At 35.6% G+C, this 115343-nt stretch carries 108 protein-coding genes and 2 pseudogenes (2 of these 110 cut by a window edge); 83 read left to right on the forward strand and 27 right to left on the reverse strand.

Annotation, left to right across the window (positions count from 1 at the left end):
• From JFU54_RS13965 to JFU54_RS13985, 5 genes are all read left to right on the forward strand, one after another.
• Window positions 1-957, forward strand: the 3' portion of a protein-coding gene (locus tag JFU54_RS13965; RefSeq protein ID WP_201064787.1) for an FMN-binding glutamate synthase family protein. 612 nt of this gene lie to the left of the window's left edge; only the last 957 of its 1569 coding nucleotides appear in the window; its start codon lies off the left edge, out of view; it ends in the stop codon at window positions 955-957.
• Window positions 958-1282: 325 nt separating this feature from the next.
• Window positions 1283-2761, forward strand: coding sequence for a sodium/proline symporter PutP (putP, locus tag JFU54_RS13970; RefSeq protein ID WP_002142737.1), 1479 nt, complete (start codon window positions 1283-1285; stop codon window positions 2759-2761).
• A 339-nt stretch (window positions 2762-3100) separates the two neighbouring features.
• Window positions 3101-4039, forward strand: a complete 939-nt coding sequence (locus JFU54_RS13975) for a ring-cleaving dioxygenase (protein ID WP_201064788.1) — start codon at window positions 3101-3103, stop codon at window positions 4037-4039.
• 24 nt (window positions 4040-4063) lie between these two features.
• The gene (locus tag JFU54_RS13980) at window positions 4064-4681 is read left to right on the forward strand and encodes an alpha/beta hydrolase (protein WP_201064790.1); all 618 of its coding nucleotides are present in this window, start codon (window positions 4064-4066) and stop codon (window positions 4679-4681) included.
• Window positions 4682-4818: 137 nt separating this feature from the next.
• Window positions 4819-5613 carry a phosphotransferase gene (locus JFU54_RS13985; protein WP_201064792.1) on the forward strand — a complete coding sequence of 265 codons (795 nt, stop codon included), beginning with the start codon at window positions 4819-4821 and terminating at the stop codon, window positions 5611-5613.
• 136 nt (window positions 5614-5749) lie between these two features.
• On the opposite strand, the gene JFU54_RS13990 is transcribed toward JFU54_RS13985, so the two are convergent.
• On the reverse strand, window positions 5750-7282 hold the full coding sequence (locus JFU54_RS13990; protein WP_016100832.1) for a BA3702 family sensor histidine kinase: 1533 nt from the start codon (window positions 7280-7282) through the stop codon (window positions 5750-5752).
• 236 nt (window positions 7283-7518) lie between these two features.
• Between JFU54_RS13990 and JFU54_RS13995 the strand changes: the two genes are divergently transcribed.
• Window positions 7519-7890 (forward strand): VOC family protein, encoded by a 372-nt coding sequence (locus JFU54_RS13995; protein ID WP_002033526.1) that lies wholly within the window; start codon window positions 7519-7521, stop codon window positions 7888-7890.
• 20 nt (window positions 7891-7910) lie between these two features.
• Here the strand turns inward: JFU54_RS13995 and JFU54_RS14000 are convergent, their stop codons facing one another.
• Window positions 7911-8720 carry a YitT family protein gene (locus JFU54_RS14000; protein ID WP_000251329.1) on the reverse strand — a complete coding sequence of 270 codons (810 nt, stop codon included), beginning with the start codon at window positions 8718-8720 and terminating at the stop codon, window positions 7911-7913.
• Between the two features lie 143 nt (window positions 8721-8863).
• Here JFU54_RS14000 and JFU54_RS14005 point away from each other — a divergent pair, with 143 nt between their 5' ends.
• The 4 genes from JFU54_RS14005 to JFU54_RS14020 all read left to right on the forward strand — a co-directional run bounded on the left by JFU54_RS14005 (window position 8864) and on the right by JFU54_RS14020 (window position 12315).
• Window positions 8864-9667: a protein phosphatase 2C domain-containing protein gene (locus JFU54_RS14005; protein ID WP_201064794.1), complete on the forward strand. Its 804-nt coding sequence runs from the start codon at window positions 8864-8866 to the stop codon at window positions 9665-9667.
• 15 nt (window positions 9668-9682) lie between these two features.
• Window positions 9683-10135: a peptidoglycan recognition protein family protein gene (locus JFU54_RS14010; RefSeq protein WP_002033528.1), complete on the forward strand. Its 453-nt coding sequence runs from the start codon at window positions 9683-9685 to the stop codon at window positions 10133-10135.
• Between the two features lie 17 nt (window positions 10136-10152).
• Complete coding sequence (locus JFU54_RS14015; protein WP_002087817.1) at window positions 10153-10404, forward strand: DUF2164 domain-containing protein; 252 nt, start codon at window positions 10153-10155, stop codon at window positions 10402-10404.
• 441 nt (window positions 10405-10845) lie between these two features.
• Window positions 10846-12315 (forward strand): DUF4822 domain-containing protein, encoded by a 1470-nt coding sequence (locus JFU54_RS14020; RefSeq protein WP_201064797.1) that lies wholly within the window; start codon window positions 10846-10848, stop codon window positions 12313-12315.
• A 287-nt stretch (window positions 12316-12602) separates the two neighbouring features.
• On the opposite strand, the gene JFU54_RS14025 is transcribed toward JFU54_RS14020, so the two are convergent.
• Window positions 12603-12806 carry a CsbD family protein gene (locus JFU54_RS14025; protein WP_201064800.1) on the reverse strand — a complete coding sequence of 68 codons (204 nt, stop codon included), beginning with the start codon at window positions 12804-12806 and terminating at the stop codon, window positions 12603-12605.
• A gap of 171 nt (window positions 12807-12977) precedes the next feature.
• The gene (locus tag JFU54_RS14030; RefSeq protein ID WP_201064803.1) at window positions 12978-13790 is read right to left on the reverse strand and encodes a GNAT family N-acetyltransferase; all 813 of its coding nucleotides are present in this window, start codon (window positions 13788-13790) and stop codon (window positions 12978-12980) included.
• A 152-nt stretch (window positions 13791-13942) separates the two neighbouring features.
• Between JFU54_RS14030 and JFU54_RS14035 the strand changes: the two genes are divergently transcribed.
• The 9 genes from JFU54_RS14035 to JFU54_RS14075 all read left to right on the forward strand — a co-directional run bounded on the left by JFU54_RS14035 (window position 13943) and on the right by JFU54_RS14075 (window position 22376).
• The gene (locus tag JFU54_RS14035; RefSeq protein WP_033708017.1) at window positions 13943-14146 is read left to right on the forward strand and encodes a hypothetical protein; all 204 of its coding nucleotides are present in this window, start codon (window positions 13943-13945) and stop codon (window positions 14144-14146) included.
• Window positions 14143-14703 (forward strand): GNAT family N-acetyltransferase, encoded by a 561-nt coding sequence (locus tag JFU54_RS14040; protein ID WP_201064805.1) that lies wholly within the window; start codon window positions 14143-14145, stop codon window positions 14701-14703. The genes JFU54_RS14035 and JFU54_RS14040 overlap by 4 nt, the downstream gene beginning before the upstream one ends.
• 268 nt (window positions 14704-14971) lie before the next feature.
• Window positions 14972-15760 (forward strand): helix-turn-helix domain-containing protein, encoded by a 789-nt coding sequence (locus JFU54_RS14045; RefSeq protein WP_201064808.1) that lies wholly within the window; start codon window positions 14972-14974, stop codon window positions 15758-15760.
• A 45-nt stretch (window positions 15761-15805) separates the two neighbouring features.
• Entirely contained in the window at window positions 15806-16657 is an 852-nt protein-coding gene (locus tag JFU54_RS14050) for an ABC transporter ATP-binding protein (protein WP_098636308.1), read from the forward strand.
• Window positions 16658-17308 (forward strand): ABC-2 transporter permease, encoded by a 651-nt coding sequence (locus JFU54_RS14055; protein WP_061676008.1) that lies wholly within the window; start codon window positions 16658-16660, stop codon window positions 17306-17308.
• 136 nt (window positions 17309-17444) lie between these two features.
• Window positions 17445-19058 carry a long-chain fatty acid--CoA ligase gene (locus JFU54_RS14060; protein ID WP_201064810.1) on the forward strand — a complete coding sequence of 538 codons (1614 nt, stop codon included), beginning with the start codon at window positions 17445-17447 and terminating at the stop codon, window positions 19056-19058.
• A gap of 123 nt (window positions 19059-19181) precedes the next feature.
• On the forward strand, window positions 19182-19757 hold the full coding sequence (locus JFU54_RS14065; protein WP_061676010.1) for a biotin transporter BioY: 576 nt from the start codon (window positions 19182-19184) through the stop codon (window positions 19755-19757).
• Between the two features lie 65 nt (window positions 19758-19822).
• The gene (locus JFU54_RS14070) at window positions 19823-21286 is read left to right on the forward strand and encodes an acyl-CoA synthetase (RefSeq protein WP_201064812.1); all 1464 of its coding nucleotides are present in this window, start codon (window positions 19823-19825) and stop codon (window positions 21284-21286) included.
• The gene (locus JFU54_RS14075) at window positions 21279-22376 is read left to right on the forward strand and encodes an acetyl-CoA C-acyltransferase (RefSeq protein WP_201064814.1); all 1098 of its coding nucleotides are present in this window, start codon (window positions 21279-21281) and stop codon (window positions 22374-22376) included. The genes JFU54_RS14070 and JFU54_RS14075 overlap by 8 nt, the downstream gene beginning before the upstream one ends.
• A gap of 7 nt (window positions 22377-22383) precedes the next feature.
• Here JFU54_RS14075 and JFU54_RS14080 read toward each other — a convergent pair whose 3' ends face one another.
• Window positions 22384-22965 (reverse strand): DUF6434 domain-containing protein, encoded by a 582-nt coding sequence (locus JFU54_RS14080; protein ID WP_002033539.1) that lies wholly within the window; start codon window positions 22963-22965, stop codon window positions 22384-22386.
• Window positions 22966-23069: 104 nt separating this feature from the next.
• Between JFU54_RS14080 and JFU54_RS14085 the strand changes: the two genes are divergently transcribed.
• Complete coding sequence (locus tag JFU54_RS14085; RefSeq protein ID WP_201064816.1) at window positions 23070-23513, forward strand: NUDIX hydrolase; 444 nt, start codon at window positions 23070-23072, stop codon at window positions 23511-23513.
• A gap of 193 nt (window positions 23514-23706) precedes the next feature.
• On the opposite strand, the gene JFU54_RS14090 is transcribed toward JFU54_RS14085, so the two are convergent.
• Window positions 23707-24909, reverse strand: a complete 1203-nt coding sequence (locus JFU54_RS14090; protein ID WP_201064818.1) for an alanyl-tRNA editing protein — start codon at window positions 24907-24909, stop codon at window positions 23707-23709.
• Between the two features lie 133 nt (window positions 24910-25042).
• Between JFU54_RS14090 and JFU54_RS14095 the strand changes: the two genes are divergently transcribed.
• The gene (locus tag JFU54_RS14095; protein WP_002087793.1) at window positions 25043-25435 is read left to right on the forward strand and encodes a hypothetical protein; all 393 of its coding nucleotides are present in this window, start codon (window positions 25043-25045) and stop codon (window positions 25433-25435) included.
• 84 nt (window positions 25436-25519) lie between these two features.
• Complete coding sequence (locus JFU54_RS14100) at window positions 25520-26758, forward strand: MDR family MFS transporter (RefSeq protein ID WP_201064821.1); 1239 nt, start codon at window positions 25520-25522, stop codon at window positions 26756-26758.
• A gap of 45 nt (window positions 26759-26803) precedes the next feature.
• Here JFU54_RS14100 and JFU54_RS14105 read toward each other — a convergent pair whose 3' ends face one another.
• The gene (locus JFU54_RS14105) at window positions 26804-27190 is read right to left on the reverse strand and encodes an Hsp20/alpha crystallin family protein (protein WP_201064824.1); all 387 of its coding nucleotides are present in this window, start codon (window positions 27188-27190) and stop codon (window positions 26804-26806) included.
• Window positions 27191-27315: 125 nt separating this feature from the next.
• Window positions 27316-27459, reverse strand: coding sequence for a small acid-soluble spore protein P (locus JFU54_RS14110; RefSeq protein WP_002014281.1), 144 nt, complete (start codon window positions 27457-27459; stop codon window positions 27316-27318).
• A 121-nt stretch (window positions 27460-27580) separates the two neighbouring features.
• On the opposite strand from JFU54_RS14110, the gene JFU54_RS14115 reads away from it, so the two are divergent.
• Together JFU54_RS14115 and pdaB are read left to right on the forward strand one after the other, a co-directional pair.
• Window positions 27581-27844 carry a hypothetical protein gene (locus JFU54_RS14115; RefSeq protein ID WP_002014282.1) on the forward strand — a complete coding sequence of 88 codons (264 nt, stop codon included), beginning with the start codon at window positions 27581-27583 and terminating at the stop codon, window positions 27842-27844.
• A 46-nt stretch (window positions 27845-27890) separates the two neighbouring features.
• Window positions 27891-28616: a polysaccharide deacetylase family sporulation protein PdaB gene (pdaB, locus tag JFU54_RS14120; RefSeq protein WP_002066634.1), complete on the forward strand. Its 726-nt coding sequence runs from the start codon at window positions 27891-27893 to the stop codon at window positions 28614-28616.
• Between the two features lie 37 nt (window positions 28617-28653).
• Here pdaB and sspO read toward each other — a convergent pair whose 3' ends face one another.
• A complete protein-coding gene (gene sspO / locus JFU54_RS14125) occupies window positions 28654-28803 on the reverse strand; it encodes a small acid-soluble spore protein O (protein WP_002033549.1) in 150 nt (49 codons plus the stop codon).
• A 288-nt stretch (window positions 28804-29091) separates the two neighbouring features.
• Here sspO and acnA point away from each other — a divergent pair, with 288 nt between their 5' ends.
• Window positions 29092-31815, forward strand: coding sequence for an aconitate hydratase AcnA (acnA, locus tag JFU54_RS14130; RefSeq protein WP_201064827.1), 2724 nt, complete (start codon window positions 29092-29094; stop codon window positions 31813-31815).
• 69 nt (window positions 31816-31884) lie between these two features.
• On the forward strand, window positions 31885-33600 hold the full coding sequence (locus JFU54_RS14135) for an ABC transporter ATP-binding protein (protein ID WP_201064830.1): 1716 nt from the start codon (window positions 31885-31887) through the stop codon (window positions 33598-33600).
• 22 nt (window positions 33601-33622) lie between these two features.
• Here JFU54_RS14135 and JFU54_RS14140 read toward each other — a convergent pair whose 3' ends face one another.
• On the reverse strand, window positions 33623-33952 hold the full coding sequence (locus tag JFU54_RS14140; RefSeq protein ID WP_078204935.1) for a YmzC family protein: 330 nt from the start codon (window positions 33950-33952) through the stop codon (window positions 33623-33625).
• Window positions 33953-34144: 192 nt separating this feature from the next.
• Here JFU54_RS14140 and JFU54_RS14145 point away from each other — a divergent pair, with 192 nt between their 5' ends.
• The 7 genes from JFU54_RS14145 (at window position 34145) to sspN (ending at window position 38881) form a co-directional block, all read left to right on the forward strand.
• Window positions 34145-35275: an RNA-guided endonuclease InsQ/TnpB family protein gene (locus tag JFU54_RS14145; RefSeq protein WP_201064831.1), complete on the forward strand. Its 1131-nt coding sequence runs from the start codon at window positions 34145-34147 to the stop codon at window positions 35273-35275.
• 329 nt (window positions 35276-35604) lie between these two features.
• Window positions 35605-35817: a hypothetical protein gene (locus JFU54_RS14150; RefSeq protein ID WP_078205708.1), complete on the forward strand. Its 213-nt coding sequence runs from the start codon at window positions 35605-35607 to the stop codon at window positions 35815-35817.
• A 139-nt stretch (window positions 35818-35956) separates the two neighbouring features.
• Window positions 35957-36625, forward strand: a complete 669-nt coding sequence (locus JFU54_RS14155; protein WP_201064838.1) for a transposase — start codon at window positions 35957-35959, stop codon at window positions 36623-36625.
• A gap of 164 nt (window positions 36626-36789) precedes the next feature.
• On the forward strand, window positions 36790-37365 hold the full coding sequence (locus JFU54_RS14160; protein WP_002128499.1) for a TlpA family protein disulfide reductase: 576 nt from the start codon (window positions 36790-36792) through the stop codon (window positions 37363-37365).
• A 115-nt stretch (window positions 37366-37480) separates the two neighbouring features.
• Window positions 37481-38428: a 3'-5' exonuclease gene (locus tag JFU54_RS14165; protein ID WP_016100849.1), complete on the forward strand. Its 948-nt coding sequence runs from the start codon at window positions 37481-37483 to the stop codon at window positions 38426-38428.
• A gap of 131 nt (window positions 38429-38559) precedes the next feature.
• Entirely contained in the window at window positions 38560-38703 is a 144-nt protein-coding gene (locus JFU54_RS14170; protein ID WP_002014298.1) for an FbpB family small basic protein, read from the forward strand.
• A gap of 43 nt (window positions 38704-38746) precedes the next feature.
• Complete coding sequence (gene sspN / locus JFU54_RS14175; RefSeq protein ID WP_000527988.1) at window positions 38747-38881, forward strand: acid-soluble spore protein SspN; 135 nt, start codon at window positions 38747-38749, stop codon at window positions 38879-38881.
• A 78-nt stretch (window positions 38882-38959) separates the two neighbouring features.
• On the opposite strand, the gene JFU54_RS14180 is transcribed toward sspN, so the two are convergent.
• On the reverse strand, window positions 38960-40252 hold the full coding sequence (locus JFU54_RS14180) for a glycoside hydrolase family 18 protein (RefSeq protein ID WP_002066644.1): 1293 nt from the start codon (window positions 40250-40252) through the stop codon (window positions 38960-38962).
• Between the two features lie 109 nt (window positions 40253-40361).
• Here JFU54_RS14180 and JFU54_RS14185 point away from each other — a divergent pair, with 109 nt between their 5' ends.
• Window positions 40362-40781, forward strand: coding sequence for an acyl-CoA thioesterase (locus tag JFU54_RS14185; protein WP_002142699.1), 420 nt, complete (start codon window positions 40362-40364; stop codon window positions 40779-40781).
• Between the two features lie 77 nt (window positions 40782-40858).
• Here the strand turns inward: JFU54_RS14185 and JFU54_RS14190 are convergent, their stop codons facing one another.
• Both JFU54_RS14190 and plsY read right to left on the reverse strand, forming a co-directional pair.
• The gene (locus JFU54_RS14190) at window positions 40859-41149 is read right to left on the reverse strand and encodes a HesB/YadR/YfhF family protein (protein ID WP_002033558.1); all 291 of its coding nucleotides are present in this window, start codon (window positions 41147-41149) and stop codon (window positions 40859-40861) included.
• A gap of 109 nt (window positions 41150-41258) precedes the next feature.
• Window positions 41259-41855 (reverse strand): glycerol-3-phosphate 1-O-acyltransferase PlsY, encoded by a 597-nt coding sequence (gene plsY, locus JFU54_RS14195; protein ID WP_002014306.1) that lies wholly within the window; start codon window positions 41853-41855, stop codon window positions 41259-41261.
• Between the two features lie 225 nt (window positions 41856-42080).
• Between plsY and JFU54_RS14200 the strand changes: the two genes are divergently transcribed.
• The 8 genes and pseudogenes from JFU54_RS14200 (at window position 42081) to JFU54_RS14235 (ending at window position 53242) form a co-directional block, all read left to right on the forward strand.
• Window positions 42081-43937, forward strand: coding sequence for an anaerobic ribonucleoside triphosphate reductase (locus JFU54_RS14200; protein ID WP_201064841.1), 1857 nt, complete (start codon window positions 42081-42083; stop codon window positions 43935-43937).
• Entirely contained in the window at window positions 43934-44386 is a 453-nt protein-coding gene (gene nrdG, locus JFU54_RS14205) for an anaerobic ribonucleoside-triphosphate reductase activating protein (protein WP_002137702.1), read from the forward strand. The genes JFU54_RS14200 and nrdG overlap by 4 nt, the downstream gene beginning before the upstream one ends.
• Before the next feature lie 18 nt (window positions 44387-44404).
• Window positions 44405-45082: a response regulator transcription factor gene (locus JFU54_RS14210; RefSeq protein WP_201064844.1), complete on the forward strand. Its 678-nt coding sequence runs from the start codon at window positions 44405-44407 to the stop codon at window positions 45080-45082.
• Between the two features lie 203 nt (window positions 45083-45285).
• Window positions 45286-46527, forward strand: a complete 1242-nt coding sequence (locus JFU54_RS14215; RefSeq protein ID WP_002014311.1) for a S1C family serine protease — start codon at window positions 45286-45288, stop codon at window positions 46525-46527.
• A gap of 79 nt (window positions 46528-46606) precedes the next feature.
• A complete protein-coding gene (locus tag JFU54_RS14220) occupies window positions 46607-47020 on the forward strand; it encodes a CoA-binding protein (RefSeq protein ID WP_002014313.1) in 414 nt (137 codons plus the stop codon).
• A gap of 378 nt (window positions 47021-47398) precedes the next feature.
• Window positions 47399-49363: a DNA topoisomerase IV subunit B gene (gene parE / locus JFU54_RS14225; RefSeq protein WP_002014314.1), complete on the forward strand. Its 1965-nt coding sequence runs from the start codon at window positions 47399-47401 to the stop codon at window positions 49361-49363.
• A gap of 1 nt (window position 49364) precedes the next feature.
• Window positions 49365-51787, forward strand: a pseudogene (parC, locus tag JFU54_RS14230) (DNA topoisomerase IV subunit A).
• A gap of 423 nt (window positions 51788-52210) precedes the next feature.
• Window positions 52211-53242, forward strand: coding sequence for an oxidoreductase (locus JFU54_RS14235; protein ID WP_201064847.1), 1032 nt, complete (start codon window positions 52211-52213; stop codon window positions 53240-53242).
• Between the two features lie 57 nt (window positions 53243-53299).
• On the opposite strand, the gene JFU54_RS14240 is transcribed toward JFU54_RS14235, so the two are convergent.
• Window positions 53300-53743 carry a VOC family protein gene (locus JFU54_RS14240; RefSeq protein WP_201064850.1) on the reverse strand — a complete coding sequence of 148 codons (444 nt, stop codon included), beginning with the start codon at window positions 53741-53743 and terminating at the stop codon, window positions 53300-53302.
• Between the two features lie 59 nt (window positions 53744-53802).
• Between JFU54_RS14240 and JFU54_RS14245 the strand changes: the two genes are divergently transcribed.
• A complete protein-coding gene (locus JFU54_RS14245) occupies window positions 53803-54777 on the forward strand; it encodes a helix-turn-helix transcriptional regulator (RefSeq protein WP_002190369.1) in 975 nt (324 codons plus the stop codon).
• Window positions 54778-54864: 87 nt separating this feature from the next.
• On the opposite strand, the pseudogene JFU54_RS14250 reads toward JFU54_RS14245, so the two are convergent.
• Window positions 54865-55456: pseudogene (locus tag JFU54_RS14250) on the reverse strand (TetR/AcrR family transcriptional regulator).
• 164 nt (window positions 55457-55620) lie between these two features.
• Between JFU54_RS14250 and JFU54_RS14255 the strand changes: the two are divergent.
• The 6 genes from JFU54_RS14255 to JFU54_RS14280 all read left to right on the forward strand — a co-directional run bounded on the left by JFU54_RS14255 (window position 55621) and on the right by JFU54_RS14280 (window position 64306).
• The gene (locus JFU54_RS14255; protein WP_201064853.1) at window positions 55621-56514 is read left to right on the forward strand and encodes an ABC transporter ATP-binding protein; all 894 of its coding nucleotides are present in this window, start codon (window positions 55621-55623) and stop codon (window positions 56512-56514) included.
• Entirely contained in the window at window positions 56507-57313 is an 807-nt protein-coding gene (locus JFU54_RS14260; RefSeq protein WP_201064856.1) for an ABC transporter permease subunit, read from the forward strand. The genes JFU54_RS14255 and JFU54_RS14260 overlap by 8 nt, the downstream gene beginning before the upstream one ends.
• A gap of 356 nt (window positions 57314-57669) precedes the next feature.
• Window positions 57670-59367 (forward strand): peptide ABC transporter substrate-binding protein, encoded by a 1698-nt coding sequence (locus JFU54_RS14265; protein WP_063219666.1) that lies wholly within the window; start codon window positions 57670-57672, stop codon window positions 59365-59367.
• A gap of 281 nt (window positions 59368-59648) precedes the next feature.
• Window positions 59649-61364, forward strand: a complete 1716-nt coding sequence (locus JFU54_RS14270) for a peptide ABC transporter substrate-binding protein (protein ID WP_201064859.1) — start codon at window positions 59649-59651, stop codon at window positions 61362-61364.
• Window positions 61365-61761: 397 nt separating this feature from the next.
• Window positions 61762-63468 carry a peptide ABC transporter substrate-binding protein gene (locus tag JFU54_RS14275; protein ID WP_201064862.1) on the forward strand — a complete coding sequence of 569 codons (1707 nt, stop codon included), beginning with the start codon at window positions 61762-61764 and terminating at the stop codon, window positions 63466-63468.
• Between the two features lie 118 nt (window positions 63469-63586).
• Window positions 63587-64306 (forward strand): class I SAM-dependent methyltransferase, encoded by a 720-nt coding sequence (locus JFU54_RS14280; RefSeq protein ID WP_016092062.1) that lies wholly within the window; start codon window positions 63587-63589, stop codon window positions 64304-64306.
• Between the two features lie 38 nt (window positions 64307-64344).
• Here JFU54_RS14280 and JFU54_RS14285 read toward each other — a convergent pair whose 3' ends face one another.
• The gene (locus JFU54_RS14285; protein ID WP_201064867.1) at window positions 64345-64746 is read right to left on the reverse strand and encodes a hypothetical protein; all 402 of its coding nucleotides are present in this window, start codon (window positions 64744-64746) and stop codon (window positions 64345-64347) included.
• A gap of 137 nt (window positions 64747-64883) precedes the next feature.
• Here JFU54_RS14285 and JFU54_RS14290 point away from each other — a divergent pair, with 137 nt between their 5' ends.
• The 8 genes from JFU54_RS14290 to JFU54_RS14325 all read left to right on the forward strand — a co-directional run bounded on the left by JFU54_RS14290 (window position 64884) and on the right by JFU54_RS14325 (window position 75059).
• Window positions 64884-65219, forward strand: coding sequence for a hypothetical protein (locus JFU54_RS14290; RefSeq protein WP_201064870.1), 336 nt, complete (start codon window positions 64884-64886; stop codon window positions 65217-65219).
• A gap of 274 nt (window positions 65220-65493) precedes the next feature.
• A complete protein-coding gene (locus JFU54_RS14295; RefSeq protein ID WP_201064872.1) occupies window positions 65494-67590 on the forward strand; it encodes a vWA domain-containing protein in 2097 nt (698 codons plus the stop codon).
• Between the two features lie 83 nt (window positions 67591-67673).
• Window positions 67674-71036, forward strand: coding sequence for a tubulin-like doman-containing protein (locus JFU54_RS14300; protein ID WP_002087746.1), 3363 nt, complete (start codon window positions 67674-67676; stop codon window positions 71034-71036).
• Between the two features lie 57 nt (window positions 71037-71093).
• Window positions 71094-71228 (forward strand): hypothetical protein, encoded by a 135-nt coding sequence (locus JFU54_RS14305; RefSeq protein WP_002014348.1) that lies wholly within the window; start codon window positions 71094-71096, stop codon window positions 71226-71228.
• A gap of 73 nt (window positions 71229-71301) precedes the next feature.
• Window positions 71302-71550, forward strand: coding sequence for a DUF1294 domain-containing protein (locus JFU54_RS14310; protein ID WP_201064874.1), 249 nt, complete (start codon window positions 71302-71304; stop codon window positions 71548-71550).
• A 105-nt stretch (window positions 71551-71655) separates the two neighbouring features.
• Window positions 71656-72597, forward strand: coding sequence for an EamA family transporter RarD (rarD, locus tag JFU54_RS14315; protein WP_002014350.1), 942 nt, complete (start codon window positions 71656-71658; stop codon window positions 72595-72597).
• An 80-nt stretch (window positions 72598-72677) separates the two neighbouring features.
• On the forward strand, window positions 72678-73103 hold the full coding sequence (locus JFU54_RS14320) for a divergent PAP2 family protein (protein WP_000447809.1): 426 nt from the start codon (window positions 72678-72680) through the stop codon (window positions 73101-73103).
• Window positions 73104-73205: 102 nt separating this feature from the next.
• Window positions 73206-75059 (forward strand): terpene cyclase/mutase family protein, encoded by a 1854-nt coding sequence (locus tag JFU54_RS14325; RefSeq protein WP_201064876.1) that lies wholly within the window; start codon window positions 73206-73208, stop codon window positions 75057-75059.
• 74 nt (window positions 75060-75133) lie between these two features.
• Here the strand turns inward: JFU54_RS14325 and JFU54_RS14330 are convergent, their stop codons facing one another.
• Entirely contained in the window at window positions 75134-75283 is a 150-nt protein-coding gene (locus JFU54_RS14330) for a YfhD family protein (protein WP_002066466.1), read from the reverse strand.
• Window positions 75284-75416: 133 nt separating this feature from the next.
• Here JFU54_RS14330 and fabG point away from each other — a divergent pair, with 133 nt between their 5' ends.
• Window positions 75417-76157, forward strand: coding sequence for a 3-oxoacyl-ACP reductase FabG (gene fabG / locus JFU54_RS14335; RefSeq protein ID WP_002014354.1), 741 nt, complete (start codon window positions 75417-75419; stop codon window positions 76155-76157).
• A gap of 50 nt (window positions 76158-76207) precedes the next feature.
• Here the strand turns inward: fabG and dhaS are convergent, their stop codons facing one another.
• Complete coding sequence (dhaS, locus tag JFU54_RS14340) at window positions 76208-77692, reverse strand: aldehyde dehydrogenase DhaS (protein ID WP_002087742.1); 1485 nt, start codon at window positions 77690-77692, stop codon at window positions 76208-76210.
• A gap of 272 nt (window positions 77693-77964) precedes the next feature.
• Here dhaS and JFU54_RS14345 point away from each other — a divergent pair, with 272 nt between their 5' ends.
• The 6 genes from JFU54_RS14345 (at window position 77965) to JFU54_RS14370 (ending at window position 84484) form a co-directional block, all read left to right on the forward strand.
• The gene (locus JFU54_RS14345; RefSeq protein WP_002014357.1) at window positions 77965-78243 is read left to right on the forward strand and encodes a YhdT family protein; all 279 of its coding nucleotides are present in this window, start codon (window positions 77965-77967) and stop codon (window positions 78241-78243) included.
• A 3-nt stretch (window positions 78244-78246) separates the two neighbouring features.
• Window positions 78247-79680 carry a sodium/pantothenate symporter gene (panF, locus tag JFU54_RS14350; protein ID WP_002087740.1) on the forward strand — a complete coding sequence of 478 codons (1434 nt, stop codon included), beginning with the start codon at window positions 78247-78249 and terminating at the stop codon, window positions 79678-79680.
• Window positions 79681-79814: 134 nt separating this feature from the next.
• Complete coding sequence (locus JFU54_RS14355; protein ID WP_002033591.1) at window positions 79815-80747, forward strand: nucleoside hydrolase; 933 nt, start codon at window positions 79815-79817, stop codon at window positions 80745-80747.
• Between the two features lie 117 nt (window positions 80748-80864).
• The gene (locus JFU54_RS14360; RefSeq protein ID WP_201064878.1) at window positions 80865-81974 is read left to right on the forward strand and encodes a serine hydrolase; all 1110 of its coding nucleotides are present in this window, start codon (window positions 80865-80867) and stop codon (window positions 81972-81974) included.
• A gap of 101 nt (window positions 81975-82075) precedes the next feature.
• Window positions 82076-83584, forward strand: a complete 1509-nt coding sequence (gene argH / locus JFU54_RS14365; RefSeq protein ID WP_201064880.1) for an argininosuccinate lyase — start codon at window positions 82076-82078, stop codon at window positions 83582-83584.
• Between the two features lie 66 nt (window positions 83585-83650).
• Entirely contained in the window at window positions 83651-84484 is an 834-nt protein-coding gene (locus tag JFU54_RS14370; RefSeq protein ID WP_201064882.1) for a GNAT family N-acetyltransferase, read from the forward strand.
• 35 nt (window positions 84485-84519) lie between these two features.
• Here the strand turns inward: JFU54_RS14370 and JFU54_RS14375 are convergent, their stop codons facing one another.
• Complete coding sequence (locus JFU54_RS14375) at window positions 84520-85269, reverse strand: (S)-benzoin forming benzil reductase (protein WP_201064884.1); 750 nt, start codon at window positions 85267-85269, stop codon at window positions 84520-84522.
• Window positions 85270-85385: 116 nt separating this feature from the next.
• Here JFU54_RS14375 and JFU54_RS14380 point away from each other — a divergent pair, with 116 nt between their 5' ends.
• Window positions 85386-92858: a DUF7507 domain-containing protein gene (locus tag JFU54_RS14380; protein WP_201064887.1), complete on the forward strand. Its 7473-nt coding sequence runs from the start codon at window positions 85386-85388 to the stop codon at window positions 92856-92858.
• Window positions 92859-92905: 47 nt separating this feature from the next.
• On the opposite strand, the gene JFU54_RS14385 is transcribed toward JFU54_RS14380, so the two are convergent.
• Window positions 92906-93463, reverse strand: coding sequence for a CatB-related O-acetyltransferase (locus JFU54_RS14385; RefSeq protein WP_002128459.1), 558 nt, complete (start codon window positions 93461-93463; stop codon window positions 92906-92908).
• Window positions 93464-93602: 139 nt separating this feature from the next.
• Here JFU54_RS14385 and JFU54_RS14390 point away from each other — a divergent pair, with 139 nt between their 5' ends.
• The 8 genes from JFU54_RS14390 (at window position 93603) to JFU54_RS14425 (ending at window position 98688) form a co-directional block, all read left to right on the forward strand.
• Window positions 93603-93944, forward strand: a complete 342-nt coding sequence (locus JFU54_RS14390; RefSeq protein WP_012261378.1) for an ASCH domain-containing protein — start codon at window positions 93603-93605, stop codon at window positions 93942-93944.
• Window positions 93941-94336, forward strand: a complete 396-nt coding sequence (locus JFU54_RS14395) for an NUDIX hydrolase (protein ID WP_060749166.1) — start codon at window positions 93941-93943, stop codon at window positions 94334-94336. The genes JFU54_RS14390 and JFU54_RS14395 overlap by 4 nt, the downstream gene beginning before the upstream one ends.
• 86 nt (window positions 94337-94422) lie before the next feature.
• Window positions 94423-95043 (forward strand): acetate uptake transporter, encoded by a 621-nt coding sequence (locus tag JFU54_RS14400; protein WP_000070943.1) that lies wholly within the window; start codon window positions 94423-94425, stop codon window positions 95041-95043.
• A gap of 142 nt (window positions 95044-95185) precedes the next feature.
• Window positions 95186-95629: a flavodoxin gene (locus JFU54_RS14405; protein WP_001062757.1), complete on the forward strand. Its 444-nt coding sequence runs from the start codon at window positions 95186-95188 to the stop codon at window positions 95627-95629.
• Window positions 95630-95645: 16 nt separating this feature from the next.
• On the forward strand, window positions 95646-96545 hold the full coding sequence (locus JFU54_RS14410; protein WP_201064889.1) for a WD40/YVTN/BNR-like repeat-containing protein: 900 nt from the start codon (window positions 95646-95648) through the stop codon (window positions 96543-96545).
• A gap of 218 nt (window positions 96546-96763) precedes the next feature.
• On the forward strand, window positions 96764-96964 hold the full coding sequence (cspB, locus tag JFU54_RS14415; RefSeq protein ID WP_001179147.1) for a cold shock-like protein CspB: 201 nt from the start codon (window positions 96764-96766) through the stop codon (window positions 96962-96964).
• A 189-nt stretch (window positions 96965-97153) separates the two neighbouring features.
• Window positions 97154-97999: an exonuclease gene (locus JFU54_RS14420; RefSeq protein WP_201064891.1), complete on the forward strand. Its 846-nt coding sequence runs from the start codon at window positions 97154-97156 to the stop codon at window positions 97997-97999.
• 341 nt (window positions 98000-98340) lie between these two features.
• Complete coding sequence (locus JFU54_RS14425; protein WP_002087722.1) at window positions 98341-98688, forward strand: hypothetical protein; 348 nt, start codon at window positions 98341-98343, stop codon at window positions 98686-98688.
• Between the two features lie 313 nt (window positions 98689-99001).
• On the opposite strand, the gene JFU54_RS14430 is transcribed toward JFU54_RS14425, so the two are convergent.
• Window positions 99002-100093: a DUF3900 domain-containing protein gene (locus JFU54_RS14430; protein WP_002014380.1), complete on the reverse strand. Its 1092-nt coding sequence runs from the start codon at window positions 100091-100093 to the stop codon at window positions 99002-99004.
• A 115-nt stretch (window positions 100094-100208) separates the two neighbouring features.
• On the reverse strand, window positions 100209-100535 hold the full coding sequence (locus JFU54_RS14435) for a hypothetical protein (protein ID WP_002087720.1): 327 nt from the start codon (window positions 100533-100535) through the stop codon (window positions 100209-100211).
• A gap of 464 nt (window positions 100536-100999) precedes the next feature.
• On the opposite strand from JFU54_RS14435, the gene JFU54_RS14440 reads away from it, so the two are divergent.
• Both JFU54_RS14440 and JFU54_RS14445 read left to right on the forward strand, forming a co-directional pair.
• Window positions 101000-101911: a VanW family protein gene (locus JFU54_RS14440; RefSeq protein WP_002128453.1), complete on the forward strand. Its 912-nt coding sequence runs from the start codon at window positions 101000-101002 to the stop codon at window positions 101909-101911.
• A gap of 223 nt (window positions 101912-102134) precedes the next feature.
• On the forward strand, window positions 102135-103043 hold the full coding sequence (locus tag JFU54_RS14445; RefSeq protein WP_002033610.1) for a VOC family protein: 909 nt from the start codon (window positions 102135-102137) through the stop codon (window positions 103041-103043).
• 54 nt (window positions 103044-103097) lie between these two features.
• Here the strand turns inward: JFU54_RS14445 and JFU54_RS14450 are convergent, their stop codons facing one another.
• A complete protein-coding gene (locus JFU54_RS14450; protein ID WP_201064893.1) occupies window positions 103098-103616 on the reverse strand; it encodes a GNAT family N-acetyltransferase in 519 nt (172 codons plus the stop codon).
• 312 nt (window positions 103617-103928) lie between these two features.
• On the opposite strand from JFU54_RS14450, the gene JFU54_RS14455 reads away from it, so the two are divergent.
• Together JFU54_RS14455 and colA are read left to right on the forward strand one after the other, a co-directional pair.
• On the forward strand, window positions 103929-104606 hold the full coding sequence (locus JFU54_RS14455) for an MgtC/SapB family protein (RefSeq protein WP_201064895.1): 678 nt from the start codon (window positions 103929-103931) through the stop codon (window positions 104604-104606).
• A gap of 203 nt (window positions 104607-104809) precedes the next feature.
• On the forward strand, window positions 104810-107725 hold the full coding sequence (colA, locus tag JFU54_RS14460; RefSeq protein ID WP_201064906.1) for a collagenase ColA: 2916 nt from the start codon (window positions 104810-104812) through the stop codon (window positions 107723-107725).
• Between the two features lie 35 nt (window positions 107726-107760).
• On the opposite strand, the gene JFU54_RS14465 is transcribed toward colA, so the two are convergent.
• Window positions 107761-108264, reverse strand: coding sequence for a GNAT family N-acetyltransferase (locus JFU54_RS14465; protein ID WP_201064909.1), 504 nt, complete (start codon window positions 108262-108264; stop codon window positions 107761-107763).
• A 254-nt stretch (window positions 108265-108518) separates the two neighbouring features.
• On the opposite strand from JFU54_RS14465, the gene JFU54_RS14470 reads away from it, so the two are divergent.
• The 6 genes from JFU54_RS14470 (at window position 108519) to JFU54_RS30210 (ending at window position 112709) form a co-directional block, all read left to right on the forward strand.
• Window positions 108519-108917: a DUF2871 family protein gene (locus JFU54_RS14470; protein WP_002033617.1), complete on the forward strand. Its 399-nt coding sequence runs from the start codon at window positions 108519-108521 to the stop codon at window positions 108915-108917.
• A gap of 135 nt (window positions 108918-109052) precedes the next feature.
• Window positions 109053-110444 carry an FAD-binding oxidoreductase gene (locus JFU54_RS14475; protein WP_044439985.1) on the forward strand — a complete coding sequence of 464 codons (1392 nt, stop codon included), beginning with the start codon at window positions 109053-109055 and terminating at the stop codon, window positions 110442-110444.
• A 3-nt stretch (window positions 110445-110447) separates the two neighbouring features.
• Window positions 110448-110798: a DUF4260 domain-containing protein gene (locus JFU54_RS14480; RefSeq protein WP_201065600.1), complete on the forward strand. Its 351-nt coding sequence runs from the start codon at window positions 110448-110450 to the stop codon at window positions 110796-110798.
• A 24-nt stretch (window positions 110799-110822) separates the two neighbouring features.
• Complete coding sequence (locus tag JFU54_RS14485; protein WP_201064911.1) at window positions 110823-111359, forward strand: GrpB family protein; 537 nt, start codon at window positions 110823-110825, stop codon at window positions 111357-111359.
• A 187-nt stretch (window positions 111360-111546) separates the two neighbouring features.
• On the forward strand, window positions 111547-112152 hold the full coding sequence (locus JFU54_RS14490) for an FMN-binding negative transcriptional regulator (RefSeq protein WP_201064913.1): 606 nt from the start codon (window positions 111547-111549) through the stop codon (window positions 112150-112152).
• Window positions 112153-112502: 350 nt separating this feature from the next.
• Window positions 112503-112709: a hypothetical protein gene (locus JFU54_RS30210; protein ID WP_307838308.1), complete on the forward strand. Its 207-nt coding sequence runs from the start codon at window positions 112503-112505 to the stop codon at window positions 112707-112709.
• A gap of 46 nt (window positions 112710-112755) precedes the next feature.
• Here JFU54_RS30210 and JFU54_RS14495 read toward each other — a convergent pair whose 3' ends face one another.
• The 3 genes from JFU54_RS14495 to JFU54_RS14505 all read right to left on the reverse strand — a co-directional run.
• On the reverse strand, window positions 112756-112932 hold the full coding sequence (locus JFU54_RS14495) for a Phr family secreted Rap phosphatase inhibitor (RefSeq protein WP_201065603.1): 177 nt from the start codon (window positions 112930-112932) through the stop codon (window positions 112756-112758).
• A gap of 7 nt (window positions 112933-112939) precedes the next feature.
• The gene (locus JFU54_RS14500; RefSeq protein ID WP_002142644.1) at window positions 112940-114034 is read right to left on the reverse strand and encodes a response regulator aspartate phosphatase; all 1095 of its coding nucleotides are present in this window, start codon (window positions 114032-114034) and stop codon (window positions 112940-112942) included.
• 276 nt (window positions 114035-114310) lie between these two features.
• Window positions 114311-115343, reverse strand: partial view of a protein adenylyltransferase SelO gene (locus JFU54_RS14505; RefSeq protein ID WP_201064916.1) — the 3' portion only. The gene runs 434 nt beyond the window's last position; the window shows 1033 of its 1467 coding nt (coding positions 435-1467); its start codon lies off the right edge, out of view; its stop codon occupies window positions 114311-114313.

Raw genomic sequence — 115343 nt, forward strand, 5'->3', positions numbered from 1 at the left:
TCATGGATTAATACGGGGGAAGGTGGTGTAATACCGGAACATTTACATACGGGTGCAAATATCATTGCCCAAATTGGTCCGGGATTATTTGGATACCGTGACGAGGACGGGAATTTTTCGATGAAGGAATTTATGGAGAAGGCGAAAGAAAGTAATATTAAAGCGTTTGAATTGAAATTTGGGCAAGGAGCAAAAATACGTGGTGGTCATTTAGAAGGACAGAAGGTAAATGAGAAAATCGCTTCCGTTCGGAAAGTACGAGAAGGAGAAACGATTAATTCACCGAATCGATTTCCATTTTTAAAGAATGCAGTAGATACACTTTATTTTATTCAACGTTTGCAAGAAAACGGTGGTAAACCAGTTGGGATGAAGATTGTAATTGGACAGCAGGAACCGTTGGAAGATTTATTCAAAACGATGAAAGAGTTAAACATTTATCCAGATTTCATTACAATTGATGGTTCAGAAGGTGGATCAGGTGCTACGTATAAATCAATGGCAGATAGTATGGGAATACCGCTTATTCCAGCATTACTGACATGTATTGATACAGCGAATCATTACGGTGTTCGGGAAAAATTCAAAGTGTTTGCCTCAGGGAAATTAATTACACCAGATAAAGTGGCAATTGCTTTAGCCATTGGTGCAGATGCCGTAAATTCAGCACGCGGATTTATGATGGCAAGCGGTTGTATTATGGCACTTCAATGTAATTCAGGGCAATGCCCATCGGGGGTTGCAACTACGAATCCACACTACCAAAAAGCATTAGATCCGTATGAGAAAAAATGGCGAGTAATGAACTATGTTATTAGTATGAGATATAGTTTGTTCTCACTTGCGGCAGCAGCGGGAGTAAAGAGCCCGCGCCATTTAACGAGAGAGCATATTGTGTTTAAAGATGAGGTGGGGCGGGTAGTTCCTCTTTCAGAATTGTTTCCTACTAGTAAATAGAAGATAAGCTATGTTTAATAAATTAAAAGTCATACATTCGTATGGCTTTTTTCTTTTAAAATTCAACTAATAAACGAATGAAAATAAGGTGTGAAAAAACGCTATTTTATTTTCTGAATATTTTTACTTTAATTTCTTTTAAAAACCGGGTAATCCACTGGGATAAAGGCGTTTATAAAGGTTTTCACATGTAGTGAAAAGGGCTTGTTCACTTGAAAGAACAAAAAATGTTTGTTAAGGTAGGGAACCATAAGCGAAAACAAGAAAATAGAAAAAGTCATTTTTCGAAATTTTGAATGGCTTATATAACTAAGGGAGAGATTTGGTGAAGATTGAGATTATGGTTTCGCTTGCTATTTATATGGCAGGTATGTTGTATATCGGTTATTGGTCTTATAAGAAGACATCCGATTTATCAGATTATATGTTAGGCGGAAGGGGACTCGGTCCAGCAGTTACAGCTTTATCAGCTGGTGCTTCTGACATGAGTGGTTGGATGCTAATGGGATTACCTGGTGCGATGTATGCAACAGGATTATCAAGTGTATGGATTGCGATAGGTTTATTAATAGGTGCTTATGCAAACTATTTAATTCTTGCCCCGCGTTTGCGAACGTATACAGAAATGGCAAATGATTCAATTACGATTCCAGATTTTTTAGAAAATCGGTTTAAAGATCGTACGAAAATACTTCGTTTTGTCTCCGCTATCGTCATTTTAGTGTTTTTCACATTTTATGCGTCAGCTGGTTTAGTTTCAGGTGGACGTTTGTTTGAGAATTCTTTCAATCTTGATTATAAAATTGGTTTATTTGTAACTGTCGGTGTCGTTGTTGCTTATACATTATTCGGTGGCTTTTTAGCAGTAAGTTGGACCGACTTTGTGCAAGGTTGTATTATGTTTATTGCTCTTGTGTTAGTGCCAATTGTAGCTTTTACAGATGTCGGTGGTGTAACAGAAACATTCAATACGATTAAGCAAGTTGATGCATCGCATTTAGATATGTTTAAAGGTACTACAATTCTTGGTATTATTTCATTTTTAGCATGGGGTCTTGGGTATTTTGGTCAACCGCATATTATTGTTCGCTTTATGGCAATTACCTCTGTTAAAGATTTAAAAACTTCTCGTAGAATCGGTATCGGTTGGATGACGATTTCAATTATAGGTGCAATGCTTACTGGTCTAATTGGTATTGCTTATTACGCTAAAAATAATGAGAAATTACAAGACCCAGAAATGGTCTTTGTAACATTCTCAAACATTTTATTCCATCCGTATATTACTGGATTTTTATTGTCAGCTATTTTGGCTTCGATTATGAGTAGTATTTCCTCGCAATTACTCGTTATTTCAAGTGCTGTAACGGAAGATTTCTATAAAACATTTTTCCGTCGTAACGCAAGTGATAAAGAACTTGTATTTATCGGTAGACTGTCAGTATTAGTAGTAGCTATGATCGCAGTTGTTTTAGCGTATCATCCAAGTGATACAATTTTAACACTTGTTGGTTATGCTTGGGCAGGATTTGGTTCAGCATTCGGACCCGCCATTTTATTAAGTTTATATTGGAAGAGAACGAACAAATGGGGCGTTCTTGCTGGTATGATTGTAGGTGCAGTAGTTGTTATTACTTGGGTACAAATTCCAAGTTTAAAAGCGACTATGTATGAAATGGTACCTGGATTCTTCTGTAGTTTATTAGCTGTTATAGTTGTAAGTTTATTAACGAAAGAACCAGTGAAAGCAATTCATCGTGAATTTAACGAGATGGAAGCGGTGTTGGAAGAGGAAACGAAATAATTAGCGAAGAGAGTAAATGCTAACTAGCATTTACTCTCTTTTGATTTAAAATGAAAATAAGTGCTTGTTGACAACTAAAAGTAAGTAACTTATAATAAATATTGAGTTCGAGATAATTTATTTCCGAATAAAGATTTTAGATGGAGTAAATATTTTTATGGGATTATCTCGAATTCGAGATGAATTCAGTGATATAGAAGATAATGCGTAACTTCACAGTTTATATCTCGAATTAAAGATAAAATCATAACGATGGATTTTACTTTGCAGTATGGACAAAATGAATAATGAATTTTAATGTATAAAAGTTTTTAAAATGAAATAAAAGGGGTGGAGAAAGTGGAAAAGAAAACGATGGGAATTCATCACATTACAGCAATCGTGGGTCACCCACAAGAAAATGTAGATTTTTATGCAGGTGTATTAGGATTGCGTTTAGTAAAACAAACAGTTAATTTTGATGATCCAGGTACGTATCATCTTTATTTTGGTAATGCAGGAGGAAAGCCTGGAACAATTATTACGTTTTTCCCATGGGCAGGTGCCCGTCAAGGTATTATTGGGGACGGTCAAGTAGGCATTACGTCTTATGTCGTACCAAAAGGTGCAATGGAGTTTTGGGAAAATAGATTAGAAAAATTCGGTGTGCTGTATACAAAGATGACTCGATTTGGCGAACAGTATTTAGAGTTTGATGATCCACATGGTTTGCATATAGAATTAGTTGAAAGAGAAGAGGGCGAATTAAATAATTGGACTTTTGGAGAAGTTACGCCAGAAGTAGCAATTAAAGGATTTGGCGGTGCTGTTCTTTTATCTGCACAACCTCAAAAAACTGCTGAATTGTTAGAGCATGTTATGGGTCTTGAGAAAGTAGGAGAAGAGGGAGAGTTTATGCGGTTCCGTTCTTCTGCTGATATTGGAAATATTATCGATTTGAGATTATCAACAATTGGACGTGGGCAAATGGGTGTTGGTACAGTTCATCATATTGCTTGGAGAGCGAGTGATGATACTGATCAATTAGACTGGAAAGAGCATGTGTCTCGCTTTGGATATGGTGTAACCCCTGTACAAGACCGAAACTATTTTAACGCAATTTATTTTAGAGAACACGGCGAAATCTTATTTGAAATTGCAACAGACCCTCCTGGTTTTGCCCATGACGAATCTTTAGAGACGATGGGTGAGGAGTTAAAATTACCGAATCGATATGAACAACATAGAAAACAAATTGAACAGACACTCTTACCATTTGAAGTGAGAAATCTAGATTAAAGTGATTGAAAGGGGAAAAGGAATATGATGAAACATGTTTTTCAAAAAGGAAAAGATACGTCAAAACCAGTGTTGTTATTGCTTCATGGTACAGGAGGAAATGAATTAGATTTATTACCGCTTGCAGAAAGAATTGATCGGGAAGCTTCTGTATTAAGTGTTCGTGGAAATGTATTAGAAAATGGGATGCCTCGTTTCTTCCGCCGATTAGCAGAAGGTATTTTTGATGAAGAGGATCTTGTTTTCCGTACGAAGGAATTAAATGAATTTTTAAATGAAGCAGCAAAAATATATGAATTTGATAGAGATAATATCGTAGCTGTTGGGTATTCAAATGGAGCAAATATTGCGGCGAGCTTATTATTCCATTACGAAAATGCATTAAAAGGTGCAGTCCTTCATCACCCAATGGTGCCTAGAAGAGGAATAGAATTACCTAATTTAGCAGAGAAATTCGTATTTATCGCTGCTGGAACAAATGATCCAATTTGTTCACCTTCTGAGTCAGAGGAATTGAAGATGCTATTAGAAAATGTAGATGCTAATGTAACAATGCATTGGGAGAATAGAGGACATCAATTAACGATGAATGAAGTAGAGAAGGCAACAGAATGGTATGAAAAAATATTTTCACATGCATAAATAGTAGACTAAATCGAGTGTAAAATCATAAAGATTTTATACTCGATTTTTTTGTTGCAATTTAAGGGGTTAAAAGGGAATAGGAAAGTTATGTTAAAATATAAAGAAAATGTAGAATAATGGAGGGGAACTATTAGATGTCAAACTACGAAAATGAAGAAATGCTAACGGGAGGGAATGTCTCAAACGTATATCGTTCGGAAGATACTGTTCGACGAGAATTAAAGCAAGGCAGTACCAAAATTCATAAGCTATTAAATCATTTGGAAAACAAAGGTTTTAGTTATGCACCAAAGTTTTTAGGTATTGATGATAAAGATAGAGAGATATTATCATTTATTGAAGGAGAAGCTGGTAATTACCCTTTAAAAGAGTACATGTGGTCTAATGAGGTTTTAAAAGAAATAGCGAAGATGCTCCGTCTTTATCATGATGCTGTGAGTGATTTCCCGTTATCAGATGATTGGAAACCGATGGATAGTACTCCAAATACAATAGAGGTTGTATGCCACAATGATTTTGCAATATACAACATTATTTTTAATAACGAAAAACCAGTAGGTATTATTGATTTTGATGTTGCTGGTCCTGGACCCAGACTTTGGGACATAGCCTATACTCTTTACACTTGTGTCCCATTAAGTAGAGTTTATTATAAGGAAACAGGTGCGGCGGTTTATTATAATTCATTACAGCATGCAGACCGCATAAAGCAAAGAGTTAAATTGTTTTTTGAGTCCTATAAAAGTGATGGCATCGCCGAGGATTATTTGGAGATGGTACTTCTACGATTAGAAGGATTATGTAAATACATGAAAAGAAAAGCACTAGAAGGCGATATGAACTTCCAAAAGATGATAGATGAAGGGCATCTTGAACATTATGAAAATGATATTCAGTTTATTCGTAAACATGGAAAAGAGTGGATTTAATAAAATAAATCGTATACAAAAATAAAGCTCAGAGTCATATAGGGACTTTGAGCTTTTTAACGTATTAGTGTAGATGTTTTCCACAATAACTCGACTACTTATAACAGATGTCTTTTACTATATTAATGTAGCATAGTTAAGAGTTTGTTACAGGCTGAGCTGTAGCAATCGGTAATTGGATATCGACAGTTGTTCCTATGTTTAATTCACTGGAAATGAATAATTTTCCGTGATGCTCTTGAATGATTTTATAGCACATCATTAAGCCGAGGCCAGTTCCTTTTTCTTTCAAGCTATAAAAAGGTTCGCCAAGACGAGCCATGCGCTCTTCAGGAATCCCACAACCTTCATCCATAATGCGTATTGAAACAAAATCATTTTCTAACGAAGTTGTTTGAATGAATATGTTACCACCATCAGGCATCGCCTCGATTGCATTTTTTAATATGTTAATCAAAACTTGTTTTAATTGATTACTATCACATTGAATGTCAGAAATATAATCGAAATGATCCATGATGATATGAACGCTATGCATAATTGCTGTTGGTAAAATAAAAGTTACAACTTCTTCAATTAATGTTTGTACGTTGCATGTATGAATAGATAACACTTGTGGTTTAGACATCGCCATAAATTGGCTTGTTATAGATTCCATTTGTGAAATTTCACTCAACATAACGTCCACATACCATTTATTTTCCTCATTTATTTCTGGATGTAATAACGTTAAAAATCCTTTTAATGAAGTGAGCGGGTTTCTAATTTCATGGGCAATTCCAGCTGTCAGTTGTCCTACTACTGCAAGTTTTTCGGATTTCCGTAATAACTTTTCAGTTTCTTTTAGTTCGGTAACGTCTCTTCCCATCACTATAAGACCTTTGCGTGAGCCATCAGGATGGAAGAGTGGGACTTTTGAAATGCTTAAAACTAGGTCGAAATCATTTCTATGTATAATAAATTCCTCTCCGTGAAGAATTTGTCCTTTTTGCCATGTTAGTTCATCGACTTCTTCACAATGCAAAAAAGATTCGCGGTATGCTTCGTTATATTGAATGAGTTCATTATCTCTTTTTCCATGATAAGGAACGTTATGGAAATTGAAACAAGAAAGCGCATAGTCATTCGCTTCAAGCCAGCGTCCTTCATGATCCTTAAAAATAACAAATGCAGGCATTGAATTCATTAATGTGCGTAATCGTTTCTCACTCTCTTGTAATACTTTCTCAATTCTTTCTGATTTTTCAAGGGGTTTCATAATGGCGTATACACCTGTTAAACGGTTTTTAACAAAAATAGGAACTAATTTTGTTACGGCATCTAGTAAATATCCGTCTTTATGATAAATAGAGACGATATACTCTTTTTGATTGTCAGCTGCAGCATTTTTTATGTATTGTAGCACTTGATCAGAAATATGTGCTTCTAAAATAGAAGTGATTGTTTTTCGCTCTAATTCGTTAGAAGTATAACCTAATATTCTTTCCGCAGAGGGGTTAATATGTAAAATAACTCCTTCTAAATTCAATGAAATAATACTATCAGGGTTATGTTCAAAAAGAGATGCATACATTTCTGCTAAAGAACGATTTTGTATATGGTTTCGCAAGCGCTCCGATACGTTTGGGTGACGCTTTTTTTGAGTAGATGAATGTTTTTTACGACTCATAATATTTCCTCCGTACAACTAGCATCTAAAAAAGATGAATCTAGTACTAACTATAATATAGGTGCAATGTGTATTTCTGTAAAAAATGGAAATTATATAATAAATTTTCTTTTTTATTTTTAGTGGAAGGTAAAAAAGGGTAGTAATAAGAGAATCTTATATTGCTTTATTAATATTTTCTAAGTTACATGAATGTATTTTCGTTATAACATTAGAATAGAAGAGGGGGAAGGAATATGAAAAATTATATTCAAGGAATTGATCATGTACAAGTAGCGGCGCCAGTAGGATGTGAAGAAGAAGCACGAGAATTTTATGGTAATAAAATTGGTATGGAGGAAATCCCAAAGCCAGAGGAATTAAAGAAGCGTGGTGGGTGTTGGTTTAAGTGTGGAAATCAAGAGATTCATATCGGAGTTGAGCAAAATTTTAATCCAGCTAAAAAAGCGCATCCAGCTTTTTATGTTTTGAAAATTAATGAATTTAAACAAAGGTTAATAAAGCAAGGTATTGAAGTAATAGATGATCATGCGCGACCAGATGTAATCAGATTTTACGTGTCAGATCCGTTTGGAAATCGAATTGAATTTATGGAAAATAAAAACTAGGTGAAGGTCCACCTAGTTTTTTACACTTTTCTAAACAATCCTAATACTTCAACAGTCTCCGTAATATTAACGAATGCATGAGGATCAATTTCCGAAATCGTTAGTTTCATACTTGCTAATTCTTCACGTGAAACGACTGTCATAAGTACACGTTTTTTCTCGTTTGAATAAGCACCTTCACCATCAAGTAACGTAATGCCACGTACTACAGTTGAAAGAAGCTTTTTTTTCATTTCTTCTGCTTGATTTGTTACAATCATAAGTGTAACTTTACGATGTTTCGTATGAACGGCATCAATTACTTTACCAGTTACATAAATTGAAAGTAAGCTTGTAAGGGCAACATCCCAAGTGAAGAAAAATCCTGCAATGACAACAACAACAGTATTTAATGCAATAAGGAATCCACCAAGTTTAATATCTCGCTTACGAGATAACAACATACCGATAATATCAAATCCACCAGTTGAACCATGGCAGTTAAAGACAAGACCAATACCAGCTCCGGCGATGACACCGCCAAATACAGATGATAAAAGTGGATCTGTTGCTACGACTTTTACTGGAACATAGTATAATGCAACAGATAATACAATTACAGAAACAACCGTGTTAAAAATTACTTTTTTTCCAAGACCTATGTATCCTAAAATAAGGATAGGTAAGTTCAATACAAAGTTAATAATACCTGTGTTTACAGGGGTTACAATCCCTAAAATAATAGCAATTCCGCCAATTCCACTACTTAAAATTTTATGGGGGATAAGGAAAAGATTAAAGGCAATTGCGATAATAATAGAACCAAAAATAACACCAAGAAATCTGACCATCTCTTTCCCGTCCTTCACTAAATAATCATATTATTTCAAGATTATATATGAAATTGAAAGTTTTTTGGGAAAACAGTTTATTTTGGAAAATTAGATTAATCTAAATAGTTCGAGTGTTTGATAAATTGGGAGGGGATACAGATATGAAGATAACAACATATCAACAGAAAAGTCCTTTAAAACAAGAGTGTGAGGATTCATTTTTTTGTAATGAAGATAAAATGATTTACGGTGTATGTGATGGAGCAACTCCGCTCGTCCCGTTTTGTGATGAAGAAGGACATAATGGAGCATACATCGCTTCGCATTTATTTGCAAGTCATTTTACTTCGTTACGGGAGATTAATAGTTTACAAGGTGAAGTTGCAAAGGCGAATGAATTATTGCAAAACAAGATGCTAGAGTACAAGGTTGATACGAGAAAAAAAGACCATCTTTGGTGTACATGTATTGCAGCAGTTCAAATAGAAGGCGAAAAACTTGAATATGCACAGTTAGGTGATTGTATGATCGTTGCAATACTTCAAAATGGAGCGATGAGAGTATTAACGAAAGATACGGTTCAAGGAATTAGTAAACGTGCAAAAAAGAAGAGAGAGGAAGATAGAGAAAAGGGATTACCTATACCTGAGGAACACGTTTTTCAAGATGTTCGGGAGCAGTTAAAATACAATCGCTATCTTGCAAATATGTCAAACGGCTACTCAGTTGCAAATGGGATGAAAGAAGCTATGGATTATTTACAATATGGTGAATTACAGGTAGCTGAAGTAAGTGGGGTTTTTATTTGTTCAGACGGATTGTTTCACCCCGAGTGGTCGTTAGAACAAACTGTAGCATATATAAGAAAAAATAGTATAAAAGAATATGTAGCAATCATTGAAAGGTTAGAAGGAGAAAATAGAATAAGACCAGATGATAAAACAGTTATTATGATCGATTTGTAAGAGGAGGATGTTTATATGGAAATTAAATGTGCAAATTTAACATTTCAAAATGAGTTAGTTCCTTTAGAAAAAGTAAATAAACTGATCATCCACCATACGTCAGAAGATGGCTGGGATGTGTATAAAACTCACGAATTTCATCAAAAGGTAAGAGGATGGAGCGGGATTGGTTACAATTATTTTATTGAAGAAGATGGAACTGTAGTCGAAGGGCGAGGTTTACATATTGGAGCACATGCGAAAGATAATAATAGTGACACAATTGGAATATGTATGACGGGAAATTTTGATAAATATGATCCAAATACTGCACAAATGAATTCATTATATTCTTTATGTAAAATGTTTATGAAGCAGTTTGCCATAGAGAAAGGAAATATACTCGGCCATAGGGAGTTAGAAGGGGTTACAAAAACTTGTCCAGGAAATCGCTTTTCTATGGTAGAGTTAAGAAAAGTATTATCTTAAATATAGAGGAGTAACGAATGATGATGAACATAAAAATACCGACTGATAAAAAAGAAGAGCTTGTAGCACAAATTCAGCAATTTTTCGTTGAAGAAGATTTAGATGAAATTGGACGTTTCCAAGCAGAACGTTTAATAGAGGAAATGATTAAATTAGTTGGACCATTTGCATACAATCAAGCAATTGGAGATGCAAGAAAGCTTGTAAGTGAGAAATTAACGAATATTGAAGAAGACTTGTATGTGTTAGAGAAGAATGAAGGGAAGTAAAAAGAGCTATTCTGGTCGTCTTCCGTCAATTATAAAATAAGTATATGCCACGGCTTTTTTTCGATGTTTTGTTTGGAAAAGACCGTGAAATTGTTTTTGGACATATAAAATAAACCTCTTTTTTTCCAAAAGGGACCCTAGAATTAAAAAACGTTATTCTTTCTTAACAAGCTAGATGAGAAAGAATAACGTTTTTTTTGATTGAGATTAAAAATATATTATCTTAATTTTATCTTTTTTTAATAATTTATTTATGGGCAATTTATAGTTGCTATTTATAATTCCTATATATAACAGCTATGGATACTACGAAAAAGAACTTTGGAGGTGTAACCAATTAGCTGTAATCAAAATTTAAAACATGAATTGCTCACATAGAATCTTCTTTTGGAAGATAAGTGGTGTAATTCTTTGTTAAATGAAGGAAGGGATTGGGAAGCTATGAATAAAACAATTTTAAAAACATGTATCATATCAGCAGTTTTAGGTGGAAGCCTATTAAGTGAAAAAAATGGAGAGGTGAAAGCAGAGGAGGTTACACCACAAACGAATCATACTGGTGTATTCAAAGATGTTCCAAAGGGGCACTGGTCATATGAGGCGATTCATCAATTAACAGGTGAGAAAATTATTTTCGGCTATGATGATGGAAGATTTGGTTTTGGAGATAACGTAACACGCGAACAAGTTGCAGCTTTAATGTATCGTTATTTTAATATGGCAGAAAACAAAAATTATCAGAACCCATATGGGGACGTAAGCGAAGATTCGACAAGCTATATAAAGGAAATCTTGTCTTTAACAGAAATGGGTGTTTTTAAGGGTGATGAGTATGGGAACTTTAGACCGAAGGCATCCTTAACACGTGCAGAAATGGCACAGGTTCTTACAAATGCTTTTCATTTAAAGGCAAAGAGTGATCATACTTTTAATGACGTTTCAACGAACTCATGGGCAAGAAATGCAATTAGTGCTGTTCAAACAAATAATATTGCAAAAGGAGTAGGAGGAGGGGAATTCGCTCCAAGTATGGATGTGACGCGTGAACAGTATGCACAATTTTTATACAATGCAATACAAGAAACTCAACAAACGAAAGGGCAGCTACTAGCTAGTATACTTGGTGAAACAAACTGGAAAGGGACAAAAGTCTATGACAAAGATCATAATGATTTAACGAAAGAAAATCAAAATTTCATCGGGCTTGCAAAATATGATGCTAAAACTGCAAGGTATGAATTTTTTAATGCAAATACAGGAGAGAGTCGTAATGATAGCGGTACCTTTTTTATAACCAACGATGGAAAGAAAAGAGTGTTAATTTCTGAAACGCAAAATTATCAAGCAGTTGTTGAATTAACGCAATTAGACAAGGAGAAATTTACATATAAAAGAATGGGGAAAGATGCAAAAGGGAACGATGTAGAAGTATTTGTTGAGCATGTTCCTTATCAAGAAAAAGAGCTTTCTTTTACCCGACTTGATAAAAATTTAGAAAGCTCGACGGGGAAAATAGTTACAGACGTTGATGGAGATGAAATCTTATCTAGTACTCTATGGAACGGAACAGTGGTATTAGATGAACAGGGTAATAATGTAACAAACTACAACTCTAACTTAATCAGTCTAGCAAAATATGATAAAAATACAAATAAATATGAGTTTTTCAATATGAATACAGGGATAAGTCGTGGGGATTATGGTTTCTTCGATGTTGTACATGACAATAAAATAAGAGCTCACGTTTCGTTAGGAAATAATAAATATGGTGCGGTCCTTGAACTTACAGAGTTAAATAAAGATAAATTTACGTATACAAGAATAGGGAAAGATGCGAATGGAAAAGATATAAAAATCTTTGTTGAGCATGAACCGTATACAGGTGACCTAAAACCAAATTTCACAAAGTAAGATGTAAAAGTAATCTTATACTCTAGCAAAGGCATTATGTTAGAAAATGTTAGCAAGGAAAAACCTGAGTGATTAGGATTAGGTAATTATACAATAGAAGTAAAATAGTTCTTTATAGACAAATAGATGCCTTGAGGCATCTATTTGTCATTTTAAAATGATCTTATTGGTAAATGTAAAATACAAACTCTCTTACTTTCTCGGTTGTATTTTCATTTTTGAGTAGCTGACAATCTTTTCAGATCTAGTAACTTACTACTTGCACGACCATACATCGTGGCTCTTTTTTATTTCTTCTCTTTATATTCATGTATTTTCTCTTTTACATTACCGACAGTATCTTTAGCAGTGCCTTTCACCTTATCCCATTTTCCCTCGGCTTGTAATTTTTTATTGTCAGTTACTTTCCCGACAACTTCCTTTACTTCACCCTTTACCTTATCAATGGCACCTTCTACTTTTTCTTTTAAACCATGATCATGTTTAGTCATACATTTCTCCTCCTTGTAGTTTGAGTAGAATTCTCTTTTCATATTGCAAGTTGAATGATGTATCTAGTAATAGCGTAACAAATTTAGTTTGAATATTCAAATGAATAACAGGATAGAAAGGTAATTGTCATAAAATGTATATATTCGTAATGGAAAGAAAAAGAAAGTTAATTATATGTCTTTCGCAGTCCATATTGATTTTGTATAAGCAATTTTCATATGGGCACGTTCCATATTATTTTGACTGCCGCTACCAAATCGAGCTTGTCCAACTATTAAATTGCAATTGGATGCAACAGCGGTCTCGATTCGTTTTTGAATTAATGCGGTATGACAACCTTTACGTTGAAATTCTGGCAAAGTAGCAGAAGCAGCTAATGAAGCAACACCTTTATTTATATAAAGTACCCCTATACTAGCAGGAGTGTTTTGAACTTCGGCTATGAAAAAATGCCAGCCGGATTTATTGTAGAGAATTTCGTTATTTTGGTGCACACCATATTTTGTAAAGGATGGCATGTTAAATCCACGTACATATATGTCTGCAAAAATATCAAATTCATTTTCTTTTAGTTGGCGTACTGAAATGTTAGAAGGCAGCAGCGATGAGTCTTCTCTTGGTAAACTATATAAAGCGGTATGGAAGTTAGATTGATAAAAATCTTTTTGAGATAAGTATTGAAATAATTCAGTTGCACCTTGCGCTGGTGTAATTTCAAAACGGCAAGGGATTTGTAGTGATTGATAATAAGCGATGATTTCATCTATCTCATCTGTATTTGTAAATGTAATGCCTTTTACCGTATTAAAAGCAGGACCAGCAATTATTTTTGATGAAAAGGCAGTGGCACTCCCGAACTTTTTCATTTGTACTTGCATTGGATTTCCGCTTATTTCTTGTAGTGCCTCTAATCTAGAAGAAAGCATATGTATTTCTGCGTTCTCGATTTCTTGTGCTGTATTGACTGTCATAATTGTACTCATACGATTCCTCCGTCAATAAATATATTTCATAGTACATATACGATGTTTGTTCTGAGATTCCTGTTGAAATGTAAGAGACTAAGAAGATTTTTGGAAGGGAAATGGAAGCGAACTGTCGAAGGGAGTGGAAACAGATTAAAGGTGGTGCTCTCATGAAACAGAAAGACGTGCAGACATGCTCTCATTGCGGTTCTCAAAACATAGGAGAAGGTGAGTTTATCGGTTATGCACAAATACGGAAAAAGGAAACGATGTTCACATCTTCACCAGTGGATGCTTATATTTGTACAGATTGCGGGAATATCCTTTCATTAAAGGTACGGAATTATGAAAGGTTTAAGCAGAAGCCGCTATGATTGTTGAGAAGTGGTCATATCCAGCGTTGTATACGAAACGTCTTATATTAAGGGGAATTAATATGAGTGATATTTTACATATATATGAGTATGCCTCAGATAAAGAAATGTCAACGTATACAGTATGGGATGCTCATCAATCGTTACATGACACACAAAAATATATAGAAGAAATTGTGAGTCAATATGAGAAAGAAAAAGTAGCTCCCCTTGGAATTGTATTAAGAGAGGAACAAAAACTCATAGGGACTTGTGGATTTATAAAATATGATGTAACTGAACATAAAGCGGAAATTGCATACGCCTTATCACGAAAATATTGGGGTAGAGGATTAGCTACCGAGGCGGCTTCAGCTTTTTCTAGCTATGGTTTTAATGAGTTACGTCTTAATAGTATTGAAGCAGGATGTAATTCAGAAAATGAAGCATCTGAAAAATTAATGAAACGTTTGAATATGGAATACGATTGTACAATTCAAAAGGATCTGTTCATTAAAGGTAAGTATCGTGATACGAAGAGGTATTGTATATCTAGGAAAAGATATATGAATCAATGAAATATTTTATATTGAAAACTCCTTTAATTGAATAAGGGGGTTTTTGTTTTACATATAACAATAATTACCTTTAATTGTTATAATTGGTTATTGAGGAATATTGTTTTTCTTAATACCACAATCATAGAAGAAAACTAGCTAAATCGTATAGAAAACCGCTATATAACACAATCGCAACCGTAAGTTGACAAAGTGCAACCGCAGGAAGATAGAGATAGGGGCAATGTTTGCATACAATTTAGTTAAGAAAACAAAGGGGGACACACATATGGGATTTGGTGAAAAGCTTTTTAAATTAAGAAAGGAAAAGGGCCTTTCTCAAGAAGCATTAGCTGAGAAATTAAACACAACAAGGCAAGCAGTTAGTAAATGGGAAAACGGTCAAGGATTTCCTGAAACTGAAAAGTTAATAATGATTGGAAATGTATTTGAAGTATCTCTTGATTACTTATTAAAAGAAACTGCTGAACAAATTAATGAAACTGAACATGGTTATTATGTAAGTACGGAAATGGCAGAAGGGTATATAGTGTACGGACAAAAGATTTCAAAATATATCGCGTTAGGGTTTAGTTTGCTTATTTTATCTACAATACCGTATTTATTATTCAAAGAAGATGTAACAATGTCGACATTTCTTGTCATTATTATTGCTGTCCTTGGAATTGGAGCAATGATGGTACCTGCAACGATAGAAGAGAGTCGATACAATGTATTAAAAAAAGAAGAATTACTATTTGATCAAAACTTTTTAAAAGAATTGACAAAAAGATATGAAGTAATTAAGAAGAGGTATGCTGCAGTGATGATTGTTGGATTTTGTTTTATTGCAGCAGGAGCGATACCATTTTTATTTGAGAAAAAGCATATCACTTCAGGCGAATTAGTGCAGTATTATCCGTACTGTGTTGTACTTATTGCTATTGGAGTCTATCTTTTTGTTCGTGTTGTAGGAGTGTGGGAGATGTATCGGATTTTAGTAGAGAATAAAGAATATAGCAATCGTATTATTTTTAAACTAAAAAAGAAAGTGAGAGATAAAGTGGATAATTTTTAATAGGAGAAAATCTATTTTATTAAAAGTTAAGATGGGAGTGAAATGATGTCAAACATTCTAGAAATTAAAAATTTAAGTAAATCATTTGGAAGCAAAGTTGTTTTAAAAGATGTTACATTCAATGTGCCATCAGGGTCAATAGTGGGATTCATTGGTGACAATGGGGCAGGTAAATCAACAACATTTAAAACAGTATTAGAATTAATTTCTAAAGATAGCGGTACAGTAAAAATATTAGGTGAAGAAAATATAAATAAAGATGCCAAGATTAAGGGAAAGATTGGAGTCGTATTTGATGCTATGAATCTACCGGCTCATCTTACAATAAAACAACTAAATAAGGTTTTTGAAAAGATGTTTGAATCTTGGGATAGAGAAAATTTTTACCGATTAGTTCATTCTTTCTCTTTACCTACTAATGAAAAAGTAGGTAGATTTTCCCGTGGAATGTCGATGAAACTATCTATAGCTGTTGCATTATCGCATAATGCAAAATTATTAATCCTAGATGAAGCGACGGGAGGTCTTGATCCTTCATCTAGGGAGGAGGTATTAGAGGAATTAAAAAGTTTTGTGAATAAAAGTAATGGTGGTATATTACTTTCTTCACATATTATGAGTGATGTAGAAAAAATAGCTAGTCACCTTATTGTGATAAAAGATGGAGAAATTTTATTGAATGAAGAAAAGGATAAGGTTTTGGACAATTATGCCATTGTAGATGTTGATGAGGAACAACTAACTTTAATCAACAAAGATATAGTTGTGGTGAAAAGGAATAATGGTTCTTATTTCAATGTACTTGTATCAGATGTGCATAAATTACCAAGTGGGATTGCTCATAGAACCATTTCGATAGAAGAAATAAGTGTTTTATTAACGAGGAGTGAAAAATAAATGAAAGGTTTATTATTGACAAACTATTATCTAGTGTATCGAACTTTCTTTATGTTCATGGGAATAGCGATATTAGGAGCGGGATTTGTTTTTTATTTTGGTAATGCTTCAATGTACCGTTTAATTGCTACGTTCATTATCTTATTTGCTGCGATTCCTGCACTTGAAGTTATTAAATATGAGAGTAAGTCGGGGTATGAAAAATATGTACTTACTTTACCGGTTACTAGAAATAATATTGTACAAAGTCACTATCTTTTCTATTTTTTAGTTGTAATTATTGGTACTTTATTATCGTATGGCATATTTTATGTACATGGTTTAGTTTCAGATACACCAATTGATGATGGTATATTTAAGAGTGTTTCTTTAGGGACGTTCATCATTCTTAATGCCGGAGCAATAGCTTATCCGCTTCTCTATGTTTTTGGAGCAGAAAAATCTGATGCTATTACAATTGGAGGCGCATGTGGGGGACTTGCTACTTATTTTGGATTACAAAGTGTAATTGGATATCTAATAGAACAATTTCCAATATCAAATTTAAATTCATCTGTATACGTTTCAATTCTATATACAATATTTGGCGTTATCATATATATCTTTTCTTATTTCATTTCGGTATTTATATATCGTAAGAAGGAATTTTAATATATTTTCTCTTAGTATTTTCTGAATTATTTCCAAAGAAATAATTCAGAAAATACAGAAAAATGTCGTAATTATTTGTGGAAGTCTGTTATAATAAACAAAAAATGAAAACGCTTTAAAGGGGGATATAACCAATATGATGATGAATGTACCGCTAACAATTAGTTCTATGATGGAAAGAGCAGAAAAACTGTTTTCAAAGAAAGAAATTGTTTCACGGACACAAGATACAGTTACGACGTTAACGTATAAGCAGTTAGGTGAAAGGACGAGAAGGCTTTCTAGTGCGTTAAAAAAATTAGGAATTAAAGAAGGCGAGCGTATAGGAACGTTAGCGTGGAATCATCATCGGCATGTGGAAGCATATTTTGCTATTCCTGGTATTGCTTCCGTTTTACACACAATTAATATTCGTTTATCTCCTCAACATATTTCATACATTATTCAGCACGCAGAAGATCGCATTTTACTCATTGATGAAGATCTCGTACCACTTGTTGAAAATATTCAATCACAATTATCAACTGTACAAGCCTACATTATTATGACTGATAAAGACGAACTTCCAAAAACTACACTGGAGCCTGTATATCATTATGAAAAGCTATTAGAAGAAGGCGATCCCAATTTCCAATTTGTAAAAGATATTGATGAAAATACACCTGCTGGTATGTGTTATACGTCAGCGACTACAGGGAATCCAAAAGGTGTTGTTTATACGCATCGTAGTACGGTTTTGCATTGTATGGCACTCGGTTTAGCGGATACAGCTGCTTTATCGGAAAGTGATGCGGCGATGGCAATTGTACCGATGTTCCATGTGAACGCTTGGGGGCTTCCTTTTGCAGCTACTTGGTTTGGAACTAAACAAGTTCTGCCAGGACCAATGTTTACTCCAAAAATTTTATTAGAGATGATTCAAGCTGAAAAAGTAACGATAGCAGCAGGTGTGCCGACAATTTGGCTCGGTGTATTACAAGAGTTAGAAAATAATAGTTACGATTTATCTAGTATAACGAGAATATTATGCGGTGGTGCTGCTGCACCGAAAAGCGTTATTAAAGCATTTGAGCAAAAATATAATGTTCCTTTCGTACATGCATATGGTATGACTGAAACAAGCCCGCTCGTAACACTTGCACGTTTAAAAAGTTATGAAACAGAATTATCATATGAAGAGCAATTAGAAATCCGCTCAAAACAAGGATATCTTGTCCCTGGTGTAGAGATGAAAGTAGTCGGTACAAACGGTGAAGTGAAGTGGGATGGTACTGAGATGGGAGAGTTATGTTTACGAGCACCTTGGATCGCTGAAAGCTATTATAACGATGATCGTACTGTCGAAGGATTCCGAGACGGTTGGTTATATACTGGTGATGTTGTTACAGTTGATGAGGAAGGCTGCGTGAAAATTGTTGATCGTACGAAAGATGTTATTAAAAGCGGAGGAGAATGGATTTCTTCAGTGGATCTTGAAAATGCTTTAATGGCACATGATGCTATATTTGAAGCGGCTGTCGTTGCAATTCCTCATCCGCAGTGGCAAGAACGCCCAGTTGCCTGCGTTGTTCAAAAGAAAAATAGTACGGTTACAAAAGAAGAAATATATGAGTTTTTAAAACCGCAGTTTGCGAAGTGGTGGTTACCAGATGATATTGTATTTATGGAAGAAATACCGAAAACATCTGTTGGGAAGTTTTTAAAACAGGCGCTTCGGAAAGAACTTGAGCATTTGCATAAAGAGAAATAATTGAATTTACATTTGTAAACTTATGTGTGAATAAGGTTGACAAAGAGTGGATAGAAAGATAATATAACTCCTATAATATGTTATCTAAAATCTAATTTAAGTTTACAAATAGGAGAAGCAAACATGAATACAAAAAACTTAGTTTTCGTCGCTTTATTTAGTTCTATTATGGGAGTGTTAGGGTTAATACCTCCAATTGCTCTTGCTATTACACCAGTTCCAATTACATTACAATCACTCGGTGTTATGCTTGCTGGTGGGTTGTTAGGCTCACGTCTTGGTGCGTTAAGTCAGCTTATTTTCTTACTTATAGTTGGAGTTGGAGCACCATTACTTGCTGGTGGGCGCGGGGGACCAGGTGTATTTGTTGGGCCAAGTGCAGGATATTTACTTGGTTATATCGTTGGAGCGTTTGTCATTGGTTATTTAATTGAGCGTTTACGTGAAGTTTCTATAATAAAGGTATTATGTATTAATATAATTGGTGGTATTTTCGTAGTTTATGTATTTGGTATTATTGTACAAGCTTTCTTTATGGATGTTTCTATATGGCAGACGATGAAAGTAAGTGCCGTATTTTTACCAGGTGATTGCATAAAGGCGACTATAGCAGCGATTCTTGTGACAAGATTACATCGCTCATTGAAACATATTATTACGCCTGCTTTGAAGAATAAAAAAATTACAAATGCAGGGTAAGAAAAAGGAGAAACACGTTACTTGCGTGTTTCTTTTTATTATTTTGTAAAGAAAGGAAGTCTCATATGGGGATTACAAAAGAATATAAAAAGTATGCATCTTTACAACCAAATAAAATAGCGATTAAAGAAAATGATAGAGTATTAACATATAAAGAATGGTTTGAGTCAGTGTGTAAAGTAGCAAACTGGTTGAATGAAAAAGAATCGCAGAATAAAACGATAGCAATTTTATTAGAGAATAGTATGGAATTTTTACAAATATTTGCGGGTTCCGCTATGGCTGGATGGATTTGTGTGCCGCTAGATATAAAATGGAAACGAGATGAGCTTAAAGACAGACTAGTGATTAGTAAACCAGATGTTATTGTGGCGGAGCAGTATAGGCTTAGTGATATATCGTGCGAAGAAGGAAGGATTATTGAGATTGAAGAATGGAAAGAACTGATTGAGAACTATCTTCCTACATACTATTCTGTAGAAAATGTACAAAACGCTCCTTTTTATATGGGATTTACATCGGGATCAACAGGAAAGGCAAAAGCATTTTTACGTGCACAACAGTCGTGGGTTCATAGTTTTGATTGTAATGTACATGACTTTCATATGAAAAAGAAAGATTCTATTTTAATAGCTGGGACGCTTGTTCATTCTCTTTTCTTATACGGGGCAATAAGTGCATTGTTTTTAGGGCAAACGGTACACATAATGAGAAAGTTTGTACCAGTTCAAGTGCTATCTAGTATAAGGATAGAGAATATTTCTGTAATGTATACAGTTCCTACAATGCTTGAGTCTTTGTATAAAGAAAATAAAGTAATTGAAAGTGAAATGAAAATTATTTCGTCAGGAGCGAAATGGGAAGCTGAAGCAAAAGAGAAGATGAAGAATGTGTTTCCTTATGCAAAAAGATATGAGTTTTATGGTGCGTCTGAGCTAAGCTTTGTAACGGCATTTGTTGATGAAGAGAGTGAAAGAAAACCGAATTCAGTAGGGAAACCTTGTCATAATGTACAAGTTCGAATATGTAATGAAGCAGGAGAAGAAGTACAAACAGGTGAGATAGGAACTGTGTATGTGAAAAGTGATCAATTTTTTATGGGCTATGTATCGGATGGAGCTATAATCCCGCAATTGTCCGAAGGTGGCTGGATGACAGTGCAGGATGTGGGCTACCAAGATGAAGAAGGCTTTATATATATTGTTGGTAGAGAGAAGAATATGATTTTATTTGGAGGAATCAATATTTTCCCAGAAGAAATAGAAAGGGTATTACAGACACATCCAGCTGTTGAAGAAATAGTTGTGGTTGGTGTAGAAGATAGTTACTGGGGTGAAAAGCCTGTCGCTATCGTAAAAGGAAGTGCTACAAAGCAACAATTAAAGAGTTTTTGCTTACAACGATTATCATCTTTTAAAATACCGAAAGAATGGTACTTTGTTGATGAAATACCTTATACAAATAGTGGGAAAATAGCTCGCAATGCAGCAAAAAATATGATTGAAAACCGGGAGAAGATATATGAATAGAGCGGTTATTGTAGAAGCGAAAAGAACACCTATTGGTAAGAAAAATGGGATGTTGAAAGATTATGAAGTTCAGCAATTAGTAACGCCGCTTCTTACGTTTTTAAGTAAAGGAATTGAGAGAGAAATAGATGATGTCATATTAGGGAATGTTGTTGGACCGGGAGGTAATGTTGCAAGATTATCTGCTTTAGCGGCAGGACTTGGTTATCATATTCCTGGTGTAACGATTGATAGGCAATGCGGCGCTGGATTGGAAGCGATTCGCACCGCATGTCATTTCATTCAAGGCGGCGCAGGTAATTATTATATTGCAGGAGGAGTAGAGAGTACAAGTACATCACCTTTTCAAAATAGAGCGCGATTTTCACCAGAAACAATTGGTGATCCTAATATGGGAGTGGCGGCTGAATATGTTGCAGAGCGCTATAATATAACACGAGAAATGCAAGACGAATACGCTTGTCTTAGTTATAAAAGGACACTGCAAGCATTAGAAAAAGGATATATAGAAGAAGAGATATTACCTCATTATTTTAATGGATTATTAGATGAATCTATAAAGCGAGAAATGAATTATGAAAGAATGATTAAGAGAACGAAACCTGTATTTTTACAAAATGGAACGGTAACGGCAGGTAATTCGTGCGGTGTAAATGATGGAGCATGTGCTGTTCTTGTAATGGAAGAGGGGCAAGCCCGAAAATTAGGATACAAGCCTGTACTTCGTTTCGTTCGTAGTGCTGTAGTTGGCGTGGATCCCAATCTTCCAGGGACTGGTCCGATATTTGCGGTGAACAAATTATTAAACGAAATGAATATGAAAGTAGAGGACATCGATTATTTTGAAATAAATGAAGCATTTGCTTCAAAAATTGTTGCTTGTGCAAAGGAGTTACAAATTCCTTTTGAAAAATTAAATGTAAATGGTGGAGCAATTGCGCTCGGTCATCCGTACGGTGCATCTGGAGCTATGCTTGTGACACGTTTGTTTTATCAAGCACAAAGAGAGCATATGAAATATGGAATTACGACGTTAGGAATTGGTGGTGGAATAGGGCTTGCGCTATTATTTGAGAAAGTAGAAAACTAGAAAGGGACTAGTTTTCTACTTTTTGAGGAATATAAGCATTACTACCAGGTTTTGCTTTTATTTCATTCCAAGCAGCGATAGCATCAGCTTTTGATTTCCCTTTGTTATTTGGATCTTCGAAAAAGTCGCGAGTGAAACGATTGTATTCAAACTGCGCGCTGATAGTTGTTTTGTATGTAGGATCTTTTTTTCGTTCGTTTTCTTCATACCAAAACGTTATCGCGTCTTCATATGTTTTTCCAACATTCTCTTTAAAAAATTTTTGAAGAGCTACTGTAAAGCGGAAGTTTGCTCCGATTTTTTCTTTGAAAAAAGAACGAACATCTTCGCTACAGCGGTGATTGTTAGTAATAATCGTTTGAAGAGAAAGTTCTTTATAAGAGAGGGAAGCTTTACTCACCTTTTGACTAGAGCTGTTTTTTAATATTTTACCAGTATGTAAATAATGTGAGATACGCTCGGTTATTTCAATCTTAGAGCCACTAGCTGACAAACCATGCTCACGACAAAATGTTTGGAGTTCTGCTTTTAACCAATAAAAGTTTTGGAAATCTTCAAGTGATATAGACTTTGTTAAAGGTGGACGCATAGATGTAACAACTTCTTTCTTCCATAATTTTCTTTAATTATAAAACATATGTTCTTTTTGTGGAAGGATTAATTTGTAAATATAACGGGAAGAGGAGATTACATATGGAAAGTGTAATGCAAGTTCGTGTTACGGGAATTTTAATTGAAGATGAAAAAGTATTGCTAGTAAAGCAAAAAGTTGCTAATCGCAATTGGTCTTTACCTGGGGGAAGGGTAGAGAATGGTGAAACGTTAGAAGCAGCGATGATTCGAGAAATGAGAGAAGAAACAGGATTAGAAGTTAAAATTAAGAAGCTACTCTATGTTTGTGATAAACCAGATGCTAGTCCATCTTTATTACATATTACGTTTCTGCTTGAAAGGATTGAAGGTGAAATTACGCTACCTTCTAATGAATTTGATCTTAATCCAATTCATGATGTACAAATGGTAGCGATAGAAGAATTGAGTAGATATGGTTTTTCTGAGAAGTTCATTAAACTTGCATCTGAAAAGTTCTTGAACGCAGGAAGTTATCAAGGGTTAAAACAAAATATTGGTTTGTAAACATAAGAGGAGGCTGTTCTAAAATAACAGCCTCCTCTTACTCTATAAGTTGTGTTTATTGTCGTATTTTGTTGGGAAATCGATATTTCTTATAGAATCGTTCATATAATTTCATTTACTGTACTACTGTGCACGAAGCAGAAAAGAGAAGTGGATGTCACACAGTTCAATGACATCCACTTTATAAAATAATCTACACTGCTGACTGTAAAGAAGAAACAAGTTGATTTAAAAACCCATCCCCACTCATAATCGCTTTTCCACCACCACGAGCACTCTTTTTATTGCCTCCGCCTTTGCCTTCAATTGTAGGAAGGGAATCTTTTAAAAGAGCATTCATATCGAGTGTCACTGCTTTACCACAAGCGAGAATACATTGTAATTTCTCCTCATTTTCAATAACGAAATATGTAATTGCGTGTTCTTGTTGTTCTGTAATAATAGCAGACAGTTTTACGATTTCTTGCATGGAACGATTTGTAAATACTTTAGAAATAAGTATTCCAGCGTATATTTCTGCAGGTTGTTGCAATAGTTCATTTGCTTCTACAAATAATAGTTTTTCATTCATTGCTTGTACTGCCTTTTCGTTTTCTTTTTGAGAGGTAAGAAGTTGTGCTACTTTTACTGGAATATCAGTTTCGCTACTGTTCAATTGCTTAGAAACATCTGTTAATATTTGTTGATGTTGTCCCATTAATTTAAGAGAACGCCAACCAGCAATAAATGTTAAGCGTATACCACCTTTATTGCGCTCCCATCCTAGTACTTGAATAGGGCCTACTTCACCAGTGTGTTTCGGATGCGTTCCGCCACAGCCGTTGTAATCATAATTTGCGATAATAACAACGCGTATATTTTCTGTCATAGTTGGTTCTTTGCGAAGGGGTAATGCTTTGGCCTCTTCTAAGTTCATCCATTTAATACGAATAGGGTGGTTTTCAAAAACAATTTGATTAGCAATTTGTGCGGCCTTCTCAACAGTTTCTGTAGAAAGATTGGCAGTTTCTAAATCAATGGTTATAGTTTCTTTTCCAAGATGGAACCCGATTGTCGGTATGTTAAAGTGATCCCAAAAAGCAGCGGATAAAATGTGCTGAGCCGTATGTTGTTGCATATGGTCAAAACGACGTTGCCAATCTATTTTACCCTCTACTTCTTCCGTATGTAATTGTTCTATTATGAAATGACGAATTTCTCCATTTACTTCTTCAACGTTACTTACCGGAATACCATTTAAAGTTCCAGTGTCATGTGGTTGTCCGCCGCCTGTTGGATAAAATGCAGTTTCATTTAAGACAACATATAAGTTTCCTTCTGTATCATGCTCTTGTTTTATAACTTTAGTAGTAAAGTCTTTCTTATAAGCGTCGATGTAATATAATTTTTTCTCCAATTTTCTTTCCCCTTTCGTGTTAGCTAGTTTCATTGTAAAGCAATTGAAATTAGTTTCCTAATATTTCAGAATAAAGAAACTTTTTTTAGAATTTTCTTGCTATAATAAGAAGAAAATGCGGGGGGGAATGAAAATGCCATATGAAAACGGCGTAGATAAGTTGCTTAGTTTAAGCAGAAATATTTCCGAATTATATCGAGAATTAAATGAGATGACCCGGATTTTAACGGAATGTAATCGAGAAAGTGTGAAATTTGATCGGTTATATGTAAAGGAGTTACTTTGGAAAAAAGAAGATGTCATAGAGAAGTATGAACAATTACTCGTCCAGCTTTGTATTAATGAATGCTTTGATTTAAAAAGTGTAATTACTGGCGAATATAAGTATACATATGAAGAAGTAGAAAGCATTGTTTTAGAATTTAATGAAAAGTATAATGTAGCTATTTTAATTAAAGATGTTTGTAAAGAACTACAGTTTACATACGGAATTGATATGGAAATAACGAGAACAGCTCGGGTATAAACATCTCAAGTGTAGAAAAAGGAAAAAGAAAGCAGATCCTTTGCTTTCTTTTTTTATGTAAGAAAAGGGAGAGTAGGTTTAAAGATGAAGGGGAAGTTACAGCATATTCATCCACTTGGAATGAGTATCATTATAGGGACATTATTTGCTAGGTTTGCAACTTCAATGAGCATTCCTTTTTTAGCGATTTATTTAACGACTGTTAAAGACGTATCGGCTGGAATGACCGGTGCTATCATTGGAACGAGTGCGCTTATCGGAGTGTTTGCTAGTTTTATTGGAGGCAATTTATCGGATCGATTTGGTCGAAAGATGATTATAATATGGTCCATGATCGTTTGGGTGTTTGTATTTATAGGATTTTCAGTTGTAGATCATGTTTTGAGTTTCTTTCTATTAAACGCTTTGAATGGATTATGTCGTTCTTTTTTTGAACCGACATCAAGAGCTTTATTATCAGATTTAACGAAACCAGAGTATCGTTTACTCGTATATAATTTGCGTTACGGTGCAATAAATGTTGGAGTAGCGATGGGTCCACTTGTTGGATTACAGATTGGAAGTGCAAAATCAACGATTCCTTTTTTAGTAGCCGCTGGAGTGTACATTTTATATACAGTTATATTAGCGTTTCAATTTAAGAAATATCCACTTGATAAAAAGAAAGTAACTACAGAAAATCCGGTCACAATGTTAAGTGCGGTTCGGATTTTGCGAAAAGACATAGTATTTTTAGTTGCTTTAGTCGGGATTATTTTGAGTAATAGTGGTTTTTCACATTTAACGACGACACTATCTCAATATTTTGCAAACGCACATATATTTCAAGATGGAGTAAAGTTGTTCTCATATATGCTAACTTTAAATGCGATTACAGTAGTAGTTATTCAATACCCTGTTATTCAAATGTGTAAAAAATATACGCCGTTAGCATCTATTATGGTTGGAACGTTATTTGTGAGCGGGGGATTGTTTGGATTTGGACTAGTAGAATCTATGTTAGGGGCTGCTATATGTACAATTATTTTTACATTCGGAGAAGTATTAATGTTTTCAATGACAGATGTATTTATTGATGAGATAGCTGTTTCACATTTGAAAGGGACATATTTTGGAGCTATGGGCTTTTCAGGAATTGGAGTAGTAATTGGTCCTTGGTTTGGCGGGATACTTCTCGATCATTATGGATATCAAAATGGCTTTATAGTATTTTTAACATTAGCTATATTTTCAAGCATAGCGTTCCCAGTTCTTTTAGTGACAAAAGGTTTAATGAAAAAAAGATATATTAGAAATTCTAAAATAGAAATACATGCGAAATAACATGAGCCCGAGCAAACTAAAATGTTGCTCGGGCTTATATTTATATCAATCGTTAATTCGAAAAAAGACTTTCTCTTCATGCTTATTGGCAACTTCGTTTTTGGAAATATGAATGGCTAAATATCCATTCTCTAAACAGGCTAGCATCTTGTTATAAATGATATTAGTAGGTAAAGGGACAATCCGCTGTAAAGAAGTGTTTTTATAAAGTATACAAATGTTTAGGCCTGTCTCCATCTTTTTAATGAGTACATTTTGTGCAGTTGCATTTGGTACATCTGTTTCCAAAATGTATTCTTGCCCTGTTTCACAAAGGTCAATATGAATTTGATTTGGAAAACTAAAGTTACTACAAGAATCAGAACAAAATTGATCCATCCATTCTTCGAAACCATCAACATGAAAAAGACAATCCTTCTTTTTCTTGCCCATGAAAGACACCCTCCGTAAAATCTCAATTCATACTATGTTATGCATGAATGAAATAGAGGTGAAGAACAAATAGAAAAATATAAACATTTTATGTGAAAGATACAGTGTGTGTGAATACTTTTGCTTTACATATCATGATGTGCATGATTTTTTTGACGTGAATGATTACGATTTTTAACTTTGTGAGATCCACTTAAAGGTTCGGGCTGTCCAGAAGATTGCCCTTTTTTCTCATTTTGACGATTAGATTGATTATTGTTTTTACCCATTGTATTTTACACCTCCTCTCCCTATTTAGAATGAGAGAAGTTTGCGAATTTATACGAGAATGTTTTTTGAGAAACGGGTAAAGATAAGTAGGACTAACTCATATAGGAAGGGGAAAGTGTTATGCCATATCATAAAGATAAGCAACAGGCTTTTCAGGCTGCGCAGCAAGGGGTTGTTCAAGCGGAAAATATATTCAATAATATTGTGAAAAATGACCCGAATTACGGCCATGATTTAAAAGAGTTACGCCAAGAAGTGCAAGAGGCGTACGAACAGATTCAAAATGCACTTGAAGTAGCATCAGAAACGCAGCGTCCACAACTTGAGCAATATGAAAGTAATCTCCAAAATATTATGCGAAATGTAGATCAAATAGAAAAGTGAAAAAGGTTGTTGTGAATTCAACAACCTCATTACTTTTAGTGCTACTATGCTGAAACGAAAAATTATTCTATCAATTTTTTCTTTAATTTGTGCAGTACATATATTTCAAGTGGACAAAGTGGAAGCTAAAATGTTGTTAAGAAAAGAGCTAGAGCCAACTGGCTATGTAACATGGGAAGTGCCAAATAATGAAAAAATTATTGCAATTACATTTGATGATGGACCGGACCCAACTTATACACCGCAAGTATTAGAGTTATTACGTCAATATAAAGCGGAAGCGACTTTTTTTATGATTGGCTTTCGAGTTCAGCGTAATCCGTACTTAGTAAAGCAAGTGTTGAAAGAAGGGCATGAAATCGGAAATCATACGATGAATCATTTGTATGCTAGTAATTCATCAGATGAAAAATTAGAACATGATATTTTAAATGGAAAGAAATATTTTGAAAAATGGGTGAAAGAACCTTTATTGTTCCGTCCACCAGGTGGATATATTAATGATGCTGTATTTACTACGGCAAAAAAAGCTGGGTATCAAATTGTTCTATGGTCATGGCATCAAGACCCTCGTGATTGGGCGAATCCAGGTACAGAATCCATAGTAAATCATGTTGTGAAAAATGCTAAAAGTGGAGATATTGTACTGTTGCACGATGGAGGAAGTGATCGTAGTCAAACAGTGGCGGCATTAGCAAAAATTTTACCTGAACTGAAAAAGCAGGGTTATCGATTTGTAACAGTTTCGGAGTTGTTACGTTATAAACATTAGAGAAAATCCCAAAAGGTATACCTTTTGGGATTTTTCGTTACTGATTCTTTTTTCGTTTCTTATTATTTTGTCGCTCTGCCGGAGTTAAAGGTTCATTTGCGAACTCTTCATTATAGCCAGTTCCTTGCCCTTGGGCGGATGCAGCATTCATTCCTGAAATAATATGATTGGCTTTTCTTTTACCCATTTTTCTCACCTCTATAATGTTTTTTATAGACGAACCATGAGTCGTTCATAGCATATATGAACGTAAAGTAAAACGCTGAAAGAGTGCTTTACTTTATAGTAATAGTATTAATAAAGAGCATGGACACTATTCAAATTTAGAAAGATAAAGAAAACTTATGATAATCCATAAGTTTCTTATTATTTACTTATTTAGAAAGTTGTAATAAGATATTATCGTAAGGTATTGAAAAGTTTGTCTACATTTTATATTCAGACAAATTAGTCACGTTTAACAGGGGGAAACATAATGGTCAAACATAATCCATTTCAATCACGTGCAACTTTTGAACTAGATGGAAAGACGTATCATTATTATCAATTGAAAGCGCTTGAAAACGCAGGGGTTGGCAACGTATCTCAATTACCATATTCCGTGAAAGTTTTACTTGAATCTGTACTTCGTCAAGTAGACGGACGCGTAATTACAGAAGAACATGTTACAAATTTAGCGAAATGGGGAACGAAAGATGTTCAAGATATCGATGTTCCGTTTAAACCATCTCGCGTAATCTTACAAGACTTCACAGGTGTTCCAGCTGTTGTAGATTTGGCTTCGCTTCGTAAAGCAATGGCAGATATGGGCGGAGATCCTGATAAAATTAATCCAGAAATTACTGTAGACCTTGTAATTGACCACTCTGTACAGGTTGATAGAGCGGGTACAGCGGACTCGCTTGCATTCAACATGGACTTAGAGTTTAAACGTAATGAAGAACGTTATAAATTTTTAAGCTGGGCACAGAAATCATTTGATAACTACCGTGCAGTTCCACCAGCAACAGGTATTGTACACCAAGTAAATCTTGAATATTTAGCACCGGTTGTTCATGCGGTGAAAAATGCTGAAGGTGACTTAGTTGCATACCCAGATTCATTAGTTGGAACTGACTCACATACAACAATGATTAATGGTATTGGTGTTCTTGGATGGGGCGTTGGTGGTATTGAAGCAGAGGCAGGAATGCTTGGACAGCCTTCATATTTCCCAGTACCTGAAGTAATCGGTGTGAAATTAACTGGTACACTTCCAAGTGGTACAACAGCAACTGATGTTGCATTAAAAGTAACACAAGTGTTACGTCAAAAAGGTGTAGTTGGTAAATTTGTTGAGTTCTTCGGTAGTGGACTAAAGAGTATGCCTTTAGCTGACCGTGCAACAATTTCAAATATGGCACCAGAATACGGTGCAACTTGTGGATTCTTCCCAATCGACGATATTTCATTAGAATACTTACGTTTAACAGGTAGAGATGAAGAGCAAATTCGCATTGTTGAAGAATATTGTAAAGCAAACGGTTTATTCTATACAGCAGATAGTAAAGATCCAATCTATACTGATCTTGTTGAAATTGATTTAAATACAATCGAATCTAACCTTTCTGGACCGAAACGTCCGCAAGATTTAATCCCGCTTTCAAATATGAAAGAGGAGTTCCATAAAGCTGTTGTAGCACCAGTTGGAACACAAGGACTTGGATTCAATGAGCAAGAGTTTGATAAAGAAGTGAAAGTTACATTGAAAGATCAAGAAATAACGATGAAAACAGGTGGAATTGCAATCGCTGCAATTACAAGCTGTACAAATACGTCAAATCCGTACGTGTTAATTGGAGCAGGGTTAGTTGCGAAGAAAGCAATTGAAAAAGGACTTAAAGTACCTGGTTACGTAAAAACATCGTTAGCACCAGGATCTAAAGTTGTTACAGAGTACTTAGATAAGTCTGGTTTAACAACGTATTTAGATCAATTAGGTTTCCAAACAGTTGGTTACGGCTGTACGACTTGTATCGGTAACTCTGGTCCATTAGCAGAGGAATTAGAAGAAGCAATCGCAGCAAATGATTTATTAGTAACATCTGTTTTATCTGGTAACCGTAACTTTGAAGGTCGTATTCATCCACTTGTAAAAGCAAACTACTTAGCATCACCACCACTTGTTGTGGCATATGCACTTGCAGGTACTGTTGATATTGACCTAAAAAATGATGAAATCGGTAAAGATGTAAATGGTAATGCTGTTTACTTTAATGATATTTGGCCAGCAGCTAAAGAAATTGAAGATGTAGTTCAAAGTGTTGTTACATCTGAATTGTTCAAAAAAGAATATGCGCAAGTATTTAACAGCAATGAGCGCTGGAATGAAATCCAAACTTCAAATGAAGCTTTATATACTTGGGATAATGATTCAACATACATTCAAAACCCACCGTTCTTCGAAGGATTATCTAAAGAGCCGGGTGAAGTTGAAACGTTATCAGGTTTACGCATAGTTGGTAAATTTGGTGATTCTGTAACAACAGACCACATTTCACCAGCAGGTTCAATTGGTAAGCACACGCCAGCTGGACGTTATTTACTAGAAAACGGCGTACAACCAGTCGACTTTAACTCTTACGGTTCTCGTCGTGGTAACCATGAAGTTATGATGCGTGGTACATTTGCAAACATCCGTATTAAAAACCAAATCGCACCAGGAACAGAAGGCGGATATACAACATATTGGCCAACTGGTGAAGTAACATCTATCTATGATGCTGCTATGAAGTATAAAGAAGATGGCACAGGCCTTCTAGTTGTTGCTGGTAAAGACTACGGTATGGGAAGTTCTCGTGACTGGGCTGCGAAAGGTACAAACTTATTAGGTATTAAAGCAGTAATCGCAGAAAGCTTCGAGCGTATTCACCGCAGTAACTTAGTGTTAATGGGCGTATTACCATTACAATTTAAAGATGGCGACAGTGCTGAAACATTAGGTCTTGTTGGTGACGAGTCATTTGAAATTCAAATTGACAAAACGGTTAGACCACGCGATCTTGTAAAAGTAGTTGCAATCGATGCAGAAGGAAAAGAGAAGCAATTTGAAGTAGTAGCTCGTTTCGATAGTGAAGTTGAAATTGACTACTACCGTCACGGTGGTATCTTGCAAATGGTTCTTCGTTCGAAAATCGAAGAGTCTAAAGTATCAAACTAAATAATTGAAATGAATGATAAGGAAGCTAACATTTGTTAGCTTCCTTGCTTTATGTACAGAGGGAAAGGGATGAAACCATTTGGTTTCATCCCTTTCCTTTTATTATGCAAAATTGGGAGAATGACAATGAATGAGTATAGAAGAATAATGTTGCCGCTGTTGCAAGAAAAGCTATTGCTAATTAGTGCGATTTGTAGCGGAATAGTAGCTGCCATTTTAAATTTATCCCGTCCGCTATTTATGGGGATAATTGTAGATAACATTATTCAGCGGGAGTTAAAAGGTACGTATGTATATATTGCTTTGTTTGCGGGGAGTCGCTTTTTGATGTGGGTGAACAATCTGTTCTTTGATTATGTAAGCTCAAAAGTAAGTCAGCGAATATTACGAGAGAAGCGTATAGATGTATTACGTCATTTTTTCTTATTACCGTTTGAAGAAAGTGAGAAGGTAAAACAAGGGGAGTTAGAAACATTAGTCGTTTCTGATATTCCGAATTGGGTAAGGTTATATGGATCTATATTAATAGAATACATCCACGCCATTGCACAATTTATTGGTGCGTTCATAGCTCTACAACATATCGATGTACAGTTCATATGGTGGATAACCCCGTTTTTATTTTTAAGTGCAATTGTTCCAATGCTTATGGGGGGAAAAGTAAGAAATATTGCAAGTATTGCTCAAAAAAATCAATCAAGTGTTGTAGAGATGATGTCACAGTTTGTAAAAGGTATACAAGATTTACGTAGTTTACAAAAAGAAAAATGGGCAATTCATTTGTTTAAAGGAGTGACGGCACAATCTTATAAAACAGAAGTAAGGAAGACGATGATACAACATTGTATTGGGATAGTTGGAACAGTAATAGAAACAGGAGCATATATAGTTGTTCTTATTATAGGAGCAAAAAAAATAATAAAAGGGGATATGGAAGTCGGTTCGCTTGTGGCGGTATTAGCTACAATTGAGATGTTATTTTTCCCAGTTCGTTATGCGAGTGATTTATTGATGATGACACAAGTTGCTATTGCTTCAACAAATCGAGTTTTTGGCTTTTTAGATATACCGGCTGAATACAGAAATGTAGAGAGAGCGATGGGAATGAGATTAACAAATGTTTCATTTCAAGAGAACGGTGAAGAGAGATGTAGAATTAAAAATATACATTTGCAAATTAATCCTGGCGAACTCGTTATTATTGTGGGGGAAAGTGGTGCAGGAAAAACGACGCTTTTAAAATTAATCATGGGTTTATATAAACCATCTAATGGTAGTATTGCTTATTACGGTAATAAAGCTCGTATGACTACTATATGGCAGGAACCTCGTTTTTTTCGAACGACAGTAAAAGAGAATATGTATTTTGGGGAAGGTGTCTTAGAAAAACAGTTAGAAAAAAATATTGAACTTGTAAATGCGAAGTCAATTATTAGGAGTTTATCTAAAGGGATTCAGACTGTACTACATAAAAGCGGTGAAGAGTTTTCGGGAGGAGCGAGAAAGCGTCTTGCGTTATTGCGAGCGATTGTATCAAATCCGAACCTCATTATTCTAGATGAACCGACTGCGGGATTAGATCTGAGCAATCAAGAAGTGGTTTGGAATATGCTTAAAGGGCTAGGGGGGAATGTAACGAGAATTGTGACGACACATGATGTCGAGAGGGCGATGATAGCAGATCGGGTTGTTGTCATGAAGAATGGAATTATGGTGGAATGCGGGGATCCTAGAGAATTATTAACGTGTAAGTCATTGTTTAAAGAGATACTAATAAAAAGATAAGAGCTACATAGCGCTCTTATCTTTATTCACTCTTATTAAGTTGATACGTATAAGACTCAGTATCGTTAGTGCTAAACTCTTTGACTAGAGTAAGGTGATTTGTATCCGGATTATATTTGAAAATTTTGACCGTACGTTCGCTACTTAGTGATGGATTATATTCTTGAATAGCAAATGTATTTTCAGCAATCTGTGTCATATTACTGGTTGAAACGTTTTCTACGGCATCATGATTTGTAGAAATTTCAACAACTCTTTCACCGTTGAAAAATAAAAGAACGATTACTAAAACAACTAAACATATTCGTATATAGCGAAGTTCTTTACTAATAGGGTAACTAACTGTTACGATTTATTTAACCAATTATAACCAAAGCTAATTAAATATATCAGTAAGCCCTGCTAGTCAAGTGATTGGCTAGTAGTGAGGGTTAACTGCGGGCAATCCCTAAAGCTGATTGAACTACAACGTGGCTAGAAATGGTGAGCGTGAATGTTGCGAAAGCAGAAAAAATTAATCAGATGATTAAGGAGTTGACTTCTGATGATATTGGCGAAGAAAGTCAGACTGATTCCAACGCCTGAACAAGAAAAAGTGCTTAGAAATCATGCTGGGGCTTCAAGATTTGCTTATAACTATTGTAAAAGAATCAGTGATAGATACTATAAGCTATTCGGAAAATCTGTTTCACAGTTAGCTTTACAGAAACGATTTACAAAGATCAAGAAGCGAAAGAGATATGAGTGGTTAAATGACATCAACGCACAAGTTCCAAAACAGGCTTCAAAAGATTTTGATAAGGCGAGAAGAAATTCGTTCAAAAAGTACAAAAATGGTTATCACACTTCTTATAAATCCAAAAAAGATTTAATTCAAGGATTTTATGCCAATTATGAAAGACTGATTATAGGAAAGAAAGTAGTTGATATTCAGTCTATTGGAGAAGTGAAAACAAGCCAACAACTACCAAGAAATAAAAAACCATCAAATCCAAGAGTTACATTTGATGGTCGTCACTGGTGGATTAGTGTAGGGTTCAAAGAAGAATTCGAACCACAAGAACTAACCAATGAGTCGATTGGTGTGGACGTTGGTTTAAAAGAGTTGTTTGTAGCTTCTAATGGTACGAAAGAACGAAATATAAACAAAGATGCTAAGGTTAAAAAACTTTTGAAAAGGAAAAAGTCAGCGCAAAGAGATATGTCTAGGAGATTTAAAAAAGGTGTGAAATTTCAATCTGCCGGATATGAAAAAGCTAAAACTGAGCACCTGCGGTTATCTAGGAAAATTATGAATATCCGAAATAACCATATCCATCAAGCAACAGCTAAATTGGTGAAAACCAAACCAATGAGGATTGTTGTGGAAGACTTATCTATCTCAAACCTGTTAAAAAACAAAAAACTATCGAAAGCATTTTCATTTCAAAAATTAAACTTCTTCTTTCAATGTTTATCATACAAGTGCGAGAAGTATGGCATTGAGTATGTAAAAGCTGATAAATGGTTCGCCTCAAGCAAGATTTGCTCATGTTGTAGCGTTAAATACGACCATTCAGTTCAACCAGAAGGACAGTGGAGTTTAAAGATTCGTGAATGGGACTGTGTTGGGTGCAATAGCCATCACGATAGGGATTTAAATGCTTCGATAAATCTATCAAGATGGGTAAAATAAATGCTTGGTAATATGAGGTAACGATACTGCCTCGTGTGGAGTGTTATACCCCTCGTCCCTTCGGGGTTGCGAGAACACTTTGAAGCACTAACTTGTGTGAATTTGATTGAATTGTATAGATTTAGTTAAGTTTATCGTATCGGTTGATAAGTAATTGTAAAATATATATCCTCGCAAGTTTTGTATTTATTTCTAATTATATGGTTCATCACCATAACTTGGGGTTGAATTAAGGGAAGTTGAATTTTTTTCCATAAAAGACTGTAAACAAAGTGAAAACTCCCGTATCGTAATTGTTGTCGAGACAAACCACGAGAGGAGTTTTCACTTTGTACTCTAAGTTTATCAAAATGATTTTGCCATTACCATGTTTTTTTACAATTGCTTTGCCTTCCGAGAAAGAACCAGCTGTTTTTCCCGTTCAAGCCCCACCACAATCTGTTCTTTGTCCGATTTGTTTTGGAAAAACACATCGTCATGAATCCGCGATTCGTCGTTTGCGCCATGGCTTTGCTTGGCATATTGGTACAACTCTGAATTGAACTTGCCGTTCCTCGCCACCGTTGTACGTGCTGCGGCTTTACATTTACATATGATTATGGACTTGGGTTAATTCGTTCTTCCACGGCTTCATTTCGCCGTAAAATTGTGTGTCGTTGTCATTGGCGCACCTTGTCAGATGTGGCACGAGAATATGGTGTTCCTTATACGACATTAGAACGCTGGTTTTATTTCTATGCGCCCGAACAACTTGTTGAAGAAGAGGCGCAACACATTTGTGTAGATGAGTTTGCGATACGTAAAGGGCATTCTTATGCGACAAGCGTGTTAAATGCAGAAACTGGACGTATTTTGGCGATTGCCTCGGTCTTATCGAAGGTAACAGGAAACATCAAAGCGGTGGTTAGTGATTTTGCACCAGCCGTGGCGAATGCAATTCAATCCGTTTTTCAAGAAGCGGTTCACGTACTGGATCGCTTTCATTTAATCCAGTTTTTCACTGAAGCATTACGTAGACGCAGACGTTATTTAAATGAAGCGAAAAAGCATCACAAAGTACGTTTTATCGATCGTTGCCTTGCACGTCGTCCGCGTAATTTAACCGAGGAAGAAAGAGGATTTATCGTGCAATGTGGTGTTGTTTCAAAAATCGTTAAAACCTTGATTGCACGTGAAAAAGCATTACTTGATACGATTCTTTCACCACTTTCAAATGGCATTATGGAAGGCACAAATAATGAAATTAAACTAATCAAAAGACGTGGTTTTGGTTATAGAAATGATAGTCATTTCTTCCTACGTCTTCGCTTGGAAACGGGCGTTGATTTTGTCACCCCCAACTTTCGGTGATGAACTAATTATGTGATAAAAAGGGAAATATTTCATCTAGACTATAAATATTCTAACTATTTCGAATGTGAATATTTCCAAGCTTGTCCGTATAAGCTAAAATAAGGTATATAGTATTTTGGTGATTATGTAATAAGAAGATAAACACGTAAGGGTGATATAATATGTGGCGGAAGCTTACCATTATTGTAGTGTTACTTTGTTTAGCGGGATATGCAGCTTATGAACAGTTTGGTAAAGAGGATCAAGTAATGCAAGAAAAGCCTGCCAAAAGTGAAGCTGCTATGAAAGAGATTTTCGCAAGGAACGGTATTGAAATTGGAAAGAGCGCACCAGATTTTGAATTAGCAAAGATAGATGGAACGAATGTAAAGTTATCCAATTTAAAAGGAAAGAAAGTTATTTTAAACTTTTGGGCAACGTGGTGTGGGCCTTGTCAGCAAGAAATGCCTGATATGGAGGCCTTTTATAAAGAACATAAAGAAAACGTAGAAATTTTAGCTATAAACTATACTCCTTCAGAAAAAGGAGGGGGAGAAGAAAAGGTAAGGAACTTCGCTAAAGAAAAAGGAATTACTTTTCCTATTTTATTGGACAAGAACATTGATGTGACAACAGCGTATAAAGTAATTACCATTCCAACTTCTTATTTTATTGATACAGAAGGTGTCATTCAAGATAAGTTCATTGGACCGATGACGCAAAAAGAGATGGAGAAACGGATTGCTAAATTAAAATAACGGTGAAAAGGTAGAGGTGGAAAGTTACCATTTCTGCCTTTTCTTTTTCACGTAGTGATAGCAGCATGTTATGATAAAAGAAATATAAACGTTTAGAGGTAAAGGAGTGTTTGGAGTGGGGAATATATCCTTACCGTTAGATTATGTTGTAATTGATTTTGAAACAACAGGATTTAACCCTTATAATGATAAAATTATTCAAGTCGCAGCAGTGAAATATCATAATCATGAACTAGTAGATCAATTTGTTTCTTATGTGAATCCAGAGCGTTCAATTCCGGACCGAATAACAAGTTTAACAGGTATTACAAATTATCGTGTTTCAGATGCACCGACGATTGAAGAAGTATTACCTTTATTTTTAGCATTTTTACATACAAATGTTATTGTCGCTCATAATGCATCTTTTGATATGCGTTTTTTAAAAAGTAATGTAAATATGCTTGGACTACCTGAGCCTAAAAATAACGTTATTGATACTGTATTTTTAGCGAAAAAATATATGAAGCATGCGCCTAATCATAAACTTGAAACGTTAAAACGAATGCTTGGAATTCGGTTAAGTTCTCATAATGCATTTGACGACTGTATTACGTGTGCGGCTGTTTATCAAAAATGTGCAGCGGTTGAAGAAGAAGGAAAAAGAAAAGCGAATAAGGAAGTACTTGATGAAACAGCGGTATTTGAAGCAGTAAAAGAAATGCTTGTACGAAATAAACGTGATATTGAGTGGATTCGTTGTATGAATGTTGGGAGTTATTTAGATATAAAAGCCTTTTACCCAATTATAAGGTTAAAGGTCAAAGGGCGAAAGAAATATGTGTTAACAGAAAAAATGGAAGACGATGTAAGAGAAATTTGTACGAGCTTAACATACGAGGCAGCATTGAAAAGTGAGATTGGCAACACGAGAATTATGATTGACAGTGTAGAGGACATTTTGAAGCTAGAGAGCTACATTGTAGCAGAATACGATTCTGTATTACGAGCGCTGGATGAATATAGAGCAAATAAAGTAAATGCGGATGAAGAAATTAAAAAATATTTAAATACGATGGTGTAAAAAATCCCATGTGCAATATATGCGCATGGGATTTTTTATCAAAACATAAAATTTTCTTGCAAATCTGATTAAAGAGTTTTTCATTTGCTCATACTATGTAATAAGAAAGCGTAGAAGAAAGGGTGAGCAACATGAGAAGAAGTCGCCGTAGATCGTTTGAAGAACTTGTAAATGAAAATAAACAACAATTATTAAGCGATCGTGATGCAATGGATCGAATTGAAAAACGAATTGAAAAACGTTATGAAATGAAACTTTTTAAGCAGGCTGAATAATTCTTAACACTAGTACGATACTAGTGTTAAGGAGGCGATAGTAATGGGTAATCCGAAAAAGAATTCAAAAGACTTTGCACCAAATCAAATTGGAACACAATCGAAAAAAGCTGGTGGCAATAAAGGGAAGCAAATGCAAGACCAAACTGGCAAACAACCAATTGTTGATAACGGTTAAAAAAAGGAGAATGTCATCATTCTCCTTTTTGTGTGTTTGGATAATATTGTAAAAAAATATTTAAAAAGCTGACTTTCGTCAGCCTTTTTTCGTAATTGTAAAGTTTTCAACGAGTAAACGCCAATTTTGTGGGAATGGTAGACCAATCTTCCAGTAACTAATACCGCCAATGCCTTGTTCTTTCATTAAATTGAATTTACTTTGAATAGACCTCGAATCTTCAAACCAAACCTCGTGTTGTACGCCGTTTTCATCAAAGTAATTAAAATGTGGAGCTTGGGCTGTGAAATCATAGCGGATTGGAACATTGTATTTACGAGCAAGTGCAACAGCTGCGACAGAGCTAACTGCTTTTGCGGGTGGATTCCCTTGTTTGAAAGGAAGTTTCCAATCAAATCCATATAAATTTTGCCCCATCATAATTTTTTGTGGAGGCATTTGAGATTTTGCATATTGAAGTACTTCTTTTACAGGACCAATTGGGGAAATCGCCATCGGTGGTCCACCTTGCCAACCCCAGTCGTATGTCATAATGACGACGAAATCTACAATTTGTCCTTGTGCTTTATAATCGTGAGCCTCAAAAAATTTCCCTTTTTGATTTGAGCTCGTTTTCGGTACAAGTGTTGTACTTAATGTGTACCCGCTAGGTAAGCGTGTTTTCACATTTCGTAAAAAACGATTATACGCTTCGCGATCTTCAGGTGCCACACTCTCGAAATCGAAATGAATGTCTCGCATGCCATATTTTTCAGCTGTTTGCAAAATGTTAGTAATAAACTTGTTTTGAATTGTTGCATCGCGTAAAATAACCGAGGTCAGATCGGCACTGAAATTTCCATTTTCAATATTTGTAATAACGAGCATAGGGATGGTGTTACCTTGCGTTGCAATATTAGCGATTTTCGCTGTTTCCGTCGGTTCTTTTAAAGTGCCGTCTCTTTTTGCTTCAAAGCTGAAGTAGGCTAAATATGTTAAAAATGGATTAATAGCACGTGTAGCATTTACTAAACTTTCTTTTATCGGTATTGTTGAAGGCTGTAAATAAGCAATGGATTCTACTGCTCGTTTTGTTCCTTTCGGTATATATAATTGCTGTCCGACATGGAGAATAGATTTTAATGAAAGGTTATTAACTTTAGCTAAACTGGCGAGAGGGACGTTATACGTTTGAGAAATTCGATAAAGGCTGTCACCTGGCTGTACATAATAATTATTGCCTTTTGTATTAACGATAAGTGCCTGACCAACAACGAGTGTTTCAGCTGGATTTAGTCCATTGTCTTTTACAATTTCTTCAGGTGTAGATCCGTACTTTGATGCTAAACCATAAACACTATCACCGCTACGAACAGTTACAATTTGGATCATGTGCTTGCCCCTTTCGGTAAAAGATTCACTGTTTTTATTTTATTTTTGATTCCACTGTATTATGATTAAATGTATGCAAGGTAGCAGAAGTGAAAGAAGGCGAATAGAAATGTTTGTAGCAGAACATGAAGTTGAAATCCGCTATGCGGAAACAGACCAGATGGGTGTTGTTTACCATTCAAACTATTTAGTGTGGCTGGAACTTGGGCGCACTAAACTTATACAAGAATTAGGATTTTCATATGTTGAAATGGAGAAAGAGGGAATTATTTCTCCTGTATTAGACTTGCAAATTTCATATCGTAAAGCGATGCGTTACGGCGAAAAAGCTATTGTGAAAACGTGGGTTGATACTGTGAGCCCGCTCCGCGTTGTATATGGATATGAAATTTATAATAGTGATGGCGAACTTTGTATTACTGCAAGCACGACGAATATTTGTGCGAAAAAAGAAGGTTTCCGCCCTGTATCATTTAAAAAATTATATCCTGAGTGGTATGCGAAATATGAGGAAATTAAAAAGAAATAAAGTGAAACTTTAATCAGTGGGGGTCTTACTACCCGCAAATAGTGGGATAAAAAAAGCGTGGCAGAAGCCACGCTTTTTTATTTTTCATAATTAAATTGAGGGAAATCATCACCGTCGTTAAGTGTAACTAATAAATTATGTCCATCGAAGAACCACTCATCATCGCCTTCAATAAAGAAGTTAATACCTTCTTCTTGAGTTTGAACAGCAGGGTGCGCAGGGTCATCTTTACGAATACCTAAAGAAAGTCCTTTTTGCACAGTACTGCAACCGCCGTATTGTACGAAAAGGCGTATTGTTTCACCCGATTGTAAGTTTAATTCGTTTTTATACCATTGTGCTGCTTCTTTTGTTACGGAAAGATTCATGTATAGTTCCTCCAAATTATGTTGCTTTTTCTTTTAGTATAAAAAATAACGCAAAAAGACGCTATTAATATGCTTCACGTTTTCTTTTTGCGTTATGTGGGTTACGATCTTATTTTTGCTTTTTTGAAAAGTTTGCTTTTGGTTCAGTTTTATTTATAATTCGTCCGATATTTGCACGGTGTTTATAAATAACCATACCTGCTAATAAACACATCGCAATAATGAAGATTTTATCCCCGCTAACAATGGATGCAATAACAGCAACGACAGCTGTTATCATAGAAGAAAGTGATACGTATCTTGTTGTAAATAAAAGGCTGAAAAAGACAACAGCTAATATTGCAAAAACAACTGGTGAATAGCATAATAGCACCCCAGCAGAAGTTGCAACTGCTTTCCCCCCGCGGAATTTTGCGAAGATCGGATAGACATGTCCAAGAACAGCGGCTAATCCAAACCATAGTGGGTGAATATCTGACCCGAAAATAATCGGTAGACCTGTTGCTAATGTACCTTTTAAAATGTCAGCAATTGTTACGATAAAACCTGCTTTTTTCCCTAATGTACGGAATGTATTTGTTCCGCCTAGATTACCGCTTCCATGCTCACGAATGTCGATTCCATAACCAATTTTTCCAACGACTAATGCAAATGGAATCGAACCGAGTAGATAGGCAACGATAAATAAAAGATATGTAATAACCATGAGTTCAGTCTCCTTTATACAAATGTGTTGATAAAGGGTAAAAAGAGTTTTTCCCATTTATTGTACCATACATTTGTAAAGAGCACATTTCTTTTTTATAAATGAAAAAGTCATTAATTTTTAAAAAAACTTTCACAGGAATGTTACATTTTTCACAGGAACAGAAGAACTATATGTTGTATGATTTTAATCAAAAGAAAACAACATGTTGGTGGAGGGTTATGAATGTTGAAACAAAATGTACGTGGAGAAGAATTAATGAAAGTATTTGAGACAATTATCCACGGTAATGAACAAGATTTAATGCAGGAAAATGCAAATGTAGATGGTCGATCTCCAATGGGAGTAATGGGAACGTTCGCATCTGAGAGCGCAAAGTATTATGCAGTAGAAAAATTATTATCAGATCAAGTGAAAAAAGCGATAAATCAAAATATATTATATCCACATGATTTAGATTTTTATGCAACAGGAACGACGACTTGTTCGCAAATTCCGTTAGCGCAAATGCTAGCTAACGGTTTTCATACTGGACATGGACATATGAGACAACCGCAAGACATTAAAAGTGCGTTGGCGCTTTCTTCAATTATTTTTCAGGCGAATCAAAATATGCAACACGGTGGTCAATCGTTTGCACTCTTTGATATTGATTTAGCTCCATATGTGAGAAAAACAGTAAAGAGACATAAAAAACGACTACAGTCATATCCGCTTACGAAAGAACAAATAGAGGAATTTGCATGGAAAGAGACAGAAAATGATACGTATCAGGCGTGTGAGGCTTTCGTTCATAATTCAAATAGTATGCATAGTAGGGGCGGGGGACAAGTACCATTTATTTCTATTAACTACGGAACAGACACATCGAAAGAGGGAAGACTTTTAATTAAGCAACTTTTAAAAGCGACGCAAGCTGGACTTGGTAAAGGGGAAACACCGATTTTTCCTATTCAAATTTTCAAAATGAAAAAAGGCGTGAACTTTGAAGAGTGTGATCCGAACTATGATTTATTTGAATTAGCGTTAGAAACGACCGCTGAGCGATTATTCCCTAACTTTTCGTTTTTAGATGCTCCGTTTAATGCTGTGCATTATGATGGTCGACCTGAAAGTGAAGTATGTTATATGGGGTGCCGTACTCGTGTTATGTCTAATATACATGGGGAAGAAACAGCAATTGGAAGAGGGAATTTATCGTTTACTTCTATTAATTTAGTGAAATTAGCGCTAATTAGTGGTTCAAAAGAAGCGTTTTTTGAAGCGCTAAGTTATTATTTAGATTTAGGCGTTAAGCAATTATTAGAGAGATTTGCTTATCAATGTACAAAGAGAGCAAGAGATTTTCAGTTCTTATATTCACAAGGTGTATGGCGTGGTGGAGAGACGTTACAACCTGAAGATGCTGTGGCACCGATTTTAAAACAAGGGACGTTAAGTCTTGGTTTTATCGGTCTTGCAGAATGTTTAGTAGCGTTAACTGGAAAGCATCATGGAGAAAATGAAGAATCGTGGAAGCTTGGATATGAAATTATTTCCTTTATGAGAGAGAGAATGGATAAGGCGATGGAAGAACATCAACTCAATTTCTCTGTAATTGCAACGCCTGCAGAAGGTTTATCAGGTAAGTTTGTGAAAAAAGATAGAGAAGAATTTGGTGAGATTAGCGGTATAACGAACCATAATTACTATACGAATTCATTCCATATTCCAGTTTATTATAACATTCAAGCGATAAATAAAATTCGTTTAGAAGGACCTTTCCATGCCCTATGTAACGGGGGACATATTACGTATATTGAACTAGACGGAGCAGCTATGCATAACAAAAAGGCATTAAAGCAAATTGTGCAAGCGATGGCAGAGAATGGCGTTGGGTACGGTTCAATAAATCATCCTGTTGATCGTTGTAAGTGCTGTAGTTATCACGGAGTTATTGGGAATGAATGTCCAAGCTGTGGAAATGAAGATGAGGCTAATATAGAAAGAATTCGCCGTATAACGGGCTATCTTGTAGGAGATATGTCGAAGTGGAATAGTGCGAAACGTAGTGAAGAGATGGATCGGGTGAAGCATAAATGAAAGTTATGAATATCATTCATGATAGTGTAGTAGATGGAGAAGGGTTGCGGACAGTCGTGTTTTTTGCGGGCTGTCCGCATCGTTGTTTCGGGTGCCATAACCCGAAATCTTGGAATGTTTGCAATGGAACTGAAATGACGGTAGAAGAAATTGTGAAAGAGATTGAAAGTAATTCATTAACAGATGTAACATTTTCAGGTGGAGATCCATTCTTCCAAGCTGCCGAAGTGAAAAAAGTAGCAAAAGCTGTGAAAGATTTGAAAAAAAATCTATGGATGTATACAGGTTATACGTTAGAAGAGATACAGAGTTCTCGAAATAATGATATGATAGAGTTGTTACAGTATGGGGATGTTTTAGTCGATGGAAGATTTGAAATCGAGAAAAAAGATTTAACACTTCCATTTCGCGGAAGCTCCAATCAACGTATTATTCGATTGAAAGAGTAAAAAGGCGGGATAGATTATATGAATAAAACAGTATTACTTGTTGAAGATGAAAGAAGATTACGTGAAATTGTTAGTGATTATTTTCGTAATGAAGGCTTTGAAGTAATCGAAGCAGAAGACGGGAAAAAAGCGTTAGAATTATTTGCAGAGCATGAAATTGATTTAATTATGTTAGATATTATGTTACCAGAAATAGATGGATGGTCTGTTTGTAGACGAATTAGAAAAGAATCAGCAGTACCAATTATTATGCTAACAGCACGTTCGGATGAGGATGATACATTACTAGGTTTTGAATTAGGTGCAGATGAGTATGTAACGAAACCATTTAGCCCGAAAGTGTTAGTAGCTCGCGCGAAGACGTTATTGAAACGTGCGGATGGAGCGGTAGGAGTATCAGAAGAAAATAATATGTCTTTAGCTGGAATAGAAGTGAATCGACTATCTAGAACAGTTTTAGTAGATGGTGAAGAAATTATATTGACACATAAGGAGTTTGAACTTCTTGTTTATTTAATGGAGAACAAAGGAATTGTGTTGTCACGTCAACATTTATTAGATCAGTTATGGGGATATGATTACTACGGTGATGACCGAACGGTTGATACACATATTAAAAAACTGCGAAATAAGCTAGGAGATAAGGCGAAGCATATCGGCACTGTTATTCGAGTAGGTTACAAATTCGAAGAATAACCTTTAAGTTACTATGCATCTCGGCTTTGGGATATAGCAAATTTACACTCTCCTTTGTAGGTGGAATGTACAAAAAATACTTTTTTTGTCTACAATGGTAGATAGGAGTATTTTTTTAATTGGATTTCACGATGAGTTCACAAGAAGGACACAAAATGTGACTATACTGAAAGTACGAATTCACCAGGGAGGGGAAATAAAACATGGGATATTACGACGGACCGAATTTGAATGAAGAGCATAGTGAAACGAGAGAAGTGAAAAAATCAGGTAGTAAAAAAGGATATTTTTTCACAGGTTTAGTTGGAGCTGTAGTCGGGGCGGTTTCGATTAGTTTTGCAGCACCGTACATGCCATGGGTGCAAAATAATAATGCAGCTGTTTCGTCATTCAATTCTAATAAACAAGTAGAAGGAACTGTAGTTCCAGTTGTAAATAAAGCGAAAAATGAAACTGATTTACCGGGAATGATCGAAGGCGCGAAGGATGTTGTTGTAGGTGTTATTAATATGCAACAAAGTGTTGATCCATTTGCAATGCAACCGACAGGCCAAGAGCAACAAGCTGGCTCAGGATCAGGTGTTATTTATAAAAAAGCAGGAAATAAAGCGTATATTGTAACGAACAACCATGTAGTAGATGGAGCAAATAAACTTGCTGTAAAACTAAGTGATGGTAAAAAGGTAGATGCAAAGCTTGTAGGGAAAGACCCTTGGTTAGATTTAGCGGTTGTAGAAATTGATGGATCTAATGTAAATAAAGTTGCCACTTTAGGTGATTCAAGTAAACTTCGTGCGGGTGAAAAAGCGATTGCAATCGGTAACCCACTTGGGTTTGATGGAAGTGTAACAGAAGGTATTATTAGTAGCAAAGAACGTGAAATTCCAGTAGATATTGATGGCGATAAGCGTGCAGATTGGAATGCTCAAGTTATTCAAACAGATGCAGCGATTAACCCAGGTAATAGTGGTGGTGCGTTATTTAACCAAAACGGTGAAATAATTGGGATTAATTCAAGTAAAATTGCACAACAAGAAGTTGAAGGAATTGGATTTGCTATTCCAATTAATATTGCAAAGCCAGTTATTGAATCCCTTGAAAAAGAAGGAGTGGTGAAACGTCCAGCACTAGGAGTCGGTGTCGTTTCATTAGAAGATGTGCAAGCTTATGCAGTAAATCAATTAAAAGTGCCAAAAGAAGTAACAAACGGCGTTGTATTAGGTAAAATCTATCCAATATCACCAGCGGAAAAAGCTGGTTTAGAGCAATATGATATAGTAGTAGCGTTAGATGATCAAAAAGTAGAGAATTCACTTCAATTCCGTAAATATTTATATGAAAAGAAAAAAGTAGGCGAGAAAGTAGAAGTTACATTCTATCGCAATGGCCAAAAAATGACGAAAACAGCTACATTAGCAGATAATTCAGCTACAAAGAATCAATAATCGGAATAAAAGAAAGTCTCTTTCATGTTGAAAGAGACTTTCTTTATCGGATATACTAAAGAAATAGGAGGGATAAATTATGATAATTGAAAACCCAACTCGTACGGAAATTGGTGAAGTATTAAAGAAAAGTAAAACGATTGCAGTTGTTGGATTATCAGATAAGCCAGAACGCACATCGTATATGGTTTCAAAAGCAATGCAAGATGCTGGGTACCGCATTATTCCAGTAAATCCAACAGTAGATGAAGTACTCGGAGAAAAGGCGGTTTCTTCACTGACGGATATTAAAGAACATGTTGATATTGTAAATGTGTTTCGTCGCTCAGAATTTTTAAAGGATGTTGCGAAAGAGTTTGTAGAGATTGATGCAGATGTTTTCTGGGCACAATTAGGAGTACAAGATGAAGATACATATAAACTTTTACAAGAAAAAGGCTACACAGTAATAATGGATCGTTGCATTAAAGTAGAGCATGTAATGACAAAATAGTATAGATTTTAAAGATAGAAAGATTGATTCAGCCCTCGCTTTTTACATAAGTAGGGCGGATGAACGAGGTGTTCATCATGAGATTTTTTAAAGGCTGTTTTTGGGGATTGTTACTTGTTATCCCATTTTGGATATTGATCATTTGGATCATGATAAAGGTTTGGAATGTATAATGTTGGAATACATATCCATTTCTCGTTGACAAACGATTATTTTTCTGAAATAGTAGCCTAGAGGAATCCTTGTGAAAAAAAACAAGGATTTTTCTATTGAAAATAGTATATAAAAGAGATAAGATAACTTGCCAAAACTATAGTCGAGGCGTTATTCTATAATAGAAACATATGTTCTGATTTGATTAGGAAAGGGGCAAGGAGTTTGGCGAAGCATCAGTTCCAATATAATGAAGATGCAATTCAAGTGTTAGAAGGACTTGAAGCCGTTCGAAAACGCCCGGGTATGTATATCGGGAGTACGGATAGCCGTGGATTGCATCATTTAGTATATGAAATAGTAGATAACTCCGTTGATGAAGCATTAGCGGGATTTGGCGACGAAATTTCTGTCGTAATACATAAAGATAATAGTATTAGCGTAATTGATAAAGGGCGAGGAATGCCTACGGGAATGCATAAGCTTGGAAAGCCGACACCTGAAGTTATTTTAACAGTACTTCATGCTGGTGGTAAGTTTGGCCAAGGAGGCTATAAAACGAGTGGTGGTTTACACGGTGTTGGGGCATCAGTTGTAAACGCCTTATCAGAATGGCTAGTAGTAACGATTAAGCGAGATGGTAGCATTTATGAACAACGCTTTGAAAATGGTGGTACTCCTGCAACGACGTTAGAGAAAATCGGGAAAACGAAAGAGTCTGGTACAACGATGCACTTCAAACCAGATACAACTATTTTCAGCACAACAAATTATAATTATGAAACATTATGTGAGAGATTACGTGAATCTGCATTCTTATTAAAAGGAATGAAAATCTCGATAAAAGATGAGCGTAATGATTTAGAAGATGTGTTTCATTATGAAACAGGAATTGAGGCTTTCGTTTCATACTTAAACGAAGAGAAAGATTCGATTCATCCAGTTGTATATTTCTCGGGTGAGCAAAATGGAATTGAAGCAGAGTTAGCCTTTCAGTTTAATGATGGTTACTCAGAAAACATTCTTTCGTTTGTAAATAATGTACGTACAAAAGACGGTGGTACACACGAAGCTGGATTTAAAACAGCAATGACACGTGTGTTCAATGAGTATGCTCGTAAAGTTTCTTTATTAAAAGAAAAAGACAAAAATTTAGAGGGTACAGATATTCGAGAAGGATTAGCTTCGATTGTTTCTGTACGTGTACCAGAAGACGTACTCCAGTTTGAAGGGCAAACGAAAGGGAAACTAGGTACAAGTGAAGCTCGTTCTTCAATTGATGCAATTGTATCTGAGCATTTAGCTTACTTTTTAGAAGAAAACCCGGATGTAGCTACACTTCTTGTGAGAAAGGCAATTAAAGCAGCACAAGCACGTGAGGCTGCTCGTAAAGCGAGAGAAGAAGCGCGTACTGGTAAGAAGAAGAAAAAATCAGAAGGTACTTTAAGCGGGAAGTTAACACCTGCACAATCACGTAATCCTCAAAAAAACGAATTGTATTTAGTAGAGGGTGACTCGGCTGGTGGTTCAGCAAAGCAAGGGCGAGATCGTCGTTTCCAAGCGGTACTACCATTACGTGGTAAAGTAATTAACACGGAAAAAGCAAAGCTTGCTGATATTTTTAAGAACGAAGAGATCAATACGATTATTTACGCAATTGGCGGAGGCGTAGGGAATGAGTTCGCTGTTGAAGATATTAACTACGATAAAGTTGTTATTATGACCGATGCAGATACGGATGGAGCACATATTCAAGTGTTACTACTGACGTTCTTCTACCGTTATATGAAACCACTTATTGAAGCTGGTAAAGTATTTATCGCACTTCCACCTTTATATAAAGTAAGTAAAGGAAAAGGGAAAAGTGAAGTAATTGAATATGCATGGTCTGATGAAGAATTAGGTGATGTAACGAAAAAGGTCGGTAAAGGCTACATGTTGCAGCGCTATAAAGGACTTGGCGAAATGAATGCCGATCAATTATGGGAAACAACGATGAACCCTGAAACACGTACGTTAATCCGTGTGAAAATTGACGATGCATCAAGAGCCGAGCGCCGAGTTACGACATTGATGGGGGATAAAGTAGAACCTCGCCGTAAATGGATTGAGCGTAATGTACAATTTGGTATGCAAGAAGAAGGAAATATTTTAGAAAATGAAATGATTATGGAGACGGAGGTGGAATAACATGCAGGCAGAGAAGTTTCATGACCTCCCGCTTGAAGACGTGTTAGGTGACCGCTTTGCACGTTATAGTAAATATATTATTCAAGACCGCGCGCTTCCAGATGCGCGTGACGGTTTAAAACCGGTACAAAGACGTATTTTATATTCTATGTATGTAGAAGGAAACGTACATGATAAAGCGTTTCGTAAATCAGCTAAAACAGTAGGTAATGTTATCGGTAATTATCATCCACATGGTGATTCCTCTGTATATGAGGCGATGGTCCGTTTAAGTCAAACTTGGAAAGTACGTAATGTTTTAGTTGAAATGCACGGAAATAACGGTAGTGTTGATGGGGATCCAGCAGCGGCAATGCGTTATACGGAAGCACGTTTATCACCAATCGCATCTGAGTTATTACGTGATCTTGATAAAGAAACAGTAGAATTCGTGTCAAACTTTGATGATACGAGTGAAGAACCTATTGTATTACCGGCAATGTTCCCGAACTTATTAGTGAACGGATCTACAGGGATTTCCGCTGGTTATGCAACAGAAATTCCACCGCATCATCTTGGAGAAGTAATTGATGCTACAATTATGCGTATCGATCAACCGAATAGTTCTGTGGAGGACTTGTTAACAGTTATTAAAGGACCAGATTTCCCTACAGGTGGTATTATACAAGGGATAGATGGCATTAAAAAAGCGTATGAAACAGGTAAAGGTAAAATTATTATTCGCGGAAAAGCAGAGGTTGAAACGATTCGTGGCGGGAAGCAACAAATCGTTATTACAGAAATTCCGTACGAAGTAAATAAAGCGAATCTTGTTAAGAAAATGGATGAATTACGTATAGATAAAAAGCTAGATGGAATTGCTGAAGTACGTGATGAGACAGATCGTACAGGTCTTCGTATCGTTGTAGAATTAAAAAAGAAGCGAATGCTGAAGGTATTTTAAATTATTTATATAAAAATACAGATTTACAAATTCCATACAACTTTAATATGGTAGCGATAAATAATCGTCGTCCGACACTTATGACATTACCTAAGATTTTGGATGCATATATTGGACATCAGAAAGAAGTTGTTACAAGACGCTCACAATATGAATTAAGAAAAGCAGAAAATCGTCAGCATATTGTAGAAGGTTTAAAGAAAGCATTATCAATTTTAGATGAAGTGATTGAAACAATCCGTGGGTCTAAAGATAAGCGTAATGCGAAAGATAATTTAAGTGCGAAATTTGGATTTACAGAGGCGCAGTCAGAAGCAATTGTTTCACTGCAATTATATCGTTTAACAAATACAGATATTACAGCGCTAGAGCAAGAAGCAGCGGAACTTAGTAAGAAAATTATAGAGTTACAGTCAATTTTACAAAGTGAAAAAAGACTTTTTCAAGTTATTAAAACAGATTTGAAGAGAGTAAAGAAAACATATAGTGATAATCGCCGTGCGATAATTGAAGAGGAAATTGAAGAAATTAAAATCGATGTGGAAGTTATGATTCCGCAAGAAGATGTCATCGTTACTGTAACGAAAGAAGGCTATGTGAAACGAACAGGTTGGCGTTCGCATAATGCATCGAACGGGAAATACTTCGGTATGAAAGAGGGTGACATCTTACTTGAGCGTTTCGATACAAACACGACAGAAACCGTTCTTTTATTTACGAACAAAGGAAATTATATTTATCTTCCTGTGTATGAAATGCCAGAAATTCGTTGGAAAGATTTAGGTCAACACGTTGCGAATCTTGTTTCACTCGAGCGAGATGAATCGTTAATTTGGGCAACAGTCGTACCGAATTTTGAAGAAGAAAAACGATTTATCGTATTTGTTACACGAAACGGTATGATTAAGAAAACAGAATTAAACCAATATAAAGTGCAGCGTTATTCACGGGCATTCGTTGCTGTAAACTTGAAAAAAGATGATGAAGTTGTTGATATATTTGCGACAGATGGGACAAGTGATATTGTTCTTGCAACACATGGTGCATATGCACTTGTATTCAATGAAGAAGAAGTAAGTCCAGTTGGTGTCAGAGCAGCTGGTGTGAAAGCAATTAATTTAAAAGAAGATGACTATGTTGCTTCTGGTAAACCGTTAAATGGTGAAAAAGATCAACTTATTCTCGTTACGCAGCGAGGTGCTGTGAAACGTATAAAGGCATCGGAAATTGAGAAATCAACGAGGGCGAAGCGAGGCCTTGTAATTTTTAAAGAGTTAAAACGTAATCCGTACCGCATTGTCGGTATTGAAATTGTTCGAGATGATGAATTAGTTTACATGAAGACAGAGAAACACATTGTAGAAGAAATTGATCCGAAAGCGTTTCGCAATAAAGACCGGTATAGTAATGGTAGTTTAGTACTAGATGTTAATGATACTGGTGAAGTAATTGAAACGTGGACAAAGAAAAGAACGGAATAAAGTGAAACTTTAATTAGTGGGGTTTTTTCCATCCCCCACTGATTATTAGCCTTCACCAATCGGGCTTTTACGGGCAGTTGGTCTCCCGCCTAACCTCCCTCGCATTCGCCTTATTTTGAGGTGGGAGTCTTCCTGCGCGTTAATGCGGGATAAAGGGAGCATCTTGCTATGAATGATAGTAAGATGCTTTTTTCTAAGCAAATCATTATGTATATAAAAATAATCTTGTTATAATGATGAAATGAAATCGTTCTCATAAAGTGAAACTTTAATCAGTGGGGATTTTCTTTATCCCCACTGATTATTAGTTGAACCAATCGGGCTTTTACGAGCAGTTGATTCCTCACCTAATTTCTTTGCTTTCGCTGAATTTTGAGTTAGGAATCTTACTGCTCGTTAAAGCGGGACAAATGGAGGGGCAACATGAAAAAAATAGGTGTAGGGATTGTAGGATTTGGATTTTCTAGTACAACATTTCACATCCCGTTATTACAAACGATAGAAGAATACGATATTCGTGCTATTTTATCATCAAAAGAAGAAGTAGTGAAACAAGCATTACCAAATGCTGAAGTTGTTGGTACAATTGATGAATTAGTAAATCGAGCTGATATTGACTTAGTGGTCATTACTTCGCCGAATACAACCCATTTTCCATATGTAAAAGAAGCAATTGTACACGGTAAGCATGTTGTTGTGGAAAAACCATTCGTTGTTTCAATTGAAGAAGGAGAAGAACTTATTTCATTAGCGAACCGACATAATGTCGTTTTAAGTGTGTATCATAATCGCCGTTTGGATAATGATTTCTTAACGATAAAGAAATTATTACAAGAAAAAAGAATAGGGAATGTATACGCATATGAAGCGCATTTCGATCGTTTCCGCCCACATGTACGCGATCGCTGGAGAGAAAAGAACTTACCAGGATCAGGTATATTATATGATTTAGGATCGCATTTAATTGACCAAGCATTATCATTATTTGGGAAACCAGATGCGATAAGCGCAGATGTAATAAAACAACGACCAGGTGCAGAAGTGGATGATTACTTCCATGTTGTACTTCACTATGGAGTGAAGCGCGTTATTTTACATAGTAGCAGTTACGTAAAGCAAGCTGGACCACATTTTACACTGCATGGAGATAAAGGTTCTATCGTGAAGTATGGTATGGATTCACAGGAAGAACAATTAAAGACTGGAATGAAGCCAGGGGATAATGGTTATGGAGCAGACTCTGAAGAGAATTTTGCTACTTTAGAAACAGAAGAAAGCTTAGAGCGTATTCCAACGGAAGTCGGCTGCTATGACATGTATTATAAAGGCGTGCGAGATAGCATATTAAATGGTGAAAAACTACCTGTAACTGCTCAAGAAGGTTTAGACGTTATTAAATTGATTAAATTGGCGACTGAAAGTAGTGAAACGGGTAGAGTCATTGCGGTAAAATAAAAAAGACACGAATTTCGTGTCTTTTTTTATTAGGAATATGCGAATATGACTCATTATTTAGTTTAGTCGTTTGTCATACATTAATTGGATTTGTATGCCGTAAGGATCTTCAATAATACCATATGCTTCACTAAATATATTTTTTTCTAGTGGAGAGATTATTTTCACATGCTTATCGGAAATTAAATTATTATAAAATCTTTGTATTTCTTCTAAATCAGCACTTTGAATGCAAAGTGACATGTTATTTCCAACGCTATAACGTTCAGTAGGGTTCATTGTATCTTCGGCTATCATTAGCTTTGTATTCCCAATTTGTAAAACAGAGTGGGCAATATGATCTTTATTTTCACTTGTAATTTCAAAAGAACTATCTCTTTTGGCCAGTTCTTCATACGTAACAATCATTAACTTCTTGGCCTCTAAATTACGTGTATAAAAATTAATTGCCTCCTTTGCTTGCCCATTCATTGAAAGAAAAATAGCTATTTCTAATGTCATAAATATATAACTCCTTTATTAGTTAATAATTATAATATAGACTAAAAAGGTTTCAATACATGACACCTTTTATGGAGGGAAATATGAAAAAAACTGAACGAATAAATGATATGCTTATTTTCTTAAATAATAAAAGATATTTTAATTTAAAAGATTTAATGGTTAGATATGATATTTCTAAAAGTACCGCGTTGCGAGATATTCAATCATTAGAAGAAATAGGTGTACCAATATATTCTGAACTAGGTAGAAATGGGAGTTATAAAATTATAGAAAATAGTGTGTTATCACCAATATATTTTAGTGTGGATGAAATGTATGCGTTATACTTTTCGATGCTTACATTAAATGGATACAAAACAAAGCCATTTAATATAGAAAGTATTGCGCTTGAAAATAAATTTAAACATGTATTACCTGATAATGTGAGTAAAAATATTTCAATCATGGAACGAACGCTTTCCTTTGAAGTAACAAATCATAGTAACTTTAGTCCGTTCTTAAAAGAACTTTTACAGGGGATTTTTGCTGAGCGAGTTTATCATTTAACATATTTAAAAAAAGATGAGGAGAAAGTATTGGTCGCCCAATTTATTCGAATAGAATCTAAATTTGGCCAGTGGTATGCTAAAATCTTTAATTTTGAGACAAATCATGTTCAAATAATTAGATGTGATAAAATTCTTTCTATTGTGGAAACAAGCAATACGAATTCAAAAAATCTTGAAGAATTGTTAAGTTATCTTACTAATTTTCATAGAAGGCCTGATGCAACTGATTTTATTGTCGTTGTTAATCAAAAAGGAAAAGACATTTTTGATAAAGAGAATTATCCTTCCATGAAGATACAAAAAGAAAACGAAAATTACATTATAACAGGCTATTTTAATAAACAAGAAGTTGATTTTATCTCGAACTATTTTCTGAATTTCGGAGAAACGATTATCTCAATTCAGCCTGTTATGCTAAAAGAGTTAATCTATAATAAGGTATTATCTATAAAGCAGCATTTAACTTCGTTAAGAGAAAATTAGTATTAATAATTTTTTTAACACCAAAAAGCCCTTGAGATTTAAATATCCAAAGGGCTTTTTTGTGATGGTATTTGTTCTTTAGAAACATTATTTTTCTGGGACGGACAGTCCATAAAAGAACATCGTAACGATATCTTCTATATGTTTTTCGCGATCTCCTTCAAGAAGCTGAGCCCCGAAATCATCACCTAGTTTAGTGAACATTTGAATGTATAGTAACATCATTTCTTTAGTAAGGTGAGGGTTAATTTCATTTTTTTGCTGTGCTTGTTCTAGTATTTCTAAATACCAAGGCAAGATTTTTTCGTTTTGATAACTATAAATAAACTTTCGGAGCTCATCATCTCTTTGCATCATTTGTAGTAACATATCCGGCTGAAATAACCCCCAGTATTCATTTTTCTTACAATCATTTTTTGCATCATCTCATGAAAAGGTAATTTTTCTTCTGCAAGTTTTTTATAATATTGAAATTCAGATATTATAAATTCTTGTATAAGCTCCCTAAATAACGCATCTTTACTTCCGAAATGATTATAAATTGTCACTTGAGAAACGTTTGCTTTTTTTGCAATATGTTCTATTTTCACTTCATTAAAGCCACGTTCTGAAAATAATGTAAAGGCCGCATCTTTAATGGCACTTTTTTCTTTTCTTTCACTTTTTCAAAGCCGTTCAATACAATCACCTCATTTAAAATATACAAGAAAAAATAATTGAAAACAATATTTTTGAAATATGGACATATAAATATTTCAAAAAGTTGTTGCGAATATGAAAGATGAGGAGTACAATAATTTTGAAATATCACATGTTAAATATTTCAAAAAATGAGGTGGGTTTATGATTTCAGTTCAAAATGTTACAAAACAGTTTTCAAATGGAAAAGGCTTGTTTGATATTACATTTGAAGTGAAAGAAGGAGAAGTTTTTGGCTACTTAGGACCAAATGGTGCTGGGAAATCAACAACGATTCGTAATTTAATGGGATTTATAAAACCGACGGCTGGTAAAGCGACAATTTTCGGATTAGATTGTTGGGAAGATGCTGCGAAAATTCAAAGAGAAGTTGGCTATTTACCAGGAGAAATTTCTTTTATTGAAGGAATGAATGGATTAGAATTTTTAAATTTGATGCAAGGAATGCGTGGGTTAAAAAATATAAAAAGACGAGATAAATTGATAGAACGTTTGCAGTTCGATGTGAAAACACCAATTCGAAAAATGTCTAAAGGAATGAAACAAAAAGTAGGTATAGTTGCGGCATTTATGCATGATCCAGAAGTGTTAATTTTAGATGAACCGACATCAGGACTCGATCCACTTATGCAACAAGTATTTATAGATTTAATATTAGAGGAAAAGCAAAGAGGAAAAACAATCCTTATGTCATCACATATTTTCACTGAAATTGAGAGAACTTGTGACAGAGTAGCTATTATTAAAGATGGTTGTCTTGTAACCGTTGAAAACATTCATAATTTACAAGGCATGAGAAGACAGGTGATAGATGTAACAGTATCATCTCAAGAAGAAATCGAATCTCTTAAACAATGTGATTTGCAATTTGAAGGAATGAAAGGTAGAGAGGCGTCAATTATTGTGCAAGGAAACTATCAAACTGTTTTACAAATACTTTCAAACTATAATGTAACTGCACTTCAAACGAGAGCGACGGATTTAGAACATTTATTTATGCATTATTACGAGAAGAAAGAAGGGGTAAAGCATGAATAAACAACTATTTTTAGCTAGTTTGAAAGAAACGAAAAAAAGTATATTCAGCTATGCTACTGGTGCAGCTCTTTATTTATGGTTATTAATTTGGATATTCCCATCGATGGTTTCAGCCAAAGGTTTAAATGAATTAATAAGTGCCATGCCTGATAGTGTGAAAAAAATTGTTGGAATGGAAAGTCCGATTCAAAATGTAATGGATTTTTTAGCTGGTGAATATTATAGTCTATTGTTTATTATCATTTTAACAATTTTTTGTGTCACGGTTGCAACGCATCTAATTGCTCGTCATGTAGATAAAGGGGCGATGGCATATTTATTAGCAACACCTGTATCCAGGGTGCAAATTGCAATTACACAAGCTACTGTTCTCATATTGGGGCTACTAATAATTGTAATTGTCACTTATGTAGCTGGTATATTAGGTGCAGATTGGTTTTTAAAAGATAATAACTTAAATAAAGAATTATTTTTGAAAATAAATTTAGTTGGAGGGCTTATATTTTTAGTAGTTAGTGCCTATTCATTTTTCTTTTCTTGTATATGTAATGATGAAAGAAAGGCACTTAGCTACTCAGCCAGTTTAACAATCTTATTTTTCGTATTAGATATGGTAGGGAAATTAAGTGATAAGTTAGAGTGGATGAGAAATATATCTTTATTTACATTGTTTCGTCCGAAAGAAATTGCTGAAGGAACATATAATATATGGCCAGTAAGTATAGGCTTAACTGCTGGAGCACTTTGTATCTTCATAGTAGCAATTGTAGTGTTTAGGAAGAGGGATTTACCGTTGTAAATTAGAAAGTCCACTGAGAAAGTGGGCTTTTTTTGTTTTTGTAGGAAAGAGATCTCTAGAATATACATTATTTATTAACGACAATTTACAGTCTATTTATTGGAAAGTATCATTAACACTATTAAATTAGTGTATATGTAACGATAATAAATGATGTTAAAAAACTATATGGAATTTTTATGAATATTACTGTAAGAAAATAATTTTTTAATAATTTTCAATAATAACACTTTACAAATTTTAAAAAATTAGTAGAATAAGAAGTAGTAAGAATCGTCTGATAAATATATAAAGAAAAACAGAATTATCAGAAAATTCTTAAATAGCTATCGTTTAGAATTAGGGAGGGTACAAAAATGAAAAAGAAAAAAATGAAAAAACTAACAGCAGTTGTAGTACCGGTTTTAGCAATGAGCATGGCATTAACAGCGTGTTCTACATCAGGCGGAGATAAAAAGACAAGCACAAACTCAAGTGGAGATAGCAAGTCAGAGGGAAAATTAGCGGCAAAACAAGTGTTGAATCGAACAGTAAACCAAGAGATTCCAACGATGGATTCTTCTAAATCAACAGATACAGTATCTTCACAAATGCTAGGGAATACGATGGAAGGATTATATCGTCTGGATAAAGATAATAAGCCTATTCCAGCTGCAGCAGAATCTAGCACGAAAAGTGAAGATGGTAAAAAATATACATTTAAACTGCGTAAAGATGCAAAATGGTCAAATGGAGATCCAGTAACGGCGAAAGATTTCGTATATGCTTGGCAACGTCTATTAGATCCAAAAACAGCTGCTGAGTATGCATTTATCGCATTCCCAATTAAAAATGCAGAAGTGGTTAATAAAGGTGAAAAACCTGTAGCTGAATTAGGAGTGAAAGCGGTAGATGATCTTACGCTTGAAGTTGAATTAGAGCAAGCGGTACCGTACTTCTTAAACTTAGTAGCATTCCCATCGTACTACCCATTAAATGAAAAATTCGTAAAAGAAAAAGGGGAGAAGTTCGGTATAGAGTCTGATACAACAGTTTATAATGGACCGTTCGTTCTTAAAGATTGGAAGCATGAACAAGGATGGCAATTAAAGAAAAATGATCAATATTGGGATAAAAAGACTGTAAAACTTGAAGAAGTTAACTTCAGTGTTGTTAAAGAACCAGCAACTCTTATCAATTTATATGATAGCGGTCAAGTTGACTTTGCTTTATTAACTGGAGAGTTCGTAGATAAATACAGAAATAAGAAAGATGAATTCGGAACATATTCACAAGTGAGTACGTATTTCATTCGTATGAACCAAAAACGTGATGGACAAGATACACCATTAAAGAGTAAAAAGTTACGTGAAGCAATTGCACTATCAGTTGATAAAAAGAATTTAGCAAACGTAATTTTAAATGATGGATCAAAAGAAGCTGACTTCTTAGTACCAAAAGGTTTAGCAACTGGACCAGACGGTAAAGACTTCCAAGAAACGTTTAAAAATGGTTTGAAACCAGATGCTAAAAAAGCTGCTGCAGCTTGGGAAGAAGCGAAAAAAGAGCTAGGTAAAGACCAAGTTACAATTGAATTCTTAAACTATGATACTGGTAATGCGAAAAAAGTTGGAGAATATATTAAGGACCAAATTGAGAAGAACTTAAAAGGTGTAACAGTTAACATTAAACTTCAACCATTTAAGCAAAAACTAAAATTAGAATCTGAGCAACAATATGATATTTCATACGGTGGTTGGAATCCAGATTATGCAGATCCAATGACGTTCTTAGATATGTTTGAGACTGGACATTCTCATAACCAAATGAGCTTCTCTGACCCTAAATATGACGGCATGGTGAAAAAAGCTGGAACGGAATTAATGAGCGATGCGAAGAAACGTTGGGAAGAGTTAGGAAAAGCTGAAAAAACATTACTTGAAGAAGATGTAGCGATTGTACCTTTATATCAACGTGGAGATTCTTATGTTTTACAACCAAATGTAAAAGGTGTAGTAAAACATAATATCAGTCCAGAATTTAGCTTTAAGTGGGCATACGTGACTGAAAAATAATAGAGTTAAAAAGGCATTCCAAAGTAGCTTAGCTACTTTGGAATGCTTTTTTTTAGCTCAGTTAAATAGAGAAGAATAAGGGGTATAGTATGTAAATACAGTAGATGAGGGATAAATCATACTAAATTACGAGGGAAAAATCTGAATATTTAAAATAAAACTATTTACAAACACGGAAAATAGAGTAGAATAATATTAGTTATAATTTTCTGAAAAGCAAATCCTTAGCAAGGGGTTTCTCAAGGGTTGGTATTGTACATATAATTGGGGAGGGTATAAAAATGAAGAGAAAAAAGATGAAAAAGTTAACAGCGGTTGTAGTACCAGTTTTAGCAATGAGTGTTGCATTGACAGCGTGCTCTGGATCAGGTGGGGAGAAGAAAACGACTACTACATCTAATAGTGGGGAAGAAAAAAAAGCTGATATTAAATATGCAGCGAAGCAAGTATTAAATCGTACGGAAAATCAAGAAATTCCGACGATGGACACTTCTAAATCTACTGATACGTTAGGGGCACAAATTTTAGGAAACACAATGGAAGGATTATATCGTCTTGATAAAGATAATAAGCCTATTCCGGCTGCTGCAGAATCAAGTACGAAAAGCGAAGATGGTAAAAAATATACGTTTAAACTGCGTAAAGATGCAAAATGGTCAAATGGAGAGCCTGTAACAGCGAAAGATTTCGTATATGGATGGCAGCGCTTACTTGATAAAAACACAGCGGCAGAATATGCGTTTATTGCCTACTATATTAAAAATGCAGAGGCAATTAATAAAGGTGAAAAACCTGCAACGGAATTAGGTGCAAAAGCGGTAGATGATTATACACTTGAAGTAGAATTAGAAAAACCAGTACCATATTTCTTAAACTTATTAGCATTCCCGTCATACTATCCATTAAATGAAAAGTTTGTAAAAGAAAAAGGAGATAAGTTTGGTTTAGAAGCAGATACAACGGTGTATAACGGACCATTCGTTATGTCTTCATGGAAACATGAACAAGGATGGCAGCTGAAGAAAAATGATAAATATTGGGATAATAAGACTGTGAAATTAGAAGAAATTAATTACAGCGTTGTAAAAGAAGTGGCTACAAAAGTAAATTTATATGATACAGGATCAATTGATTTCACACTACTATCAGGAGAGTTTGTAGATAAATATAAATCGAATAAAGATGAGTACGGTGAGTATGCAGAATCAAGTACATTCTTCTTACGTTTAAATCAAAAGCGTAACGGACAGGATACACCGTTAAAGAGCAAAAAACTGCGTGAAGCAATTGCGTTATCAGTTGATAAAAAGGGCTTAGCAAACGTTATTTTAAATAATGGATCAAAAGCAACAGATCAATTGGTTCCAAAAGGGCTTGCGACAGGACCTGACGGTAAAGATTACCAAGATACGTTTAAAAATGGTCTGAAACAAGATACGAAAAAAGCAGCAGCTGCATGGGAAGAAGCGAAAAAGGAACTTGGAAAAGATCAAGTTACAATTGAATTACTAAGCTATGATGATGGAACTGCGAAAAAGATTGCTGATTATGTTAAAGATCAAATTGAGAAAAATTTAAAAGGTGTAACGATTAATACGAAAATTCAGCCGTTCAAACAAAAATTAAAATTAGAGTCAGCGCAAGATTATGAAATCTCTTATGCAGGCTGGAGCCCAGATTATGCGGATCCAATGACATTTATTGATATGTTTGAATCGAAGAGCCCATATAACCAAATGAGTTATTCGAATCCGAAATACGATGAAATGGTGCAAAAAGCAGGTAATGAATTATTATCTGATCCGAAGAAGCGTTGGGAAGCGTTAGGAAAAGCAGAAAAATTATTCCTTGAAGAAGATGCAGGATTAGTTCCTTTATATCAAACAGGAAGATCATATGTAATGAAACCGAATGTAAAAGGCGTCGTTAAACATAACATCAGTCCAGAATATAGCTTTAAGTGGGCGTATGTAACTGAGGATGGCGGGAAAAAATAATATAGAGGCATTTTAAAAGTGGCTAAGCTGCTTTTGAAATGCTTTTTTTGTATGAATAGGAGAATAAGGCACATGGAAATTAGAAAGGAGTTCAACAATTGGATAGATAAATGATAGCAGAGAGTTCATATTGATGAGAAAAATATAGAACTTAGTAATAGAGAAGAATAAGAGGAGGTATGTTTACATATAGTAGATGGGGGATAATTCATATAGTAGTAATAGTAAAATAACAAGTTACTATCATAAAAAAATAAACTTTTAGAATATTCTTAAAAATACTTTACAAAACTGAAAAAAATAGTAGAATATTAATTAATAAGAATTTTCTGATAAATAAAGTTGGTAGAAATCTCTAAAAGTTAGTAGCGTACATATAATTGGGGAGGGTACAAGAATGAAGAAAAAGATGAAAAAGTTCACGGCGGTTGTAGCGCCAGTATTAGCGATGAGTATGGCGTTAACAGCATGTTCTGGGTCTTCCGGTGGGGAAAAGAAAACGACTACGACGTCTAATAATGGTGGGGAAGAGAAGAAATCCGATATTAAATATGCGGCAAAGCAAGTGTTAAATCGTACAGAAACGAATGAAATTCCGACGATGGATACTTCAAAAAATACAGATACACTTGGCTCGCAAATTTTGGGGAATACAATGGAAGGTTTATATCGCCTTGATAAAGATAATAAGCCAATCCCAGCTGTAGCAGAATCTAGTACAAAAAGCGAGGATGGTAAAAAATATACATTCAAATTACGTAAAGATGCAAAATGGTCAAACGGTGATCCTGTAACTGCGAAAGATTTCGTATTTGCATGGCAACGTCTAGTAGATCCACAAACAGCTGCTGAGTATGCATTTATTGCTTACTATCTTAAAAATGCAGAAGCAATTAATCAAGGGAAAGCAGAAGTTTCTACGTTAGGTGTAAAAGCAGTTGATGATTATACGCTTGAAGTTGAATTAGACAGACCGGTACCATATTTCTTGAACTTAATGGCATTTGCATCATACTATCCGTTAAATGAAAAGTTTGTAAAAGAAAAAGGGAAGAAATACGGTTTAGAGTCCGATACAACAGTTTATAACGGTCCATTTGTGCTTACTGATTGGAAGCATGAGCAAGGTTGGAAGTTGAAGAAAAATGATCAGTATTGGGATAAAAAGACAGTGAAATTAGATGAAATTAATTATAGTGTAGTAAAAGAAGCAGCTACTAGGGTGAATTTATATGATACAGGTGCAATTGATTTTGCACTTTTATCTGGAGAATTCGTTGATAAGTATAGAAATAAAAAAGATGAGTTTGGAGCATATTCGGAAACAAGTACGTTTTACTTACGTCTAAATCAAAAACGTGGTGGGCAAGATACACCGTTAAAGAGCAAAAAATTACGTGAAGCAATTGCATTATCGGTTGATAAGAAGGGTTTAACTAATGTAATTTTAAATGATGGTTCAAAACCAGTTGATTACTTAGTAGCAAAAGGTTTAGCAAGTGGACCAGACGGTAAAGATTTCGCAGAAACATTCAAGAATGGTTTAAAACAAGATTCCAAAAAGGCAGCAGCAGCTTGGGAAGAAGCGAAAAAAGAACTTGGAAAAGATCAAGTGACAATTGAATTATTAAATTATGATACTGGTAATGCGAAAAAAGTTGGGGAGTACGTGAAAGATCAAATTGAAAAGAATCTAAAAGGTGTAACAGTAAATATTAAACTTCAACCATTTAAGCAAAAACTAAAATTAGAATCAGATCAAGATTATGATTTCTCATATGGCGGCTGGAATCCAGATTATGCGGATCCGATGACGTACCTTGATATGTTTGAAACAAAGAATTCTCAGAACCAAATGAGCTACTCAAATTCAAAATATGATGACATTATTGATAAAAGTAAGACAGAATGGATGGCTGATGCAAAAAAACGTTGGGCAGAGTTAGGGAAGGCAGAGAAATTGTTACTTGAAGAAGATGTAGCGCTTGTACCTTTATATCAAAGTGCTAAAGCATATGTTATGCAACCAAATGTAAAGGGAATTGTGAAACATAATATTAGTCCGGAATATAGTTTCAAATGGGCGTATGTAGAAGAGAAATAATAAAAGAAACAAGCATTTTCAAGTTGCGGTATTATAGCACTTGAAAATGCTTGTTTTTCTGTGCACTATTTTTTTATGGATGAATATATGTATTATAGAAAACTCAAAGGAGAATCTCATGAAACGAAACACATACATTGATTTTCTAGCTTATTACGGAATAGGGAGTGCTCATCCTGGTGGTTTTACGTTAACGAAGCAATTGCTATCTCAATTGCCACTTAGACACGGAGCAAATGTTCTTGAGATAGGTTGCGGTACTGGGAAAACAGCGGCGTATATGACAAAAGAATTGGGTTATAAAGTGACAGCGGTTGAAAAGAATGAAATTATGATTCAAAAAGCGAAAGATAGATGGTTGTTTGATGGTTTAAATATACAATTGATTCAAGGCGATGTAGAAGGGTTACCGTGTTTAAATGATTCTTTTGAGCTTGTACTTGGAGAATCTATACTCGCTTTTACAAATAAAGAAAAGGTTATTTCGGAATGTTATCGTGTATTACAAAAGGATGGAAAGCTTGTTGTCATTGAAATGATTACCGAAAAACATATTGAGAAGAAAGAGGAGGAAAAGATTGGACAGTTATACGGTATGAAAGAATTATTAACTGAGAATGAGTGGATTCATTTATTTAAAGCAGCAAATTTTAAAAGAATTACAATTGCCGGTGGCGGAACTATTGCAGAAACAGTTGCAGGACATGTGGAAGAGCCAGAGTGGAATGTATCACCGTTTATTCCGGAAGAATTGTATGAGGCGTGGGTGCAACACGAACAAGTACTGCTTATGTATCAACATATTTTAGGGCATCGGATTTTTATATGTGAAAAATAGAAAAAGAGTTGGCTAAAGATAGTCAACTCTTTACTATGTTAGATGAAAAATAATGCAGCCAAAGTAATTCCAAAAATAAAGCCAAATCCGAGTTCAAGGCCCCAGCCACCGCCAAAGCCACAACCGCCGCAACCACGACGACCACATCCGCAGCCACCGAATCCACTACCGAATCCACCATCGAATCCACCACCACATCCAAATCCACAGTTATCACATCTGCTAAGACCGCCGCAAATATCACATCCGCCATTTAAATATGCGCCATGGTATCCAAATCCTGTATCAAAAGATGAACGCTGCTGTACTGGCTCAATCCAAACAGAATCATTTGTCACGTCTATTATTTTTCCTAAATGGATATGACCATCACGATCTTCAATTCGAACAACTTTTCCGAAATAACGTTGGCATGTATTATAACATTTTTGTCTATGCATGTTCTTTCCTCCTTCCGTATTACCGTAATACGATATGTAAGCAGGACAAGTGCGGCTTGTACGAATGACCTATCTATCATAATTGTTATACGAAAGGGGAAATATACGAACAGGATACATAACGAGGAGGAAGAGAAATGAAATCTACAGACCAATTTCAGACGTACGAAGTTCCTTGGGAGGAATTAATAGAAGCACTGCGAGGTGAAATGAAGAAACAAGTAGGAGCGGATATTATTGATACGGTCGTATGTAATTTGGAAGATGGTTTTGAAGTGTATACATATGTGCAGGGGGATTTGGATTTCGAGTATACAGAAGCTCTTGAACGAAAATATGGGAGTGACGGGAAAATCCCTAATTTGTTAACAGTTATGCTGGTAGCTAGCATTTATAATACGGGTGAAGAGAATATACGTTTACATGCAGATCAAAAGGAAAATCCGATTGTTGAAGTATATGTGAAGAAGTAAAGAGTGCGCTAATTATAGCGTGCTCTTTATTTCTTGTATTGAAAAGAAAATCAAACTTTAATGGTGGAATTTATAGCGGGAAAAGTATGAAATCTATGTATTATTTCAGATATATAATAAGGAAAAAATTCGAAATAAAATATGGGAGTAGTTCATTTTTGTTTACATAATGTAATTGCTTTGAACTGTTGTCCTAAAATACAAGTCATATATCTTGTTTCCTCTCATAAATTTAAACATAGGAATTTGTCTACAAAGGTGGCGAAGCCTCATCATGAAAATTCGAATTTGTGCCACGTTCATGCTGTTTCTATTTATATGTTTACCTTTTTCAGTTTTTGCAAAAGGAGAGGAGGCAAAGGAAAGGGTCGTTTCACTTGTATATGATGATTCGGGCAGCATGAGAAATAACGATCGCTGGAAGTATGCCAATTACGCCTTGCAAAGTTTAGTTGCGCTATTAGATGAGAAAGATAAATTTTCTTACGTTCCAATGAGTAAGCCGGATGCTCCATTAAACATTTCATTAACAAAGGATCAAAGGCAAACAGAAATTGAGGGGATTGGGGCGTGGAAAACATATTTAAATACTCCATTTAGCGCAGTAGAAACGGCGATGCAATCTATAAAAAAGGAAGCAGATATAGATGGGAAACGTGAATTTTGGCTTATTGTATTAACTGACGGGGCATTTAATGATTTGGAGAAAGATAAGATTGGCGGAAAAGAACAAATTACACAGAAGTTAGCACAGTTTAAGAAAGAGATGGATTCTAAAAAGATCTCTTTACACCCAGTCTTAATCACGATGGAAGAGGATTTAGGGCAGCAAGAGAAGCTGCAGTTAAATACGTTTAAAGAGATTTGGAAAAAAGAAATGAATGGAGTTGTCATGCCGTCTAGCGGTGAGGATGGTATTGTACAAAGTGTGAATCAAGTGGCAGCATTAGTTGCAAATCGTGATCCATTTTCTTCTGTTGAGTCGATTGTCAAAACGAAAATAGTAGGGAAAAAAGTAGAGATTACAACACCGTTTCCATTAAAGCGTATGACGCTTGTACGACAATCACCTTCTTTGTCTAATTATAAAGTTATGCAACTTTCCAAACCGTTACAATTGCAGTCTTCTTTTTCTATACATGCACCAGGAGAAGCTAAATTATTCGGAAATATAGTGCATGTAAGTACAGCGAATCAGGAAGTGATTAAGCCAGGGACATATACGATAGAAGTGGATCAGGACATTGAAAAAGAGGGATTACAAGTACTTGTTGAACCAGCGCTTAATTATACTGTTTCTACGTACGACAAAGATGATAAAGATAGACAAAATGTTGAGAAAATGTATGAAGGTGTGACAGCTGTTATTGAAGCGAAACCTACTGAATTACCAATTCAAACTTCTTATTTCGAAGCAGAAGTAGAAATAGACGGAAAGCAGTATCCGATGAAGTGGGATGATAAAAGACATGTGTTTTATTACGAGACAAAGGTTGGTAAAGAGTTAGTACGCGGGAAAGTCCATATGAATATAAAGGGATTTTATAGACAGACGAAAGAATTCAAGATTGAACCAGCTGAAAAACCAAAATTAACACTTCAAGCTGTTACGAAAGATTATGAAGAAAAGGTAACAAATTTAGAAAATAGTAAACCATTTATTTTACAGCCCCAGTTAAATGGTAAACCGATGACAGAAGAGGCTGTAAAGAAACTATTAAAATCTACTGGTGTCACATCGAATCAATCGATCAACTATGAATTAAAACAGCATGGTAGTCAAGTTTATGTTTATCCTCGACCTTATTACTCCGACACATTCAATTTTACAGATACCGGCACCGTAGAGGCTACCATCACGATCAATGATTCAAAATTACAAGAAGTAAAGGAAAAGATTGTACTGCACATTGAAAATGCGCCGTTTTTTGAGAAGTATGCGCTCGTTTTTAAATTTGTAATTCCTATTACTTTATTACTTTTAATAGTAGGGATTATTATTTTAGGATGGATTGTTCGTCCGAGATTTCATAGGAAAGCATTACTGTATTACGAATGGGATCAAGAAGTAGCGAAAGATTGGCTTTATCAATCTGAACCAGAGTTACTTAAAAATAAATGGTGGAAGCACTATTTTGGCATTCCATTCCGAGCAGAAAGAAAGACGGTGCAATCTGTAACATTAATAGCGAAAAAAGGATCGAAATCTATATTTGTAGCAAAAGAATCGCAAGTGGTTGGGATGATTATTGATGGGATGTTTATAACAGAGGAAGAGGTAGGAATGGTGCATAAGACGTTGTATCCAAATGAACTTTTAGTAATTGATAGAGGATATGGTAAGGAGATTTACCGGTACGAATGTGAATAGTAGATAGGGTGTAAGAGGGGCGGAGGAGGCCCGGCTCTCTTTATTCTTCTTTTCAAACAAGCAAGAATAGGAAGGTGGTTCACATGACATTACAAGTTCCAACAATTTTAATTGGTTTAGGTGGAATCGGTAGTACTGTCACACATCAAATATATGAAAGATTACCTGAGGAGCGTCGTAAAAAGGTAGCGATGCATGTATTTGATACAGATGTGAATACATTGAGTAAATTTGATCATATTCGGAAGTTTAAGACGCAAACGAGCTCGAGTAAAACACCGAGAGAGTATATTGCGGGAGATCCAACGATTCCAGAGTGGTTTCCGATGGACCCGACTATACTTGATAAACCGTTAACAGAAGGGGCTGGACAGTTACGCGTCATTTCACGGTTAGCGTTACGTGCTGCGATGAAAGAAGATAAACTCACATCGTTTTGGCAAGAAATCGAGAAGATTTTTCCAGTTACAAGTGATCAAACCGAATATGGTGTACGTGTCATTATTGTAACATCACTAGCCGGCGGAACAGGTTCAGGGATGTTTTTACAAATCGCATTATATTTGCGTGAGATGCTCCGGAAGAAATTGCAGCATCATAACATTTTAATTCGCGGTGCGTTTTTAATGCCAGATGTTTTAGTTAAGACGAGAACGGTTAGTGCGAAAGAGTTTGAAACTGTGCAAGCGAATGGTTATGCATCGTTAAAAGAGTTGCACGCTATTACGCTTGGATCGACTGGTGAATTATCAAAACGAGGCGGCGTAACGATTGAATTAGAATATCGTCCTGATCAAGTGGATGAAGATGGAAGAACAAACCATACGATAAAGCAGCATCATTTACCATACAATTATTGTTTCTTATATGATTATGAAAATTTACATGGGCACCATTTGCACAATTTATCGGATTATATGGAGCAAATGGCAAATACGATTTATTTACAGTTATTTAGTCCAATGTCTGCAAATCATTTTGCTCAAGAAGATAATCAAATTCAGCAATTGGCAGAATCGAGTGGGAAAGGGAGATATTGCGGAGCAGGAACGGCAAAACTTATTTATCCGTATGAGCACGTTTTGAAATACTGTGCTTTAAAATGGGCGGTGCAAGGTTTAGATGAATCTTGGCTTCATTTAGATCAACTGTTTCAAGAAAAAAAGCAAAGATACGATCAAGATGTAAAACGCGGTATGCAGCGTGAAAAGCCAGAGCGCGGGAAAAGTTATTTAGAAGACTTAGAGCATCTTGCTACTCGGCCAGAACAAGCTCATATTTTTTATAGACAAATGTACCATGAAACACGTGAAGGGGCAGAGGGTGGTAAGCTCGGTGTTGCAAAATCAAAATTGTTTTTAGATGCTGTAGAGAGTTACGTACACCGTACAGTGCAAAAAGATGAGGAATTAAACCGCCTGCAGCATGAGTGCAAAATATCGGCTGCGAAGCTTAAAATGATGGAACAAATGAAGGGGGAAGTAGCGAGAGTTGATCATGCGGTTCGTTTATATGCTTATGCCATTCCGAGTCGTGTACATGAGCATGTTACTACCCTTTTATATGACATGATCGAATCAGACCGCTTTACACCGAGTGGCTCAGAAGGACAGTCTTATCAATTAAATACATGGTTTTTAAAGAAAACGGATCCAGTTCATCCAGTTGCAGCACGTTTTATGCTGTATGAAATTCGTAAGCAGTTAGTAGAGAAGATGAATCGACTACATGAAAATAATGAACAAAAGCGTAATTTAATTCAAAACTACGATAAGAAATTTAATGTGAGTAATATTGATGGAACTGTAACGGCTGTTCGCCGCGTTGAAATTGCGCAGCAACAAGGCTGGTTTGGAAAAATGATTAATAATCAGCAGCGTTTGTTTAAAAAAGAATTTGAAGATATTGTAACGCAGTACGTACACAAATTAAGTGAGTATCGTAAAGAAATGTTGTTAGAACTCGTGTATCAATCGCTATACCAAGCAGTTGATAAAATGATTCAATATTGGGAAAGATTCTTTGATAATTTATACGAAACACGTGAAAATTTATTGTTTGAAATCCAAAAGCGAAGCAAGGAATTTGAGGGGAAAACGAACCCGACGAATGTGTACGTATTAGCTGAAGAGAAATTGCAAGAAAAGATTTGGCAAGATATGCAGCAACATTTAAATTTAGGTGTATTACCGAAAGATATATCGTCCGAAATTTATATGAGCTTGTACGGGGAATATTGTCGTGATGCGAAAGCCGAAGAAATTCAGTCGAAAAAGGTGGAAGACTTCTATCGTGAACATATATTGAGTTATTGTTATGACGAACTTCAAGTGCGCTATCGTGACAAATTAGAGCTTAATATCGTTGAAGCATTGCGAAAAGAAGCAGATTTCAAGAAGCGTGATCGTGATGAATACGTTCGTGAAAAAATTGAAGATCTTTTCCATTTAGCAAGTCCGTTCGTTCCGAAAGTTTCTCATCATAGAGAATTACAATATTGGGGCGTACATCCATCTTTAAAACAAGAATTGCAAGAAGAGTTATTGCAAGAAATGTTTAAAGAAAAAGATACGGTAAACGAGGCGTTTTCACCATTTGAAGTGATTTGTTATCGTGCTCATTACGGATTATCGCTACAAGATTTTCCTAAGCTTTCATCTGGACATATTGCGAATGGTTTTATGAACGATAAAGGTGATTATTTTCAATCGTATTATCGCCGCGTGAACAAATTAAATAGTAAAAAATCTAGTTTGACGCCGCATTTAGATAAATATTGGCACTTACCAGCCTTTATGCCAGACTTGAATGCAACGCAAACGAAGTTAGATTACGACAAATGTAATCGTGCTCTTCTATACGCGTATATGTATCGCTGGATTAGCTTAGTTGCTGTTGATGGACAATTCGTGTATCAATATAATGGTGTCGGCCGTAGCTTTTTAATCCAGTCGATGGGGAAAAATATTTCAAGTGAAAGTTATAAGTTGCACAGAGCATTGCTTCATAATCCGTTTATTTATGAAAACATCTTGTCACGATTTGAAGAAGAACAAGAAAAGGCAATGATACAAGGTGGACATTTATATACACATGCATTTGTATTAGGCGCTCAAGATATAAGATGGCTCCGTAAAGAGCATGTTCATAATATTTTAGATATGATTTTAATGTATGACCGTGAGGCAAAATATGACCCGACGTTAGAAGAAACATCTGACGATTTGTTAAGGTTATTCCTTGATGAAATTGAGCTGTATTTCCAAAACTATTACGGAACAGGTGCAGATATGGTTGCAAAGAAAGAGAAAGAGATGTTTATGAAACAATTGTGGGATCGTTCGTATGCGAAAGGGTATGTGGATCCAAATAGTGCGCCTTATAAAAAATGGCAAAATATATTACATGTTCCCGATGAAGAAGAAGTGCCAAAAACGAATGTATAATGAGTGAAAAGGGAATCCTTAAGAATGACAATACAACTTTAGAAATGAGGGATTCCGATGCCGTTTTTAGGTAGTGTATATCAAATATTTGGATTATATCCAGAAATTTATTATGGAATGATTTCAGCGGAAATCGCTGAACAACAAATGGAAGAACAGAAAGAACAAGAAAATCAAGAGACTGAATTATAAAACCATGCAGGCTACTCGCCTGCGTGGTTTTTTCGTGTTACAATAAAGCGAATTTTTTAAGGGAGAGAATAAGATGAAATGGATATACTTTATTATTATTAACGTTATAGCATTTAGTATGATGGGGATTGATAAGCGAAAAGCAAAGAAAAAACAGTGGAGAACGCCAGAAAGTACGTTGTTTTTATCAGCTGTAGCTGGAGGAGCGGTTGGAGCTTGGATTGGTATGTATATGTTTCATCATAAGACACATAAAGGTAAATTTGTCTTCGGTATTCCAGTGCTCGTTATTATAACAGTAGGAGTGTTTTTATACATATAAAGGATTTGCAAGAGGAATGTCGAAAGAAATGCAGATTGAATATTGGTAAAGTAAGTATGTGAGACTTTATAATGAAGAAAAAAAGAGAAGAGGAGAAAAAGGAAGATGGGGAGTCAAACAGCAGAGCAAAAGCAGGGGATTATATATGCAGCAGGTGCGTATACGATGTGGGGAGTCCTTCCGATTTATTGGAAATGGGTGGAGGAAGTACCGGCAGATGAAATATTAGCGCATCGCATCGTTTGGGCATTTGTTTTTATGTTGTTAGTTTTAGGAGTAACGAAGAGGTTTCGTCAGTTTGGTGGGGAGTTAGTGGCCCTTTTTAAACGACCTAAATTATTAATGTCATTAACAATTGCTTCGGTACTTATTAGTGGAAACTGGTTTGTATACATATGGGCCGTAAATCATAACCATGTAATCGAAGCAAGTCTTGGGTATTATATTAATCCACTTATAAGTATTTTACTTGGTACAGTTGTTTTAAAAGAGAAGCTTAATTTTTGGCAATATGTTGCGGTTGGTTTAGCTGGATTGGGCGTTGTTATTTTAACGATACGTTTCGGATCAATTCCATGGGTTTCTCTTTCACTTGCTTTTTCATTTGGATTATATGGATTAACGAAAAAATTATTAAATTATGATGCAACAATTGGGCTTACGATGGAAACGATGTTAGTGACGCCATTTGCACTTATATATTTGTTTATGACAGGAGTTCATGGCTTTGGTTCGTTCGGTTCTATTTCGGCAATATCAACGTTTCTTTTAATAGGGGCAGGTATTGTTACAGCGTTACCACTCTTTTATTTTGCTAAAGGAGCACAACTTATTCCGCTCTATATGATAGGATTTTTACAATACATCGCGCCGACTATTAGTTTAATTTTAGGTGTGTTCGTTTTTGGTGAACATTTCACATCTACTCATATGATTGCGTTTTTCTGTATATGGATTGCTTTATTTGTCTTTTCAATGGCGAAAACAAAGTTTCTACTACAGAAGCAACCAAAATTTATTAAAAATAAATCAGCAAAAGTATCATAATGCGTAGTATTTTCTACGCATTTTTCTTTATACTTATATTATATAGAAATTCCATTATAGTCAGTGAGGAGCTGAAAAACATGGAAACAATTTTACATAATGATCCACTTATAGCAGCTATAATTTCTTGGTTTTTAGCACAGTTAACGAAAGTCGTTTTTAAATTAATAAAAACAGGCGAGTTTGATTTTGCTAAGTTCTTTGCTTCAGGTGGAATGCCAAGTTCGCATGCTTCGACTGTTACTGCACTTGCTACAGGTGTCGGAGTGGTGGAAGGTGTGGAGAGTCCAATATTTGCGGTTGCCGCTATTTTTGCCATTATTGTTATGTACGATGCTTCAGGAGTAAGGCTTGCGGTAAGTAAGCAAGCGAAAATATTGAATGATTTTTTTCATGGTAGACAAACAGAATATAAAAAGTTAAATGAGCTCGTTGGACATACACCGTATCAAGTTGTTGTTGGTGCACTATTAGGAATTGTTGTCGGGGTTGGGTATTGTTTGTAAGCAGAATGTGTGTAATGCACGTTCTGCTTTTCTTTGTTTTCATACATATTTAGATGAGTTTTCGAATATCGTATACGGACTTAGAAAGGGTGGGTGAGCGGTGTGCTACTATATGACAAAGTGTATGAGGAGATAGAGCGGAGAACGACTGCACTTCAAACGATGCAAAGGCAAGACGGAACGTGGCAATTTTGTTTTGAAGGAGCTTTGCTAACGGATTGTCACATGATTTTTTTACTCAAATTATTAGGGCGAAATGACGAAATAGAACCGTTTGTGAAAAGGTTAGTATCTCTTCAAACAAATGAAGGGACTTGGAAATTATACGAAGATGAAAAGGGAGGGAATTTATCCGCGACGATTCAAGCATATGCTGCTTTACTTGCTTCGGAAAGATATTCGAAAGAAGCTATGAATATGAGGCGAGCTGAAATGTTTATTAAGGAACACGGGGGAGTTTCTCGTGCTCATTTTATGACGAAATTTTTATTAGCGATTCATGGAGAATATGAATTTCCTGCGCTTTTTCACTTTCCAACGCCAATCTTATTTTTACAAGATGACTCCCCCCTCAGTATATTTGGGCTAAGCAGCTCAGCGCGTATACATTTAATTCCGATGATGATTTGTATGAATAAGAGATTCCGTGTAGAGAAAAAGTTATTGCCAAATTTAAATCATATTGCAGGCGGGGGTGGGCAATGGTTTCGAGAGGAGCGGTCTCCGCTGTTTCAATCGTTTTTAGGTGATGTGAAAAAGGTAATATCTTATCCATTATCGTTACATCATAAAGGATACGAAGAAGTAGAGCGCTTTATGAAGGAGCGTATAGATGAAAATGGAACATTATATAGTTACGCCAGTGCTACGTTTTATATGATTTATGCTTTGCTTGCATTAGGGCACTCTATTAAGTCTCCAATTATTGAGAAAGCTGTGACAGGATTAAAATCTTATATATGGAAGATGGACAGAGGAAGTCATTTGCAAAATTCTCCTTCTACCGTATGGGATACCGCTTTACTTAGCTATTCATTGCAAGAAGCTAAAGTTACAAATGAAAATAAGATGATTCAAAGGGCGACGGAGTATTTATTGCAAAAACAACAAACTAAAAAGGTAGATTGGAGCGTACATGCATCATCACTTGTAGCTGGCGGTTGGGGATTTTCAGATGTTAATACGACGATCCCTGATATAGACGATACTACAGCTGCCCTTAGAGCGTTAGCGCGAAGTAGAGGGAATGATAGAGTAGATGATGCGTGGGGAAGAGGCGTGGAATGGGTGAAAGGATTGCAAAACAATGATGGAGGCTGGGGAGCTTTTGAACGAGGGGTAACGAGCAAGTTACTATCGAATTTGCCGATTGAAAATGCGAGTGATATGATAACCGATCCGTCCACACCAGATATTACAGGTAGGGTGTTAGAATTATTCGGAACGTATGCACCGAATGAGTTGCTTGAAGAGCAAAAAAAGAAAGCTATCAAATGGTTAATGGATGTACAGGAACAGAATGGATCATGGTATGGAAAATGGGGGATATGTTATATATATGGGACATGGGCAACGATGACAGGCTTACGTGCATTAGGAGTGCCTTCTACTCATCCAGCGTTGAAAAAAGCAGCTTCATGGCTCGAACATTTGCAGCATGAAGACGGAGGGTGGGGAGAATCCTGTCAAAGTAGTGTAGAGAAAAAATTTATTTCTTTACCTTTTAGTACGCCGTCACAAACAGCGTGGGCACTTGATGCACTCATTTCTTACTACGATCAAGAAACACCGATTATTCGAAAAGGAATTTCATATTTGCTCGCGCAGTCTACTATGAATGAAAAATATCCTACTGGTACAGGGTTACCGGGGGGCTTTTATATTCGCTATCATAGTTATGGGCATATATATCCGTTACTTGCTTTAGCGCACTACGTAAAGAAATATAGAAAATAAACCGAGAGATATTCTCGGTTTATTTTGATGGGTAGTAGGTCCCTGTTGAAAAGAATAAGGAACGTTGTAGTTCCTTATTTTTCTGTTGATTGGCGTTTTTGACGTGCATCAGCGGCATTTGCACGTGCGTTTGCTTCTAAGTCATTGTGGTCAGCGAGTTCGCGAGCGAACTCAACATCAATGCCATCGGCAGCTTTGTTTCGATTTACATTTTTTTTTTTCATTCGACACAATCTCCTTGTGTTTTATGCGGCGTTGCAAAGTTAGTTTGACACAAATAGACTTTTTTATACAAAGAGGATTTGGAAAGCATAGAGCCGAAATATACAATATAACTAATAGAAATGGGGGATAGAGATGGAATTGTTGAATGGGAAAACAGCTGTTGTAACGGGTGCTGCGCAGGGGATTGGAAAAGAAATCGCACGAGTTTTTGCAAAACTAGGGGCCAAAGTATTAATTAGTGATGTAAATGAAGAGAAGCTACAAGAAACGACACGTGAATTATCAGATGAAGGGTATGATGTGAGTTTATATCGATGTGATGTGAGTAATCAAAATGAAGCGAAGTCGTTAATTGAATATGCGGTGCAAAAATTTGGTACATTACATATTTTAGTGAATAACGCTGGGATTACAAAAGATGCAATGTTACATAAGATGGAGAAGTCTGCTTGGGAACAAGTATTACAAGTGAACTTAACTGGCGTTTTTTATTGTATGCAGCCAGCACTTCTTTATATGAGACAACAACAGTATGGACGGATTATTAATATTTCTTCTATTAGTAGGGAAGGAAACATTGGACAAGCAAATTATGCGGCTACAAAAGCAGGGGTTGTAGGCTTAACAAAAACAGCAGCGAAAGAGGTTGGAAGTTTTGGTATTACGTGTAATGCGATTTGTCCAGGGTTTATGGATACTGATATGACAAAAACAATACCGGATAAAGTAAAAGAGAAAATGGTTGGAGCGATTCCAGTTGGAAGAATCGGAACGCCGGAAGATATTGCAAACGCAGCTGCCTTTTTAGCATCAGAGTATGCGTCTTACATTACAGGAGAGGTATTAAATGTGAGCGGTGGGTTGCAAGTGTAAATGAATACATAATGAAAAGAACCTGACCGAGTAGGTCAGGTTCCTTCTCGTTAATTTAAGTTAATCCAAACGCTCTTCACTTCTGTATAGTTGTTCAGCGCGTAAGATCCCATTTCGCGGCCAAGACCGGATTGTTTAAATCCTCCAAATGGAGATGCTGCATCAAAGACGTTATAACAGTTTACCCATACAGTACCAGCACGTACTTTACTTGCAACATAGTGTGCTGTTTTAACATTTTCTGTCCACACACCAGCCGCTAAGCCGAATTGTGATTTATTTGCACGTTCAATTACTTCATCAATATCGTTAAAAGGTATTGCAGAAATAACTGGACCGAAAATTTCTTCTTTTGCGATCGTCATTTCGTCATTTACGTCAGCGAATACTGTAGGAGAAACGAAGTAGCCTTGATCGAATGGATTACTTCCTCCGCAAAGTACTTCAGCGCCTTCTTCAATCCCTTTTTCAATGTAGCTCATTACACGTTTTTGTTGTTCTTCGGAAACGAGAGGACCGATTGTTGTTTCAGGGTTAAGACCGACACCTTGATTTAGTTTTTTAGAATAGAGGACGAGATCAGCCATGACATTATCATACATTTTCTTTGGAATAAATAAGCGTGATCCAGCAGAGCATACTTGTCCTTGGTTAAACATAACACCAGAAAGTGCACCAGGAATCGCGCGAGATAAGTCGGCGTCTGGTAAAATAATGTTCGGTGATTTACCGCCAAGCTCTAAAGTAACACGTTTCAATGATTCAGATGCTTGTCGCATAATTTGTTTACCGACTGGAGTAGAACCAGTAAATGCAATTTTATCAACGAGTGGATGATTAACAAGTGCTTGTCCAGCTGATTCACCGAATCCAGGAACGATATTAATAACACCTTTCGGGAATCCAGCTTCTTCAATTAATTCAGCTAAGTATAGAGCGGATAGTGGAGTTTGTTCTGCAGGTTTTAAAACGATTGTACATCCTGTAGCAAGCGCAGCTCCCATTTTCCACATTGCCATAAGAAGTGGGAAGTTCCAAGGGATAATTTGACCGACGACACCGACAGCCTCATGGCGTGTATAGTTAAAGTAATCACCGGAAACAGGAATTGTTTGACCAACAATTTTCGTCGCCCAGCCAGCATAATAGCGCATATGCTCAATTGCAAGTGGTATGTCTGCCGCCATTGTTTCACGGATTGGCTTTCCGTTATCTAACGTTTCGAGCTGTGCGAGCTCTTCTTTATGCTCTTCCATTAAATCAGCGAGCTTGTACATAAGACGGCTGCGTTCAGCAGTGCTCATGCGTGACCAAGGACCTTCATCGAAAGCCATTCGAGCAGCTACCACAGCTTTATGAATGTCTTCGCGACCAGCTTCAGCAACGATAGCGAGTGTTTCACCAGTTGCTGGGTTAGGCGTTTTAAATGTTTTTCCGGAAGCGCTTTCAATGAACGCTCCGTTCACATATAGTTTCTTTGTGCCTTGAAGAAATTTCTCTACCTTTTCATGAAGATTTACAGCTAGTTGACTCATTGTATAACCCCCTTGAAAATATAATTTAAACGCAGTACGAGACGGCGTTTATTCCGAAATCAAGGATGTGGGAACTAGATGAAAAGCCTCTACTTAAAATCATAAATAAAAAATGCTGAAAATTCAAATTTCATTTTCGTTACAATTGTAAAAAATATGTAATGAAACATTGTATTCTATATAATTACAAAAAATCCTGCGCGTTTTTGTTTTCTAGTAGGAAAAACTAGAAAAACAGTGGTACAATTATACATCGTGAGAGGAGGGGGAAAATGAAGAATTATCATGATGATCCGCGCTTTCGAGTTGCCCATAGAGAAGCGTTAATTGGTCTTGGATTAGCTATTATTAATTTTATAATATGGTATGGATTTGCCTATGGGCTTGGAAGTAAGGATCCGAGTGAATATACATATGTATTAGGTTTTCCAGCATGGTTTTTTTATAGCTGTATCGTTGGATTTATCGTAATGGTTATTTTGCTTATTTTAGTTGTTCGTTTTTTATTTCAAGATATTTCACTCGATGAGGAAGAAAAAAGTGAGGAATGATAGATGAATTGGTATGTAATAATCCCAATGATAATTTCTTTTATCGTTGTGTTTTTAATTGGTGTATATGCATCAAGACGTGTACAAGCAACCGCTAATAATAAATTTTTACAAGAATATTTTCTTGGTGGGCGTGAACTTGGTGGCTTATTATTAGCTATGACGATGATTGCTACGTACGGTAGTGCAAGTAGCTTTATCGGCGGGCCTGGTATTGCTTACAATATGGGGCTTGGATGGGTGCTGTTATCAGCGATTCAAGTTGTAACAGGATATATCGTTTTAACGGTTATTGGTAAAAAGTTTGCAATTATCGCTAGAAAGATGGAAGCAATTACGCTTATTGATTATTTAAAGGGCAGATACAATAATAAAGCGGTAGTTGTTCTTTCTGCGTTATGTATTATAATCTTTTTGTTCTCAGCAACAGTAGCCCAGTGGGTTGGCGGCGGACGATTAATTGAGTCGCTAACAGGACTTTCCTACACAACGGCACTATTTTTATTTACATTTTCTGTACTTGTGTATGTGTTAATTGGTGGATTTCGTGCAGTCGCTTTATCAGATACGTTATTAGGAATCATTATGTTAGTCGGAACAACAATCATTTTAATTGCTACTGTCATTGCTGGTGGCGGAGTTGAAAAGATTATGCAGGAACTTATTCAAATTAATCCAAATCTAATAACACCGTTCGGAGCGGATGGAAGTTTAACGAAATCATATGTCACATCATTTTGGATTTTAATTGGGATTGGTGTCGTTGGATTACCGCAAATTAGTGTGCGTGCTATGTCTTATAAAAATTCAAAAGCTATGCACCAAGCATTAATCATTGGAACGGTTGTCGTCGGTACAATTATGATTGGTATGCATTTAACAGGTGTGTTTGCAAGAGTAGTCCTTCCAGGCATAACGGTACCAGATAAAGTAATGCCGCTACTCGCGATGGAAGTGTTGCCACCTTGGTTAGCTGGAGTTTTCTTAGCTGCACCAATGGCAGCGATAATGTCTACTGTGAACTCATTATTATTACTTGTAAGTTCGTCAATTATTAAAGATATATATGTGAACTACATAAATAAAGATGCCGCGGATAGTACGATAAAGAAAGGTAGCCTATTGATTACTGGTATCGTAGGATTACTCGTATATGCTGCCGCTATTAAGCCACCAGACTTTTTAATTTGGTTAAATTTATTTTCTTTCGGTGGTTTAGAAGCAGCGTTCATTTGGCCGATTGTGTTAGGTTTATATTGGAAAAAAGGAAATGCAACTGGAGCTCTCGCATCTATTTTAGTTGGAGTAGGTTCCTATATGTTTATTCACCTTTGCTACCCTAATCCATTCGGTATACATACAGTTGTTTTCCCGATTTGCTTTGCATTTATTTCTTATATAATTGGTAGTATGGTTACGATGAAAAAAGTAGCATGAAAATATAGAAAAACGTAGGAACTTCTAATATGAAGTTCCTACGTTTTTTGTTTATACAAAATTTATCTTTTTCATTCTGTATTCCGTCATGTATTCATAAAGTAATAACAATTGATGGGATGGAGTTGAGGTCTATGAAAAAAATATTATTTTTAGGAGACCCAGGAATTGATGACTCTTTAGCAATTATGTATGGATTATTGCATCCTGATATTGATATTGTTGGAGTAGTAACAGGATATGGGAATGTAACACAGGAAAAGGCGACGAGTAATGCGGCGTATTTATTGCAAATGGCGGGCCGGGAAGATATACCTGTTATTAATGGAGCGAAAATTCCTTTATCTGGGGATTTTGTAACATATTATCCGGAAATTCATGGGGTAGACGGTTTGGGACCTATTAAGCCTCCTAAAACTTTTTCTCCCAATATTAAACCTTTTTGTGCATTTTTCGATATCATTGAAAAATATAAAGGAGAACTAATCATTGTTGATGCCGGCAGATCAACAACATTAGCGACGGCATTTATTTTAGAAAAACCAATGATGAAGTATGTGAAAGAATATTATATAATGGGCGGAGCTTTTTTAATGCCCGGAAATGTTACACCAGTCGCGGAAGCCAATTTTCATGGTGACCCAATTGCATCACAATTAGTTATGCAAAATGCAAAAAATGTGACATTAATACCGCTTAACGTTACATCAGAAGCGATTATTACACCGGAGATGGTGAAATACATTACGAAACATTCTAAAACGAATTTCAAGAAATTAATAGAACCGATTTTCAATTATTATTATAAAGCTTATAAAAATCTGAATCCTAAAATAACAGGGAGCCCAGTGCATGATGTAGTAACGATGATGGTAGCGGCAAATCCATCTATTTTAGATTACGTGTATCGTCGTGTTGATGTAGATACGGTTGGAGTTGCGAAAGGGGAAAGTATCGCTGATTTTCGCCCGCAACCTGAAGCAAAAGCGTTGAAAAATTGGGTTAAAATTGGCTGGTCTTTACATTATAAAAAGTTTCTAGAGGATTTTGTGAAAATTATGACGTAGACATAATAGTAGCATACAAGTTAAAATAATGGAGATGATTATTTAAACAATCATCTCCATTATTTTGTTTTTAAGAGATAAATAGAGAAGAGTTACACAATAGGAGAGGAATTTTACTTGAAAAAAACTATAGTATGCGCAGTGATTGTGGGTATTTTTGTTTTGCTGATATCAGGTAACTTTTTAGTGAAAAAAGTGTGGAGTTCAAATAATGATGATGCGCAGTATATAGCATCCTTTATTGAAGAACATAAAGATGAAAAGAATAGTGCACTTTTAATAAAAAGAAATGATAAAGTCGTGTATTCTGTAAATCCGGATGTTGTATTGCCAGTTGCTAGTACGATGAAGTTAATTGTGGCGCTTGAATATACGAAACAAGTTACAGAGGGGAAAATCGATCCGTCTAGTTTCGTTTCAATTAATGATGTGAATCGTTATTATGTGCCGGGTACAGATGGTGGTGCACAAGATAGATGGCAAAATTATTTGCAAAAAAAAGAAAAGATAACTGAAGGAGCGGTTTCTTTAGAAGAAGTTGCAAAAGGAATGGTTAAGTTTAGTTCTAATGCAAATACTGAATATTTAATGGAGGTATTAGGATTAGACAATATTAATCGGAATTTACAAAGTTTAGCACTTCCTGCACATCAACCGCTATTTCCGATTGTTTCATCTTTATACATTCCGGGATATTTGCATAAAGAATTACATGTTCCAAAATATAAAATAGAGAAAAAGTTAAAAGAAATGTCTCAAGAGCAATATCGTGAATATGCTATGATTATTCATGAACGCTTAAAAAAGAAGGGACCATTATTACAGAAGGAAATTCCTCTGTATTTAGAGGAACGTTACGACAAAATTTGGTCGGATAGATTGCCGGCTGCTTCCGCTAACCATTATATGGTACTGCTTCAAAAGGCAAATCATCAAGGTGGTCTTACAGAAGCGGAAGAAAAAGTGTGGGCGAATATCGTTGAAACAGATATGAGCGCAAAGAAATATCGTAAAACATTCAGGCATGCTGGACAAAAGAATGGTTATACACCATGGACGGTAACGAAAGCAGTTTATGCAATGGATAAACGCGGAAACTGTACAGAAATTGTTTTCTTGGCAAATAATTTAAATGAAGATGACAGTGCTGAAATACGTAAACATTTAGCAAATCTACACTTTCAAGTGTTGCAAAGTGATAAGTATGATGCGACTTTTATTAAATAAACTCGGTGCTATGAGCGCCGAGTTTATTTTTATGTACAAGCACTTTTTCACCATCCTTGGGTATGATGGGTAGTAACACTTAGGCGAAAGGGGAAAAGGTGATGAAACAGAGTAAAGAAGAGTTTATTAAGAATGAAGGCGCTGATTTCCCTGGGAAAACATATGTAGATTGTATATTACAGCACGTATTTAATTTTCAGCGTAATTATTTATTAAAAGATATGTTTCAAGTGCATAGGGCACATATTACTATGTTAACTGAAGAGAAGTTAATGAAAAGAGAAGAAGCGAAAGTTATATTAATCGCACTTAAAAAAGTAGAGAGGATTCCAAAGGAGAAGTTGTTATATACAGAGCAACATGAAGATCTTTTTTTCTTAGTTGAACATTTGCTTTCTCAAGAAGCAAAGTGTGAATTTGTAAGTAATATGCATATCGGTAGAAGTAGAAATGATATGGGTGTAACGATGTATCGCATGAGTTTACGGCAATTTGTATTGCGGTTAATGGAACATCATTTATTGCTGCAAGAAAGTATGCTGGAGCTCGCCGATGAACATATGGAAACAATTATGCCCGCGTATACACATACACAACCGGCGCAGCCGACAACATTTGGTCATTATGTTTTGGCAATTTATGATACGATGCAACGGGATTTAGAAAGAATGAAAAAAGCGTATCATCTTTTAAATCATTCTCCAATGGGGGCAGCTGCCCTTTCTACAACAAGCTTCCCAATTAAGAGAAAACGAGTGGCACAGTTACTTGGGTTTACAAATGTAATTGAGAACTCATATGATGCTGTTGCTGGAGCAGATTATTTATTAGAAGTTAGCTCGTTACTAATGGTTATTATGACGAATACGAGTAGATGGATTCATGATTTTTTACTATTAGCGACGAAAGAATATGATGGGATTACTGTAGCGAAGCCATATGTGCAAATAAGTAGTATTATGCCGCAAAAACGAAATCCTGTTTCAATAGAACATGCCCGTGCTATTACGAGTAGTGCTTTAGGGGAAGCATTTACTGTATTTCAAATGATTCATAATACACCATTTGGCGATATTGTCGATACGGAGGATGACTTGCAGCCGTATTTATATAAAGGAATCGAAAAGGCGATTCGTGTTTTTTGTATGATGAACGCAGTTATCCGAACGATGAAAGTAGAAAAGGAAACGTTAAAAAGTCGTTCATATAAACACGCGATTACGATTACAGATTTCGCAGATGTTTTAACAAAAAACTATGAAATACCATTTCGGCATGCACATCATGCAGCAAGTGCGATTGCGAATATGTCTATGCAGCAGAAGAAAGAATTACATGAATTAAATTTCAAAGACATAAATGTATACTTACAAGAAAATTTGAAAGTGAATTTATTAGAAGAAGAGTGGAAAGAAATTATATCACCAGAAGCTTTTATTCAAAAAAGAAATGTATATGGTGGACCGAGTAAAAAAGAGATGGAGCGTATGATTAAAAATCGAAAAGAGTCATTTCAAAAAGAAGAAGAGGTATTTGAAAAGGAAAAACAAAGAATTTTACAAGCTGAAAATGATTTGAATACGTTAGCTTCGAACATTATTAAATCGTAAAAGAAGGATTTAATGAATTAATCGCCAATACTTAATGAAACTATAAATAGAGAGAAGAGATTGTCGATGATTCAATTACATGTATATGAAGAGATTCTTAATTTTACAGAAGAGGTTACACCATTTTTAGAGAAGAATGAGCAGGAAAATAATCTCATATTAGGTGTATTACAAATGGTCCAAGAACCGATATTTATAGGAGTAGCAAAACAAGAGGAAGAAATTGCAGCTGTATTTCTTCAAACAGAAGAAAAGAAACAAATAATTGTTGCTACGTCTGAGATTTCGGCAGTAGCTATTAAGGAACTTGCAAAAGAGTTAACGAAAGTATATCCAAATATTCCTGGATTGATTGGTAATAAAAAAATCGTACAGAAATTAGCGGAAGAGATTGCAGTGTTAGAGAATAAGAAAACTAATGTTGCAATGGAGCAAGGTATATATGAATTAAAACAAGTAAAGAAAAAGTGGAACGGAGATGGAATCTTTCGAGAAGTAAGTAGTGATGAGCTAACATTAATAGAGCAGTGGATATATCAATTTTGCGAAGATGTGAAGCTTCCTACTACGAAAGAAGAAGCGAAACAAACTGCTCATACATTAATTACTAATCATCGTCTATTTGGTTTAGAAGTAGACGAGAAGATTGTTTCTGTAGCTGCAAAAACGAGACCGACTACAAACAATATAACAGTTAATTTCGTATATACACCGAAAGAAGCTCGGAGAAAAGGGTACGCATCTAGTTGTGTCGCTGCACTTAGTCAACGTATGTTAGATGAGGGTTACAAAACAACGACATTATATACGGACCTGGCAAATCCAACATCAAATAAAATTTATCAAGAGATTGGTTATGAGAAGATGATGGAGTCTGTACTCATATTTTTAGAGAAATAGAATGAAAAGGCACGCTATTATAGCGTGCCTCTTTGTTATTCATCAATTCGAATTACTTCACCCTGCGGGAAATTCTCAGTTTCTAGTAAGTTACGAATAGCTTTCGCAACATATTCAGGTGACAGTAGCTTTCCTTCTTTTTTTAATGCGGTGAATCGATCTAAGTTAATAAAGTCTTCCTTATTTGTTTCACGAATTTGTGTTTGCATATTTGTATCAACAACACCTGGTGCAAAAGAAACGATTTTTACAGGGTATTCTTTTTCTACTTCTTCAGTAGCTACGCACTGCGTAAACATATTTACACCGGCTTTCGTTGTACAATAAGCGCCCCATCCAAAATAAGGGTTTTTCCCTGCTCCAGACGAAATATTTATAACTCGTTTATCTATTTTCCAGTTTTTCGTATGTTTCATGAAAGTAGATGTAAGAATCATAGGTGCAAGTAAATTAATGTGAACGTTCGTAATGAATTGTTCACTTTCTGACTTTTCAATAGGTTTCATTGGTGCAAGTGTTCCTGCATTATTAATTAAATGAATCGATGAGACATTGTCTTTTTGAATAGATGAAAAGACTTCGTTAAAATTAGTTTCTAAATTATGTACATCTTGAAGATCTATGGAATGGAAAATACAATTGCTGTCGTTTTGCTCTGCGAGTTTTGCAAGCTCTTTATTTTCTCTTCTAGAAATAGAGATGATGGTTGTGTTTTCTTCTAACAATTGTGCGGCGATTGCCTCACCTAAACCTTGTGAAGTTCCTGTTACGATAACGTAGCGCATAGTTTTATAAACTCCTCTCGTATGTGCGGAATTTTTTTGGACAACGTACACTCTATAGTTTGTCTACATTTTATAGTATAGAGCACTTTTTACTATAAATGAAATGAGATGATTACGTGCCTTTTTTGAATCGCTTTACAACAACAGTAACTGGTGCCGTCACGTTCACTGGGAATACGTTGGGACTTAGTCCTACATCGCCTGCGCCAGGTAATATTTTTGGTACACTTGCTGTATTTACGACAGTAAATACGTCGTTACAAGTACCAGGATTCCCAGCAGGAACAACGGATGACTGGCAATTGAATTCTTCAAGTGCAATTTTAAACCTTCCGGCAGGGAGTAGTATTTTGTATGCAGAGTTGGTTTGGGCTGGTACTTTCCGGACTGATACGGAAGATGTATTACCATTTTTAAATGATAATATTACATTTACAACACCAGCAGGAACATTTTCAGTTACGCCAGACCCTGCTACCGCGCAGCAAGGTTCGGTAGGAAACCAGTTTTATTATGCTCGCTCTGCTAATGTAACGAATCTTGTAAGTGCAGGTGGGGCAGGCACATATACAACAGGTGCCGTGCCAGCTGCAAGAACTTCAGCTGATCCAACAATCAGTCGTTCAGCTGGCTGGACGCTTGAGGTGGTTTATCAAAATGCAAGTTTACCACTTCGGAATTTGTCAGTATATGCAGGTCAAGAAATTATCGATGCTTCATCCCCGCCAGTTGATGCTACTATTTCAGGATTTGCTACTCCAGCAACAGGAGCTGTTACAGGAAGAGTGCTCGTAACTGCTCAAGAAGGTGATTCTAATATTGTTGGAGATCAGCTTCGCTTTGGACCGAATGCAAATGCTACAGTCGCATTATTCGGACCGAGAAACCCCGCGAATAATTTCTTTCAATCACAAATTTGTAATGATAGTGGCAATCTAGATACGAGCGGCACATTTGGAGATTTGAATCAGCCGTTAGGAATCGCTTTAGCAGTCCGAAGACAAGGGTGGGATATTACGAATGTAGACGCCTCATCTTCTTTAGTAAACAATCAGACGTCAGCAACTGTTCGCTTTGTCACAAATGGAGATGGATACGCTGCAGCTGGTTTTGGTGTTCAAATTGATGCGACAGGTCCAATCATTAATCCTGTTAAATCGGTTAATAGAACAGTTGCAGGGGTAGGGGATACTCTCACCTATACGATTACGGTCCCGAACACAGGAACAGGAAGTGCAGAAAACGTTGTATTACAAGATAGTATTCCGAACGGAACGACATTTGTAGCAGGTAGTGTAACGGTAGGTGGAGTAACACAACCGAGTGCGAATCCAGCGAATGGAATTAATTTAGGTACAATCCCAAATAACACGCAAAGAATTGTTACATTTCAAGTTCGAATAACATCGTTCCCGAACCCAAACCCTATTCCAAATCGTGCAATGGTGTCATATCAATTCCGTCCTTTTGTCGGTAGTCCCCCTATTACAAGTACGTCTTCTTCAAATACAGTACAAACGACAGTGAATCAAGCAACTATAAGTATGCAAAAATCTGTAGACCTACAGACGGCAACGCTTAATGACGTATTAACGTACACAGTTAATGTCACGAATAATGGGAATGTTGCTGCAAACAATGTTATTTTTGTTGATAGTATCCCTGCAGGAACAACATTTGTCGCAAATAGTGTTACGGTAAATGGAGTAGCACGTCCAGGAGCGAATCCATCAAGTAGTATTAATCTTGGAAGTATTAATGCTTCACAAACGACTGTAGTGCGCTTTCAAGTTCGAGTAACATCTAATCCTCTTGTAAATCCAGTTCCGAACCGTGCAAGTGTAACATTTAACTTTACTCCAGTGCCTGGCCAACAACCAATTTCAGGTCAAGCGACAAGTAATACTGTATTTACTACTATTAATATAGCTGATATAAGAACGAGAAAAACAGTGGATAGAGCTTTTGCGACAGTTAATGACGTTCTTACGTACACCGTTACAATTGAAAATACAGGAAATGTACTTGCGACAAATGTTATTTTTCAAGATCCGATCCCAATTGGAACGACTTTTATTCCAAATAGTGTGACTGTAGATGGGGTTTCACAGCCTGGAGCAAATCCTGCGACTGGGTTTACAGTAGCGAATATATCTCCAGGTGGAAGTAGGACAGTGACTTTTCAAGTACGAGTCACATCTACGCCATCAGGAGGGACGATTGCGAATCGTGGAAATGTATCGGCTAATTTCGTCGTTATTCCGAATCAGCCGCCAGTAACGATTAATAGACAAACGAATACAGTTGTAACACAAGTTAATACAGGTGGTTTAAATGTAATAAAGGAAGTGAATACAACGCAAGCGGCAGTAGGGGACACTTTAACATACACGATTGCCGTCCAAAATACAGGAAACGTTCCGTTAACAAATGTGTTTTTCCAAGACACTATTTCTTCCGCTGTTTCATTTGTTGCAAATACTGTAACGATTAATGGAGTACCGCAAAGTGGATTGAATCCGAATACAGGATTTTCTCTTCCAAATATTCCTGCGGCTCAAACCGTTGTAGTCACATTTGACGTATTAATTGTACAGGATCCAGAAAATGAAGATATTTTAAATCAAGCAAATGTAACAGCAAGTTTTCAAGTGAATCCGAGCGAACCGCCAGTAACAATCAATGTTCCTAGTAACATTGTGAGTACAACTGTACAATCAGGGAATTTTGAAGTTGTGAAAGCAGTGAATACGGATGTTGCAACGGTAGGGGATGTTTTAGTATATACAATCGAAGTCATAAATTCAGGTAGTGTACCAGCTACAAATGTATTTTTCCAAGATTCAATTCCACAAGGGACATTATTTATTGAAAACAGTGTATTTGTTAATGGTGTTTTACAAGAAGGGGCAGATCCAGAACTTGGATTCCCATTAAATAATTTGCCTACTGGCGCGAGTGTAATTGTTACGTTTGAAGTATTAATTGATGAAATTCCCCAAGGAAATAATGTCGTAAATAATGCGAATGTAACTGGAGATTTCCTTGTAAATCCAACAGAGCCACCGATTACTGTAACAGTACCAAGTAATACTGTTATGACAGTTGTGAATTCTTCAGGGCTAAATGTAATGAAGAGCGTAAGTGCTAGTGAAGCCGGTGTAGGAGATACGTTAACGTATACAGTTCGTATACAAAATAGTGGAACAGTAGCAGCAACAAATGTATCATTCCTTGATCCAATTCCATCTGGAACAACGTTTGTAGCAAATAGTGTAACAATAAACGGGATATCTCAACCCGGTTTAAACTCAACAACTGGATTTCCACTTGCTAATATTCCAGTAGGAGGGATGGTAACAGTTACTTTTCAAGTGACGATCACGAGTGTACCACCAAATAGAGTTCTTCCGAATAATGCGAATGTAACTGCGGATTTCCAAGTAAGTCCTCTCCAACCACCAATTACAATTGTAACGATTAGTAATATTGTTGTGACGCGAGTGAATGTAGGATCAATTAATGTAATAAAGAGTGTAAACACACCGCAAGCAGGTGTAGGAGATACGTTAACGTATACGATTCTTATTCAAAATACAGGAACTGTTCCTGCAACAAATATTATTTTTCAAGATCCGATTCCTGTTGGAACTGCGTTTGTAGCGAATAGTGTCACGATAAATGGAGTTGTTCAGCAAGGTGCAGACCCTGTGGTAGGTTTTCCAGTTCCGAATATTCCAGTTGGGCAAACCGTTACAGTTACGTTTCAAGTTATAGTGACGAGTGTCCCGAGTGGTGGAAATATTAGAAACCAATCAAACGTTACTGCAAGTTTTCTTATAAATCCAGCTAATCCTCCAATAACGACTGTTACGAATAGCAATTTCGTCGTGACGCAAGTAAACACAGCACAGTTAAATATACAAAAATCTTCATCTGTACAACAAGCGGCACTTGGAGAAATTTACACGTATTCTGTTGTCATTAGAAATAATGGAACGGTAACAGCAACGAATGTCTCTTTCATTGATCCAATTGCTCCAGAAACAACATTTGTAGCAAATAGTGTAACGATAAATGGAACTCCTCAACCTGGATTTGATCCAAATATAGGTTTTACGCTTCCTAATATAGCTGCTGGCACATCATTGACTGTAGCGTTCCAAGTAACAGTAGTTGCGCCATCCACGCGTGGAGCCGTACTAAACACGGCAGCTGCTACGGCCACTTTTTTATTAAATCCTTTACAGCCCCCTGTAACAACGACGAATACAAGTAATACGACAGTAGTTACGATACCGTTACCTCCTCCTGGTGAAGTAACAGCAACAAAAACAGTTGACGTTGCAACTGGAGCGGTTGGGGATGTATTAACGTATACCGTGCTAATTTCAAACGTAGGAATTATACCTGTTACAGATGTGTTCTTCCAAGATGTCATACCAGAAGGAACGACATTTGTAGAAGATAGTGTAACGATAGGTGGGGTGCAGCAACTTGGTTTAAATCCAGAAATAGGATTTACAGTTACTCCATTATTAATTAATGGTGGAAGTATTGAGGTAACGTTCCGAGTGACGATTACAGAAATTCCAGATAATGAAGTCATATTAAATGATGCAGACGTTACATTTACTTCACAACCAAATCCGCAGGAACCACCGATTACGGAAACGATATTAACAAATTTAGTCGTTACGACAATTAATATAGCGTTTATTTTTCCGTTAAAACTAGTAGATAAAGAAGTAGCGACTGTAGGAGAAATTTTAACGTATGATGTATTGATTTTTAATTTTGGAACAGTGGCAGCGACGAATGTTCAATTTATAGATACTACTTCCGCGGGTGTAGCATTTGTACCAGGAAGTGTGAGCATAAACGGGGTACCAGCACCAGGATTAGATCCTTTTATCGGTTTTACAGTTCCAGATATACCTGTAGATGATTTTGTACTTGTCACATATCAAGAGATGGTAACGAGCATACCAGAAGGTGGAACAGTTGTTAACTTTGTAGATGTTACGGCTACATTTGCTGTAAGTGAAACAGAGCCGCCTATTACTGAAACAACGACAAGTAACACGACATTAACCGAAATAAATGAACCTGGTTTGAATGTTTTAAAATCAGTAAGTGAGCCAATTGTTGCAGTAGGCGATACAATCACATATACGACAGTAGTTCAAAATACAGGGACAGTGACAGCGACGAATATTCAATATAGTGATGTATTACCTTCCTCTATAGCATTCGTGCCGAATAGTGTAACGATAGGTGGTGTGATACAACCTGGGTTCAATCCTAATAATGGATTCCCACTTCCAGATATAAATTCAGGGGGAAGTGTAGAAGTCACGTTCCAAGTAACCGTTGTTAGTGTTCCATCAAACGGAACAATTGCCAATACGGCAAATGTTACTGGAAGCTTTATATTAGTACCAGGAGAACCACCAGTTATAGTAAATCAGCCAAGTAACACAACGCTCACAACTGTAAATAGAGGACGCTTTAATGTTATTAAACAAGTCAATAGAGCTGCTACCTTAGTTGGAGATGTATTAACGTATACAGTGCAAATAACGAATACAGGAACAGTAACAGCTAACGATGTTCAGTTTATTGATACGATTTCAGCAGGAGCGTCATTTGTACCAAATAGTGTAACGGTAAATGGAACTCCACAACCTGGTTTGAATCCGATTACAGGGTTTGGAATTGGCGATATACTTGTTGGCAATACGACTATAGTGACGTTCCAAGCGACAGTGACAAATATTCCATCTTCAGGAACGATAACGAATGTTGCAAATATAACAGGAAGTTTTACTTTAGTACCAGGAGAACCACCAGTTGTAGTAACAGAGCCGAGTAATACGACAATAACAAGGGTAAATAGAGGGCGATTCAATGTTATAAAAACTGTCAACAAACAGGCGACACGATTAGGAGATACGTTAACGTATAGTGTGCAAGTTACAAATACAGGAACGGTAACAGCGACAAATGTGCAATTTATTGACGTTCCATCACCTAGTTTAGAATTCGTTCCAGGGAGTGTACAGATAAATGGGATTCCACAAGTAGGTTTAGATCCTTTTGTAGGCTTTTCATTACCGGATCTTGCAGTAGGAGATAGCATACTAATCACATTTGAAGTAAATGTAATCGTAATTCCGCCTTCTAGTAGCATTATGAATACAGCGAGAGTAACTGGTGATTTCGAATTGATTCCAGGAGAACCACCGTTTACAATTACGAATTCAAGTAATACGACAGTCACACCAGTAAATAGAGGCAGTTTAGATATGCTGAAAGAAGTAGATCATTCAATTGTTGGAGTAGGAGAAACGGTAACGTACCGTGTTCGCATATTAAATACTGGTACGGCTGATGCAATGAATGTTCAATTTATTGATGTGTTATCTCCGGAAGCGGCTTTTGTACCAAATAGTGTAACGGTAAATGGGGTAGCACGTCCAGGAGTAAATCCGCAGGTTGGATTTACGATTTTAGACATTCCAGTCGGTGAGACGGCGATTGTAACATATGAAGCTACAATTACAAGTTTTCCAGATGGTGGTACAGTGGTGAACGTTGCTGGGGCATCGGCAGAATATATTTTAGTACCAGGGGAACCGCCAGTTACAGTGATGGACACGAGTAATACAGTTATTGTAACGGTAAATACTGCAATCTTATTTGTTGCAAAAGGAGCAAACTTTGAAGTAGCAATGGTAGGAGATGTTGTCACTTACGGAATTGCTGTTATAAATGATAGTACAGTTCCTGTGACGAATATTATTTTAACAGACATCATTGACCCAAATACGTTATTTATAAATGGCACGGTAACGGTAAATGATGTACCTTTTCCATTTGCCAATCCGAATACTGGTATCCTTTTAGGTGATTTTCAGCCGAATGATGCAGCAATTATTAATTTCCAAGTTGTAATAACAGGAGGGCAAATAAATAACTTAGTAACAAATACAGCTACAGCGAATGGGCTTGCAACCGTAAATCCTAATGAGCCGCCAGTAGTAGTTGAAGGCGATAGTAATACAGTTGTTATCCCGTTTATTCCTCAAAATGTTTCAACAACAGTCGTAAAAACGGCAGATCTTCAATCAGCAACGATAGGCGATGTTATTACGTTTACGACAGTTATTACGAATACGGGGGATACAGCGATACAAAATATTCGTTTTCAAGATATGTTAGATAGTAGTTTTCGATTTGTTCCTGGAAGTGTAACTGTTGACAATACGCCAGTGCCAAATGTAAGCCCAGTATCAGGGTTTCTTATAGGAAGTTTAAATCCAGGTGAAGCACGGACAGTTTCGTTCCAAGTAACAGTTCAGAGTGCACCAAGTGGTTCAGGAAATTATATTAATCAAGCGAGTATTCGCTTCGAACATCAAGTAGGCACAGTATTGCCACCTGTTACACAAATAATAGATAGTAACATAGTTGTCATTCCATTTGTTCCAACGATAGAACAAATTTGTGAAACAAACTTTAATTGTTTAGACAAAATTCCATTTCACTGTTCTCCGTGTAATCAGTTGCGAATAAATAAAAAATAAACACAAAAAGAGCATCCTGAAAGAATAGGATGCCCTTTTTGTTTAGATCAAGTAGCTTCTTCTTCGGGAGAAGTGAAAAATTCGTTGACTTTGTTGGAGAGTAGAAATGGAATAGCTCCTTTTATAACGGAAATGTCCCAGTCCCACCATGCAAGGTTTTCTAGTTTTTCAATGATTTCTTGCGGGAAACGATATCGAACTAGTTTGGCAGGATTACCAGCGACGATTGCATATGGAGGTACGTCTTTTGTAACAACACTCTTGGCCCCGATAATGGCCCCGTTACCAATTGTAACACCAGATAAAATGCAGGATTGATAACCAATCCATACATCATTGCCGACTACGATATCACCTTTTGAAGAAGGATGACCAGTAATGTGTGCTCCTTCTTCGAAGAGGACATTAAATGGATAAGTTGTTATCCAATCAGCACGATGTTCACCGCCAAGTACGAAAACGACTTCTTCTCCTAATGAACAAAACTTACCTATTTTTAATTTTGTTTCATCATTCCAAGAAAAAATAATAGGGCCTACTTTACTGTAAGTATAATCACCGATATCATATTTATTATATTCAGGTTTTTGATTTAAATATAACATACCAATTTTAGCATCCTCTCTAAAGAAAGTAATGGATATGGAACATTATATGCAAGGTGAAGTAAGGCGAACTATGTTGTATGAAATGGTAATGTGCAAAAATGTTAGTAGGCAAGATGAATAAAAGGGAGTGAAATGTATGAGATACGAAATGGGATTATATAATAAACCTTTTCAGTCGATTCAATTAGGAAAAAAAGTATATGAAGTACGCTTATACGATAGAAAACGTCAACTTATAAAACAAGACGATGAAATTGTATTTACGAACCTTACGACAGCAGAAACGATGGCTGTAAAAGTAACGGAGATAAAACGATACGAAAGCTTTAAAGCAATGTACGAACAAATTGATAAAAAATTATTTGATTGTGAAGAACTTAGTATAAAAGAAATGTTAGAAAGTACATACGGAATATATACAAAAGAACAAGAAAAAGAATGGGGAACAGTTGCGATTGGTGTTGAGGTAATAAAGTGAGAAGAAATCGCGGTGCAGCTATAATTATACAAGGTGGTAAAATCGCTCTTATAAAACGTGTTCGAGAAGGTGAGCTGTATTTTGTTTTTCCAGGCGGGGGAATTGAAGAAGGAGAAACGCCTGAAGAAGCAACGAAGCGAGAGGTTTATGAAGAATTAGGGGTACATATACAAGTGGAGCATCGGATTGCAAAGGTGGAGTATAAAGGTACGGAGTATTATTATAATGCCCATATTATAGGTGGAGTTTTCGGAAGTGGTAAAGGCGAGGAGTTCGAGCTGAAAGATAGAGGGAGTTATATTCCTTTATGGATGCCGGTAAATGAGTTGCCAAATTTAAATGTAAAACCTTATGATGTGGCCAAATGTGTATTTGATTATTATGGAATATAAGGTCTGACAACATACAAAAAAAACCATTGACATAGCCTTCTGATTTAAGTATTGTATTCGAGTATGTTTATAATCAGGAGGTTTATATGAGCAATCAAACTACTACACATCATGTGAAAATGACAACAGCAGATCCATCTGGAATCGGTCTATTTGGATTAGCGATGGTAACACTTGTAGCATCATCTCAAAAGTTAGGCTTAACAGATGGCGTTTCACTTGTATTACCATGGGCAATCTTTTTAGGAGGATTTGCACAAATCTTTGCATGCATTCACGATGCAAAGCACAACAATACGTTCGGTACAACAGCATTTGGTGCGTACGGCCTATTTTGGTTAGGTGTTGGAATGACTTGGTTAATTCAACTTGGAGTATTTGGTGAAAAATTAGCCCAAACTGCAGATTCAAAACAGCTCGGTGTAGCCTTTATCGGATACTTGATTTTCACGATCTTTATGACAATTGGTGCAATGGAAACACATAAAGTATTATTTATGATTTTCGTCCTTATTGATTTCTTATTTATCGGTCTTTCATTAAGTACTTTAGGTGTTATGCCGCACGCAATGCATAATTTAGCAGCGTATTCTGAACTATGTATTTCATTATTATCTTTCTATGGTTCAGCAGCAGCTGTGTTAAATACACACTTCGGAAAAGTTGTATTACCAGTTGGAAAACCCTTTGGTATTTTTAAAAAGTAATAAAAAAGAACAGATGATTGTATAGTCATCTGTTCTTTTTTTTATGGAATAAAATAAAATAGCAAAAAATATAATTGAAATTGATTCTCATTATTAATATAATGAGAATGAGAATCATTTATTGTAAGAGGGGGATGCCAAAGTGGCGAAAATTTTAATAGCGTATGCAAGTATGTCAGGGAATACAGAGAGTATTGCTGATTTAATTAAAGTAAGTTTAGATGCCTTTGATCATGAAGTAGTATTACAAGAGATGGAAGGTATGGATGCTGAAGAATTATTAGCTTATGATGGAATCATTTTAGGATCTTATACGTGGGGTGATGGTGAATTACCATTTGAAGCGGAAGATTTCCATGATGAGTTAGAAAATATAGATTTGACGGGTAAAAAAGTGGCTGTTTTTGGATCAGGTGATACGGCGTATGAACTGTTTTGTGAAGCGGTAACGATATTTGAAGAACGTCTTGTAAAATGTGGGGCAGAACTTGTACAAGAAGGATTGAAAATTGAATTAGCTCCAGAAGATAAAGAAGACGTTGAAAAATGCAGTGATTTTGCAATTGCTTTTGCCGAGAAGTTCTAGGAACGGGAGTGTCAACGTGGAAACAATGTTAAGTGCAACTGCTATTACAAAGTTAAGAGATGGAAAGCTTTTGTTAGCTACTACATATAATGGTTTATTCATTGAAAAAGATGGAGAATGGAAACAGGCTTTAACTGGTTTCCAAAAACGAATTCGAGATTTACATAGTGAAGGTAACGTAGTTTACGGAGTAGGGGACGAAGGAGTTTTTATTCGTAGTATGAATGGTGGAGAAACGTGGACGATCCAGCGCTTTCCAACGAAAGCAACGAGCTGGAATGTATGTAGTAATGAGAATGGAACAGTAATTGCTCATGGAGATAAAACACTATATCATTCTAATGATTTTGGTTCCACATGGGAGATTATTCAGCCATTTCTTAATTACGGTAGTGAGGCACCATCTATTCGATCATTATTTTTATATAAACATTACTTATTTATCGGTACGAAAATACATACTAAATATGGTGGTGTTTGGCTTTTTGATTTAGAGACACGTAAATTAAAAAGGATTAAAATAGCGATGAATCAGATGATTTCTGCGTTGACTATACATAATTCCTATTTAGTAGCGGCAAGTGGATCGTGCAAGGGGATTAGCGGAAATATTTCTTTTTGCAGAATAGATGAGAGTATCGAAAGTGATAAAATAGGTTGGCATACATGTCAAAGTGAACAAAAAGCGAGTAGTTATTTAGATTTAAGTGTGGATCAACATGTGTTATATACAACGTCAACGCAAAATAAGGCGGGAATTAGCACTGTTTGCCGTGTGCTTCTTGAAGAAGGAATTGTTACAGTATGTGATTCGGTTAAAGGGCATGGTTGGCGCATTGTTAATGAAAAAGAAGGCTATGTTGTAGCTGGATCAGGTGAATTAAAAACGATGCAGTGGAAAAAAAAAGCTGTATAACTTTAAAAAAACTTTACTTTTATTATATTGATATGATATAGTTACTTTAAACCATTTTACTTTTAATAATATAGAGATTTAAATGAGCTGTAACTTCCGAGGAGGATAGCAATGTTAAATCTCCTCTGGGGTTGCAGTTTTTTAATATATGATGTATTATTGTAAAGTGGTTGAAAATGAATATGTACATATAGGTACATTGTAGGAGGATTTTTTAAATGCAAAACGGTAAAGTAAAATGGTTTAACGCAGAAAAAGGTTTCGGTTTCATCGAGGTTGAAGGCGGAGAAGACGTATTCGTTCATTTCTCAGCTATCCAAGGCGACGGCTTCAAATCTTTAGAAGAAGGTCAAGAAGTTACTTTCGAAGTAGAACAAGGTAACCGTGGACCTCAAGCTACAAACGTAAACAAGAAGTAATTATGAAAAAAAGAAGGGCTTGCCCTTCTTTTTTTTTGCGTTTTTATTGAATATCCTCCTATGTACATGTAATAATAAGACTGAATTTTTGATTTTTATGCGAAGTTTTTCATGCATAAAGTGCATTAATAAATAAATACTGAAAATAAAGTATGTGTGTGAAAAGGAATTTAGAAAGAGGTAAATAAATTGAAAAACGCTACACACTTCATTGTGTTTGATATTGAAAGGAATTTTAGGCCGTATAAATCAGAAGATCCGTCAGAAATAGTTGATATTGGAGCTGTAAAAATAGATGTGAGTACAATGAAGGTTATTGGAGAATTTTCAGAGTTAGTAAAACCAAGTGCCCCATTAACTCGTCATACAACAAAATTAACTGGAATTACAAAGAAAGATTTAATAGGTGTAGGGAATTTCCCTCAAATTATAGAGAAATTTATTCAGTTCATCGGAGAAGATTCAATATTTGTTTCATGGGGAAAAGAAGATTACCGTTTTCTATCTCAAGATTGTACATTATACGGTGTAGAATGCCCATGTATGGAAAAAGAGAGCAGATTTGATGTGCAAAAATTTGTTTTTCAGGCGTATGAAGAATTATTTGAGCATACACCAAGTTTACAATTTGCAGTGGATCAGCTCCGCTTAACGTGGGAAGGGAAGCAGCACCGGGCTTTAGCAGATGCTGAGAATACAGCAAATATCTTTCTGAAAGTATATGACGAGAGAGATATTAACAAGCGATACAAGAGACATGGTGAGCTTGAACTTGTAAAGAACGGAAAACTAACAGAAAAAGCGAAAAAAAGGATGCGGAAATGGGTGTTTAAAGAACTGAGAAAAAATACAGAGCGTCCTTTTGTATGGAATGCATTTGAAAGTAGTGACACGTGGGAAAGTATAACGGAAAGATATTATATAAGTGAATCAGCAGTAGAACTTCTGAAAAAACACTTTCCTACTGCGGTGAGAAAAGCGGAGCGGCAGCTTAGGTATTTGGCTGAGATGGAGAAAGTAGTAGAAGAAAGTTAGTAATAAAATTTATTTTATTCATATGTACAACTAGACTTCAGGATTAAGTTGCTGAAGTTTAGTTGGAGAATTCACGGCTTGTCCTGTATTATTAATGGAATATTTTGTTGTTTTTAGTACGGATATACATAGAAAAGAGTGTAGTTTAATGGAAGTAATCTTTAACATTTTAACCGTTTTAGTTTTTTTGATAATATTTACCACACTATTTGCACTAATTACACTTCCTTTCATAGCAAAGAAGAAGAATTGGAAAAAGCTTAATATATCTTTAGCTCGTGGTGTATTAAAGATTAAAATCGAAGAGTAAGGTAAGAGTCTTATACAAGGGAGGTGTGATAGTGATAGACTTGGAAATCAAAGATGTCACCGTACAGATGGAATTAAATGGTGTCTTTTGGAATGAGGATGGAATTGCTGAAATGATGGTGACTACAAAAGCGGAGCATTCTCTTATTCTTCGTCTAGTAGTTGACTTAGAAAGTAAAACGATTCGTGCGATGAATGCCGAGATAGTGGGTGGGTTCTGTCCTCTATGTAAACAGAAAAGGAACGAATGTAGTGAACTTAATGACGTGCAAAATAAAATGGATATTTTAGAAGAAGCCTACGATTGGGTGAGAGAGCATCCGGAATATCGTTTTCAATTATCTTTTTACGAGTACAATAAATTTGAGGTAGTAAAGTGAAATTTTCATTTTAACAACATACATAATGACTAAAAGGAAAAACACCAAAAACTTATAGAAGGACTTGGTCAACTAGGAATATTGAAGTAGATGTCTCTCATGGAAATACGCTTGTACAACAAGGAAGGAATCTGCTTGATTCTACAAGAAATGTCATCTTGGACCAAAAATATTTTTTGAAAATAAGCATATTTGTTATAAAGAAGAAAAACCGATTCTTAGTAGAATCGGTTTTTAGTATAAATGTCAACTATGTCCCAAATAAAAGAGCGCTTGTTAATAGAGCTCAGTAAAAATAGGTATATGGAAGCATTTATTCGATCCCATTCGGATCATAAGAATACTGCTGTTTATTCTCAATCCGCTCAATTACGTCTTGTAATTCATCCGGCTTCAAAAACTCAATTGGAGAGAAGCCTTTCTCAAACGTAAGTGTATCAGCCTCAATCATTAATACATATCGGTCGTTTACCTTTGCAATATGTATTAGGTCTCCGAAATCAGCAAGCAAAGCCTTCACAGAGATATGATCTGCTTTTAGCTTTAATTCCACTTCAGGGGCGTGCTCGACGATTTGAGCGGTAGCTTCCATTACTTCTTCTGTTGAAAATTGTTCCATAATTTCGCGTTTCGGACTGGCAGCCCATACTTCCATCGCTTGGTCGAACTGTTCACGTTCTTCAGTACCTTCTTCAAATACATCTTCAATTTGGTCGTATACCATGTCCATTACTTGTGTTTTCATAATTTCAGGCATAGAGCGTTCGTATTCGACGAATTTTAAGAAGTCTTCAAAGTAGCGGGCGTGTGATGCTTGGTGTATTTTTAGTTCGCCAGGCTCCACCATACCTTCTTCAGGCATGTATGGGTACTGGATAGATTTCATATTCTTTGTTGTGATGGCCATTTCAACGTTACGAATAAGTGTTGATTCATCAGAAATGGAAGCAACCTTTGGTTCGAAGTCACATTTCATTACGAATACGAATGGATCATCAAAGTATTTGCGTAGTTTTGCTTGAGCGATTAAAAACACACCACCACGTACAGCGCTTGTGTCAAGGTATGTATAAACGAGAGGTTCGCTCATATCTTTGAAGTTTTCTTTTGTTTCTGCAAAGCGAATACGATTAAATAAGTTGTAATGAGGGTTTGAATCGAGTTCATGCCCTTCTTCTACAATAAAGCGACCGATCTTCGTTGGGGCTTGTTCTGTTTTTGCGTGACGTTCTACTTTTCGCTTTGAAATTTTTAATAATTCACCATTCAAAAATTCTTTTAAAGAGCTATCTTCATACTCTTCAGCGTCTAATGTTTGAAAATGTTTATAGCGCTTATCAACTGCTTCACCTTTTCCTTCTACTTGTACTACATAAAAGGAAAGAAAATTTATTTCAAAATCCATATTTATCACCTTGTTTCATTTCATTAACTCTTATCAGTATAGAGATGGAAAAAACTTTCGTCAATTTATATAAGGAAGGGGGAGCCCCTTCCTTATATATTTGTTATTTTCGAAATTAAAATCCGTCTTCTAATGCTGAAAATGGAATATTTAGCCTATTTTCTACTGTACGTAAACGCTGATTTAAGCGGTTTAATCTACGCGTATGACGCTCAACTGTGTTTTCTAGTTGACGTACTCTTTGCTCAAGCTCATTTACTCGTCTTTCTAATTGACGGTTTCCAGTACCAGGGAAAGAGATTGGAAGTTGAAATTGTCGATTTTGATCATATGGATTAACTTGTTCTGTTTGATCTATATATTGTTGGTATTGTGCCTGTAAATCATACTGAGGTTGGTAACCATATTGGTTATATGGATCATAAGGATTGTAGGGATACATAAAAACATCCTCCATTTCTTTATAATAGGTTAAATTCATCATAATGTATGTGCAAAAGCGGAGTAGTGGCACGGCAAATACCTATATACCTGAAGTGAATGATTGTTTTTACCGATAAAAGCTCGGTTTAAGTTGTTAATAATGATCACATATGAGAAAGCGGTATTGCGGTTTCTGAAGCATGCAGGTGAATAGAGAGGTGAAATGAAAGGGTGTTACATTTGTATTTCATCTGTTGAATGGTATATACTGGATGGAGATAGGTTGCATAAAAGTTACAATTTTATCAAACTCGAAAATTTATATAAATATGTATAGACATTTACAAAAGAAAAGAGTAATTTTAATAGAGTAAAAAACAACTTGTAACATTTTCTAAATATATTGTAAAATGATTGTAACAAAAGATACATAAAAATGAAATAATACATAAGAAATAATGTTGGGGAAAAGGAGAGAGTATATTGTTCCGAAAAATAAAGGGTATATTAGTAGGGGTGCTATGCGTAGCTGTAGTAAGTGGTTGTGGTACAAAAGTAAGTGATGTGGCATTAGTAAGTGATTTTGGTGGGAATGTTGTAGAGGCTAAGGCTGATGTGCAGGATTCAATTAGCTTAGTGGATGGGCGTACTGGTACTGAAGTGAAAAAAATAGACTTATCGAGTTTAGGTTATTTTGAAGATGAGGCGAAATTCAAAAAATCCGTAACGAAGGTTGCAGGTGAAGTCGGGAAAAGTGTTGACAAAAAGATGGTCCCTTCACGTATAGCATCTGATGGATCATGGCAAGAAGGAAAGCCTTCTTTTGAATTAATGGAAAAAGAATTAGTAGATAAATTATTAAACGTTGGTATGTGGGATTCTTCATATCAGTTACCTATCGTTGAGAAAAAGCCTACCGCAACATTAAGTGATGCGCAAGGAAGTGGCACGGTAATTGGTAGATATGAAACGAATTTAGGTGGATCAGCAGGTGGCCGTATTGAGAATATTCGTTTGTCGGCAGCGAGCATAAATGGAGTTGTATTAGCAAAAGGAGACAGTTTCTCTTTCAATGCATTAATCGGTGATACAACGCCAGATAAAGGATATCAATTAGGTAAAGAAATTGTCGATGGTAAATTAGTAGATGGTTATGGTGGTGGCGTTTGTCAAACATCATCAACGCTATACAATGCAGCAGATCAAGCTGGTTTGAAAATGGTAGAGAGAACTACACATTCTAAAACAGTAGGTTATGTCCCTCAGGGAAGAGATGCAACAATTGCTTATCCATATTTAGACTTAGTATTTGAAAATACGAATGATGCTCCTGTTAAGCTTTATATGGGCATTCAGGGCGGAAAGTTAGTTGCTGAAGTACATAAGATGAAATAAATATGTAGTTAAAGGATAAGAAAGTAAAATATTTATAGTTTCTATAATTAAATCCATCTCTTCTGAATTTCAGAGGAGATGGATTTTTGTCATTAATGGCCTTCCTTAAAAAACTATGAATTCTGATTTTTCTTATTTACATAGTGTGTTTTTAGTTGTATCCTTCATAGTAACGGCGATGTTAGTTTGTTTTGAAATAAAGGATTAGGAGAGGAAGTTATTCATGGTACAAATTCATCCGAAAACACGTATTGGTCATGTCGAATTTAAAGTAAAAGATTTAGAGCGTCAAATTGCTTTTTATGAGAATGTAGTAGGGTTAGAGGTAAGTAAGGAAGACGGGAATAAAGCATATTTAACAGGAAAAGGTGGTAAGAATACGTTACTTGTTCTTGAGCAGTTGGAAGATGCAGCGCTACAAGAACCGCGTACGACGGGTATATATCACGTTGCCTTTTTAGTTCCGACTCGTGAAGCTTTTGCTTCGGCACTATTTGGTGTTATTCGCAATAAAAAGGTAATTGATAGTCCGGCTGAGCAAGAAGGACGTTATACATATTCAAATGAAATTTTGCCAATTTCAAGATTTAATAGTGCAAGTGATCATACGTATAGTGAGGCGTTTTATTTACAAGATTTAGAGGGGAATGGTATCGAGATTTATGCAGATCGCCCTCGAGGTCAATGGGGAGAAGGGCCAGGGGGAAGTACGCCACTAGATTTAAAAGAACTGGCAACGCTCGTTAATTATGAGTTTGATGGATTACCTGCTGACACTGTCGTTGGGCACGTCCATTTACGAATAGCTGATGTAGAAAAGTCACATGAGTTTTATGTAGATACAGTAGGTTTTGAAGTACAACAGCGTGAAGATGATTGCTTATTTATTTCGGCAGGAGGGTATCATCACCATATTGGTGCAAATACGTGGAACGGGGTAAATAATCCACATCCACCAGCACATGCAACTGGACTAAAAGTGTATACGATAGTACTACCGCATAAAGAAGCGTTAGATGAAGTGAAAGAAAGATTAATAGAAAAACAACATGAAATAAATGAAACTACAAATGGATTTACTGTAGTAGATCCAAGTGGTATTACAGTGCAGTTTGAAATAGAAGCAGTATAAAAGGAAAAAGGAGCCAGAAAGTGTTTAATCACTTTCTGGCTTGTTTTTGATTATTTAGAGCTCAATCCAATACCTTCTCACAACATTCCCATCTTCTTCAGTGAAATCATCATCACGGAGACCGCCGTTATGTAAAATCGTTTTCTCTGAAGCAGTATTCACTTCGTCGCAAACGACAAGTGCTTTCGTGATGTTTAATTCTTTCGTTTTTTCTAATGATAACTCTAGTAACTTTGTAGCATAACCTTTTCTTCTTTCAGAAGGGCGAATACCATAACCGATATGGCCTCCAGCATTAAATAAATGCTCCGTCAAACTATGACGAATATTAACAGCTCCTACAATTTTATTTTCATTTGTAACAAGCCAATAAGTAGAATCTGGTATCCAAGTTTCAGGAATATTTATTCCGTTATGTGCGTCGTGTAATTCTTGAATCATTGCCGTGAAATTAGAAGGATTTTTTGAAATAACCCATGGAATCATCGTTTCACCGCTATCTTTCCATTCGTTATAAAAATCTAAGTATTCTTCTTGTAAATCAGTAGTAGGTGTAAGTAAAGAGACGTTCATTGTTAGTAAACTCCTTTTATTTATGTTTTATTTCACAAAAATTATGATATAAAATGAAAGCGTTTCCTGATTTTCTCAACCTCATTTCATGCAACTCATATACCATTTTTAACTGAAAATAAGTTAGACGTTGAACTTTAAAGTTTTTTTGTATGAGAAGTAGGTTGTTTTATTTATGTTAATATTTTAAATATTAACATAAATAAGTTGAGATATTAAGTATATTTTAATGAAATGCTTTTATATCGATAAACGGATGTTTGTGATAATTTTTGTTTTATCTATCTATAATGAATGAAAGGGGAAATGCCCGTGAGCTTACATATTGATTTTATTATACGAATCGGTGTTGCCGGTTTATTAGGAGCAATAATTGGAATTGAAAGGGAAATTCGCTCAAAAGAAGCGGGATTAAAAACACATTTCCTAGTAGCCGTAGGGAGTGCTTTAATAATGGTCGTTTCGAAATATGCTTTTTCGGATATTGTGTTTGAAGAACATATGGCTCTTGATCCGAGCCGGATTGCAGCGCAAGTTGTTAGTGGAGTTGGATTTTTAGGTGCAGGTACAATCATTATTCAAAAGCAGGCAGTGAAAGGATTAACGACAGCGGCTGGTTTATGGGCTACAGCAGGAATAGGGCTAGCAATTGGAGCAGGTATGTATGTTGTAGGGATTGGAGCGATGATTCTCGTTTTGATTGGTTTAGAGATTGTAAGTCGTATTTTTAAGGTGCAATTTTTATTTCCGCAAAATATAACGGTGCAAATGTGTATAAATAAACACGAAGCGGTACAACAAATAGTAGAGACGCTACGAGTGAAAGGTATTCCATTAATTTCATATGAAGTTGAAGCCTTACAGCAAGATACAGAAATAGTTTATAAGGTAGGAATGCAATTGAAAAATATATCGTCAGAAGAAAAGAATGCATTTATTCAGCATATGCAAACATTGCCGGAAATTACGTTTATAAAGTTAAAATCATAGTGTTGAAATAGAGGATAGATGTAGCAGGAATTTCGCTATTATCTATCCTTTTTTGACATAAATCACATGTGAAGTCAAGTGTTAATTTCGCTTTGAATGGATACATGTGTGAACGTTCCCTTCTTTTTTCTCAATACAGAATAAATAGTCAGAATAGTAAAATAATGGAGCGGGACACTAAAAAATGTAAGGTAGGGGAGAGCATGAAAGGCTATTCAAAAAAAGTTTTAGTAGGGGTAAGTTTTGCTAGTTTAATGTTAGGGAGTTTTCAAGGAAGCATATTGGCGGAAGATACTAAGGGAGAGCAAGTTTCATATCGAAATGTGCTAAAAATGGAGCCGGTTGGTGTACAACTGCCCGTGGAAGAATTAGCTCATTCATCGAAAGTATTAGAAAGCAAGTCTTTTGAGAAAAGGCTACAATTTGCTGATTTATCGCAAAGACCGCCTGAAGTAAAAAAGGAAAGTAAGCAATTAGCTGTAGCAAAAACTTATACAATTGCTGAATTAAATCAATTAAGCAATCAACAATTAGTAGATTTACTTGTAACAATCGATTGGGAGCAAATTACGGGGCTATTTCAGTTTAATAAGGACAGTCTTGCATTCTATCAAAATGATAGTAGGATGCAGGCAATTATTGATAAATTGAAGCAGCAAGGACAGGCTTATACGCAAGACGATTCAAAAGGGATTGAGACATTAGTGGAAGTTTTGCGATCAGGGTTTTATTTAGGGTTTTATAATACAGAATTAAGTAAATTAAATGAACGTAGCTATCATGACAAGTGCTTACCTGCATTAAAAACGATTGCGAACAATCCAAATTTCAAACTCGGTACGTTAGAACAAAATAAAGTTGTATCATCATATGGGAAATTAATGGGAAATGCTTCGAGTGATGTGGAAACGATAACATCGGCTGCAAAGATTTTTAAGCAATATAATGATAATTTTTCTACATTGGTAGATAATCTTTCAGCTGGAAATGCGATTTACGATATTATGCAAGGTGTTGATTACGATATTCAATCGTATTTGTACGATACGAGAAAAGCACCGAAAGATACAGTATGGTACCAAAAAATAGATAGTTATATTAATGAGTTAAGTAGATTTGCGTTAATGGGAACGATTACAGAGAAAAACGGATGGCTTATTAATAATGGCATTTATTATACAGGTAGACTCGGCACATTCCATAGTACAGGGACAAAAGGATTACAAGTTGTAACAGATGCGATGAAAATCTATCCTTATTTAGGTGAGCAATATTTCGTAGCAGCTGAGCAAATTACGACGAATTATGGCGGGAAAGATGCAAACGGTAACGTTGTTAATTTAGATCAAATACGAGAAGATGGGAAGAAAAAGTATTTGCCGAAAACGTATACGTTTGATGATGGTGCAATTGTTTTAAAAGCGGGAGATAAAGTGACTGAGGAGAAAGTTAAACGTTTATATTGGGCAGCAAAAGAAGTGAAGGCACAATTCCATCGTACGGTTGAAAGTGACCAACCGTTAGAAAAAGGAAATCCAGATGATGTATTAACGATGGTTATTTATAATAGCCCGGCTGAATATCAATTTAATCGTCAATTGTACGGGTATGAAACGAATAACGGCGGTCTTTATATAGAAGGAACAGGTACGTTCTTTACTTATGAACGTACGCCAGAAGAAAGTATTTATAGTTTAGAAGAATTGTTCCGACATGAATTCACGCATTATTTACAAGGTAGATATGAAGTGCCAGGACTTTGGGGACAAGGTAAGATGTATGAGAATGAGAGATTATCTTGGTTTGAAGAAGGGGATGCTGAGTTTTTTGCAGGTGCAACGAGAACGGACAACGTCGTTCCAAGAAAGAGTATTATAGGAGGACTATCTTCGAATCCAGCAGAACGTTATACCGCAGAGCGAACGTTAAATGCAAAGTATGGAACGTGGGATTTCTATAATTATTCCTTTGCTTTACAATCGTATATGTACAATAAGAGATACGATATGTTTGATAAAGTTCATGATCTTATTAGGGAAAATGATGTAACAGCATATGATGCATATCGCTCTGCTTTAAGTAAAGATGCGAATTTAAATAAAGAGTATCAAGACTATATGCAAATGTTAGTAGACAACCGTGAGAAATATAATGTTCCGTTAGTGTCAGATGATTATTTAGCAACTCATGCACCGAAACCAGTTTCAGATATTGCCGCAGAAATTACAGCGGAAGCAAAATTAAGTAATGTATCAGTAAAGAAAAATAAATCACAATTCTTTAATACATTTACACTGCAAGGAACGTATACAGGTACTGCTGCAAAAGGAGAAAATGAAGACTGGAAAACAATTACGCAAAACGTTAATGATACGTTAAAACGTTTAAGTGCAAAAGAATGGACAGGCTATAAAACTGTAACAGCATACTTTGTGAATTATCGTGTGAATGCATCAGGGCAATTTGAATATGATGTTGTGTTCCACGGTATTAATACAGAAGAAGGTGCAGTGAATAGAGCGCCGGTCGCGGTTATAAATGGTCCGTATAGCGGACATACGAATGAAGCGATCTCGTTTAAAAGCGATGGATCAAAAGATGAAGATGGGAAAATTATTTCTTATAAATGGGAGCTTGGTGATGGTACTGTAAGTAATGAACAAAATCCAACTCACGTTTATACAAAAGAAGGGACGTATACAGCTAAATTAACAGTAACAGACGATAAAGGGTTAACTAATACTGCTACAACAAGTGTAACGGTTCAAAAGAAAGAAGATAACAGTGTAGAAAAAGAGCCAAATAATTCATTCCAAACGGCAAATAAACTGCAGTTAAATCAAGTTTTACGTGCTAGTTTAGGAAACGGTGATACGAGTGATTACTTTGAAATAAATATAGAAACTGCGAAAAACCTTCAAATTAATGTAACGAAGGAAAATAATATCGGAGTAAACTGGGTTCTTTATTCAGAAGCAGATTTAAATAATTATGTTACGTATGCACAGCAACAAGGAAATAAATTAGTAGGTAGTTACTATACGTATCCAGGGAAGTACTATTTACATGTATACCAGTATGGTGGTGGAACAGGGAATTATACGGTAGAAGTGAAGTGAAAAAAAGGGTCGCCATGAATGGCGACCCTTTTTTGTTATGCGTTATACCCGAATAATTTTAGATCTTCTTCTGAGTCTGAAATTATTTTTTCGAATCGCAATCCTACTTTTTCTAACAGCGTGCCTGAAGCAACATTATCTATAGAAGTAATTGCTACAATTCGTTTCAGTCCGAGCTTTTGTACACCGTATTCGATTACTGCAGCAGCTGATTCATAGCCGTACCCTTTTGAACGGAATTTTTCTAAAAAAGCAAAGCCGATATCAACATCTTCTAATGAATCTCTTTTAATAAGGCCGCACATACCAAGTGGAGTGAAATCTTCTTTTCGTTCAACTAAGTAAAGACCAAAGCCCATTTTATTGTACATATCGACGGGTCCATTTAAGATGTATTTTTTTGCATCTTCTAAGTTTTTAATGCCTTTATCACCAATAAATTGAATCCATGCAGGATCATTTACTAATTCAAGAATAAACGGAGCATCTTTTACATCGAGCCAGCGAAGAGTGAGTCTTTCAGTTTCAAGAACTATCAATCTATTGCACCACCTTTAAAAGTTATAACAATTAGTATGGATTGTGCGAAATAAAAGTGCAAGTTATTTTAATTGAGAGTTACTGTTCACATAAAGTTCGATTGTTTTGTATAAAAGGATATTTTATAATTAGGATTGATTGTAAAGAGTGAGATACTTATACAATGACTCCTAGGAAACTAGGAGTTTTTACTATATAACTATCATTATTACTAAATATGACACACTACACATTCTACTCAAGGAGGTACATAATGAAGAAATTATATAATGCATCGTTTACTTATTTGATTATCGGTTTATTGTCAGGAATATTTGCTAGGGAGTATGGGAAATATAAAGGGATTTTAGGCTCTACTTTATTAAATCTTTTGCATACGCATACGTTAGTACTTGGCTTTTTCTTCTTTTTAATTGCTTTAGGATTGGCGAAAGTATTCGCGTTTCATGAAGTGAAAGGATTTAATAACTGGTTTATTTTACATAATATCGCATTAACTTTAATGTTAGGTTCGCTAGCAGCGAGAGGACTTCTTCAACTAAATGGAGCGGACTTTAAAGGGTTAACTTATATTGTAGGGTTCTCTCATTCTATGATGGCATTTACTTTAGTTTGGTTTATGATTTTATTGAAAAAATCGTCTAAAATATAGTTTTAAAAAAGAACTTGTAGGGAATACTGCAAGTTCTTTTTTTATATAAAACCTCAGGAATCTAACTATTCTGATTATTATGTATAAAGATGGTATAATTAATGCAGAGTAAATAATATAAAAGGAGAGTGCGTAATGGAAATAACAATTGAGCGATTAGTAAATGAATTAAAGGATGTACTTCCTGAAGATCAAGTAGTGGTTAATAAGACAGTAAGAGAGTTACATAGTAAAGATGAATCTTACCATAATAGTAGTTTACCTGATGTAGTTGTTTTTCCAAAAACAATGGAAGAGGTTAGAGCAATAATGAAAGTAGCGAGTGAGCATAAAAAACCTGTCATTCCATTTGGAGTAGGTTCTAGTTTAGAAGGTCATATAATTCCTTATGAAAAGGGGATTACAGTTGATTTTTCATTAATGAACAAAATACTTGAAATAAGAGAGAAAGATTTTCTTGTGAAAGTACAACCAGGAGTGACTCGTTCTCAGCTCAATAAAGAATTGAAAAAGTACGGTTTGTTTTTTAGTGTAGATCCAGGTGCAGATGCAACGTTAGGAGGCATGGCTGCTACGAATGCGAGCGGAACGACAGCGGTTAAGTATGGCGTAATGCGTGATCAAGTTCGTGATTTAGAAGTGGTGCTTGCTGATGGGCAAGTGATACATACTGGCAATTTAGCGGCGAAGTCATCATCAGGTTATCATTTAAATGGTATTTTCGTAGGATCAGAGGGTACGCTTGGATGCTTTACAGAGCTAACATTAAAAGTATACGGCATACCAGAACATGTTATGGCTGCGAGAGCATCGTTTCCAACTATAAATGATGCAGTAGAAGCTGTTATTAACATACTACAAGCTGGTATTCCAATTGCGAGAATAGAGCTTGTTGATGAACTATCTATGAAACAAGTAAATCATTATAACGAAACGAATTACAGAGAAGAACCAACACTGTTTTTAGAGTTTCACGGAAATGAAGCGGGATTAACGCAAGATATCGAGTTTACGAAGGAAATTGTTTTTGATCATAAATGTAAAGAAGTTGCTTTTGAAACTGAAACTGCGGCAAGAAATAAATTATGGGATGCAAGACATAACTTAGCTTATTCTTACGTTCATAGTTACCCTGGTAAAAAGCTAATGAGTACAGATGTATGTGTGCCAATTTCAGAGTTAGCTGGCGCGATTCAAAATGCGAAAGAGACGTTAGATAAGGTGGGCCTTGTTGGTGGTATTCTTGGCCATGTAGGAGACGGGAATTTTCACGTGCTCTTAATGATTGATCCAAATGATAAAGATGAAGTGAAAAAAGCGGACGAAATAAATGAAAGTATTGTACTGTATGCTCTTAAGCGTGGCGGAACTTGTACAGGAGAGCATGGCGTTGGAATAGGAAAGCAGAAGTATCAAGAAGAAGAACATGGTGCGGCATTATTGGTAATGGAGAAAATAAAGAAAGCTCTTGATCCGCAAAATATTTTAAATCCGAATAAAATTTTCAAGCTAGCAGATAAGGAATGATAAATTTTTGAGAAACGAATTATACACTTTGAAGGATTGGTCGTCTTATTAGCTGCGATTTATATATATGCATTATGTGGATTTAGTTGGTTATTATTTATCGTATTACTTTTTGCACCTGATTTAGCAATGGTGGCGTACGCTATTAACAAACGTGTTGGTGCACAAATTTATAATCTATTTCACACATATATCATATCAATATTACTTGTTTTAATAGGGGTCTATTTAAAGATGGATACGATTTTAATGATTGGTTTAATATGGACAGCACATATTGGAATGGATCGAATGCTTGGGTATGGATTGAAGTATGAAACTGATTTTAAGGATACGCATATTCAGAGGTTATAAAAGTGATTTGAGAAGGGTGGTCAATTGAAACAATTTATTACTGTTGAGAAATATAATACACAATGGGAAAGTGAATTTTGTAAATTACAGACGTTGATTAATAACGTAATGGGAGAACTCATTTTTTCTATAGAGCACGTTGGGAGTACATCTGTTAAAGGCCTTGCTTCTAAACCGATATTAGATGTCGATGTTGTAATAGAAGATTATGATGTTTTTCCAAAAGTAATAAAGAGACTTGAACAGGTAGGTTATTTTCATCAAGAAGAGTGGAGTTTTAAGGGGAGAGAGGCTTTTGGGAGAAAGGGTCAATATGTTCCGAGGGACGGGAAGAATACAATTTGGATGGAACATCATTTATATGTATGCGATAAGAATAGTGAAGAGTTAAGAAGACATGTAGCGTTTCGTGAGTATCTTCGTGGAAATCCAAACGTTGTTATTGAATATGGAAAGCTAAAGAAAGAATTAGCAGAAACGGCGGAAAATCGCTTAAATTATAGCTTAGGTAAAACGGAATTTATTGAATATGTATTAGAAAAAGCTATGAAGGATCGTTGAATAAGGGAGTTTGTATAAATAAAAAAATTGACTAAGGTGGCAGAAATCATATAATGCCACCTATTATTTTTGAAACAAAGGTTTTACTATATGCACTGACCTTATAAAACAATTATCATCTGTCCCTGCCCAATAATAAATCTCGTAAATATAATGGGAAATAAGAAGATAAGAAAAGAGGGAGCTTATGTACATACCAAAACATTTCACTATACAAGATGAAGAGACGAAGTACGAAATGATTGAACAAAATAGCTTTGCAACTTTATTTTCTCAACATAACGGAGCACCGTACGCAACGCATTTACCGTTATTGTTAAATAGGGAAACACTTACTTTATCCGGGCATTTTGCACGTCCAAATGAGCAGTGGAAAGATAGTGGAAATCAACAAGTGTTAGCTATTTTTCAAGGGCCACATAGTTACATCTCTCCGTCATGGTATGAAACAAATAAAGCAGTACCAACATGGAACTATGTTGCGGTGCATGTATATGGGGAGTTAGAAATTGTTGAAGATGAACAGGAATTAATAGATTCTCTTCAAGATTTAGTACATAAATATGAAAATCCAAAGAGCACGTACTCACTGAATAATGTAGATCCGAATTATATGGAAGGATTAAGTAGGGGAATAGTTGGGTTCAGAATAAAGATAAATAAAATAGAAGGGAAAGCGAAGTTAAGTCAAAATCATTCTGTGGAGAGAAGAGAATTAGTTATAGAAGAACTTGAGAAAGTTGGGAGTGAAGGGAGCAGGGGGATTGCAGGGTTGATGAAGGAAATAGAGTGATTTCATATGAAACAAAGGGATATTTCTATTTTTGTAGAAATATCTTTTACTTGAAAGAAAAACTGCCTCCGTAGCTCTAGAAGGGAAGAGCGCCGGAAAACAGTGTAGAACCGGGTCGCAAGGCGAAGGTTTCAGAAGCACCGAAAAGCAAATAAGCTGAGACAGGTGAAACTCCTGTCGGTGAAATTCCGTAGGGAAGCGTGTTCCCCTTAGCCTATGCTTATGAAAGGAGTGCGGGTTCGAATCCCGTCGGAGGCATATAGAAAACCGTATATTAAGAAATAGTTTGTCTTTGTTATACTCATTTAATGGTAAAATTAAAGTTAGGATATTTTATAGTGGGAAACAAAATGGAAGTGTTTTTAGTAGCCATCTTTTCAGCGATTATCATAATGATGACTGTTTTTGTTATAACAAAGGCTTGTTTTACGGGGGACAAGAGGAATGATATATCATTTCGGAAATTTTTTTTATTAAGTGTTTCAATTATGATAGGCTGTTTAGTATCATGGGTGTTACCGTTTGGCTATGAAAAAATATTGGATTATATTAACTAAATAAGTGCATTTAAAGAGACCTTCTTAATTGAAGGTCTTTCATTTTTTAAAGTGCTTTTTCAGCTGTTGTTGTGTTGTAGTCTTTACTTACCTCAACGGATTGAACAAAGTCAGGTCTTTGTGGTGCCGGGAAATCCGCATGGCCTGCTTGATATGTAAATGAACTATTGAGACCGATAGATACAATACTTAGAACAGATAACCCTAAAACGATAGAACTAATTTTTTTATCATTTTAATGCCCCTTTCTCAAATGTTTTTTCTTTTGCTTGTAACGCTTTATGAAAATACTCACTTGCTTTTATATGATTATTTTCATCGTAAAGTTTAATAGCTAACTTTTCTGAATATTCTTGAGTGTAGTTATATAAAGATTCTTTGTCGAAATACGTAATTCCTTCAAGAATAATTTTTTCTAAGTCTTCAGTTGACTCGTTATTGTTAAGGGACTCTAAAATTTTAAAGTGAAGCATATATTCTTCATTCTTAAGTTCTGTACAAATTTTCAATCCTTTTTTAATAAATTCTGAAGCGATATTTATTTCACCAAGTTTAGAATGTTCTCTTGCTTGTAAGAAAATTGCTTTAAAATGTGTCGGCATTTTTGTTGTCACTTCAGATAGATGACGAATAGCTAATGTCGATAAGTTTTGGTTAGCATATAGCCATCCTAAGTTATTACGCACTCTTAATAGTAATGATTCTTCATCCTGTTTCTGTAAAATATTGATTGCTGAATTATATTTTTCCTCTGCTTGCTCGTATTGTTTTAAATATACAAATGCTGCACCTAATACGCTTTCACAAGAGGCGACGTTCTTTTCATACCCTACAGCTTTTATGAAGAATTCTTTCGCTTTGGTTGCATATTCAATAGCTTCAATTGGCTGGTAAAAGTGATAATGGAAAATAGCCATTCGATAATTAAATTCACCTTTTTCTAGATCATCAATGGCATTTAGCAGTAGTGTTCCAGCCTTTTCATAATGTTCACTTGCTAAATTATAACTTGTTGTTAAAGTAGCATGAATAGCTTTAAATAAATGATAGTAGTAAGAAAGTGAATGGTTAGATGAGATTGCATAAGAATCTATCTTATCAAAACTATGTTTTGAAATGCTTAAACTATCTGCTAAAACTTTAAATCGAAAGTCTAGTAATGAATGATATAATGCTAAGTTTTCATCTTCTTCAAAGTTTAGTTCCTTTTCCTCAATTTCATGCTTTAAATTCGTTGCCTGTGAAACATCTTGCTTTAGCATAGCTAAATACCAATCATTAAATAGTTTTGTAATTTGTTCATTACCTTGTAGTTGAACGTTCATGAAATCCCCTCACTTTTTGAATATTCTTATAAAGTATATTATCAAAAATAATAATATTTAGAAATGGGGTTTTATATTTCTCAATATTTGTTTAGTGGATTTATTATTAAACAAATTGGAATAAAGTCAGTTTTGTTCTTTAGTTTAAGGGAGGGGAGTGTGGAATATAGTAAGGATAACTATAAAATGCTTCAGTCTATCTGTTTAAAAGGGAAGTGTATAAAAAAAGTGTGTTCACACAATTTGTATGAACACACTTTTTTACATATGAAACAATCACGTCCCACAAAAAGTACGATAAGGGCGATTCGACGGCGCTGGAGGCATGCAGTAATCCGCTTGTTCTTGAGAATATTCATAAGGATTTGCTAAAGCTTGAAGAAGTTTCTCCATTACGCTATAGTCTCCATCTTTAACAGCTGCTTCTAGTGCTTCTTCTACTCTGTGGTTGCGAGGGATGATTACTGGGTTGTTATTTTTCATTAATTTGTATGCATCATCTTTCGATTCTTTTTGTCTTTCTAACCGAGATTGCCATAGCTCGTACCATTCTTTAAATTCAGGACTTTCAAATAAAGGTGCATTTTCTAATATATTGACAGTTAATGCACGGAATGTATTTGTATAATCTGCTTTATATTTTTCCATTGCTTTTAAAAGTTTCTCAATAAGTGATTGATCTTGCTCTTCATTGCTAAATAGTCCTAATTTCTTCTTTATTCCGAGGAACCAATTGTTTTCGTACTGCACGCTAAACTTTGAAATTTCATCTTGTGCAATTTTTAGTGCTTCTTCTTCATCTTCATGTAGTATCGGTATTAAAGATTCAGCTAAACGTGCGAGATCCCATGCAGCCATATATGGTTGATTTCCGTATGCATAACGGCCTTGTGTGTCAATAGAGCTAAATACTGTTCCTTGATTATAACTATCCATAAAGGCACATGGACCGTAATCAATCGTTTCACCGCTAATCGTTATATTGTCAGTGTTCATTACGCCGTGAATGAAGCCAACGAGTTGCCATTTTACGATAAGGCTTGCTTGTCTCTTAATGACTTCTTGTAGTAGTGCGACATATGGATTTTCAGTAGATTCAACCTCTGGATAATGTCTTTTTATCGTATAATCAGCTAAAGCTTTGAGATCTTCGATTGAGCCTCGAGCTGCGGCGTATTGGAATGTTCCAACGCGTATATGACTGCTTGCAACTCTAGTTAAAATAGCTCCAGGTAACTTCGTTTCGCGATAGATTGGTTCGCCAGTTGAGACTACTGCTAAACTGCGAGTAGTTGGAATATCAAGCGCG

Origin of the sequence: Bacillus sp. TH19 (assembly GCF_016651075.1) — a bacterium.
In the GTDB taxonomy this organism is placed as follows: domain Bacteria; phylum Bacillota; class Bacilli; order Bacillales; family Bacillaceae_G; genus Bacillus_A; species Bacillus_A mycoides.

What these genes read in the sequence shown, in the direction of transcription:
- JFU54_RS14450 (WP_201064893.1), bottom strand. Translation starts at nt 103,616, where the DNA reads ATGAACGTCTCTTTACTTACACCTACTACTGATTTACAAGAAGAATAC.
- JFU54_RS14025 (WP_201064800.1), bottom strand. Translation starts at nt 12,806, where the DNA reads ATGACTAAACATGATCATGGTTTAAAAGAAAAAGTAGAAGGTGCCATT.
- JFU54_RS14285 (WP_201064867.1), bottom strand. Translation starts at nt 64,746, where the DNA reads ATGCATAGACAAAAATGTTATAATACATGCCAACGTTATTTCGGAAAA.
- JFU54_RS14500 (WP_002142644.1), bottom strand. Translation starts at nt 114,034, where the DNA reads ATGAACGTTCAACTACAAGGTAATGAACAAATTACAAAACTATTTAAT.
- JFU54_RS30210 (WP_307838308.1), top strand. Translation starts at nt 112,503, where the DNA reads ATGGAAGTGTTTTTAGTAGCCATCTTTTCAGCGATTATCATAATGATG.
- JFU54_RS14005 (WP_201064794.1), top strand. Translation starts at nt 8,864, where the DNA reads ATGAAGATAACAACATATCAACAGAAAAGTCCTTTAAAACAAGAGTGT.
- JFU54_RS14145 (WP_201064831.1), top strand. Translation starts at nt 34,145, where the DNA reads ATGATATTGGCGAAGAAAGTCAGACTGATTCCAACGCCTGAACAAGAA.
- JFU54_RS14390 (WP_012261378.1), top strand. Translation starts at nt 93,603, where the DNA reads ATGAGATACGAAATGGGATTATATAATAAACCTTTTCAGTCGATTCAA.
- JFU54_RS13995 (WP_002033526.1), top strand. Translation starts at nt 7,519, where the DNA reads ATGAAAAATTATATTCAAGGAATTGATCATGTACAAGTAGCGGCGCCA.
- JFU54_RS14470 (WP_002033617.1), top strand. Translation starts at nt 108,519, where the DNA reads ATGAAGAAATTATATAATGCATCGTTTACTTATTTGATTATCGGTTTA.
- JFU54_RS14310 (WP_201064874.1), top strand. Translation starts at nt 71,302, where the DNA reads ATGAAATGGATATACTTTATTATTATTAACGTTATAGCATTTAGTATG.
- JFU54_RS14170 (WP_002014298.1), top strand. Translation starts at nt 38,560, where the DNA reads ATGAGAAGAAGTCGCCGTAGATCGTTTGAAGAACTTGTAAATGAAAAT.
- JFU54_RS14070 (WP_201064812.1), top strand. Translation starts at nt 19,823, where the DNA reads ATGGGGATTACAAAAGAATATAAAAAGTATGCATCTTTACAACCAAAT.
- JFU54_RS14270 (WP_201064859.1), top strand. Translation starts at nt 59,649, where the DNA reads ATGAAGAGAAAAAAGATGAAAAAGTTAACAGCGGTTGTAGTACCAGTT.
- panF (WP_002087740.1), top strand. Translation starts at nt 78,247, where the DNA reads ATGAATTGGTATGTAATAATCCCAATGATAATTTCTTTTATCGTTGTG.
- JFU54_RS14305 (WP_002014348.1), top strand. Translation starts at nt 71,094, where the DNA reads ATGCCGTTTTTAGGTAGTGTATATCAAATATTTGGATTATATCCAGAA.
- JFU54_RS14435 (WP_002087720.1), bottom strand. Translation starts at nt 100,535, where the DNA reads ATGTATCCCTACAATCCTTATGATCCATATAACCAATATGGTTACCAA.
- JFU54_RS14300 (WP_002087746.1), top strand. Translation starts at nt 67,674, where the DNA reads ATGACATTACAAGTTCCAACAATTTTAATTGGTTTAGGTGGAATCGGT.
- JFU54_RS14445 (WP_002033610.1), top strand. Translation starts at nt 102,135, where the DNA reads ATGGTACAAATTCATCCGAAAACACGTATTGGTCATGTCGAATTTAAA.
- JFU54_RS14180 (WP_002066644.1), bottom strand. Translation starts at nt 40,252, where the DNA reads ATGATCCAAATTGTAACTGTTCGTAGCGGTGATAGTGTTTATGGTTTA.
- cspB (WP_001179147.1), top strand. Translation starts at nt 96,764, where the DNA reads ATGCAAAACGGTAAAGTAAAATGGTTTAACGCAGAAAAAGGTTTCGGT.
- JFU54_RS14330 (WP_002066466.1), bottom strand. Translation starts at nt 75,283, where the DNA reads ATGAAAAAAAAAAATGTAAATCGAAACAAAGCTGCCGATGGCATTGAT.
- JFU54_RS14260 (WP_201064856.1), top strand. Translation starts at nt 56,507, where the DNA reads ATGAATAAACAACTATTTTTAGCTAGTTTGAAAGAAACGAAAAAAAGT.
- JFU54_RS14210 (WP_201064844.1), top strand. Translation starts at nt 44,405, where the DNA reads ATGAATAAAACAGTATTACTTGTTGAAGATGAAAGAAGATTACGTGAA.
- JFU54_RS14075 (WP_201064814.1), top strand. Translation starts at nt 21,279, where the DNA reads ATGAATAGAGCGGTTATTGTAGAAGCGAAAAGAACACCTATTGGTAAG.
- JFU54_RS14085 (WP_201064816.1), top strand. Translation starts at nt 23,070, where the DNA reads ATGGAAAGTGTAATGCAAGTTCGTGTTACGGGAATTTTAATTGAAGAT.
- JFU54_RS14115 (WP_002014282.1), top strand. Translation starts at nt 27,581, where the DNA reads ATGCCATATCATAAAGATAAGCAACAGGCTTTTCAGGCTGCGCAGCAA.
- JFU54_RS14355 (WP_002033591.1), top strand. Translation starts at nt 79,815, where the DNA reads ATGAAAAAAATATTATTTTTAGGAGACCCAGGAATTGATGACTCTTTA.
- JFU54_RS14265 (WP_063219666.1), top strand. Translation starts at nt 57,670, where the DNA reads ATGAAAAAGAAAAAAATGAAAAAACTAACAGCAGTTGTAGTACCGGTT.
- JFU54_RS14050 (WP_098636308.1), top strand. Translation starts at nt 15,806, where the DNA reads ATGTCAAACATTCTAGAAATTAAAAATTTAAGTAAATCATTTGGAAGC.
- JFU54_RS14320 (WP_000447809.1), top strand. Translation starts at nt 72,678, where the DNA reads ATGGAAACAATTTTACATAATGATCCACTTATAGCAGCTATAATTTCT.
- acnA (WP_201064827.1), top strand. Translation starts at nt 29,092, where the DNA reads ATGGTCAAACATAATCCATTTCAATCACGTGCAACTTTTGAACTAGAT.
- JFU54_RS14290 (WP_201064870.1), top strand. Translation starts at nt 64,884, where the DNA reads ATGAAATCTACAGACCAATTTCAGACGTACGAAGTTCCTTGGGAGGAA.
- JFU54_RS14245 (WP_002190369.1), top strand. Translation starts at nt 53,803, where the DNA reads ATGACACCTTTTATGGAGGGAAATATGAAAAAAACTGAACGAATAAAT.
- JFU54_RS14430 (WP_002014380.1), bottom strand. Translation starts at nt 100,093, where the DNA reads ATGGATTTTGAAATAAATTTTCTTTCCTTTTATGTAGTACAAGTAGAA.
- JFU54_RS14110 (WP_002014281.1), bottom strand. Translation starts at nt 27,459, where the DNA reads ATGGGTAAAAACAATAATCAATCTAATCGTCAAAATGAGAAAAAAGGG.
- colA (WP_201064906.1), top strand. Translation starts at nt 104,810, where the DNA reads ATGAAAGGCTATTCAAAAAAAGTTTTAGTAGGGGTAAGTTTTGCTAGT.
- JFU54_RS14275 (WP_201064862.1), top strand. Translation starts at nt 61,762, where the DNA reads ATGAAGAAAAAGATGAAAAAGTTCACGGCGGTTGTAGCGCCAGTATTA.
- JFU54_RS14030 (WP_201064803.1), bottom strand. Translation starts at nt 13,790, where the DNA reads ATGAGTACAATTATGACAGTCAATACAGCACAAGAAATCGAGAACGCA.
- JFU54_RS14475 (WP_044439985.1), top strand. Translation starts at nt 109,053, where the DNA reads ATGGAAATAACAATTGAGCGATTAGTAAATGAATTAAAGGATGTACTT.
- JFU54_RS14035 (WP_033708017.1), top strand. Translation starts at nt 13,943, where the DNA reads ATGAAACAGAAAGACGTGCAGACATGCTCTCATTGCGGTTCTCAAAAC.
- JFU54_RS14370 (WP_201064882.1), top strand. Translation starts at nt 83,651, where the DNA reads ATGATTCAATTACATGTATATGAAGAGATTCTTAATTTTACAGAAGAG.
- JFU54_RS14015 (WP_002087817.1), top strand. Translation starts at nt 10,153, where the DNA reads ATGATGATGAACATAAAAATACCGACTGATAAAAAAGAAGAGCTTGTA.
- JFU54_RS14055 (WP_061676008.1), top strand. Translation starts at nt 16,658, where the DNA reads ATGAAAGGTTTATTATTGACAAACTATTATCTAGTGTATCGAACTTTC.
- JFU54_RS14185 (WP_002142699.1), top strand. Translation starts at nt 40,362, where the DNA reads ATGTTTGTAGCAGAACATGAAGTTGAAATCCGCTATGCGGAAACAGAC.
- JFU54_RS14345 (WP_002014357.1), top strand. Translation starts at nt 77,965, where the DNA reads ATGAAGAATTATCATGATGATCCGCGCTTTCGAGTTGCCCATAGAGAA.
- JFU54_RS14060 (WP_201064810.1), top strand. Translation starts at nt 17,445, where the DNA reads ATGATGATGAATGTACCGCTAACAATTAGTTCTATGATGGAAAGAGCA.
- JFU54_RS14160 (WP_002128499.1), top strand. Translation starts at nt 36,790, where the DNA reads ATGTGGCGGAAGCTTACCATTATTGTAGTGTTACTTTGTTTAGCGGGA.
- JFU54_RS14255 (WP_201064853.1), top strand. Translation starts at nt 55,621, where the DNA reads ATGATTTCAGTTCAAAATGTTACAAAACAGTTTTCAAATGGAAAAGGC.
- fabG (WP_002014354.1), top strand. Translation starts at nt 75,417, where the DNA reads ATGGAATTGTTGAATGGGAAAACAGCTGTTGTAACGGGTGCTGCGCAG.
- nrdG (WP_002137702.1), top strand. Translation starts at nt 43,934, where the DNA reads ATGAAAGTTATGAATATCATTCATGATAGTGTAGTAGATGGAGAAGGG.
- JFU54_RS14020 (WP_201064797.1), top strand. Translation starts at nt 10,846, where the DNA reads ATGAATAAAACAATTTTAAAAACATGTATCATATCAGCAGTTTTAGGT.
- JFU54_RS14400 (WP_000070943.1), top strand. Translation starts at nt 94,423, where the DNA reads ATGAGCAATCAAACTACTACACATCATGTGAAAATGACAACAGCAGAT.
- JFU54_RS14200 (WP_201064841.1), top strand. Translation starts at nt 42,081, where the DNA reads ATGTTGAAACAAAATGTACGTGGAGAAGAATTAATGAAAGTATTTGAG.
- sspN (WP_000527988.1), top strand. Translation starts at nt 38,747, where the DNA reads ATGGGTAATCCGAAAAAGAATTCAAAAGACTTTGCACCAAATCAAATT.
- JFU54_RS14295 (WP_201064872.1), top strand. Translation starts at nt 65,494, where the DNA reads ATGAAAATTCGAATTTGTGCCACGTTCATGCTGTTTCTATTTATATGT.
- JFU54_RS14045 (WP_201064808.1), top strand. Translation starts at nt 14,972, where the DNA reads ATGGGATTTGGTGAAAAGCTTTTTAAATTAAGAAAGGAAAAGGGCCTT.
- JFU54_RS14385 (WP_002128459.1), bottom strand. Translation starts at nt 93,463, where the DNA reads ATGTTATATTTAAATCAAAAACCTGAATATAATAAATATGATATCGGT.
- rarD (WP_002014350.1), top strand. Translation starts at nt 71,656, where the DNA reads ATGGGGAGTCAAACAGCAGAGCAAAAGCAGGGGATTATATATGCAGCA.
- JFU54_RS14375 (WP_201064884.1), bottom strand. Translation starts at nt 85,269, where the DNA reads ATGCGCTACGTTATCGTAACAGGAACTTCACAAGGTTTAGGTGAGGCA.
- sspO (WP_002033549.1), bottom strand. Translation starts at nt 28,803, where the DNA reads ATGGGTAAAAGAAAAGCCAATCATATTATTTCAGGAATGAATGCTGCA.
- JFU54_RS14105 (WP_201064824.1), bottom strand. Translation starts at nt 27,190, where the DNA reads ATGGGCAAGAAAAAGAAGGATTGTCTTTTTCATGTTGATGGTTTCGAA.
- JFU54_RS14220 (WP_002014313.1), top strand. Translation starts at nt 46,607, where the DNA reads ATGATAATTGAAAACCCAACTCGTACGGAAATTGGTGAAGTATTAAAG.
- JFU54_RS14080 (WP_002033539.1), bottom strand. Translation starts at nt 22,965, where the DNA reads ATGCGTCCACCTTTAACAAAGTCTATATCACTTGAAGATTTCCAAAAC.
- JFU54_RS14190 (WP_002033558.1), bottom strand. Translation starts at nt 41,149, where the DNA reads ATGAATCTTTCCGTAACAAAAGAAGCAGCACAATGGTATAAAAACGAA.
- JFU54_RS14000 (WP_000251329.1), bottom strand. Translation starts at nt 8,720, where the DNA reads ATGGTCAGATTTCTTGGTGTTATTTTTGGTTCTATTATTATCGCAATT.
- JFU54_RS13980 (WP_201064790.1), top strand. Translation starts at nt 4,064, where the DNA reads ATGATGAAACATGTTTTTCAAAAAGGAAAAGATACGTCAAAACCAGTG.
- pdaB (WP_002066634.1), top strand. Translation starts at nt 27,891, where the DNA reads ATGCTGAAACGAAAAATTATTCTATCAATTTTTTCTTTAATTTGTGCA.
- JFU54_RS14490 (WP_201064913.1), top strand. Translation starts at nt 111,547, where the DNA reads ATGTACATACCAAAACATTTCACTATACAAGATGAAGAGACGAAGTAC.
- JFU54_RS13985 (WP_201064792.1), top strand. Translation starts at nt 4,819, where the DNA reads ATGTCAAACTACGAAAATGAAGAAATGCTAACGGGAGGGAATGTCTCA.
- JFU54_RS14280 (WP_016092062.1), top strand. Translation starts at nt 63,587, where the DNA reads ATGAAACGAAACACATACATTGATTTTCTAGCTTATTACGGAATAGGG.
- JFU54_RS14240 (WP_201064850.1), bottom strand. Translation starts at nt 53,743, where the DNA reads ATGACATTAGAAATAGCTATTTTTCTTTCAATGAATGGGCAAGCAAAG.
- argH (WP_201064880.1), top strand. Translation starts at nt 82,076, where the DNA reads ATGAAACAGAGTAAAGAAGAGTTTATTAAGAATGAAGGCGCTGATTTC.
- JFU54_RS14235 (WP_201064847.1), top strand. Translation starts at nt 52,211, where the DNA reads ATGAAAAAAATAGGTGTAGGGATTGTAGGATTTGGATTTTCTAGTACA.
- JFU54_RS14065 (WP_061676010.1), top strand. Translation starts at nt 19,182, where the DNA reads ATGAATACAAAAAACTTAGTTTTCGTCGCTTTATTTAGTTCTATTATG.
- JFU54_RS14095 (WP_002087793.1), top strand. Translation starts at nt 25,043, where the DNA reads ATGCCATATGAAAACGGCGTAGATAAGTTGCTTAGTTTAAGCAGAAAT.
- JFU54_RS14215 (WP_002014311.1), top strand. Translation starts at nt 45,286, where the DNA reads ATGGGATATTACGACGGACCGAATTTGAATGAAGAGCATAGTGAAACG.
- JFU54_RS14010 (WP_002033528.1), top strand. Translation starts at nt 9,683, where the DNA reads ATGGAAATTAAATGTGCAAATTTAACATTTCAAAATGAGTTAGTTCCT.
- JFU54_RS14135 (WP_201064830.1), top strand. Translation starts at nt 31,885, where the DNA reads ATGAAACCATTTGGTTTCATCCCTTTCCTTTTATTATGCAAAATTGGG.
- JFU54_RS14040 (WP_201064805.1), top strand. Translation starts at nt 14,143, where the DNA reads ATGATTGTTGAGAAGTGGTCATATCCAGCGTTGTATACGAAACGTCTT.
- dhaS (WP_002087742.1), bottom strand. Translation starts at nt 77,692, where the DNA reads ATGAGTCAACTAGCTGTAAATCTTCATGAAAAGGTAGAGAAATTTCTT.
- JFU54_RS14100 (WP_201064821.1), top strand. Translation starts at nt 25,520, where the DNA reads ATGAAGGGGAAGTTACAGCATATTCATCCACTTGGAATGAGTATCATT.
- JFU54_RS13990 (WP_016100832.1), bottom strand. Translation starts at nt 7,282, where the DNA reads ATGAGTCGTAAAAAACATTCATCTACTCAAAAAAAGCGTCACCCAAAC.
- plsY (WP_002014306.1), bottom strand. Translation starts at nt 41,855, where the DNA reads ATGGTTATTACATATCTTTTATTTATCGTTGCCTATCTACTCGGTTCG.